Genomic DNA, 115,343 nt, shown 5'->3' with positions numbered 1-115,343 from the left:
TCCAAAATAAGGCATTGGAATAGTTTTCTGCTACAATGCCGTCCTTGTTCAATATCAGTGTAAGTGAACACGTCTTATGTCTATGCAGCAATCCTACGCTAACATCTTAACTGCCGTTGGTGAAGACCTAACCCGTCCAGGTCTCCTCGATACGCCTATGCGTGCTGCTAAAGCTTTTTCGTATTTAACGTCTGGTTATAGCAAAAGCTTAGAAGAAGTGACCAATAATGCGGTGTTCCCATCGGACAACCGTGAAATGGTACTGGTTAAAAATATCGAATTTTATTCACTCTGTGAACACCATTTATTGCCTTTCTATGGTCGCGTACATATTGCATATTTACCTGAGGGTAATGTCCTTGGACTCTCTAAATTTGCACGCATCACCGAAATGTTTGCACGTCGTCTACAGATTCAAGAAAACCTGACGCAGCAGATTGCAGAAGCGGTTGCAGAAGTGACAGGTGCACGTGGCGTGGCGGTTATGATTGATTCTGCACATATGTGTATGATGATGCGCGGCGTCGGCAAGCAAGAATCGACTACACGTACCGTTTCCTTTATTGGTGACTTTAAAACCAATAAAGAAGAGCGCCGCGAGTTTTTAAGTGCAGTCCCTGAAAGCTATTAATTGAAACATAAAGCCTCAACCTCTGTTGGGGCTTTTTTTATGCATATATCATTGAACGATTCATTTTTTGTTTAGAGGAATACGCAATGTCAGCAATTTGGTTAGCAGGTCATGGTTTGACCCAAGGCGAACAGAGTATTGATTTTCCACGTCCAGACCGTTTGGTCCAAGGCAATCCACAGCGCCAGACCTATAGTCTATATGAGCATCCGCACATGGGCTGCGGAATTTGGCACTGTGAAGTTGGCTCATGGAATATTCAATTTGCCGACAATAAACAAGAGTTCTTTCAAGTGATGGAAGGCTGCATCCGTATTCATGATGCCCACACTCAAGACTTCATTGAAGTCAAAGCAGGTCAAGCAGGAATTATTCCACCGAGTTTTATCGGCACATTTGAAGTGGTTGAAGCTGTAAAAAAATACTATGTGATTGTTGAGGTATAAGCACCTCAACAACCGATTTGAAACGTCTTAGAACAGTTCGTGTTTAAGTCTGAGATTTAAACACTCAGGACTTTTTCAGTCACATGAATACAGTTACGCCCTTTATTTTTGGCTGCATAGAGTGCCGAATCAGCAGTGTCTAAAAAGCGCTGATAGTCAGGATGACCATTATAAACCGTACAACCAATACTGACGGTAAAACTAAAACTTTGCCCATGAGCGGTACGAATTGGGGTTTCTTGTATCCGCATGCGAATCGTTTCAGCGATTTGTAAAGCACGCGTGAGATCACTGTCGACCAACAGCAATAAGAACTCTTCGCCACCGACACGGAAGGCATAGTCACTACCCTTCGCTACATCTAACAAGACTTCAGCAATAAAACGCAGTGCCAAGTCCCCTGCTGTATGCCCATATTTATCGTTGATACGTTTGAAATAATCCGCGTCGATTGCCAATAGACTCAGTGCTGCATCATTTTTACGGGCAAAATTAATTTCACGCGACACAATCGTACTTAAATATCGACGGTTTAACAGCTGAGTGAGCGAGTCATTGCCTGAGTCTATATATTCGGTCACTTGAAACAGTTGATCAACCAAATGCTGGATCTGTCGGTTCACATCACGAATTTCTTGAATACGCTCCACCTTCCGAGTCTGATCCTGACAGTCGAGCACGTCAAAATTGAGGGTATCGACCTGTTGAATCAACCTGATAATGGTCTCCACTTGCTCTGCACCCGTAAACGCATACGCTGCTTTATGCACAAACCATAGACCAAATTCCGACTTAGACAAAGCAATGTGTTGCAACTGCGGATGCTCGGAGAAGACTTTGAACATCAACTCATTTTCCCAGTCGAGCAAAATGCTGCGCTGCTTATCTTTTTGTACTGCGACATCTTGCATTGCAGAAAATAAACGATAGCTATGCTTAACTTCATGGCTCCGCTCAGTATTGGCTTCATAGGATCTGCACATAATTTCTGTCGCAAAACCCATAATTTGCAGCATATAACTTAGCATGTGGTGGTTATTTTCTAGCGGAAGTCCAGCCAAGAGTTCCAAGATCTTGTTTTCAATCTCACGAATACCGCGCATGATCAACCAAGAAGGAATACCCACCCGCGCATGTACCTGCCCAACTTTTTGTTGTTTTTCAACTGCTGCATAATAAGCTTCATTCACAGCCACGTCGAAACTTTCAATGAGCCATTGGTTTAAACTGTTTTTTAAACGTTGTTGAATGATGTCATCTTTAAAAAAATCTGCAGCCTCAGGCTCCAAGACAATATTGCTATAAAATTCATTAACCAATACAGACGAATGCTGCTGAATAAAATTTTGCGCTTTAACGTGATCATTCACTGAATAATGTTGGCAAATTTTCCCCCATTGCTCGGCCAACTTAGCCATGCATTCATCATTCATAAAACTTACCTATTTATATATTTTTGAGACTTACTAGACATTTATGTGATTAATATAACAAATTTCAATACTTATTTTCACCATCAGCTTTCATTTTCAACGCTTTATAAAAAGTAAAGCTCACGTTTGGTTGTTTTAACAGCAATGACTTTCATAAAAAAAGCCCCATAAAAGGGGCTTTGAAAAGAGAATCAGATTAAAAGAAATGGATATAACTCAAACCCGTCTGATCCCAATCTTTTCCTTTTTGCTGTTGATACTGCCAATGAAACCTCAACGCAGTTTGCTGATTGAATAAATATTGCAACTGAGTATTCAGTCTGACTTGCCATTGATGGCTATCTTCCCAATATGGCAGCTCGACCTGTACCAAACTATTGATATGTTCGCTCCAGATGTTCTGGCAGCCTACCGTTGGCCCAAGTCCCACGCGCCAACCTCGGTCTAAAGCTTTGCCTGCTTGAATATGATTTTGCAATTGTGCATAGCATAAATGTTGACGCTCTTGATCTGCCACACTATAGCCAAACTGACTGGATAGATTGAATACGCCGTGTTGATCCTGTTCACTAAATGCACCATCTCGATCTAGTGCCTCTTGTTGCCACCCCATGTTAAACCCCCAGCTTAATGGTGTTTTAAAGGCAGTCAGTGGACTGTAGGCATTGACCTCCAGCACATTTAGTTCTTGCAGTTTTAATCGATCATCGCGATATTCGAGGCTACCATCTAGAAACTTAAGCTGTGTACCCAAACGGAAACCGCCTTGCGGGTCAATCAAGTCATGATAGGCCTGACGATGGCTCAGTCGGAAATAAGTGTCACCTTGTATTTCACCCGATTCAAGCTGAACGGTTCGCGCCTGATGACCTTTTACCGGATCTACTTTTGGCGCTTCGACCACTTGACGTTGCTTTTCCAAGTCAATCTGACTCCGCAAACCCAGCAGTTGTCGAATACGCGGTTGGGCGTCTTCTGCTGCAATCTTTTGTGCAATTAACTGTAAATACACATGGTCATAGGCCATTTCTAAAATGCGTGCCTGATCCACCAACGCATAGCGATTCAAATAATCTTGCATTTGAGCAGGTTCAAGTTGCGCAACCTGATGCGCCGCCGCTGCCAAGGCTTGTCCGTGTTGTTTGGCTTGTGCCAACAACTGAGTTTCTAAAGCTGGACGGTAAACACTTTCTGCAATTAAATGGTTTTCATCGACCGCCTTAATAGTCTCAACAGGAATCGCAGCGGTTTTAAATTGTTTTTGTAGGTTGACCTCTGGCCGTACCAAATCAATTAAACCCAGTAAACGATAGGCACAGTTATCACTGATAAAATAGTAAGGAAATTGCACATGCTTGAGTTCCCAAATATGCTCAACCATAGTTTTGGTTTCTTCTGGCGTCAGGGCTAACTCGTACTCCCACAAATCGCGGCTTTCCAAATCACCATATTCTTTCACTTTTCGATAGTACGGCATGAGTGAGTACTCACCTGGGTACTGCCCGGTTAAGCCCTTCCATGCAAAAGAAAAGCTGTCGCTATTGGCCACTGTCGCTGCATAATTAACGGCATAAGAGACTAAGTTCAGCTGTTTTTGGTCTTTAGGATCAAGCCTTAACAAGGTATGCCCAAACATCGAACTGGGGTTACCCATAAAGTCCGTGGCGTAAATTAAAGTCGCCTTATACGGCTTAATTTGCCCAAGCCACTCATCCAGCTCAGGACATGAGGCTTTAGGCAGTTGGTTTGATGCAATATTCAGTTGTTCTATGAGCCATTTTGAACGTGCCGGAAAGCGACACTGAATCGATTGATTGGCTGCGGCTGGGGTAAAAAGTGCTGCAATATTGGCATCAAGCTCTTGTTTGAGCTGGGTTTGTCCGTGTTCATTATAAAAAAATGGACGGTAAGTGACTTCACTTTGTCCTGAAGCATTGGCATACATCAAACGTTGCCACGTCACATTTGAGGCAAGCTTCAGCTGCTGTGCTTTTTCAATATAAAACTCTGCCAAGCTAGGTGCTTGAGCAAAGATGCTGGTGCTGAATAGCACACTTGAGAGGAGGACAACAGATTTCATGCAGTGTTAGCTATTCTTCTTTTTTAGATATGAAAAACCCTGCCTGAATGGCAGGGTTTTATGGTGCAATTAAACGTATGCTTTTAATACGCTATCCGTTGCCATGACTGCTTGTAAAGATGCTAATACTTGAAGTGCATCTTGGTTTTCAGCTGAATAGATTTTTGCGAATTTTTGCTTAGACACTTCAAAGAAACGTGCTTTATCTTCAGACTGGATGTTCAATAATTCAGCCAGTACATTTAGACTTTCGCCCTCACCGACTGCCATATCACGCGCCAATGCTTCCGCATTTTCGTTGGTAAATGTTACTGCCTGAGCAGTCACTGTACCTGTACCACTACAACCTAAAGTACCAAAGGTAATACCGAAAAGTTGGTTAGCGAAAAGACCATTGGTTGTACCCGCTAAAATTTTAGCGACTTTACCAGACTGGCCAGCCCAAATTTGTGAACCAATACCACAACCGACGTCATTATCTGCAAATGTAGCGGTAGAACCAACAGCCAAAACCGCAGCCAATGCTATTTTTTTCAACATAAGGTTTCTCCAGACTCGATTATCTCCGAGTATTTTTATTGTTCCTATTGTGTGTATTTTGAGCTACACCCTTGTAAGATAGCCGTAACAAGCGCATAACGCAAAACAATTTATACTAAAGTGAAGTGAATATTTAAAAATGTGCTTTAGCGGTATAAGGACCAACTGCCACGTAGATCTCGTTTCCCTAAAATCTTTAACACCAGCACCAGACTGAGCAGTAGCAATAAATACCAAGAACCCAACTTGCCCCAACCGACCATATGCCATGCATCGACTTGACTTGGGTACAACCAGATTTGGTAAAACGTACTGATATTTTCCGCAATCCAAATAATAAAAGCCAACAGTAAAAGTACGGGTAACATCGGCAGTTGAAAACGGTGCTGCTGTAATTCAAAGCCAATCTTGGTTTTCCAAAATAGCACTATGCTCCACGCAAACAAAAGATAACGAATATCTGGAACAAAAAATTTGGACATAAAGTTGATATAAGACAACACCGCCAATGTCAGCATGGCGGAGAAACGGGGCAAGTGTTCAAAAGAAACATGATAAAGACGTAATGAACGCGCAAAAAAACTGCCCACAGCCGAATACATAAAACCTGCAAACAAAGGCACTGTTAAAATTTTAAACACGGCGGGATGCGGATACTGCCAAGATGCAATTTGCGGATGCGTCAAAAAGATTTCCATCACCATTGCCATCACGTGAAATAATGCAATCACTTTGGCCTCGGCCCAAGACTCAAGTTTTAAATACAGCAGACAAACTTGAATCAGCACGGCATAAAATAATAGATAGTCATAACGGAAAAAGCCGAAATATTCCTGACTCCCCATACTGGCTGTGAACGCAAAAGCCAATAACAGTAATATCCCAAATAAGGCAGCCGAAGCTGCCTTAGATGAGAACTCAAAACATGATTTTAAAATCGTGATCACGCATGAACCCTAATTGAATTGAAGCTGTGAAACTTAAAGATATTTAGCACTGTATTCATGCACAGTATCAATAAAGGCTTTCGGGTTTTCAGGATCAACCCACTGGGTAATACCGTGACCTAAGTTTGCAACATAACCCGTTTTCTCACCGCCTGCATACGCATCATCTAACATGGCTTTGGTAGCTTTAACGATGGTCTCATGCGAACCATATAATGTTGCAGGGTCTAAGTTGCCTTGCAGTGCCGCACGGCCAGCCACCGTTTGGCGAGCCACATTTAATGGCGTCGTCCAATCTAGACCAAAGGCATCTGCCCCTGTTGCCACCATTGGCTCTAACCACTGACCGCCACCTTTGGTGAATAAAATGACGGGAACTTTACGTCCTTCATTTTCACGTTTTAAACCTGCAACAATTTTTTGCATGTATTTTAAAGAAAATTCTAAATATTCACGGTGTGCCAATGCCCCGCCCCAACTGTCAAAAATCTGTACGGCTTGAGCACCTGCATCAATTTGCGCATTGAGATAGTCAATTACCGCATCAGCCAAACGATCGAGCAGCGCATGTAAAACTTCAGGTTGCGCATACATCATTTGCTTGGTGAAACGGAAATCTTTGCTCGAACCGCCTTCAACCATATAAGTTGCTAGCGTCCAAGGACTGCCTGAAAAGCCAATTAAAGGCACTTGTCCACCTAAGGCTGAACGAATCGTCTTGACCGCATTCATCACATAGTCGAGATCAGATGCAGCATTAAACTTAGGTAAATTCGCCACATCTTGTTCAGTACGAACCGTTTTATGAAATTTAGGCCCTTCCCCAGCTTCAAAATAAAGCCCTAAACCCAAAGCATCGGGTACAGTTAAAATATCTGAAAATAAAATGGCAGCGTCGAGCTCATAACGGCGTAAAGGCTGTAAAGTCACTTCACACGCAAATTCGTTATTTTTACACAGCGAAAGGAAATCACCCGCTTGAGCACGGGTTGCACGATATTCAGGTAAATAACGCCCTGCTTGACGCATCATCCAGACGGGTGTGGTATCTACAGGTTCACGTAATAAAGCACGTAGAAAACGATCATTTTTAAGCGTCGTCATTTACTTTCCCATCTCAATTAAATTTGCTCACCATCATAACAAAAAGGTCGAATTTTTAATAACTTCTCATAACACTAAAATTCGATCAGGACAAAGATGCAAACGAATATTTACACAAAACAAATACTGCATCTCCATCTTTTTTCTGTAATACTTCACTAGTTTTTACTTTGTAAATGAATAATTCTTAAGGTTGAATTACATGTTCGTTCGCACAATACTCGCGATGAGTTTAAGTTGCATTCTTGCTGGTACAGCGTTTGCTGCATCTACTACTGAACAACCCTTGACGCCAAAAAAGATCATTGATACTTCAGTTCAAGATCCTATTGATCCTTTAGCAACAGATGTCGCTTCAGCTTCTACTGCGGTTGCAAACAGCCAAATTACAGCAAAAGAACAAGCAGACTTAAACCAAGCTTCGCAAACTTTAGATCAACTTGAACAATCTGAAGATAAAACCGCTGACGTTGGTGCTGCACCAAGCAAAACCACCACTGCACCGACTACCACGACGACCAATCCTGCTGCAGCAAAAGCATCGTGGACATTAAATGGTCTAAACAGTGCAGAATGGTTTGACAACATTGGTAAAGGCCAATTCCCTGTCTATGCACGTGCTCACGTGATGCTGAATAATGCACATGCGTCTCCGGGTGCAATTGATGGCATGAGCGGTAAAAATACCCTCAAAGCCATTGCCTCGTTCCAGCAAATGAGCGGTTTAAAAGCAACAGGCACTTTAACCAAAGAAACTTGGGATGCCCTACTGGCAAGCCAAGGTTCTAAACCTGCATTTATTGAATACACCATTACCGAAGCAGACCTAAAAGGTCCTTATGCTGCATCAATTCCACGTGATTATGCACTACAAGCCAAAATGAAAGGTTTGTATTACACACGTGTGACTGAAATGTTAGGTGAAAAGTTCCATATGGATGAAGACTTTTTGCAGAAGTTAAATCCAAAAGCGACCTTCAAAAAAGCGGGCGAGAAAATTATTGTGGCCAATATCCGCAATGAAGTGCCAGAAGACATTCATTTGATTGTTGCACACAAAGGTGCAAAACAGCTGTATTTATTTAACAGCCGCAACCAAATGATTGGTTCTTTCCCTGCAACCATTGGTAGCTCGGACACTCCATCGCCAGCGGGTACCTATAAAGTCACTGGTGTTGCACCAAATCCATGGTATAGCTACTCGCCAAGTAACTTTGTACAGGGCAAAAACTTAAAACCACTTTCTCTACCACCGGGTCCAAACGGTCCTGTAGGGAATATCTGGATTGGTTTAAGCAAAAAATCATTTGGTATCCACGGTACGCCAAACCCTTCTGCTATTTCTAAAACAGCATCACACGGTTGTATCCGTTTGACCAACTGGGATGCCAATGATCTTGGCAAAAAAGTGAAATCAGGTGTTACTGTTAAATTCTTAGAATAATTGGCTTTCTAAGGCATTTACGCTATAAAAGGTGTTCTCTTGAGAGCACCTTTTTTCAATTACAACAACATAAAAATGACGATGAACGCTTTAAAAATAATACTGCCCGTGGCCTGCTTACTATCTTTCTCAACTTATAGCTTTGCCGAATTAGATGAAGAAATCGTGACCAGCGTGGATGCTTCTGCTTATGCGGTGGAATCTGACCATCCATTTGACAGTCTGGATGATCATGAAAAAATCCGTCATCCGCAATACATTCCAGAGCAAGACAGTCTCAGAGAACCACTTTTGAATGCACGCTATTATGTCATCGCAGGCAAATCTCCGATTTACTATTACGCGATTCGAACAGGGCCAAAGCCTAAACTACTTTATTTAAACCCGCCCCACTCCGCGGTTTTTTCAATAGGCGTGGCTTATGCTGAAAATCGAGAAAAAATCACCCTACAGCCCCAACTCAACAACACCATCAAAGATCATGAGCTGTTTTCGATTATGCCCGTCGCGAAGCATCTCGCACTGATCTTTCGTACTCGTTATGTCTATACTCCTACAGAGTTAAAAGCCAATTCGGCCATGAACGCCATCTATGCCAACAATCGCTACCGATACAGCTATGAAATTATTGAAATCGACACGAATGGCAAACAGCTTCACCGCGTGCAATTTGTGGCTCCTGCCATTGAAGATGGGATGAGTTTTGGCCCCAAATGGGATGAAGACCTATCAGATTATAATCATGCAATACTTGAATACAGCACCAAGTCCCCAGGCGACTACCAAACCGTGCATCCTTATAACCTTGAAACCCGTTATGAGTACAGACAAGGTACGCTTAAGCACTTTGAACAGAAAACTCTACTCACCGCCAGTGACAAAGTGTTATTGAAGAATCCACCCAACTCGATTAATTATTAAAATTACCTCGATGATCAAAATGCACCACTCTCCGTTGAAAGCAGTACTTGCCTCGATGACTATTTTGTTTTTAAAGACAAAGCGGCTCCGCTCGGTGTGAAATGGGGCAATGACTGGATGCAACAGCAGCCGAAGCTGCATCAACAATTTTTAACTGAATATGCGCAAGGCAAAAACTACGTCTGGAAAGATTTCCGCGTACGGTATTGCGATTTAGACTAAGGCTGCAATGTTGTGTTTAATCATTTCAATATTGAAACGCAACATTGCAAATTTACTATTTTAGCGATAAATATAAAACGCTAAAATTCCTCCATAGATTAAAAATAAGATTGGAGTTCAAAATGGATGCTTTCATTCATCGCAGTCAAGACCGCGGTCATGTCAATATCGGTTGGCTAGAGTCTAAACACAGCTTTTCTTTTGGCAGTTGGTATAACCCTAAATATATGGGCGTAAGTGCATTACGTGTGATCAATGATGACTTGGTCGCAGGTCATCAAGGTTTTGGGCAACACCCCCATGACAACATGGAAATCTTGACCTGTGTGCTCAAAGGTACCATCACCCATAAAGACAGCATGGGCAACCACGGCGGTATTTCAGCAGGTGAATGGCAACTGATGAGTGCCGGTACGGGTGTACAGCACAGTGAAATGAATCAGGGTGATGAGCCAGTACATTTGCTACAAATTTGGATTACCCCAAATCAAAGAGATGCAGCGCCAACCTATCAGCAGATTCGTCTTGATCCACATGAGCAGCCAAATCAATGGCATGTGATTTGTGGTCCAAATGACAATGCTGCAATGCATATTCGTCAAAATGCCGAAGTCAAAACGGCTGTGATTGAAAAAGATCAAATGCTAGAAGTTAAAGCTACACAGCATATTAACTATGTGCATGTGATTTCAGGTTCAATCCAAGTTGCAGAACATATTCTTCATGCAGGCGACGCGATTGCTTTCTTAGAAGCAAGCGACGTTAAAGCTTTGGAAGAAGCACAAGTGATTTGGTTTGATTTGCCTGAAGTCAAATAAGTCATCACTCACAATAAAAAGCCAACGTCTAGACGTTGGCTTTTTTTAATGTAGAACTCAAGCAGTTTTTCATTTGGCTTAGAGAAAATTCACCGCAAGTAACGCCACAGCAGCAGGTAAGGCTTGGATGTAGATAATTTTCTTACTGGCGGTCAGGCCACCATAAATCCCAGCAACCAAAATGCAGCCTAAAAAGAAATTGGCCAGTGGCAGTGCATAAGTTTCAGGTGCACATAGCGCCCAAAATAGACCTGCAGCCAAGAAACCATTGTATAAACCCTGATTTTGCGCCATGACTTTGGTCAGTTGTGCTTTTTCAGGCGTATTGCCAAAGGCTTTTAAACCATAGGGCTTATCCCATAAAAACATCTCTAAAACTAAAATATACACATGCAATAGTGCAATTAAAGTAATTAAGATTTGTCCCATCATACACTTTATCCTTATTTTTGATGAATGATGCTAGATCAGCTTCACAGCTGATCTAGGTCGAAAAACAGTTAAGGTTTCAAAAGTACTTTACCCTGACGCGCGCCTTGCGTCGCTTTGAGTGCCGCATCTTTAATTTGTGCAAAGCTGAAGATACCTTCAACAGGCAGCAGTAATTTTTTCTGTGCAGCAAGCGTCAATAACTCCACAATTAACGCCTTTTTGCGTTCAGCAGATAATTGCTTATTCACCACACTCGCCCAAAAACCTTTGACTGTGGCTTGTTTAAAAATCAGATCTCCCGAAGAAATCTGCATGGTCTCACCCGTCATGCTGCCAAATGAAACCAATAGACTATTTTCACTCAGCAAAGCCAACATTTCACCACTGGCCTGACCACCAATGGAGTCTACACCCGCGATCAATGGCTGATCTGCATGAATCGCTTTGACTTGTTCCTTCCAATCGGCTTGGTCTGTTGCCACCACATTTTGAATGCCTAAGGCCTGCATTTCAGCTACAGCCTCAGTACGGCGAACCAAATGAATCACCTTTTGACCACGCGCTTTTGCAATCATTGCTACGGTTTTACCCACTGCACCATTGGCAGTGTTCTGAATCAACCAAGAATCTGCCGGCAAGTCGATAAAATCTAAAAGCATCAGTGCACTGATCGGCATCCCAATCAACTGCGCTGCCGTTTCATCATCAATCGCATCAGTTAAAGGCACAACGCCATGCGCTGGCGCAATAAAATACTCAGCCCAACTACCATGAATTCCTGCAACCGCTACACGCTGCCCTATCGATACGCCTTGTACACCCTCACCAAGCGCATCAATCACGCCCACTGCTTCACTGCCACCAATTGCAGGCAGTGTGGGTTTATAACCATAACTGCCACGAACTGTCCACACGTCATGGTTATGCATTGGCGATAGAATCATTTTAATACGTACTTCACCCGCTTTCAGCTCAGGTTGCGGCATATCCGCAGCTTCCAAGACTTCAACAGGTTCACCAAAATGGTGATGAATAATACTTTGCATTTGCTATTCCTTTATCGGTTGTAATAGTTGTTGGGTAGTTTCCAAAGCGAGGTAAAGGGGTTGCTTATCTTGGGCCAGTCTTGCCAATAAAGCTGCCCCCAACCACAGTTGATACATCGTCTGTGCCATTTTTTCAGCGTCAATATGCGCTGGAATTGAACCGTCTTGCTGCCCTGCTTGGATTAGACCCGAAATACGTTCTGTTAACTTACGCACCCCGAAGTTCAAAATCTGACGCATATCTTCAGATAAATCTGAGACTTCTGCTGCCAATTTGACGATCAAACAACTCTCCGCCCAACCCCCATCGCTATGATGTTCAACACCACTTTCAATATGTGATGGGTTATCAATCCATGCTTGCCAAAGTGCCACGAGACTTGCATAGGCGCTTCGCTGTTCTTGCTGTATCAGCTGATCGATTTTGACTTTATAGTCGGCCAGATACTGCTGGAGTAGCGCACAGCCGAAAGCCTCTTTCGAAGCAAAGTAATAATAGAATGAACCTTTTGGCACATCACAATTCTTTAGAATTTCCTGTAAGCCCACTCCGACAAAACCTTTATGTAACACCAGTTGAAAACTGCTATTTAAAATGTGTAGTCGTGTTGCTTCACTTTTATATGATCGTTTCATATACACACTATAAATCAATAATAGACCAGTCGTCTATAAAATAATGCATCTTTTCGATACTTCATCTCGAACCATTGGATTACATATAAATTTTACTGATTAAATTTTAGATATAAATGACTGAAATAAATGTTACATTATACCATAACACCAATTTTCAATTCATCTTATGTCTACACCTTCACAACGTTTACAAGCGATTGACGCCCTCAGAGGATTGGTTATTCTCATTATGATGGTCGATCATGTCAGAGAAACTTTTTATCTCCACCAGCAAGTCCCCGACCCGATGCTGATTCCAGGAACCGAAGAATCCCTTTTCTTTAGTCGGATCTTGGCTCACTTATGTGCCCCTGTTTTTGTGGTTTTAACAGGCTTATCGGCTTATCTTTACCAAGCAAAAAATAACAGCGTTCAAATGACCCGTGAATTTTTACTCAAACGCGGTCTATTTCTGATTTTTCTCGAACTGATCATTATCAACTTCGCTTGGACTGGACAGTTCCCGCCCGATGTCATCTATTTACAAGTGATTTGGGCCATTGGTCTCAGTATGGTGGTTTTAGCAGGCTTGATTGGGCTATCGCAAAAATGGCTCTGGGTGATCAGCCTCAGCATTATTTTTGGACATAATGCACTGGATCAAGTGTCATTTTCACAAATACCTATCCTGCAAAATCTGTGGTTTATTTTACATGAACGTGGTTGGATCGAATTTGGAGATCTGATTCGGTTTAGAACCTCCTACCCAGTACTGCCTTGGATTGGGGTGATTACCCTTGGCTATTGCATCGGTCATACCATATTTAACAGCACACATGATGTCGCGAAAAGAAATCAAATCTTATTAGGCTTCGGGCTTGCCAGTATCAGCTTATTTATCGTTTTAAGAATGGTTAATTTCTATGGCGATCAAGCATGGTCTGTCATGCCGACCAGCACTGAAACTGTTATGAGTTTTTTAAATCTGACCAAGTATCCGCCATCGCTGCTGTTTATTTTGTGGAATGTCGGGCTAGGCTTAGTCCTGCTAGTGTTACTTCAAAGGGTTGAAAGTAAACCTTGGGTCAAACCCTTGATTGTCTTTGGTTCCGTGCCGATGTTCTTCTATATCGTACACTTATATGTGCTGAAAGCCCTCTATCTCATTGCGGTCGCACTGTTTGGCACGAACCATGGCGAATACTTCGGCGTCGATCATGTCTCCACTCTCTGGCTCATTTCGATTATTTTAACTGTGGCTCTCTATCCGTTGATGTTGAAATTTTCAGCCTTTAAACATAAAAACAAACACATTCGCATTCTTAAATACCTCTAAGGATTTAAGGTGTATAGCCAATTTCACTGAAATAAGATTGATGCTTAGTCCAACGAGGCATCAATCTTGACCTTATATCGGGTTATCAATAATGGCGCTTATATGCACAGTACTGTCCTGCTTCAACTGTTATAAACAGACCTAGTCTGCACATGTTTGAGCAACGACTGTCTTTTGATAAGAACAATAGAAAAACCCTGCACACGATGCCATGATAATTGACACCCCTGTAAGTTGATAAAGGTTTAAATTTTCACCTAAAATGCACCACCCCGCCAATGCACTGACGATTGGTGAAGTACTTAACAACACCCCAAATATTTTGGGTGACAAACGCTTCATTGCAAAAATATCCAGTAAAAATGGAATACAACTCGACAGCAATGACACCACGATGCATAGACCAAATACCCCATATGTACTAAAAGCCTGTCCAACATTAGATATTCCAAAAGGAACAATACATAGCGTAGCAATCATCATGCCGATTGCTACCGTGTTACTGCCGCCTTTGGCCACTTTGGTGCCATAAATAATATACAGTCCCCAGCAGATGGCTGCACCAAGCGCATATAACATGCCAATATAGCTAAAGTTATTATCCGCCTTCCCTAAGGGAAATAAGATTAAACCAATCAGCGATAAGCCACCCCAGACAAAGTCCGATTTATTTCGTGACATAAAAATAGCCACAGCCAAAGGCCCTAAGACCTCAATTGAAATCGCGATCCCGACCGACATATAGGAAAAGGCTTTATAAATAAGTAAATTCATCAAGCTTAAAATCACGCCATAACAAAAGAGATCTTTCCATTCCATGCTATTTTGACGAAAAGTTTTCCATGGCTGAAACACAATCCATAAAAAGACTGCGGATAAACCTAAACGCACCAAAGCGACCGTTTCAGCTCCGAGGATGGGAAAAAGCATTTTTGCAAACGCGGCACCCACTTGTACTGAAATTAAAGACAATACGGCTGCGAAAAGTGCTGTTTCTTGTTTATGTATCATCATGTATGAAACGACCCAATCAGAAAATTTACTTTGCTTTGGTGAGTAATGCTAAGCAGATTGAAATTAAAACCATCCCAATCCAACCGATTGGTGCAAGTTGTTCTCCCACCAACAGGATTGCAAAAACAGCAGCAACCAAAGGTTCAAACAGTGTCAAAGTAATGGCTTTACTGGCAGGCACAGTTTTTAAGCCATATCCAAATAAAACATAGCCCAAAAACATTGGAATCAACATCATATAACCCACGACATAAAGGTTGATGTTTTCTTCAAACAAGTTTGAACCCGTTATCCATAAAGTCGGAAGTAATAATAAAGAGCCAAGTCCGAAGATGAGCCCCATAGACGCTTTTGCATCCATTCCTTGGTCAATCATTCGTTTTGCCGCCCAAGAATATAAAGCATAGGTCAATCCCGCAACCGCCCCTAAAGCAATACCCAACATTGGTCGGTTTTGGGATAGATTTTCCGTGGTTGACACAGCATGTGATTCCCCGAGTGAAAGTAGCGCAACGCCCGTCACCCCCAAGATAAAACTCATCAGCCATGTCATTGAAAGTGCTTTTCGGTCAAACACCCTTTCTAAAAGTGCGGTAAATAAAGGCGCCGTACCAATCGACACGACTGTCCCAATGGTGATGCCTGCATAGTGCATAGATGAATAAAAGGCCAACGGATAAATAAAAACCGCAATTACACCTACACCGAGCATCACTGCATTGGCTTTGACATGTACCAGATGGTAGATAATACTTTTTCGCGCCAAAAGTGCCTGTAACAGTCCACCACCGCCCATTGCCGCAGCGCCAACCGCCAAAGGACTCAAGTTGGGTGCAAAAGATGCGACTGTGCCCGTCGTTCCCCATAGAAAAGCAGCGAACAGCACTGCAATAAAACCATAATTTGGTACTACAGAAACAGACTGATTCACGTGCTGATTTCCTGTGCTAAAAGTGTTTTCACCATCGCTGTTGCAGCTTGCACTTTTTCACTCGAGCTTTCCAAGCCTGCTCGCGCAATCGATCCCTCTAGAATAAAAGACAACAACAAAGCCATTTGTTTAACCTTGTCTGCGTCCGAAATAATATAGGCAAGCTGTGTAGAGATAATGTTTTCAATTTCATCCTTATGCGCTTTCACAGCCAAGCGCTCGGCGCTGTGCGCTGGGAACTCAGCAGCAGCATTCAACAAACCACAGCCCCTAAAGCCTTTTTCATAGGCAAACTCAGCATAGTCTTGATAGGCTTCAAAAACCGCGACAATTTTATCAATAGGAGTATGTGCTTGTTGGTTTCGAAGCGCATACAAATCTAACCACTCTTGATGCCGTGCTTCTATATAAGAAGTGATCAAGTCAGCCTTGGTCGGGAAATTATTATATAAGGACATTTTGGCAACTTTGGCCTTATCGGTAATGCTGTTAATCCCTGTACTGGTGATGCCATCGTTATAAAACAAAATCGCGGCTGCATCTAAAATTTTCTGTTTCGCAGTTTTCGTATTCATCACACTCAACTAAGTAGACCGATCTAACTAATTTATAGAATCTGTAAAAATATGCAAGACACCTTTGCTTATTTAATGAAGGAAATATCAGATGAATCAAATACGGGAGAATACCCTTCAATCGACCCATCGCAATGGCGGTATAAAAAAAACGAAACGGAACTATCGCTCTATACTTTTACAAATCATATGTAGTTCCAACTTATAGGTAAGAAGTTACTAGATAAACCAAACGAAGGATGTTAAGAACCGTTCAGATGAAATTGAGAAACTTTCGAAAAACTGATCTACCAAAACGACTACTACATAGCACAACAGTGTAGTCTCTATAACTGCTTGTCTAAAAACGAATAGCGAATCTAAAAAGGGATCGAGTTGGACAACTCAAGCTATAGCTGAATACTATAAAAGAAGGTTAAATACCTTAAATAAAAAAAAGCAGTAAGAGAAGGTCTGACTGCTTTTTTTAGAATTTGATCACTGCCGATCTATGTGGTGTTCCCCACACTACTTGACGTAATAGCCCAACTTAAACTTGGGTTATCGATTAATGATTAGTTTTAATTTGTATTTAAAAATAATTTGGCGGAAGCGGTGAGATTCGAACTCACGGAGGACTCACACCCTCGTCGGTTTTCAAGACCGGTGCATTAAACCGCTCTGCCACGCTTCCATGGGCGCTATCATATAAATAAAAATATTTTTTGGCAAATATTTTTCATCTCATGGCCTGCAAAAAGCCACTATTCAGCTAAAAAATATTCAATCTCAATAAGATATTAAATTTACAGCCTCTATAGGATGGAAAATTGATCAATAACTCTGGCATCTTTTAAAAATTAACTTTAAAAAAGGCATAAAAAAAACCCTGACTCAGTCAGGGTTTTTGAATTTGGCGGAAGCGGTGAGATTCGAACTCACGGAGGACTCACACCCTCGTCGGTTTTCAAGACCGGTGCATTAAACCGCTCTGCCACGCTTCCATGGGCGCTATCATATAAATAAAAATATTTTTTGGCAAATATTTTTCATCTCATGGCCTGCAAAAAGCCACTATTCAGCTAAAAAATATTCAATCTCAATAAGATATTAAATTTACAGCCTCTATAGGATGGAAAATTGATCAATAACTCTGGCATCTTTTAAAAATTAACTTTAAAAAAGGCATAAAAAAAACCCTGACTCAGTCAGGTTTTTTGAATTTGGCGGAAGCGGTGAGATTCGAACTCACGGAGGACTCACACCCTCGTCGGTTTTCAAGACCGGTGCATTAAACCGCTCTGCCACGCTTCCATGGGCGACATCATATAAACATTCAATCTACTTGGCAAATACTTTTCTTCAAAAATCACACCAAGTGGCTAAAATTAAAACAAAATCTTTTAGTTCTCTGAACTTTCAGGTCTGTCATAACGAATTGAATTGACATACCAGTGTTTTTTTCCAGTTGGCGTCAACACTTCAACTTCATCATCGACTTGTTTAGAGAGTAAAGCCCGTGCCATCGGTGAGTCAATCGAGATGTGCTGCGGGTGATGATCATAAATTTCATCCACCCCGACGATGCGTAAGGTTTTTTGCTCCCCTGCGTCATTTTCAATCTCGACCCAAGCCCCAAAATAAATCTTGCCAGCCTGCTCTTCAGAAAAGTCGATAATACGAAGTTCTTCGAGGCGTTTTCCCAAGTAGCGAACCCGTCGATCAATCTTACGTAAAAGCTGTTTGTTGTACTGATAATCCGCGTTTTCACTACGATCACCAAGGCTCGCCGCCCAGTTTACTTTCTTGGTAATTTCAGGGCGTTCTTCATGCCAAAGCTGCTTTAATTCCGCCACCAATTTGTCGTGACCAGCACGTGTAATTAAGTTTGATTTCATGATGAATGCCGTCTAAATCTGCTTATTGATTTACAACAAAGGATTATTTTATCCCTTATTTCTCCACAACAGAAGTTTATAAAATAAATTCATGAATTAAATTAAATCGTTACGTTACATTTTTCAAAAAAATATTGCACAAAATTTGACACTTTTAAAATTGCTATATATTATGCGCACATCTAAATTAGTTGCCTATTTTTTAATCTATGTAGTTTTTCTACATAATCTTCTTAATCCCATGTCATTTTGAATGACGTCATGAATGCCCAACCTCTTATTGAATTTAGACAACTTGAACTCGTTTTAAGGCATGTTTTTGCCTTTACGTTCTAGGGCATAAATTACTTGTAGCGGAGACAACATGCACAGTAGTTCAACTTCTGGATCGAGGCTTTGCCTTAATTCATTAACTTTCTCTCTCCCGTTGAAAGCCCTTGCTTTAAGTACTTTGTTAATTCCATTTCATAGTATTAATGCAAGTAAGACCTACCAATATGATAACGTCGTCAATCATAATAAATTGACTGTCGTTTCAGTGGAAAACCCAACGACCGTTTTTAAAGATGGTCAGCATTTGCATGGTTTTGGTTATGACCTTGCACGTAACTATGCAGACAGCTTAAATGTAAAGCTAGACTTCAAAACCGTCCCCGATAATGCTACAGCACTTAAATGGGTAGCACAGGGCAAAGCAAATTTTGCAATGACGACGGCAAGTGTTCAAACGATTGAACAAAAAAGTCTCGCAACCTTTTCTGCAACTTGTGGTGATTTAAACGTTTTACGTAAAAATGGCCTCAATACTGAGCTGAACTGGGTGTTTAAACATGCGAATGATCCATTGACGCAAACGGCGAGTGGATTCGTCTGCCGTGGTAAACAATCTGGTTCAATTGGTCAATTGGCCTCTTTTTACAACCGTAATGTCGTGAAGCCTGAAAACTGGAATACGATTCAACGTGATTTGCGTCAGCGTATGCCAATCTATAAGGCCAGTTTTAAAAGCACAGCGCAAAAGTACGATTTAGATTGGCACTTATTAGCAGCGATTGGTTATCAAGAGTCTTATCTTAAACCGAACTCCGTTTCTCCCACGGGTGTTCGTGGTTTGATGATGTTGACCAATAGCACAGCCAAAGCCATGGGTGTAAGTAACCGTACCGATCCAGCGCAAAGCATTCAAGGTGGTGCCAAGTACTACGACCAAATGCTGAGTCGCTATGAGGATATCCCCTTCCCTGACCGTAACTGGTATGCATTGGTTGCGTACAATATGGGACCGGGTGCGGTGAATCAGATTCAAAAACGCATTCAGGCACAAGGTAAAGATCCCAATAACTGGCTCAATTTGTATGCTTACTTAGAGCATAACCAAGCCAAAAATGGTCGCTACCGTCAAGCGCTTCAATATGTTACGCGTATCCGGGCTTATCTTGAGCACATTAAAACCACGCCGCAGCTGGTCAATATCTAAAAGATCATCTCTAGTGGCATAAAAAAAGCTTACCTTTATAGGTAAGCTTTTTTTATTTCAGAACACTTAAGCCGTTTGCTCAAGCACTTTCTTAAATAAATCTTTCTGCTCTTGGCTTGGCTTCGCTGTTTGCAATGCCATCAACTGTGACATATCACCTTGAACTTTTATTTTACCCGTCATGAACGCTTGCATTGCTGCAGCCATATCAAACTCAAGGAACACTTTACGTAGTGTTTCAGCATCCATGTTCAAGGTTGTTTTCGCGTTCGAAGACAAACCTTTTTTAATTGCGCCACCATCTAAAGATAATTCGGTATTACCCGCATTGTCAGCAACAACTAAGTTAATTGCAAGATTCGCAAGTGCTGGCGGCAGGTTCAAATTCCCCGCTTGAGCAGTTAATGTTTCTACAGTTGAAAACCAATCATCAGTTAAAAAAGCAGGCATGATGTTTCCTCAATTCTTTGTTCGTTGTGTGCTGCCTATCCAGACGGCATCATTGTGAAGCTAAATATGCTCGGAGATTGTTATAGCATGTATATCCTACATGTGCCTAAAGTTTTTTGTACGTACCGTTCATATTTTATATTTCTTATACAAAGTTTATCAAAATCATCCACATAAAAAAAACACCAATCGTTGATTGGTGTTTTGCATTGGCCTAACTGACAAAATTAGTCTGCTGCAAAGCCAAGATTAACCATGTTAATGCGTTTGTTCTCCGGTTCATCTTCCGTTGAACAACTTTCACCTTTAAAGTCGAATTCACGTTCGCTATCTAACGCTTCAAAGTCGAATAACTCACGATCTGCCAACTGCGATGGCGAAACATTCTGCAAAGCGCCAAAAATACTGTGTAGACGCTTTGGATGTGCTTTATCCCACTCACGCAACATGTCATTTAACATGGCACGTTGCAGATTTTCCTGAGAACCACACAAGTTACACGGAATAATCGGGAACTGACGCATTTCAGCATATTTAATGATGTCTTTTTCTTCCACATAAGCCAGTGGGCGAATCAAGATGTTCTTTTTATCTGACGATAACAATTTAGGAGGCATCGCCTTTAAGCTGCCGCCATGGAATAAGTTCAAGAAGAAAGTCGCCAAGATATCATCACGGTGATGCCCCAACGCCACTTTGGTCGCGCCAATTTCTTGCGCAAAGCCGTATAAAGAGCCACGGCGTAAGCGTGAACAAACTGCGCAGTAGGTCTTGCCTTCAGGCGTTAAGCGTTTGGTGATGCTGTAGGTGTCTTTTTCTAAGATATAGTAGGGAATATTATTCTCTTCTAAATAACGTGGTAACACGTCCTCAGGGAAACCGGGTTGCTTCTGGTCCAAATTCACAGCCACCACATCAAAATTGATCGGTGCAATGCGTTTAAACTGCAACATAATATCGAGCAAGGTATAACTGTCCTTACCACCGGAGATGCAGACCATCACTTTATCGCCTTCTTCGATCATTTTAAAATCGCGAATGGCATGACCCACCTGACGGCGTAACTTTTTCAACAGACGATAATACGCAGAGCTAGTGGGTAGTTCTGGTTTAAAATTAAATCCCTGATTGGACTCAACTGGCGAGAACATAGACGAGTTAAACCTTAAAAAAAATACCGCGCAATTTTATCCGATTCACAGCCATCTCGCACCTAAAGAATGTAAATTCTCATGAATTGTCATTGCTGTCATATTCATGTATTGAAATCGGTTTAACTTTGAACGATTGCGTTCATATTTTAGCTGAACTGCTTATGTTTTGGACTTTTCCACATTTTTCCACAAAAGCTGGGGATAACTTTGTGGATTCTAATCGACTTGACAGGGTGTTCCCCCCACTCTTTAAGGCTTCTATTTAAATCGATCATTTTTTGATCAATTTATTTACCATTAAATTTCAATAGCTTAACCCAGTCAAGCAATCCTCATTAAAAATAAATTAATTATTTTTTTTGATTACTTGCTCAACAATTTGACTTGATTTTTACAAAGACATGGATTTTTTGAACTTAAAATAGTTTCAGACGGTTCTTTTTTTGCTAAACTCATTTCTAGTCACTGAAATCGATTTTTTTACGATTAATAATAGATAATGAAAAATAAGCTGCTTTTGAGTCGTGTTTTACGTTTTGGGGTGTATGACGATTTCGTTCATGGCACTGGATTGTCACGCGGGTCAAACCATCTACCAATTGAGAGATTCCAACGGCACGACCTTGTTAACCAATAAACAAAGTCGTTATAGCAACTTAAAAGTCGAAAAGAAAACCTATTATCCAGACAGTAATATCCATAGTTATAGTAACTGGGGGGCCTCTGAATCTTCCGTATTGCCCAGTTATAGTCGCAACAAAAATGCTTTTGACCACATTATTAGACAAGCGGCTCAAACCCATGGTGTTTCTGAAGGCTTAATTAAAGCGGTCATGCATACCGAATCAGGCTTTAATGTGAATGCACGCTCACCTGTTGGGGCTCAAGGTCTAATGCAACTCATGCCTGCGACAGCACGGCGCTTTAATGTCTCTAATGCATATGATCCACAGCAAAACATTAATGCGGGTGCCAAGTATTTGGCATGGCTGATGAAACGCTTTAACGGCAACACTAGTCTTGCGCTCGCAGGCTACAATGCCGGCGAAGGCAATGTACAAAAGTACGGTGGTATTCCACCCTTCCGTGAAACTCAAGACTATGTTCGCCGGGTGAGTAGCCGTTATAGCAATTTATATGCGGGCGGGATCAACATCTCTTCAGGCTCGAATAACACACCGGCCAATGCTCAAGTCATTGCACAATCTGCACATTACGATGCAGACTCTTCTCCAAGCACACAACTCAGTGTGAGTCGTAGCGCACCTTCACGTCAAATTATCCTCGCAGCCGATGGCAGTTTTACTGATGCGCCGGGTTCCTATGCCACCGCCAATGCAACCGCCTCTGCCCGCATCCAAATTTCAGAATAATTTTTATAGCAGTTTTATTATTTTTCTTGAATTTTGAAGAGTTTCACCTCATATTGAGATCAATGATTTTCGATTTATAAATCAGATTATTTTTTTATTATAAGAGGATTTTCTCAATGATGCGGATTGGTTTGTTCTTGCTAACCAACCTCGCGGTACTGGTTGTAGCTGGCATTATCTTGTCACTCTTCGGTGTCGGTAGTTACCATGGCGCGGGTGGCTTAAATCTAGGTAACCTACTGGTTATCTGTTTTGTCTTTGGTATGGTTGGCTCAATGATTTCTCTATTCATGTCAAAATGGATGGCGAAAAAAACAACTGGTACAGAGTTAATTGACCCAAATGCCCCGCGCAACCAAGCTGAAGCATGGTTGTTACAAGAAGTCGCTCAATTGGCGCAACGTTCTGGTATTAAAATGCCAGAAGTCGGTATTTTCCCGTCTTACCAATCTAATGCTTTTGCTACAGGTTGGAACAAGAACGATGCATTAGTTGCAGTTTCTACCGGCTTACTTGAGCGTATGAATAAAGACGAGCTTCGTGCAGTTTTGGCTCACGAAATTGGTCACGTCGCCAATGGTGACATGGTGACTTTGGCGCTCGTTCAAGGTGTAGTGAACGCCTTTGTGATGTTCTTTGCACGTGTCGCAGGTGATTTCATTGACCGTAATGTCTTTGGTCGTGAAGACGGTGAAGCACCAGGTTTAGCTTATTTTGCCATTACCATCGTGCTTGATATTGTCTTTGGTATTTTAGCTTCTGCAATCGTGATGTGGTTCTCCCGCTACCGCGAATATCGTGCAGATGAAGCAGGCGCGCGTCTTGCAGGCAAACAAGCAATGATTTCAGCCTTGTTACGCTTACAAGCGGAGTCACAACTTCCAGATGCGATGCCTAAAGAAATGAAAGCGTTTGCGATCGCGGCAGGTCAAGAACAAGGCTTTAGTTTAGCCGCTTTGTTCCAAACTCACCCGACGATTGAACAACGTGTTGCTGCTTTACAACAGCTCGATTGTCCATAAACAATTCGTTCACAAGATTTTAAAAAGCCTCCACTTGGAGGCTTTTTTGTGACTCTGCATAACAGAACATTTTTATTCAATCGTCACTTCGATACAGCGTAATAAACTGCCATTTGGGTCAACAATACAAAACTGGCGGATCTCGTCAAAATCCTGAATATAGGTCATACGAGCGCTTTCCCACAACGACCAATTCACTTTAGACCAGTATTCATAATAGGGTTGAATTTCCGCTACGCGTATACAGGCACTATGCCATGAACTGTTAGGGTCTAAATGCGGATGATGGAAAAATTCCAGTGTCATTTCGCCCAAACGCAGAATCATCCACTCTGCGGACTGATAAACCAGATCAAAGCCCAAGCTTTGATAAAATAAAGCAGTGCACGCCAAATCAATCGCTGGCAAATTTGCCGTAATCTGACCTTCAAATTTCATGAGTGGCTATCCTAAGTTTAGTCCCTGTAACCAATGCCACATCACACTACCACCCCACCACAATAAGCCCATAAAACACACCAAAAAGATCAGTCCAAACAAATCGGGGATGTGTAGCCAAAGCCATGCCACTACTGGATTTCGCCAAAATGCGGATTGTTGCTGTTTCTTTTCCAATTTTTCATGGAGAAAAGGATGCGTCACATGATGTTCTGAATGGATTTGGTATTCTTCCCGAATATGGTCATGAACCACATCCAGTGCTTTACGACTCGGACGTATAAAAATATCAAACAATGTCCCTAACACGGGGATAAAACCGACCACAGCATCAAGCATAGCCAGCTTCAATACTGGACTCAATTTCTCTTGCGGTACGCCAATTTGCTTGGCTTTATAAATGGCATAACACGTTAGGGCAAAACCAGCGATATCACCAGCAATCGGAACAGTACTCAACGCAGCATCGGCACCGACACCCTGCTTGGTGAACGGAATACGCACCACAGAATCCATCATATTGGCATATTTGGCCAAATCACGCTCTAAACGAATGACATCTTGCTGGCTCATTTTTTTTTGTTCTAAGGGTTCAGGCATGTTGTTACTGACCTCCATCATTTCAACCACATTAACATCATAAAACCACTGAATTATGCTGGTTTTTATGACTTTTTTCTGTGCTAACTTTGTGCTGAAACAATTGCTTATAAGCTTAAGACAAGGTCAAAATTTGCGACGCAATCAGCAGATATACCACCACGCCTGACGCATCACAAATTGAGGTGACCAAAGGTGCAGATGCACTGGCTGGGTCGAGTTTCATGCGGTTTAAGATAAATGGCAGACTCATACCAATCAGACAACCCATCAACACAATGCCCATCATACTCAGTGCCAATACTACGGCGACCAGAATGTCCCCACGGAAATAGCCCAAGATGGAGACTGCCGTTGCCATGGTTCCACCCAAGCACAGCGCAACCAAACTTTCACGTCCTAGCAAATAAAACCAGTCTTTAAAATGTACATCACCGGTTGCCAGTGCACGTACCATTAAGGTTGCGGATTGAGACCCCGCATTTCCCCCACTTCCCACCAGTAAAGGTAGGAAAAATACCAAAACAATATGTGCCGCAATCAAGTCTTCAAAGTGCGCAATTCCCAGCCCTGAGAGTAAACTACCAAAAACCAGAAACACCAACCAAAACACCCGCTTCTTATACAATAAGAGGATTGGAGCCGTTTTAATACTCATCTGCGGACTGGCCGCAACCGCACTACTTTTTAGAATATCTTCTGTGGTTTCTTGTTGTACCACATCCATTGCATCGTCATAAGTCACAATCCCCAATAGGCGCTGCTGCTCATCGACAATGGGCAAAGCCATAAAATCATAATGAGCCAGTTTCTGTGCAATACTTTCCTGATCCTCACTGACTAAACCCGTGATGACATGGCTAGTCATAACCTGTCCAATCAATTGCTCAGGCGGAGACTGGATAATTTGCCGCAGCGAAATCACACCGTGTAAATAACGCGAGGCATCGGTCACATAGATGAGATATAAAGTTTCACTTTCCGCTGCATGCTGTCGTATATGTTGAATCGCCTGTTGCATGGTCATTTCGGCATGTACCGTAATAACCTCAGTGCTCATAATTGCACCCGCAGACTCGGCTGGATAATCCATCAAGGTCTTCAGCTGAGCTTGAACATGCGCGTCTAACTGCGGAAAAATATGACCTTGAACGTCCTGCGCTAAGCTTTGAAATAAATCGGTGCGATCATCCGAATGCATATGAGCCAGTAGCTTCAGCAGCAAAGCCTGAGGCAATTGCGCTGCTAGCTGCTGCTGCTCAGTTAATGCTAAAAACTCAAAGACATAACTGGCTTGTGGTAATTGTTCCAATAGGCGAATTTGGTCATTTATAGGCAGGCCCATTAAAATATCAGCCAAATCCGCAGTGCTGTACTGTTTCAAACTTTGGATAAAAGCATGGTTATCGGGCTGATTTAATTGCTCTTGGAAATCTTGCTGTGAAAATGACGGATTTGGCATACACCACTCAAATATTGTTTTTCTTTATCTATGCGAGTATAGCAAAGGATCTTTAAATGTCAGGCCTTTCAGCCTGATTGGGTTAAAGGTTCGCTTTGCCTATTCGCTGCATACGAATGTTTCGGATTCAAGCTTAAACTTCGTCCTGAGGTGTTCGTCCATGAAACACACGGCGAACCAAGACATACATTAAAGGAATAAATAGCAACACTAATACCGTGCCAAAAATCACGCCACCGAGTACACTCACCCCAATTTCCTGACGGCTTGCTGCCCCTGCACCAAAGGCAAAGACCAGAGGTGTGACACCCGCGCCAAAAGCCAAAGACGTCATTAAAATCGGGCGTAACCGTAAGCTTGCTCCTTCCAAGGCAGCTTCAATTGCAGTCTGGCCTTTTTGCTGCGCCAATGAAGCAAATTCCACAATTAAAATCGCATTTTTACAGGACAGACCAATTGTGGTCAGCAAGGCAATTTGGAAGTAAATATCATTCGGAAAACCCGTCAGATAACTGAACAGAATATTCCCACCGATACCGAGTGGAATCGCACTCATGACTGCCGTTGGAATACTCCAACTTTCATAAAGTGCAGCAAGGCATAAAAAGATAAAACCTATGGAGACCAAATACAGCAGCAATGCTTGGTTATTGGACTTGTTTTCCTCGAACGATAATCCACTCCAAGCCAAATCTATACCATCATGCCCTCGTACCATGCTTTGAACGTCTTGCATGGCTTGTCCCGAACTGACATTTTGTGCTGTATCCGCCTCCATTTCTAGTGCGGTATAGCCCATAAAGCGATTCACCACCTCAGGGCCTCCGCTCCAAGACACTTGGGCAAAATTTGTAAAAGGAATCATTTGGTTCAAATCATTCCGTACGGTCCACGCTTGAAGATCGTCAGGTTTTGAACGAAACTCGGCATCCCCTTGCATAATCACCCGTTTAATCCGACCACGGTCAATAAAGTCATTGATATAACTTCCGCCCCAAGCACTGGATAAGGTGCTATTAATGGCGGTCTGACTCAGCCCATTGGCCAAAGCTTGTTTTTGGTTTACATCCACTTTGAGTTCGGCTTTATCTGGGTTAGAACGTTTATCTAAATTGCTAAAACTAGAATACTGCTTGGATGCATCTTGCAAAGTTTTGAACTGTGCTTCTAAATAAGCACGACCTTCGCCATTGATATCACGTATCCAAAACTCCATGCCATCGGTTTGCCCTAAGCCACTGACTGAAGACGGCATATTTACATTAATTTGTGCATTTCGATGCGACCTAAAATGAGCAATCGCCCGTTCTCGAATCGCTTGTGCGGAGTTCTCTTTCCCCTTACGTTCATCCCAATGTTTCAACGCAATAAAACCCTGACCTAAATTTTGTCCTGTTCCTGAGAAATTACGCCCATAGCGGATCATCACTAAATTGATATTGGCCTGTTCTTGGTCTAAAAAGTATTGCCGAATTTCTTCTCCCACCACACGGCTTTGACTCAGCGGTGCGCCATCGGCCAGTTTAAACTGCACACTTAAAATACCCTGATCTTCACTGGGAATAAAACTGGTCGGTAATGCTCGATAAAACAATGCAAAGACGGCAATTAACGCTACAAAAACCACCAGCATGATTTTACTGTGCTGAATGGTCTGAGTACTCAGTTTTAAATAACGCTGTTTTAGCTGATCTAACTTCAGATTAAACCAAGTTGCCCATCGTGCCGATTTATCATTGGGTTTTAAAATTAAGGCACATAGTGCAGGCGTTAGAATTAATGCGACCAGCAGCGATAGCGCCATGGCAGCAACTAAGGTCATTGAAAACTGACGGTAGATCACTCCTGTCGAGCCGCCGAAAAAGGCCATGGGAATAAATACTGCGGTTAACACCAAAGTAATCCCAATTAATGCCCCACTGATTTCCTGCATCGATGCAATCGAGGCTTGTTGAGCACTCATCTGCTGTTCATGCATCAGCCGCTCAACGTTTTCCACCACCACAATCGCATCATCCACCAGAAGCCCGATCGCTAAGACCAATGCAAATAAGGTTAAGGTGTTGATACTCATCCCGAGCACATACAGAATGGCCAGCGTGCCCAAAATTACAACAGGCACAGTGATGGTCGGTATCAGCGTTGCACGCCAATTTTGCAAAAAGACAAACATGACCACAATCACCAAAAGCACTGCTTCAAACAGTGTTTTGACCACTTCCTTAATCGACTCTTGCACAAAAGGCGTGTTATCACGTGGATAAACAATTTGATAGCCTTCAGGCAGTTTTGAGGACAATCGGCTGACTTCTTGTTTGATCAATGCCGAAGTTGCCAGTGCATTAGCCCCTGAAGACAGTGAAATGCCCATCCCCGCTGAAGGAAAACCATTAATGGTATTAAATGACTGGTAATTTTCCGCGCCCAGTTCCACCCGTGCGACGTCTTTTAAATAAATAAAACTGCCATCGCGGGTCGATTTGACAATGATGTTCTCAAATTCTACAACGGTTTTTAAACGTGTACCAGAGGTGACTTTGGCATTTAAATATTGATCTGACAGGCTGGGTAACTCGCCAATTGCTCCTGCGGCCACTTGCGTGTTTTGCGCTTCAACCGCCGCACGAATATCACTCGGCATCAGTCCATATTGACGCAGTTTATGCGGATTCAGCCATAAGCGCATGGCATACTGCGCACCAAAAACATCAACCTCGCCAACCCCATCAATACGGGCTAAATCTTGCTCCAAATGCGTCATCATATAATCTGACAGTGCAATATTGCTGCTTTTGCCTGTTTGGTCATATAGGCCAATCACCATATGCGTATCGCCAAGCGACTTATAGACATTGACCCCTTGACGCTGTACATCTTCTGGTAAACGGTTAATCACCCCATTGATGGCATTTTGAACTTGAACCTGAGCGGTATCTGGGTCGGTTCCATTTTCAAAACTAATGCTGATTCGACTACGGCCATTCGAGTCACTACTCGAACTAAAATACAGTAAATGATCAATCCCTTTAATTTGCTGTTCTAAAACCTGAGTAACGCTCTCCTCCACCGTCTCTGCCGACGCACCTGTATATGTTGCACTCACCGTAATTCGCGGAGGTGCAATATCGGGGTAGCGCTCTACAGGCAACTGAAAGGTGGCAAATAAACCAAATGCCATCACGATAATCGCCAGCACACCAGCAAAAATTGGACGATGAATAAAAAATTTAGACAGCATGGGTCTGCGGTACTCTTGGGTCTGAGGCTAGATCTAGAAACTGGTATCACTTTATGCTTGATCTTCTATGACGAATCATTAAAAAACAAGACTTAACAACATGAAATAGAACATTAGAGCTAAATATGAAGAAACTATGAAGAAAGCTTTTTGACCAATTGATGACATCCTGTAATTTTTCGCAATTTGTCATTGATCTGAGATATTAAAATTGAACACTGAAGCCGCAACACCACAATAAAATGTTGAGGAACACATGTTAAAAAGAACATTATTGAGTTTTATTTTTTTAAGTTTATTGGGCTGTCATCATGATGAAAAGAATAATGCCGCGTCCCAGCCGCCCCCAAACAACGCCGAATACATTGAGCCGACATTGCTTATTATTGGACATCGCGGCGCCAGCGCGCTACGCCCTGAACACACCTTAGCCGCTTATCAAAAAGCGATTGATGATGGTGCAGATTTTATTGAGCCTGATTTGGTGCCAACTCTAGACGGTTATTTAGTCGCTCGCCATGAAAATGAAATCGGAGGAACCACCAATGTCAGCAGCTTGCCGCAGTTTGCAGAACGCAAGACCAGTAAAATCGTTGATGGCGTAACTTACACAGGTTGGTTTACTGAAGACTTTACTTTAAACGAGCTGAAGCAACTGAAGGCACGAGAACGTATTCCAGAGATTCGTCCAGCAAATGCCCAATATAATGATCAATTTGATCTTCCCACTTTAGATGAAATTATTGAGCTGGTGGATGCGCACTATAAAAAGACAGGAAAAATTGTGGGCCTGTATATCGAAACCAAACATCCCAGCTATTTCCAAGGTCTCAATTTAGCCATGGAGCAACGTCTATTAACCACGCTGGCCAAACACACCTATAGTCGTGACATTGCACCGGTTTATATCCAGTCATTTGAAATCAGTAATTTAAAACAAATGCGTCAGCAATTGGATCAATTAAAATCGATTCGACATGCCAAAATTATTCAACTCTATGGCAGCAAGTCCGAACAACCTGCCGATGCTATGCTTGCCAAATCGACACTCCACTATAGTGATATGGCCACGCCTCAAGGGCTAAAAGATGTCGCAAGTTATGCGCATGGTGTTGGGCCAAGTAAAACCTATATCGTGCCGAATACTCAGCCGGTGACCCCGACCAGTTTTGTGAACGATGCACACGCAGTGGGCTTAAAAGTACATCCTTATACCCTACGCCCTGAAAACAATTTCTTAGCAGACTATTTAGACTGTAGCGCCATTGCCGCTGAAAAGTGCGAAAAAGGTGCACTGGCTGAGTTTGAGATTTTCTTTAAAGCTGGAGTGGATGGTGTCTTTACCGATGATCCCGCTTTAGGTCGTCAAGCCGCCGATGCTTTTTTGAAAAAATAGAATATGTCACACAAAGTAAACAAGACATTTAAGCATCTTGTTGACGTCAAACCCATATCCATCCTTTAACTATAGAGATTAAAAAGCAGGCTTTTTAATCTCTTTCTCCTTATTTTAGGTGCGCATAGATTAAGCACTTTTTGAATACTATAATTAAGTGACTTTTAATATAGATCATGTATTGTGGCTGAAATTTTAAAATGGTTGATAGTATGAGCCAATATTCCCCACTCAAAGGCAAGTCAGGTTTTAAACGTATTTTTAATGCAACTCATTATTCTATTTCAGGTTTTAAGGCCGCATTTTCGCACGAAGCAGCTTTTCGACAAGTCCTGTTGATTAACCTGATTCTGATTCCAACAAGCTTTTTCTGTGCTGTCAGTCGCTTAGAACAAGCCCTCATGGTAGCCGTCTGTTTACTTGCAATTATTGTTGAATTGTTCAATTCAGCCATTGAGGCGATTGTGGATCGTATTTCACTAGAGCGCCATGAGCTTTCAAAAAATGCCAAAGACATGGGTAGTGCTGCACAGTTTGTTTCTTTAAGTATTATCTTTATTGTTTGGCTGCTGATTCTGATGCCTTAACCTTTTTGTTCAATATTTCACGTTCAATCTATTCAACAAGCTCAAAATCAAGTCAAAAAAAACCCTGCTTTCGCAGGGTTTTTTTTGACTCAGTTCAGTGCTTAGTGAGCAGCGAATTGGTTCATTGTGTTTTTAGCATCATCGTGCGCTTTAAGAGCGTTGTCACCAGAGAAGATTTCTTTGTGATCATCACCGATGTCAGAACCCGCCATTGCTTGGTGTTTAACACAAGCGATACCACCACGGATTTCTTTACGTTGTACGCCAGCAACATAAGCCAACATACCTTCAGAACCGAAGTAACCTTGTGCAAGCTCATGAGTAGAAAGAGCAGCAGTATGGTAAGTCGGAAGTGTGATCAAGTGATGGAATACACCAGCTTCACGAGCAGCATCTGCTTGGAATGTACGGATCTTAGCGTCTGCATCAGCAGCTAATTCAGTAGCATCATACTCAGCGCTCATTAATTTAGCACGGTCGTAAGCAGAAACGTCTTTACCTTCAGCAACCCAACGGTCGTAAGCTTGTTGACGGAAGTTTAAAGTCCAGTTGAACGATGGGCTGTTGTTATAAACAAGCTTCGCATTTGGAACAGTTTCACGTACACGGTTAACCATGTGAGCGATTTCTTCTACGTTTGGAGTCGCAGTTTCGATCCAAAGAAGGTCAGCACCATTTTGAAGGCTAGATACACAGTCAAGTACAACACGGTCAATTTGAGTGTCAGCACGGAACTGATATAAACCAGAAGCTAAACGCTTAGGACGGTGTAATTTACCATTACGCTTGATCAAGATTTCATCTTCTTGAGCATCAGCAATGTCAATTTCAGTTGTGTCTAAGTAGCTGATGTATTGAGAAGCGATGTCACCTGGCTCTTTAACCACTGGGATTTTTTGAGTCAAGTCAGCGCCTTCAGAGTCAGTACGCGCAACGATGATACCGTCATCAAGACCCATTTCTAAGAATGCATAACGTAATGCATGGATTTTAGAGATGAAATCTTCGTGTGGAACAGTTACTTTACCAGCTTGGTGACCACATTGTTTCGCGTCAGATACTTGGTTTTCGATTTGTAGTGCACAAGCACCAGCTTCAATCATTTTACGAGCAAGTAAGTAAGTCGCTTCTTCGTTACCGAAACCAGCATCGATGTCCGCAATAATTGGTACGATGTGAGTTTGGAAACCGTCGATTTGAGCAGTGATTTCAGCAGCTTTAGCAGTATCGCCTGCTTCGTTTGCTTTTTTAAGCGCACGGAAAAGGTCGTTTAATTCTTTCGCATCAGCTTGACGTAAGAACGTGTAGATTTCTTCGATCAACGCAGGTACTGAAGTTTTTTCGTGCATAGATTGGTCAGGAAGTGGACCGAATTCTGAACGAAGTGCAGCTACCATCCAACCAGAAAGGTAGATGTAACGACGGTCAGTTGTACCGAAGTATTTTTTGTTCGCAATCATTTTTTGTTGTGCGATGAAACCGTGCCAGCAGCCTAAAGACTGTGTGTATTGGCTAGAGTCAGCATCATAAGCAGCCATATCACGACGCATAATTGCAGCTGTGTATTTAGCGATATCTAAACCAGTTTTGAATTGGTTTTGCATTTGCATACGTGCAGCATCTTCTGGGCTAATATCGCGCCAAGTGCTACCGAATTTTGCTTTTAATTCGCGGATTGCATCAATCGCTGTTTGATATGTAGTCATGATATTTCCTGTAATAATATTAGGATTTTCTTCAACGAAAAGCTAAAATCAGACCCTCAAGCTTTTGCTTAGATTTAGAGCGCTTCGTTGCGATGAATACAGATTAGATTGACAGAATAAATTAATCCAATATTCTGCATTAATTTTCAGTATTTATTTAAAAAATACATAGATAAAAGTCTAATTATATTTCGATAAAACAAAATTAAGTAATTGTTATTATTAAACTTAGGTAAAATAAGAAAAACCTGAAAAACACATACTTTGTCGAATATTTCTTCATTAGACTTAAGTCTCGGCCGTTGAAAAAAAGAGTCCCAACCGAAAATCAATACTTAATGTGACCGAAATGACAAAAGTTCAAAACTCAGTAAAAAAGTATTTATCACGCTTTTATTCCACCAATAACAAGCCATTTTCTAAGCAATAATCTGAGCCTCAATTCACACATATTGAGACATTTTTTGGGCTGAGACTCCCTCTATTTTTAAGCATAAAAATCCATTTCCTGAGAAAATGAAGGGGGTATTCTTTGTACAACCCGATGCTTTTTTTTTCGTCAGTTTATTACACAAGCCCGATGGCTTATGGCATAATGCAAATAATTTCATGATTTTATTCTCGGTATTTATTTTATGAATCTGGAGCGGGTTGATCTAAACCTCTTAATTTACTTGGACGTACTTTTACGCGAAAAAAATGTAACCCGAGCAGCTGAACAATTGGGTGTCACCCAACCAGCAATGAGTAATATTCTACGTCGTCTTCGTAACTTATTTAATGATCCCCTGCTAATTCGCTCTTCTGAAGGTATGACACCGACCGAACGAGCATTAGAATTACAACCCCGCATACGTGACGCTCTTTCTGATCTCTCCATGATTTTGGAACCTCGTACCGAGTTCCGTCCTTATACTTCAAACCGTGTTTTCCGTATTATGACTTCGGACTATGCCGAAGCTACCTTAGTTCCCCGCCTCGTTAAAGCACTGCGTTCAGAAGCACCCAATGTGGTCTTAGACTTCTTAACCCCAAGTGATGTGTCATATCGTGATATGGAACAAGGTAAAGTTGATCTAGCCATTAACCGATTCAATGAAATTCCACAAAGCTTCCACCAAGTTTTGGTTTGGCGTGACAGTTTTTCATGTTTGCTCAATGGTAAACACCCTGCTGCCAGCAACTTAAACCTAAAAAGTTATCTCGATGCACAGCATATTTGGGTCTCTAAAACAGGTATGGGCGTTGGTTTCGGTGTTAACCCTGAAAAACAAGCAGGCTTAGGTTGGATTGATCAAGCTTTAGAGCGGATTGGCCAAAAACGTAAAATTTCGGTTTTCACTCGACATTATCAAATGCCTGCACTATTGGCTTCAAATGTAGACTTAGTCGCGACTTTACCTACCCGTATTGCACGCCTACAAGCCAAAAGTCAAAACCTCCTGATTAAAGATCCACCTTTTTATATTCCAGAATTTGAGTTGAAAATGGCATGGTGTCCACTGTTGCATCACCATCCTGCACATCGCTGGCTCAGACAACTGATTCTGTATGTGGCACGTCAAATGATTGAGGAAGAAAATCGTGAGTTTTTAGGCAATAACTCGCAATTCTCACATTATTAAGCATTCAAGCTCTAAATAATTCATTTTCATACCAATAACTCAGGTATGATAGAAGACAGTAAGTGATTACTGTCTTTATTTTTTTGTGTTAAAAATATTCATAATAACGATGAATCACAGGTGGATTCCGTGAGCCTTTTTCAAAACATAGTTATCATTCTAGTCCTGATTGCTGGGGCGGGTTTCTTGTCTCTGACAGAAATTGCACTGGCAGGAGCACGTAAGGTCAAGCTGAAAATCTTGGCTGAGTCGGGCGATGATCGCGCACAGAAAGTTTTGAATTTACAAGAAAATTCTGCTGACTTCTTTGCCGCTTCACAAATTGGCTTAAACGCAGTGGCAATCTTGGGCGGTATTTTAGGTGAAGGAGCTTTTCGTCCTTACTTCATGAGCTTTGTTTCTCGCTTTTATACTGGCCCTTGGTCTGAAACCATTAGCTTTGCTCTATCTTTCACTTTAGTCACCTCGCTGTTTATTTTGTTTGCTGACCTCATGCCGAAACGTTTGGCCATGATTGCCCCAGAGAAAATCTCTATTGCGGTGATTAATCCCATTCAGGTGTTTATTAAGGTCTGCAAACCTTTGGCATGGATTATTAATGCCCTTGCCAACTTGTTATTCCGCCTGTTTAAAGTGAATACCACCCGTGATGACAACATTACCTTTGATGACATTTCTGCAGTGATGGATGCTGGTGCGCAAGCAGGAGTCCTGCAAAAGCAAGAACACCATTTCATTGAAAACGTATTTGAACTTGAAGAGCGGAACGTGCCTTCAAGTATGACCACGCGTGAAAACGTGGTGTATTTTACTTTAAATGAATCCGAAGCCAGTATTCGTCAAAAATTGGCTGAATATCCTTATTCTAAGTTTTTAGTCTGTAGTGAAAATATTGACGATGTAATTGGCTATGTCGATGCCAAAGACATTCTGGTCCGTATCCTGAATAATCAATCTTTACTGCAACTCAATGAAAGCACCATTCGTAATGTTCTCACCATTCCAGACACATTAACCCTGTCTGAATTGTTAGACCGTTTTCGCTCCACCAAAGAAAAGTTTGCAGTGGTGATTAACGAATATGCTTTGGTCGTGGGCGTTATCACCCTGTCAGACATTATGATTACGGTCATGGGCGATTGGGTTACTCCGATTGAAGCCGAACAACAGATCATTAAACGTGATAATAATTCATGGCTGATTGATGGCAGCACGCCGATTGAAGACATGAAGCATGCACTGGCCATTGATGAAATGCCGGATGAAGAAAATTATGAAACTTTGGCTGGTTTTATGATGTACCGTCTACGCAAAATTCCACGCCCTGCCGATACCGTAGAATACGCTGGCTTTAAATTTGAAGTGGTCGATGTCGATCATTTTAAGATTGACCAACTTTTAGTGACGCGCTTACTTGAAGAAACACTACAGCCTGAAACCAAAACAGTGGATGAATAGAAACATCGCCTTGAATCAAAACCTTGCAACTGCAAGGTTTTTTTTGGCTTCAGATTTAACCATATGGAGTTATACAAAATAAGTATCTTAACCATACTTTATAGATATATATTATTTATTAGAAAAATAGAACGAAAAATCACATATGTTTAAGAGCATTTAAAAATCATGCCGAATTGCATACTATCGCTGTCACTTGATGAATAAACAGACTTAACACGTTCAAAGGATTGATTCATGCTGACCATTTTAGGTTTAGGCATGATTATGTGCTTCATGTACTTAATCATGTCCAAACGACTGAGCGCTCTTGTTGCTTTAACTTTAATCCCTATCATTTTTGCATTACTTACTTATGTTTTAAGTCTCTTTGTTGACAACCTTGCTGGATTTGATATTGCTGAACTTGGCAATATGATGATGGAGGGAATTAAAAAACTCGCTCCTACGGGCGTAATGCTCCTTTTCGCAATCCTTTATTTTGCAATTATGATCGACACGGGTTTATTCGACCCTTCAGTGAAGTGGATTTTAAAGCAGGTTAAAGGCGATCCTTTAAAAGTGACCCTAGGCACCATTACACTGACTTTAATTGTTTCTTTAGATGGTGACGGTTCAACCACATACATGATCTGTGTTGCCGCAATGCTCCCGCTGTATAAGCGTATTGGTATGAGCCCTTTAATTATGGCTTGTCTGATGATGCTTGCGAGCGGAATCATGAACTTAACTCCATGGGGTGGACCAACGGCACGTGCGGCAACTGCATTACATGTCGATCCAAACGATGTTTTTGTTCCGATGATTTTACCAATGCTGGTTGCAATTGGCTGGTTATACTTCCTCGGCTTTATGTATGGCCGTATGGAGCGTAAGCGCATTGGTATTGTGGAATTAGATATTAGCCATGGTGACAGTATTCAGATTTCGCAAGAACCTGAAGCCAACCGTGCCCACTTAAGATGGTTTAACGCACTACTGACTTTGGTCTTGATGGTCTGCTTAGTGATGGGCGTTTTACCTGCGGCGATTCTGTTCATGGTTGCCCTGTGTATTGCCTTGGTGGTGAACTATCCAGATTTAGACATGCAAAAACGTTTGGTTGGTAACCACTCGGCCAGTGCCTTAGCTGTAGTCGGGATTATCTTCGCGGCAGGTATTTTTACCGGTATTTTGTCGGGTACAGGTATGGTTGAAGCCATGTCTCAAGAATTGGTTGCCATTATTCCAGAAAGTATGGGGCCGTATTTAGCACCAATCACGGCTGTGATTAGTATGCCGCTGACCTTCTTTATGTCGAATGATGCCTTCTATTTTGGTGTACTGCCTGTATTGTCTGAAGCTGCTGGACACTATGGTATCACCCCTGTGGAAATGGCTCGTGCATCGATTGTCGGTCAACCTGTACACTTACTGTCTCCACTGGTTCCATCGACTTACTTACTCTGTGGGTTGGCAGGAATTAACTTCGGTGAACACCAAGAATTTACCATCAAGTGGGCGGTGATTACCTGTTTAGTGATGCTGGTTACAGCAATGGTCTTTGGTATTTTCCCACTTTACTCAACGCTGGGCTAATTAAATACCTACACTAAGTTATAACGAAACTTAAGCTCAATAATCGATAAATACCCGATGTATCACATCGGGTATTTTCATTTATAATGCCTTGATATAACAATACAATAGAGTCAAGCTTATGTCTTTTTCATTGCCTGCTATTTTGGCATGTACTTTCTTTTATTCTGCGCTGTATCTGATTTACTATTATTTCGCCCAATACAGCCACACACTGCTGATCGTAAGTGCGATTGTTTTGCTGATTTTAGCATGGCGAATTACACCTTATGCTTATGAACGTGGGCAACGCAGCTTTAATGATACTCTGTCTTTTGGACAGTATTTTTGGGATCCACTGATTACATGGTGGCGACTGTTCATTTGGCCTATTAGCTTATTACTGGCTTGGATTTTTCATAGTTAAATAGAAGCCATAAAAAAGCACCCGAAGGTGCCTTTGATACTGCGATCTTAACGACCATACAATTCAAGCAATTTATCTAAAGTCGCTTGATAGTGAATGGTAATATCTTCAGATAAAATTTTATATGCGCTGTCAAACTGAACCATTGGCCAACCTTCTTTCCAAAATGGGAAGATGTTGTGCAAATCATGGGTCACAGTCGCATCTTCACGTACAATGGCTTGTGCTACTTGCGACAAAACTTGTGCTGTTTCCGCACCATCAATCGCCATGTAGTCAATCCCACGTACTTTTAAAATACGGATGCGGTCTTTCTTATAGCGAATTTTTTTGGCTTGACCTTCATTCAGGCCCAATGCCAAAGCTACAGCTTCAACAAATTTGCTTTCAAAAGATTGGTTCAAAGCCACAATTGCAAGTTTATGTGCTTCTTGACGACCCGCTTTACCACCCTTAAGAATCTCTTCTTTTGCCTCTGTATCAAGCTCATCGTCTTTCATAGACTGCAAAATGTCTAAAATTTCGATATCACTTAAAGATTCAGGAGAATGATCAGTCATGAACTGCCCTTAGACAAAAAAATTGAATCCGACATTTTCGCATAATTCAGAGTGAAAAAGCGATATTGTTGTGCTTTTCTCTGTGAATATTCTGTTTCACGTATTTTTTTGAGTCATCACCTTCCAAATCTACTATAGTAAAGGCTATTTTTCTCATACGCTCTTTTTTTGACGATGCAATCCAAACAAGTTCAACTGTTACTGCAACAATTAGAGACCCTTTACCCTGCCGCATTTAAACGTAATTACTTGCTTTATAGTCAAATCAAAACACGCGGTATTTTAGATGACCAGCGTGAAATTATTCCGTGGGTTTTGGCCGTGATGATTTTTATTCCAATCAGCTTAATTCTGAAAGATTTTTACTTAACTCACTTGGAAAATCTCGACCCGCTCCAAAGTCACAGTTATGCCATTATTAGTATTTTATTGGTGCTGATGTGGGTCTTACCTTTTGTCATTAAGCAAATTAAACATTCATCAAACTCCCTATATCAACTACAACGTCATGCGCCCTTCAAACTCGCTGCCGTAATTCTTTTAAGTGGACTAAATCTGGTGTTCCTTGAAAGCAGTTTGCTGATGTGGATCTTGTTTTATTTTGGTGTGAACTTTGGTTTTGTGCGCTTCTATAAAGAAAATTTATTTCGAGACCACAGCCAGTCGGTTGAACATCACCAGTTACAACAACTCAGACGTGTCTGTTTTTGGGCCTATAAGCAAACGGTCAAATCTCGACTCCAATTACGCTTTAGCTCCCATCAATCTGAAGATTATCAAGCACGGAAAACCCAGTTGGGGCATGAAGCAGATTTGTATGTGCAACTGCTGAAGTATGAGCATGCTTACTGTAAGCAGATTAAGCACATCGATCTCGACAGTTATATCGATGAGAAACTATAAAAAAACCGAGCAGTGATGCTCGGTTTTTTCTAAGGTCATTTTAATTTTATGCCGTTTGCTTTAACGCACTGACTGGCGATAATGTCGGGTCTAATATCACTTGATGCGAGCGAGTTTCATCAACGATGTATTCTTTGTGCTTAATGCTATCCACAAAAATCCAATCCGCTTGCACCTGTTCTGCAGTAAAACGGACTTTCAAATAACCGCGTTGATTCAAATTGCAATAATTTAACTCCTCAATCAAGCTGGTAAACGCAAATTCAAATGCTTGTAGTTGCTGCATCGGAATGGACAAATATTTCTCCAACCCAGGAGAAGAGACTGAACTGGTTGCCAACTCCACGCCAACCAATACCCCATCTTTACTCGATAAATCTGAAGCCCAAGCATTGTGGGTATCTCCAGCAAGGACCACAACTTTTTTCTTAAGTTGTGCCAAAGTACCATACAAAATTTCACGCTCAGCAAAATAGCCATCCCACGCATCTAAGTTATAAGGTGCAGTAACCGCAAGACGTGCTTTCTCCTCTGGACTTACGGTTGGATCACCTGCATCCATTCGAGCTTTAATTTTTAATAGTTCAGTAATTTGTGTGGTGATTTTGTTTAAAGTCTCAGGACTAGGATTGCCTGCTGTAATTTCTGCCAGCGACATTAACAATTCTGCTGGAACAAACATTTTGCTCATCAGAATCTGCTGGCCGAGTACATTCCATGTTGCCGTAGATTGCTGAAGTTTCTGCAATAACCAATTTCGCTGCTCTACACCCATCAAGGTACGCGCAGGATTGATTAAATCAGCTTGGAATTTTGCAATATCTAAACCTGTAGCAGTCATATAGTTTGCATAATCTAATTGCACATTACGCGCAATAATCCGTGTATCGAGCATCGTCAGTTGAACAAGCGTGCCAAAATCAAATTGACGATAAATCTTGATATGCTGATCATCAATTGGACGGATTGGCATCCACTCAAAATAGGCCGCTAGTGCCGCAAGTTTACGTTCAAGGAAATCGCCTTCAGTATCTGACTGATGATTTTCAGCACCCTTTTCCCATGTATCATTTGCGAGTTCATGGTCATCCCAAATCACAATAAAAGGATGACGTTGATGCGCGGCCTGTAAATCCTGATCTAGTCGGTATAAGGCATAACGTTTACGATAATCATCTAAGCGAATAATTTCTGCATTGTTATCATCTGCCAGTGTGCGCCCCATCGCCACCGCCTCTTCCGTTGCATATCCGCCCATGCCATATTCGTAAATGTAATCCCCCAAATGAATCACAACATCCACATCCTGTTTGGCCATTTCTTTATAAACATGGAAATAGCCCGCTGGATAATTTGAACATGAGCACACTGCAAACTGTACCGACTGTACTTGCGTTGCCAAGGTTTTGGTTTGCCCAGTGATCGAATATGTCGACGCAGATTTAAAACGGTAGAAATAAACTTGCCCCGCAGCAAGTCCCGTCACATCCACTTTCACAGTAAAATCTTGTGCAGCCGTGGTCAGCACCTTTCCTGTTGCTGTAATGTGTTTAAAGTCTGCATCTTTTGCCACTTCCCAGAGCACCTCTAAACGCGCGCTGCTGTCCGTCGGTGTTACACGTGTCCAAATGATGACTTGAGTTTGTAAAGGATCACCACTGGCAACCCCATGCAAAAATTGCACTTGCGTGTTGGGCTGTGTGTTTGAGTCGGCGTCATCACCACAAGCAGTCAGTGAAATAGGTAAAGATAAAGCACCAAATCCTGCCAAAGTTTTTTGAATAAGTTCTCGGCGGTTCATTTTTTTTGTCATGTGGATTGCCTAAAGACGATATGGACTTGAAATTTATGCGAAAAAGATGACATTCATATCTCAAGTCGATGACACTTTTATGAAGCTTGAACAAGTGCAGCACAGTTAATTTTGCTATTTTTTAAACATAAACCGCTGAATTGATTGAAAAGAAAGCAAATAATCACAAATAGACTTGCCAACTTTTATTTCGTCCTCTATTATTGCGCTCATGCCCGAGTGGTGAAATCGGTAGACACAGGGGATTTAAAATCCCCCGCCCACAAAGCGTGCCAGTTCGAGTCTGGCCTCGGGCACCATTCTTAAGCTAATTAAGATGGTGCAATAAAAAATCCAGCGATATGCTGGTTTTTTTATGTCTATAATTTATGCATCGAAGCACATAACAATCACAATATGAAAAAGAACACTCTCATTATCATTTTATGCCTAATTTTTTCAAACATCGGCCATGCAGAAACACTCTCTCAACAAACGGGTAGCGACACGTTTTATGACTTGTTTGCAGGCACGATTATTGAAAAAGACCACCAACTTTATTTACATGTGTGTAAATCAGTAGATGCTCATTTTAAATTAAGCTTTAATCACACTAAAGATGAGCAACATATTCGTGAGCTCATGAAAAAGCATCCAAAATTTTGGCTGAATCTCAGTGCAAATGCTGAAATGGTCGAAGGCGAATACCTGATGACGGTCGATGCGATTGGAGATGAGCATTTAAATCAAAGCTGTCATCTCACCGATCTTTTAGATGAACTGTAACAGCAATCTCAGCTTCTAAAGCAAAAACCAACTGCACTTGAAATGAGAGAGTGACTCACCACTCTCTGTTCACCACCAATTCTTCCATTTCAATATCCATAAACCCAGCATCTTGTACCACCATCATCATCGCTTCAGCAATAAAATCGGCAGCAGAATCATCTAACGACGAATCCAGATCTTCAAAATGTGGCTTCATTTCATTAATTTCAGCCACTGTGGCATTGGCATATTGATAAATATCACCCTCAGATTTTGCTTTTACAATTTTTTTAGCAAAAGTCTCAACATGCTGCTTCACTTCAGCAACAAGAATATCGGGATAATATTCATCATCAAACATAGGGAGAAGTAAATCTGCAAACATACAGGCACTCAAAACGAGAAACTTAAAAAACGAGTCTGTATAACATAAACCAAACAAATCACCAAATAAAAAAGCAGCATCTCAAAATGCTGCTAGTCTAAGAATCTGATATAGATCAAATTTTCAAATTAAATCATTAGCCCAGCATTCCGCCACCCCATTAAGCCATATTCATCGCTTGCCAAACTTTGATCGCATCACTCATGGCTTTGACATCATGGGCGCGCACCATACACGCGCCTTGTTGAATACTCAGCAAATGTCCCGCTACGGAACCCACGGCCCGCTGCCCTGCATCGGCCCCACCTAAAGCTTCGCCGATAAAGCGTTTCCGTGACAATGCGGACAAGATGGGATACCCGAGCTGATTCAGCTGATGGAATTCTTTTAAAAGCTTAAGGTTCTGCTTTGCATTTTTAGCAAAGCCAAAACCCGGATCAATCATGATATTTTCAGCTTTGACACCAGCCTTGAGTGCATCCGCCACACGCTGGGAAAGCTCAGTCATCACATCTAGAGTGACATTATCATATTGATCTAAACCATTCATGGTGGTCGGTTCACCACGCATATGCATGATGATCACTGGAATATTCAGTTCAGCTGCCGTCTCTAAAGCATTCGGGCGTGTTAATGCTCGTACATCATTCCAGATATGCGCACCTGCTGCGACCGCTGCTTGAATCACTTCAGGTTGAGAGGTATCAATCGAAATGACCACATCAAGTTCAGCCAAAGCTTCCACCACTGGGACGACACGACGAATCTCTTCCTCAACCTCAACTACAGATGCACCTGGACGTGTAGATTCCCCCCCAACATCGATGACTGTCGCCCCATCCGCAATCATTTGCTTAGCATGTGCAATCGCTTGTGCTTTGCCATTATGTTTACCGCCATCACTGAACGAGTCTGGCGTCACATTTAAAATACCCATCACATGCGGTACCGACAGATCGAGTGATAGCTCATCACAACGTAGGATTTTCTTCGGCAAAGCCATCAATTGCATGTGATATTCTCCAGTTTAACTTGCGTTATCATAACGCTTTGCCCACTTTTACGTGCTTATTTTTCTTCATCGGCAGTGGAAAATCGCGCAATAAAAAACCACCCGAAGGTGGCTTTTTATTTTAACTTTTAAAAATTAAGTTGCCGATGGTAATGGTGGTGGTGTGCTTGGACCATCCGTTGGAGTTACATCCATCACAGGATTTTCTGCAACATATACTTTTGGTGGTTGTGGCTCACGACCTTCCATAATGTCACGAATTTGCTCGCGATCAATCGTTTCCCATTCCATCAGAGCTTTAACCATCGCATGAGCAATATCTTTATTGTTTTCCAAGATATTGCGCGCTACATGGTATTGCTCATCGATGATACGACGAACTTCAGCATCTACTTGTTGCTGTGTTGCTTCAGAAATCGTACGACTACCAATGCTGCCCATGAATGATTGCTGAGAGTCATCTTCATACACCATTACACCAAGTTTGTCAGACATACCGTACTTAGTCACCATCGCACGTGCCATTTTAGTTGCACGTTCAAAGTCGTTTGAAGCACCTGTAGACATCTGGTTGATAAAGATTTCTTCAGCAATACGACCACCAAACAAAATTGAAAGTTCATTCAACATTTTGTCTTTATAGTGGCTAGTTTGGTCATGTTCAGGCAATTGCCAAGTTACGCCCAACGCCCAACCACGCGGCATAATAGTCACTTTATGTACAGGGTCTGTGCCCGGTAGAATTTCAGCCACAATCGCATGACCAGCTTCATGATACGCGGTTGCACGACGTTCTTCTTCACGAATCACCATCGACTTACGTTCAGGGCCCATGTACAACTTGTCTTTTGCATCTTCAAAATCATGCATATCGACAGTGTTCTTGTTACGACGTGCAGCAAATAATGCAGCTTCGTTCACAAGGTTCGCCAATTGTGCACCAGAGAAGCCAGGTGTACCACGTGCAAGCACTTGTACATCGACACCTGTCACTGAAGGTAATTTCTTCATGTGAACATTTAAGATTTGCTCACGACCTTTAATGTCTGGCAGACCAACCATTACTTGACGGTCAAAACGACCCGGACGGAGTAAAGCTTTATCCAGTACATCTGCACGGTTTGTCGCAGCAATGACGATAATACCTTCATTGCCTTCAAAACCATCCATTTCCACCAACATTTGGTTCAAGGTTTGCTCACGCTCATCGTGACCACCACCCGTACCTGAACCACGATGACGACCCACAGCATCAATCTCATCAATGAAGATGATACATGGCGCATGACGTTTCGCTTGTTCAAACATGTCACGGACACGAGACGCACCCACACCCACGAACATTTCAACAAAGTCAGAACCAGAAATACTAAAGAATGGTACTTTCGCTTCGCCTGCAATTGCTTTTGCAAGTAAAGTTTTACCTGTACCCGGTGGACCCACCATTAACACGCCTTTAGGAATCGTTGCACCTAAACGTTTAAATTTTGAAGGGTCTTTTAAAAAATCAACAATTTCTACAACTTCTTGCTTTGCTTCATCACAGCCAGCGACGTCGGTAAAAGTCACTTTAATTTGGTCTTCTGCCAACATTTTTGCTTTTGACTTACCAAAACTCATTGGACCGTTTTTACCACCTGCTCCGCCACCCATGTTGCGCATAAAGAACATGAATAACAAAATGATTAAAAGTACAGGGAAGCTTGCGATCAAAAGTTGCATCAATAAACCTTGACGTGCAGGTGCAGTACCTTCAACGACAACGTTATTTTTAATCAGATTAGGCATAAGCTCTGGGTCTTGAACCGCAGGACGAATACTTTCAAACTCTGAACCGTTTGATTTTTGGCCATGAATTCGTTCGCCATCAATTGTCACTTGCTTAATTTGACCAGCATTCACCGCAGCAACAAACTCTGAATAATTCATCGCTGTCGGCTTTTCATTGCTACTGACATTACTGAAAATAAGGATCAGTACGCCCAGTATCACTAGCCACAATATGGCATTCTTGAAGAGATCGCTCAAAGCTTTATTCCCATATCAATCTAATTTGATCATGCCCTATCGGGTGACCTTAAAGTTTCTGCTGAAGATCAGCTTCGCAAAATAATAAAAAGGTACAAAATGCACAATTTTTAACGACTTGGCAAGTAAACTTTATTTGAAAGCCTTCTTACGGCCTTGCCCAACTAAGAATACTTCCTTAGATCGGGCACGTGATGCAGCAGGTTTTACTGTCTTTAACACATCAAAGTTGTCGACTACTTGCTTACGAAACTCGTCAAAGCCTGTACCTTGGAATACCTTTACAACAAATTGACCATTTGGACCGAGCACTTTCGTAGCAAAATCGATGGCCAATTCACAGAGGTAAATCTGGCGAGGTTGATCTACAGCCTTGTTACCTGAAGTATTGGGGGCCATATCTGAAATTACAACGTCTACTTTACGTCCATCTAAAATATTTAACAATTTATCGAATACTTCTTGCTCACGAAAGTCACCTTGCAAGAAGGTCACATCTGGGAGTGCATCCATTTCCAAAATATCAGATGCAACCACCAATCCTCGATCACCGACCAGCTTTCCTGCAATTTGTGACCAGCTTCCAGGTGCAGCACCCAAGTCAACCACGGTCATGCCCGGACGAATGATGTTATATTTTTCTTGAATTTCAAGTAACTTATAAGCTGCACGTGCTCGATAACCTTCTTTTTGCGCTTTTTTCACAAAATGATCATCAAGGTGCTCTCTCATCCACGCACGGCTACTTTTGGATAACTTTTGGTTGGTAATGCGTGTTGCCATATCTCTCTAAAACATTAAAATTTCTTGAACTTAATTGTACGTTAAATTCTCTAGGCTTGCAGTATACATCTGTATCCAAATCTTGGGTTTTAGTTGTTTTTTTCTATTATCTAAATCGATTATTTCCACAGAATATACAGCGTTTAATTTCGCAGTTTGTTATACTAAGCCGTTTTTAAAATTAGGTTATCTTTATGGCGACTTTATCCATTCAGGAACGCAAGCGTTTGCGTCAAATCGGTCATGCTTTAAACCCTGTGGTAATGCTTGGCGGTTCAGGTCTGACTGAAAATGTCGTTGAAGAAATTTTACGTGCTTTAAACGACCACGAATTGATTAAAGTCAAAATCGCAGGTGAAGACCGTGAAGAGCGCGCTGCAATCATTGCAGAAATTGCCTCAACTACAGGTGCAGAAATTGTACAGACCATTGGTAAAATTGCGCTGCTTTACAAAAAAGCGGCGAAACAAAATGCCAAATTGTCTAATTTAGTTCGTTTCGCTCACGCAGCAAAATAATTGTAGTTTTTTATGGCAAGTTACGAACTCAGTGCATTTGATCGTCGCTTTCAAGCTATTTCGCTTGTTGGTGCGATTGAACAACAAAGCCCATATGCTCTCAATATCGGCTTTTGGTTACGCGATCCCAATTTGTACATGCACTGGCCCGAAGTCGTGAATGCAAATCCTCGTCAAGACTTTTTGTGGGAAAACACCTGTTTTGAAGTCTTTATCGGGGTAAAAGGCGAAGATTATTATCGCGAGATCAATCTCTCCCCTTCGCAAGCTTGGCAGGCCTATCAGTTTGAGGAATATCGTTATCCTGAAGATATGCCGCCACAGATCGCTTACGATATTGAACTCAATCAATTGAAGCGTACCCACTATGGTTTAAATGTCAGCATTGATCTGACTGAATTTATGCTTCAACACAAACTCAAATGGGCTGACCTATATCTAGGTTTATCCGCGGTGTTGAATACGTCACAAGGTCAACAGTTCTATGCCATGCAGCATAGTGGCCAGCAAGCTGACTTTCACAATAAACGTGATTGGCTACATCAGTTTTAATCCAGACAAATAAACCAGAGCAATAAAAAAGTGAGGCCATGACCTCACTTTTTTATTCACTTAATCTTGAGCCTCATACAGCTAGATTACTTGCTTGAAACCTTATTCCACGCATCTAAGGTGTGTTCTTTTGAACGTTTGAAAGTTTCAGTCAACTGATCTTTATGTTTTACTGAAATTTCGCTGACATCACCTTTTAACTCTTTACCTAGTTTGGTCAAGTCATCTAACACGGCCGTAAACTCAGTTTTAACAAACTCTTTTAGTTCAGTTAAGTCTTTTTGAGAGTTCGATAACTGCCCTTTAATGGTTTCTAAGCGCAGTAAAAGATCTTGTTTAAACTGGCGGAGTTGCTCTTGCACACTGGCATTCAACTGCTTCGCTTCAGCTTCAAGCTTTTCCTTGCTTTCAACTACCGCTTCAGTGACCTGCTCTGTTGCTTCTTTCGCCACTTGCTCAAGCTTTTCAGTGCTTTCTGCAACGACTTCTTTCAACGCTGGCTTTGGTTTGGTCGCTTTGTCTTGTTCAGTCATGATGTTATTCCTGTTGTTATATATACAGCGACAGCTTAGCGTGATTCGATAAAATTTAGATTTTGATTTGTTAGACAATTATTTGTTGTTACATTTTTCCTTACAAAACTCTAGAACAGCTTTCGCTACAAAATAAAAGCACTTTATCTTGTTAATTCCATCTTATTGGCATGGACTTTGTTAGTGAAGTTGCGTATAGTGCCATGTTAAGTTCAAGCGAGCAGACATAGGGAGGGTAGGTTTTTAGATAGCCTTCCTTTTTTTTCGTCTACTCGCTTTTTTACAGCCTAAATTTCAGGAGCTTTGGTTTGAGCACCCCAGCAATTTTAGCCCTTGCCGATGGTACGATCTTTAAAGGAACGTCTATTGGTGCATCGGGTAGTACGACTGGTGAAGTCGTTTTCAACACTGCCATGACTGGCTATCAAGAAATTTTGACTGACCCGAGTTATGCACAGCAACTTGTGACTTTAACTTACCCTCATATCGGTAACACAGGTTGTAATGATGAAGACGCTGAGTCAGGTCGAATTCATAAAGTGTGGGCAAACGGATTAATCATTCGTGACCTACCTTTATTGCATAGCAACTTCCGATCAACGCAATCTTTAGGCGAATACTTAAAAGAACATAATGTTGTCGCAATTGCAGATATTGATACGCGTAAATTAACCCGTATTTTGCGTGACAAAGGTGCGCAAAATGGTTGCATCCTTGCTGGTGAAAATATTACTGAAGAGCAGGCTTTAGAAAAAGCACGCGCATTTGGTGGTTTAAATGGTTTAGACCTAGCGAAAGAATGCTGTGACCCAACTGGTTTCGAATGGACAGAAGGTTCTTGGGTATTAGGCAAAGGCTTCACACAACCTGAACTTAAATTCCATGTTGTTGCATACGACTACGGTGTCAAAACCAACATCTTACGTATGCTTGCAGACCGCGGTTGTAAACTCACTGTCGTGCCTGCACAAACTCCTGCTGCTGACGTGCTTGCATTGAATCCAGATGGCGTGTTTTTATCGAACGGCCCTGGCGACCCAGCTGCATGTGACTACGCAATTGAAGCTGTAAAAACAATTGTAGAAGACGCTCGCAACCTACCCGTCTTTGGTATTTGCTTGGGTCACCAAATTCTTGCACTTGCCTCAGGTGCAAAAACGGTGAAAATGCCGCATGGCCACCACGGTGCTAACCACCCTGTTCAAAACATGGAAACAGGCACAGTGATGATTACTTCTCAAAACCACGGCTTCGCAGTGGATGCAGAAACACTTCCTGCAAACTTGAAAGCTACGCACAAGTCTTTGTTCGATCAAACTCTTCAAGGGATTCATCGTACAGACAAACCAGCGTTCAGCTTCCAAGGTCACCCTGAAGCAAGCCCTGGTCCGCATGACTGCGCACCATTATTCGATCATTTCATCGAACTTATCGAAGCATCTAAGAAGTAATTAAGGAAGCGATCATGGCTAAACGTACAGACATTAAAAGTATCTTAATTATTGGTGCAGGTCCGATTGTCATCGGGCAGGCATGTGAGTTTGACTACTCAGGTGCGCAAGCGTGTAAGGCTCTTCGTGAAGAAGGCTACCGTGTTATTTTGGTGAACTCTAACCCAGCCACCATTATGACCGACCCTGCGATGGCAGACGCAACATATATCGAGCCAATCACTTGGCAGACTGTTGCACAAATCATTGAAAAAGAGCGTCCAGATGCTGTCCTTCCAACAATGGGTGGTCAAACAGCATTGAACTGTGCGCTCGCACTCGATGCCAACGGTATTTTAGAAAAATACAATGTTGAATTGATTGGTGCGACTAAAGAAGCGATTGAAAAAGCTGAAGACCGTAAACTGTTTGATGAAGCAATGCGTAAAATTGGTCTTGAATGTCCAAAAGCTGCGATTGCTGAAAACATGGAAGAAGCTTTAGAGATTCAAGCACGCTTCGGCTTCCCTGTGATTATCCGTCCGTCATTCACGATGGGTGGTTCAGGTGGCGGTATCGCTTATAACAAAGAAGAATTCCTTGAAATCTGTGAACGCGGTTTCGATCTTTCTCCAACCAAACAATTATTGATTGATGAATCTTTAATTGGTTGGAAAGAATACGAGATGGAAGTTGTTCGTGACAAAAACGACAACTGTATTATCGTTTGTGCGATCGAAAACTTTGACCCAATGGGCGTGCACACAGGTGACTCAATCACTGTTGCTCCTGCGCAAACATTGACAGACAAAGAATATCAATTGATGCGTAATGCATCTTTAGCAGTTCTTCGTGAAATTGGTGTGGAAACAGGTGGTTCTAACGTTCAGTTCGGTATCTGTCCAGATACTGGTCGTATGGTAATCATCGAGATGAACCCGCGTGTATCGCGTTCATCTGCCCTTGCATCAAAAGCAACTGGTTTCCCGATTGCAAAAATTGCCGCGAAACTGGCTGTTGGTTATACCCTTGATGAATTAAAAAATGACATCACGGGCGGAACGACTCCTGCTTCATTCGAACCTGCGATTGACTACGTGGTAACAAAAATTCCACGTTTCAACTTTGAAAAATTCCCACAAGCAGACGCAACACTGACCACACAGATGAAGTCTGTGGGTGAAGTGATGGCCATTGGTCGTAACTTCCAAGAGTCTGTAAACAAAGCACTTCGTGGTCTTGAAGTGGGTGCGTGTGGTTTTGATGAAAAAATCGCAGTAGGTACTGAAGGCGCGAAAGAAAAGATCTTGGTTGAACTTAAAGTTCCGGGTCCAGAGCGTATTTGGTATGTGGCTGATGCATTCCGTCATGGTTTCACCTTAGAAGACGTGTTCCAAGCGACGAAAATCGATAAATGGTTCTTGATCCAAATCGAAGACATCATCAAAACTGAAAATGTAATCAAAACTTTAGGTTTTGGTGATCTAAACGCAGACAACATCCGTTCGTTCAAACGTAAAGGTTTATCTGACCTTCGCATCGCGAACTTGATGGGTATTTCACAAAAACAATTCCGTAAGCACCGTTGGAACTTGGGCGTGACTCCAGTTTACAAACGTGTGGATACTTGTGCAGCAGAATTCGAATCTGACACTGCCTACATGTACTCAACTTACGATGATGAGTGTGAATCAAACCCATCTGATAAAGATAAGATCATGGTGATCGGTGGTGGTCCTAACCGTATTGGTCAAGGTATCGAATTCGATTACTGCTGTGTGCACGCGGCGCTTGCAATGCGTGAAGATGGTTTTGAGACCATCATGGTGAACTGTAACCCTGAAACAGTTTCAACAGATTACGACACTTCAGATCGCTTGTACTTCGAACCAATCACTTTGGAAGATGTACTTGAAATCGTACGTACTGAAAAGCCAAAAGGCATTATCGTGCAGTACGGTGGTCAAACTCCGCTTAAATTGGCTCGTGCTTTAGAAGAAGCAGGTGCGCCAATTATCGGTACATCACCAGATGCGATTGACCGCGCAGAAGACCGTGAACGTTTCCAACAAATGATTCAACGTCTACAACTTCGTCAGCCAAACAACAGCATTGTAAAATCTGCTGAAGAAGGTATGGCGGAAGCATCGAAAGTCGGCTACCCACTTGTGGTACGTCCTTCTTATGTACTCGGTGGTCGTGCGATGGAAATCGTATACAACGACGACGAACTTAAACGCTACTTACGTGATGCGGTTCAAGCATCAAATGAAGCGCCAGTTCTTCTTGACCGTTTCTTAGATGATGCGATCGAAGTTGACGTAGACTGTGTATCTGACGGTAAAGACGTTGTGATTGGCGGTATTATGCAGCACATTGAACAAGCAGGGATTCACTCAGGTGACTCAGCATGTTCGATTCCTCCATACTCGCTCTCAGTTGAAATCCAAGACGAAATGCGTCGTCAAACTGTTGCTATGGCAAAAGAGCTTGGCGTTGTTGGTTTAATGAACGTACAGTTCGCAGTCAAAGGCGAAGACGTTTACATCCTAGAAGTGAACCCACGTGCGTCTCGTACTGTGCCATTCGTTTCTAAATGTATTGGTGAGTCTTTAGCGAAAGTTGCTGCGCGTTGTATGGCGGGCCAGTCTTTAGAATCTCAAGGATTTACTAAAGAAATCATCCCGACTCACTTCTCTGTAAAAGAAGCGGTGTTCCCGTTCAACAAGTTCCCGGGTGTTGACCCTATTCTTGGCCCTGAGATGAAATCTACAGGCGAAGTAATGGGTGTTGGTAAAACATTTGGTGAAGCATTCTACAAAGCTGTGTTAGGCTCAAATGAACGCGTACCAGGTCTTCCTACAGAGGGCGAAGTGAAGCATGCATTTATCTCTGTGCGTGATTCAGACAAGCCTCGTGCTGTTGGTATAGCTAAGCAACTGGTAGGCTTTGGCTTCAAAGTACTTGCGACTGGCGGTACTTATGAGTTCATTAAAGCTGCAGGTATTGAGTGTGAACGTGTAAATAAAGTCACTGAAGGCCGTCCTAATATCGTGGACCGCTTGAAAAATGGCGAAGTTCACCTCATTATCAATACAACTGAAGGCAAACAAGCTCAACAAGATTCGTTCTCGATTCGTCGTTCAGCGCTTCAAGCGAAAGTGTATAACACTACGACCTTGAACGGTGCTGATGCTGTATGCCAAGCTTTTGCAATTCAATTGCCAATGGATGTATACCGTTTGCAAGATTTACAAACTGTAGGTTAATTCGTTTACCGAGAAGTCCCGTCACCTCTCGGTGGCGGGCTTTTTTCATTTATAAACCTATATTTTTTACACTCACAGACTTGAGGGACAACAATGCAACGTTATCCTATGACTCCCCAAGGCAAATTAGCCTTAGAGAAAGAATTACATCAATTAAAAAGTATTGAACGTCCACGTATTATTGCGGCAATTGCTGAAGCACGTGAGCACGGGGATTTAAAAGAAAATGCGGAATACCATGCTGCGCGTGAGCAACAAGGTTTCTGTGAAGGTCGTGTTCAAGACATCGAAGGTAAATTGGGTGCGGCTCAAGTGATCGATGTAAAAGAACTTGAACAAAATGGTCGTGTGGTTTTTGGGGTGACAGTCACTATCGAAAACTTAGACACCGAAGAACAAAAGACCTATATGATCGTGGGTGATGACGAAGCTGATTTTAAAATCAATAAAATTTCAGTGAACTCCCCTATCGCACGTGGCCTTTTGGGCAAAAGCGAAGGCGACGAAGTAAAAATTCAAACCCCTCAGGGTGAAGTTGAATACGAAATTGTAAAAGTTGCATATATCTAAGTTTCTTTGATATTTACAGCTGTAAGAACCCCTCGATTGAGGGGTTTTTTGTTTTTATATTTTCCCAAATACCTTTCCTTTGCCTCTCATTATGTAAATAGCCACAGATTTTGTAGACACCTTTTAGTCCAAAAATGGACGTGGGGAATTTCACTCCAAGAATGAGATAGATTTAAGGTATTCATTTCCCCTCTTTTTCAAAGCAAGACTTTTATTTGTTATAATTTCTCACACTCTCCAACGCTGTCTTTTTATGTCTGAGCCCCTGATTAATTCTCCTGTCAAACACTGGTGTGAGTTTGAGTTCATCTCTAAAACGGTGAAAAATCCGAATATTCACATTAAAGGGAATTACTCTTACTATTCAGCGTATTGGGATCAAGGTTTTGAACGTTGTGTCGTGCGTTATTTACATGATAAACCCTCGACCGTAGATAAACCGATTGATCAGCTCTATATCGGCAACTTCGTTTGTTTTGGGGCAGAATGCGTCATTATGATGGGTGGTAACCAACTACATCGTACTGACTGGATTTCAGCTTTTCCTTTTGATACACGTAGTTTTATTCCCGCAGGTGATACCATCATTGGAGATGGCTGCTGGATTGGCTCTCGTGCCATGATTATGCAAGGTGTGCAGTTAGGTGAAGGCGCAGTAGTGGCAACGGGTGCTGTCGTGACCAAAGATGTTCCACCCTATGCCGTTGTGGGTGGTGTACCTGCCCAAATTATTAAATATCGCTTTCCCGAAGCAGACATCCAAAAACTGCTTTCCCTTAAGTTATACGACTTAGATGAAAAGCAGATTTTAAAAATGCGTGAACAAATGCAAACTGATGATGTTAATCAATTAATTCTGTATCTAAAAAATCACTTTGACTCTTCAAACTTAGACTTAACAAATTCTAATATAGAGAAATCTGGTTTAGCTTGATTAGAATGTTCAGCAGGATTCAATTTAAATGCATCTAAGTTTGTATCCAATAATTTTACTTTAAGCTCATCTGCGCCCTTAACGCCTAATTTTTCTAATTGTTCAATCTCGGTTCTATAACGTTCATATGATTTAGCTAAAGCTTCTTTATGAGAATATTCTTGTTCAAGCTTAGAGAACCTATTTAAATTAATGTTAGCTATCGTAGCAATCCAAATTAAGGGCGCATTGATTGTGACTTTAAAAAGAATTTTATAAAGTTCCATATTTTTAAAATCAGCTTCATCAAATAGCCAAATGTTAAATCCAAACATAAAAATTACCGCGGAAATAAATACACCTAGGCTAATCAAACGTGCAGTATTCGCTTCTTTACGTTTAATAACAAAACCTCCCGCTAAGCCCGCTTCACTTGATAAATCAATAGTTGCCTTTGCTTGTATTTCAATCTGCTTTAAATTATCCAACCGGTCTTCTAATTCTTGTTTTAATGATGTAATTTCCTTCACTTCATCACCAAAAACTTTTAAGTAAAATTGATCTAGCTTTTTTAATCTCTCATCAATAAGCTTACTTTTTGTACTTCCCTCTTCATCCTCTACAAAATATTCATTCCACAAATCGGATATTCTTTCTAATTTTGAATCTAACTCCTCAAAAAGATTTTCACCACTTTCGTTCTCTTTCTCAAAAAGTTCTCTATATTTTTCTTCAATTTTATCAATTTAAGCCGAGAGTTTTTTTACTGGAATTACACCACTTTCATCTACTTCAAAAAGTTCAGAATATTTATCTAAAATTTGCTGTTTCCGACTTTCAAGATCATTTATGATTTCATCCGAAGTGAAGGCTAAGATACGATCATATTGAGATTCACCATTTTCATTCTGCTGAAATCTATTTTCTAGTTCAGCTATCATATCGAGACAATTTTCAATTCTATTCTTTAATTGTAAAGTCTGATCACATTCATTTTTTAATAATTGTTGTTTATCTCTGATCTTATCAAGTTCTTCTTGAAGTAGTTTACCTACCGTGAATGATCTATTTGTTAGATCTCTTAAATCTGCACGAAGAGAATATTTTGCTCCTAATGAATCATTTAATTCACCTAACTCTTTCAACATATGTTTTAAACGTGCTTCATCTTTACTTTTAAGTTCAAATATCCCCATTAGAAAACCCTTTTTTTAAATGTTTACAAAATCTTATTGTTAGATTACTTATTATACGAATACTTTGTTAGTGCATAAACAGCAACTCCATAAAAGTAATTTTTAAAATTACCTGCACCATTTTTAGTCGATTTATCTTTTCCATTATATTCATAAGCTATTCATAAATATAAGCTATTTTTTAGACAAAGCCTATGTTTCTTAAACGCTACATTTACATTCAACTTTAGTGTTAAATTGATTATTATTCACACGCTTTTGTGCTAATTTAGAAGTGAGAAATTAGCATTTCATATGCAAATATCCATATGAATTTACTAGGTTTTATTCTTTAAAAAATACAGCTAATATCAAGGTATAAGCTGTATTTAACCCGTGATACATTAGAACAGAAATCTGCACGTATAATCAGTTGATAATAAGGAGAAACAACCATGGCATACCAAAACATTTTAGTCCCTGTAGACGGTTCAGAAACATCATATGCAGCAGTTGCGCAAGCAGCTGAACTTGCTAAAGCATTTGGCGGTAAAATTACAGTCGTTCAAGTACTTGCACTTGACCCTTACATTGCAGCTGAATACATTTCTGCAACTCAAACCAATGACTTAATTGAACGTGCGCGTACTTCAGTTTTGAAAACACTTGAGGAAGCAGCAGCTAAATTTAGCGATCTGGGTATTCCTGTTGAAGCAAAACTACTGGAAGGTCAGGTGGTGCACCGTGAAATTATCAGAGAAGCTGAAACATCTAAAGCAGACCTGATTGTGATCGGCTCTCATGGTCGTACAGGTTTAAAACGTTTATTCCTAGGCAGTGTTGCACAAAGTGTTTTAGGTGAAGCGCACATTCCTGTTTTAGTTGTTCGTCAGTAATACATCGAGTGCTCTACTTCCACTGAGGTAGAGCATTTCTATTTTAAATATTCCACTGAAACTCTTTCATTTTTACTTTGTCCCCAATCACTAAAATACCTTCCGCCATAAGTAACTGTGCTTGAATGTTCTGTCCCTGATCATTCAGTTTACTTAGGCTAATTTTTCCTTGTGAGTTGATTACCCGATACCAAGGCAAAGTACTGTCTACATCCATATGTTTTAGCACATAGCCCACTAAACGCGAATGTTTGGGAATGCCTGCTAAACGTGCAATTTGTCCATAACTGGCTACCCGCCCATAAGGAATCTGAGCGATCACCTGAAAAATCATCGGTGCCAGTTCTTTGACTATCGATTCTGCCATTTCAAATGTGCCCTATTTTAATTATTCCATAATGACATCATTATATGATTCAAATAAACCCTCTCATTCATTCTAAAAAGCCCCAATACAGGGGGCTTCTTGATTGAGCAAATCACTAAAAATTATCAGGACTTTCCAGACGTTTTACTTCCTGAACTCGCTCAGGGTTATGCACAGCAGCAATGCCATCATCTGCTTTAACATCGATCAATGCTTCAGGCTGATAGACAGTAATCGTCTCAAAACCCTGTGCATCTTCACCAATAATATACTTAAAGCCTTTACGGTTCATTTTATTACACAGACGTTGATACCAGCCTTTAAAACCCGTCTTTTCTTCATTCGGGTTGTAGTAAAACGCATTCATTACAGCTGGTAATCCTAGACCGCAGACCATGCCTGAGAGCAACACGGCGATAAAAGTATAACCAATCAAAATACTGCTGTATTCACTTAACTCAGGCACGTTGGCTACCGCTAAGATCAATGCTAAGGAGATCCCTCCACGCACTCCCCCCCATGACAAAATCGCCAAACTTCCGTTATAACTTTTCTTACGGAAAGAGGGAAAAAAGGCAAAAGATAAATAGTTCGCTGCAAAACGTGAAGCATGCAGAATAATAAAAGCGACGATGCCGCCAAAAATCAGACTAAAGCTGAGATCTAAAATAAACAGTTCCAAGCCAATTAAGGTGAATAAGAACGAGTTAATAATCCCTTCAACCGTATGCCAAAAATGGTTTACTTCCCGTATTTCGCGCTCTTGTAAAATTTCTTTCCATTTGTTCCCTACAATCAAACCACCGATGACGCAAGCAATCGGTGCTGAAGCATGGGCAAACAGTGCAACCAAGTACGAACCGCAAGCCAAGAGTGCTGTGGTCAAAATGAGAGACTCCATTTCGTGCTTACCACGCAGCAGTCGCAAGATCCCTAAACCAAAGGCCCAACCAATAATGACGGCGACAAAAATTTCATAGAGCAAGGTCTGCAACACGCCCATGACGGTAAAGTTTTCACCTTGTAAGACGTTTAAGAGCGTCATAAACAAGGCAATACACATGGCATCATTAAACAGTGATTCGCCTTCGAGCTTGACCATTAAATGATGTGGTGCACGTACCGAACTGAGTACGCCTTTGATCCCAATCGGGTCCGTTGCACCCAATGCAGCCCCCAACAGCAAAAGCACCAATAAATCGACATGCTGCCCAATAATGAACTGATAACCGTAGAGCACCACCCCAAAGAACACGGCGCACAGTACCAACGCAATACTGGCTAAAATGCTGATCGGCTTCCAATAACTACGTAAATCTGAGACTTTGAACTTCAGTGCCGACGAGGTCAAAATGAAGCAAATCACGCCATTGATTAAAAAGTCATAAAAATCAATGTGACGAACCGCTTCTTCAATGTTGTGAATATTGATGGTAATAAACTGATTACCACTCAGCAGGCTCGCACCCCACTGTAAAATAAAGACAAAAATGGCAGAAACGATGGGTACGCCAATGGCTTGAGGAAAACCTAAAATGCGTTTATTGAAAATAGTCGTTGCAATGGATAATGCAAAAATAACGGTAAAAACTTGTAGAAAAAAATAATTTCCCATTGAACTTCCAAATTGGGCGGTTGGGGAGACGGCGGCTTTCAGTGCTGATATATGGAATAAAAGTTCATTTCATACACATTGATGCTCGAAATATTTTAATCATTTTTCAGTTCAACACCCGAAAAAAATAATTTTTTTAACATTTCTCCTGATGATGAATTAACATAGCGTATATGCATGTTTTTTATGCGTGAACTTTCCCTTTGGCCAAGTTTGATCTCCTATGCAATTCACTTTTAAAACCATCTTTCGGGTGTTCTTCGCACTGATTATTTTCCTGACCACCTTTGCGTTGTTTCTGACCTGCTTTGCAAAAACCAAAGAAATTTTACAAGCCGAGCAAACTTTTGCCTCAGCACAAAGTTTTAAAATGAACTCTCGTCCCGATCAAACACTGGTTCTACTTTCAAACAATAAAGCACCCGATGATCATATTTATTTGCATGTGGCCAATCAGGGTTATATCGCCAAACTCAGCTGTGATCACTATTTAACCGACATTTGTGTAGATGACTACAACGAACAACATACCCGCCAAATTCAGTCAATTGAACTACTCAAAGCAGGGCAATTTAACTACATTCAGCAAGTGAGTTATCTCGATACACGGACACAAGATGTTAAAACATTGCGTTATACGCCTGAGCAAATTCAGCAGTTTTACCGTGCGGATATGAGCAACTTAAAATATGTGGTGTTTGGGGTGTTGTTATTTGCCTGTATTGCGTTATATGTGAGTGTCCGTATTGCTCGAAACTTTAAGCAGTTCTTAAACCGCTAGAATGCATTGGTTAAAAAAAAGAGGCGATCAATCGCCTCTTTTTTTATAGCTTAAATGGCTTGATTAAAGGTATCGCAACTTTCAACTTGCCCCGACTTAAAGCCCGTGCCAAACCAAGTCATACGCTGTTGACTGGTTCCATGGGTAAAGCTATCAGGGACCACTTGCCCTGTTGCCCGCTTTTGTAGGTAATCATCACCAATCTTATGTGCCGCATCCATCGCTTCTTCAACATCGCCTTGCTCTAAGAACTGGGTCCGTTGATTGTTATGATGCGCCCATACCCCCGCTAAACAGTCAGCTTGTAACTCTTGACGTACCGATAAAGCATTTCCTTGCGCTTTTGAGCCCTGTGCACGAGCCTTTTGTACTTGTTCAGAAATCCCTAAAATGGTTTGAATATGATGTCCAACCTCATGTGCCACCACATAAGCCTGAGCAAAGTCACCCGCTTGATCTTGGCGCGCCAACTCCGTTTGGTTTTGCTCACCGCCAATACCCATTTGAGTCCGCATGTCTTTAAAGAAAGCGGTGTCGATATACACCTTCTGATCTGCTGGACAGTAAAACGGCCCCATTGCAGACTGAGCAGTACCACAACCCGAATTGATCACCCCTGAAAACATCACCAACTTCGGTGGAACATATTGTTGTCCCAATTGCTGTTGGAAAATTTGACTCCATGTGTCTTCAGTGTCGGCCAGTACCGTACCGACAAAGTCCATCGCTTCCTGCTGATCAGGCGTTGGGTTATCCAAACCTTGAGTTTCTGCCGCTCCAGTTTGTGCGGTCACTTGTTTAGTGGCTTGGTAGGCTTGCTGCGGATCGACACCTAGAAACTTCCATGCCACAAAGGCCACGATCAGCCCTAAAATACTGATGCCACCCGCCTTGACACCGCCACCACCGCGACGATCCTCGACATTGCTACTGACACGACGTCCCTTCCAACGCATAGCACTCTTCCTTCTTTTAATTCATGCTGACCCGATCCATTTTATGCCTTTTTTGAACTTGGCCAAACTTTTTTAATCAAGCTCACAATAGCCAATACAATCAAACCAGCCACAAAACCAATCACTAAGTTAATCAGTGTTGGGGTTAATGCCCCCACAATGCTGCCCACAGTTGGAATATGTTCAGCATAATCCACTGAACCTTCAGTGAAATGATGCAATAAAGGCACGCCGTGGGAAATAATGCCACCACCCACTAAAAACATCGCGATAGTGCCCACGATGGTTAAAGTCTTCATCAGTTTTGGTGCAAAAGCCAATAAACCACGGCCAATCGTTTGCTTAAATGAAGAGGCTTGCTGAGTTAGATACAGCCCTAAATCATCAATTTTGACAATCATCGCCACAAAACCATACACACCGACGGTCATTAAAATGGCAATTACAGACAACACCATGACTTTGGTTGAAAAAGTTGCAGCAGCCACAGTCCCCAGTGAAATCACCACAATTTCTGCCGACAAAATAAAGTCGGTACGAATCGCGCCTTTGACCTTATCTTTCTCAAAAGTCGCCATATCCGTTTCAATCGCAGTTAATTCTTGGCTGGCTTCTTCTTCAGTTTTGGCTTTTTTGTGATGCAAACTGTGCAGGACTTTTTCTACCCCTTCATAACATAGAAATAAACCACCAATCATCAACAATGGCGTGATCAGCCACGGCGCAACTACACTAATCAACAACGCAGCAGGGACTAAAATCAATTTATTAACAAAAGAGCCTTTTGCCACAGCCCAAACCACAGGCAGCTCACGGTCAGTACGAACCCCACTCACCTGCTGTGCATTGAGTGCTAAATCATCCCCCAAAACACCCGCCGTTTTTTTTGCCGCCATTTTACTCATGACCGCAACGTCATCTAATATCGTGGCAATATCATCTAGTAATATTAATAAGCTACTCGCCATTTATTTTTATCCATCTTGAGAATTCTGACATTTTAATCTGTGATCTCAGCTTTTGAATATTTGTTTTTTGAAATTTAACTGATTTTATAATTTTTTCACTGCAGTTTTTTTAAGACTGACATTGAAAAAGATTATGCCGTACAATGTCTGCATTCTTTGAAAATAGCATGTCGCTACGACGACTTTGGAAATAGATAATGAGTAATCAAGACAACCGTCCTGTTATTTTGACAGGCGACCGTCCAACGGGACAACTTCATTTAGGGCACTTTGTCGGATCTTTACGTTCACGTGTGGGTTTGCAGGATTCACACCATCAGCATTTATTATTGGCCGATGCGCAAGCCTTTACTGACAATGCAGATAACTTTGAAAAAGTTCGCCGCAATATTCTTGAAGTTGCCACAGATTACTTAGCAGTCGGGATCGACCCAACCAAAACCACCATTTGCGTGCAGTCGAGCTTACCCGCACTGAATGAACTCACCATGTTGTATCTCAACTTTGTGACCGTGTCTCGTTTAGAACGTAACCCAACCATCAAGTCTGAAATTCAGATGCGTGGTTTCGAACGAGATATTCCAGCTGGTTTCTTATGCTACCCAGTTGCACAAGCAGCAGATATCACCGCATTTAAAGCAACTGTTGTACCTGTAGGTGAAGACCAGATTCCAATGATCGAACAGACCAATGAAATCGTACGTCGCTTAAATCGTCAGATTGGTCAGGAATTACTACCTGAGTGTAAGGCTCTGCTTTCCAATATGAGCCGCTTACCTGGCTTTGATGGTAAAGCCAAAATGTCGAAATCTTTAGGCAATACCATTGTGTTGGATGCAACTGATAAAGACATTAAAAAAGCTGTTAATGCGATGTACACCGACCCGAACCACCTGCGTGTTGAAGACCCAGGTCAGGTTGAAGGTAATATCGTATTTACGTATTTAGATGCGTTTGATCCAAACAAAGAAGAAGTTGAAGAACTGAAAGCACATTACCGCCGTGGCGGTTTAGGCGATGGTACGGTGAAAAAACGTCTTGAAGGCGTATTGAAAGAGCTGATCACGCCAATTCGTGAACGCCGTATGGAACTTGCGAAAGATCCTGATTACATCATGGATATTTTGAAGACAGGTACAGATAAATGTCGTGATATCACTCAACAGACTCTAGATGAAGTTAAATCAGGTTTAGGGGTGTTTCATTTCTAATCCGTTCTTAAACTAATGCGCTTCTTTAAAGCCTTTCTCACTGAGAAAGGCTTTTTTAATCGCGAAATAAACACGAATAAGCTACATGCATCTCAAAAACTGACATTTAGTGTCGTTTGTTAACCTAAATTTACAGTAATTAACGTGAATACTCATGAAATAAGAACGCGCAGACCTTATGATGAGTTCATAGCTTAGATTAACCCTGAGATATAACATTTCTCCTTTTTACCGAAACTGTGTAACAACAGATTCGTAGTTCTACGCAATGAATACCCCAATCATTGCGTATTTTTTTGTCTAAAATTTATCAAATCCCAATTAAACTGCTCTCTCCTTACGTGCCAACAAACTTAGACATTCTGTTTTTTGAATGCTATGCTAAAGCCCAATTTCAATACAATTCTTTTTAAAAATTTACACTTAACTGATAACAGCATAAAAATAGAGAACCTTTAGAATGTGGGAATTATTTACTCACCCATCCAATTTAATTTTTAGTATTTGCCTCAGTCTGATGTTTTTATTGGGACTGCTCGAATTGATTTTATTGGTGTTAGGCGGCGGCTCACAAGGCCTACTTGACCAATTCCTACCTGATGACCTAGGCAGTACTAAAGACGTCGACATTGCACTAGATGTCGATCAAGGTTGGCTCAATGCCCTGCTGGATTGGTTGTTTATCGGCCGTGGTCCTCTCTTGGTTTGGCTGATTATCTTCCTCACCCTGTATAGCTTAAGTGGCTTTATTCTACAGTCCATTCTTCAAACTTGGACCGGGAGCTATTGGAGTGCATGGATCATGGCACCTCTTTGCCTCGTACTTTCGATGCCTATGATTCGTTACAGCGCCATGCTGATTGCCAAAATTTTGCCACAAGATGAAACCACAGCAATTTACAGTGAAGAGCTGATTGGACGAACAGCACTGATTATTTTAGGAGAGGCTAAAGTTAACTCACCTGCTCAAGCACGAGTTCAAGATCAGTTCGGGCAAACGCATTATGTACTGGTTGAACCTGAAACAGACCTTCATTTTTCTCAAGGTCAAGAAGTCATTTTGACTCAAAAAACCAAGATTGGCTTTAAAGCCATTTCACTTTAATTCTTTCATTTTGTACTTATAACTTTAAATAAAATCGGGACCCTTATGCTCAGCAACAATTTCTATAACATTCTTATTCTTGCAGGGATTATCTTTGCAGCTCTGGTTATTATCGGCATTATTATTGCCCGTCTGTACCGTCGTTCCAGCAAAGAAATCTCTTTCGTACGTACAGGTTTTGGCGGCGAAAAAGTTATTTTAGGTGGCGGTGCAATTGTACTGCCTGTATTACATGAAATTATCCCTGTCAACATGAACACGCTACGTTTAGAGGTTCGCCGTGCTGATGATCAAGCGCTCATTACCCGTGACCGTATGCGCGTCGATGTCATGGCTGAGTTCTATGTCCGTGTGAAGCCTTTGGCAGAGTCAATTGCAGTTGCCGCACAGACTCTGGGACAAAAAACCATGTCTCCAAATGAGTTGAAGAACCTTGTGGAAGGGAAATTTGTCGATTCCTTGCGTGCAGTAGCAGCTGAAATGGCGATGGAAGAGTTGCATGAAAAACGCGTGGACTTCGTACAAAAAGTACAACAAGTGGTGTCCGAAGACTTACATAAAAATGGTCTAGAGCTTGAAACTGTGTCATTAACAGGTTTAGACCAAACAGGTTTTAAATACTTTAACCCTCAAAATGCATTCGATGCCGAAGGTTTAACCAAGCTGACTGAAACGATTGAAGACCGTCGTCGTAAACGTAATCATATCGAGCAAGACGCTGACCTTGCCATTAAGACCAAAAACTTAGAAGCAGAACAAGCTCGCCTACAAATCATCCGCGAAGAGGAATACGCCAAACTACAACAAGAGCGTGAAATTGCAATTCGCCGTGCAGAGCAACTGGCTGAAATTGCCTCTCAGGAAGCTGAGAAAAAACGTGAAGCAGAAGAAGCACGTATTGCAGCTGAGCGTGAAGTCGAGTTAAAGCGTATTGGTGCAGCACGTGATGTGGAAAGCCAAAATATTCAAAAATCACAAATTATTGAACAAGCGCAGGTTGAACAAAAGAAAACCATCGAGCTGGCTGAACAGTCACGTGCCATTGCGATTGCTGAAAAGTCGCGTGAAGAGTCTGAAGCCAAAGCTTCTGCAGACCGTGCCCGTGCTGAAGCCGTTAAAGCTGAAGAAGAAGTGATTACCGTACGTGAAACCCAGCGTGCTGAGCGTCAAAAAGCAGTTGAGTTGGTTGCGGCGAAACAAGCTGCAGAAAAAGATGCGATTGCGATTACGGTTGCAGCTGAAGCAGGCAAACAAGCTGCTGCCGATGATGCCGAAGCTGTTCGTATTGCTGCGGAAGCTCAAGCTGAACAAGCTCGCTTAAAAGCCAAAGGTGAAGCGGATGCCAAAATACTGTTGGCTCAAGCAATGGAAAAACAATACCAAGTCGACGCAGATGGTACACGTGCGGTGAATGAGGCCAACAACGTCTTATCTCCAGAGCAAGTCGAAATGCAAATTCGCCTAGCATTGTTAAAATACTTACCTGAAATCATTCGTGAAAGTGTTAAACCAATGGAAAATATTGATGACATCAAAATTCTACAGGTCAATGGTTTAGGTAATGTCGGCTCAGCCACAACTGGAGGTGATGGTGTGGAATCTTCACAAGTTGCTTTGTCTGATCAAGTGGTGAATAGTGCGCTACGCTATCGTACCCAAGCGCCATTAATTGATAGCTTAATGAATGAACTGGGAATTCAAGGCGGCGACATCAATGGTTTAACTCAAAGCTTAAAACCGCAAAGCAAAGCTCAATAGTAATTAGACTTACAAGCAAAAAAACGCGATGATCTGTCGCGTTTTTTTTAATATACTTTAATATTAAACTTTCTACAAACTACACATTTAAGCTGTTAAAACGATAAACCTAAGAATTTGCTCAACACAGTAGGCCTAACATCTATTATAAAAATTTAAGTTAATGAGCTTAGTAATCGATTCGTCGACCATCAGAAAAGTCCAAAAAGTAATATAAACATCCCAGACTCTACAATTGAGTAAAAATATTCTAAACAGTAATGGAAAAAACTTTTTATGAATAAATAGAATTAAGCTATTTAGTGCAAACGCACCCAGAAGAAACGGATCAATTGCCCACGATCATAAGGAAAATTTGAAAGGTACTCATATCCCACTTTATTTTTTTTGTTGACTTTAATTTCAATACCATACCCGAATGAAATACTGAGTACATCCAAGTCTGAACTGTGAAACTCCCCTGTCCCTAGTTTATGGCTCAAACCATCCGAGTTGTAGGCCGAATAGTTAAATACACGAATATATTCATTCTCATAAAAATCGTTATTGATCAATGTATAATCGTTTTCCTCTTCATCATGTTCTGCGGCTAACTGCTGATAATAGTGGAAAATATCATCACTCAAAGACTCAGCCAAGTAGACGTCTTCATTTTCAGCATAAGCGCTATTCATCGCTAGCCCTAACAAGAATAAACAACGACAAAACAATAAATGAATAGGCTTTAACATCTGTAATATTATGTCTTCAAAAGAATTATTTTAATTATGAATATAGCATAGTCTCCTATATAAACAGTGAACACCAAATATTTATCAATTCTCAGATTGTTAAGTACATAGCAAATCTTGCTCTAATTTAACCATTTTGTCTTTTGTTCAATATGGCTTTTTCAATGTGGCTAAATATAGTTTTCAGCTGAGATTAAACACTCTAACCCCCATATTATTTTTATACAGAGAAATGTATTAGGGCAAACCAATATGCTCTCCACAAAAAAGCCGTATGTGCAATTAAGACATACGGCTTTTTCCTTTAAAATATAAATGGCTTAAACTAAACCTTTGTCCTTTAAAAGTTGGAACATCGTTGAACCGAGTTCTGCTGGGCTACGCGTATAGGCCATCCCAGCCTTTTCAAATGCTGCAAACTTTTCTTCCGCAGTACCTTTACCACCAGAAATAATCGCTCCCGCATGCCCCATACGCTTGCCTTTCGGTGCTGTTACACCGGCAATATAACCCACCACAGGTTTAGTCACATGTGATTGAATATATTCTGCTGCTTCTTCTTCAGCCGTACCACCAATCTCACCAATCATGATAATCGCTTCAGTTTGCGGATCTTCTTGGAACAGTTTCAAACAATCAATTTGGTTCATGCCCGGAATTGGATCACCACCAATACCAATACAGGTGGATTGACCTAAACCAAGCTTAGTCGTTTGCGCAACCGCTTCATACGTCAATGTACCAGAGCGAGAGATAATTCCGATTTTACCTGGTTGATGAATATGACCTGGCATAATCCCGATCTTACATTCACCGGGAGTAATAATACCCGGACAGTTTGGACCAATTAAACGCGTGCCATTGCCATTGGTTTCTAGATAACGCTTAGCTTTGAGCATGTCTAAAGTTGGCACGCCTTCTGTGATGACTACAATCAGTCCAACACCTGAGTCCACTGCTTCAATAATTGAATCTAATACAAATGGAGCTGGTACATAAATCACAGTCGCATCTGCACCTGTACCTGCAACTGCATCTTTCATCGTGTTAAACACAGGTAAATCTAGATGGGTTGTGCCACCTTTACCAGGAGTTACCCCGCCAACGACTTTAGTTCCATAATCTAGTGCTTGTGCTGAGTGGAATGTGCCGTTTTTACCTGTAAAACCTTGTACCAATACTTTGGTGTCTTTATTAATTAATACGCTCATATTGATACTCCTTACGCTTTTACTGCAGCAACAATTTTTTCTGCGGCATCCGACAAGCCATTTGCAGAAATAAGTTTTAAACCTGATTCATCAAGTAATTTGGCACCCAATTCAGCATTGTTCCCTTCTAAACGAACAACCACAGGTACGGTCACATTTACTTCTTGAACCGCTGCAATAATTGCTTCAGCAATCATGTCACAACGTACAATTCCACCGAAGATATTAATCAATACCCCTTGTACAGAGGTATCTGCCAGAATAATTTTAAACGCTTCAATCACACGGTCTTTGGTTGCACCACCACCGACATCAAGGAAGTTCGCAGGTTGGCCGCCATAGAGTTTAATAATATCCATGGTTGCCATCGCAAGGCCCGCACCATTGACCATACAGCCAATGTTGCCTTCAAGCGCGACGTAGTTGAGGTCAAATTCAGACGCTTTCAACTCCCGTTCATTTTCCTGTGACTTATCGCGCAGCGCAGCAATTTCAGGTAAACGATACAGCGCGTTTGAGTCAATCCCCACTTTGGCATCGACACATAGGATGTCACCATTTTCACGCACAGATAGCGGGTTAATCTCAAATAAAGCAAAGTCATTCTCGATGAATGCTTGATACGCAGCAGACATCACTTTCACAAATTGATTCACTTGACCATCTTTAAGATTCAACTTAAATGCAACTTCACGCGCTTGAAATGGCAATAAGCCAACCAAAGGATCAACTTCAACTTTAATAATTTTTTCAGGGGTTTCTTCAGCAACCTTTTCAATTTCGACGCCACCTTCGGTCGAAGCCATAAAGGTCACGCGACGGCTTGAGCGGTCAACCACTGCACCTAAATACAGTTCACGCTCTACAGGATAAACATCTTCCGCAACAAGTACGCTGTTGACAGGTTGGCCATGGCTATCGGTTTGATAGGTAACAAGGTTGGTCCCGATGATGCTTTTTGCATATTCAGCAGCTTCCGTTGCTGACTTTACAACTTTTACGCCACCTGCCTTACCACGACCACCCGCATGCACTTGCGCTTTCATTACAGCAAATTTTCCGCCTATTTGTTCAAAGGCTTTTACTGCTTCGTCTGGAGTGGTGGCAAGTACGCCCTCTTGGACAGGCATACCATATTTTTTTAATAGCGCTTTAGCTTGATATTCATGTAAATTCATCGACTAACCTTTTTATTACTGCTTATTTACTTTTTGTTGCACCGAAACTGTTTACTATCACAGTAACCATTTTGGATTTTTAAAACTTCTTATCTTTATTTTTAGATGATTCTTCATGACAAGACAACACCTCAAACAAAAAAGAGCGACCGTAGTCGCTCTTTTCGTTGTCTTATTTGCGTTTACGCTGGATTGCGTGAATCGCTCGACCATCCACTGCAAGTGCAGCTTCATGAACCACTTCAGAGAATGTTGGGTGACCGAAAGTCATCAACTGTAGATCTTCAACCGAAGATACAAACTCAAGTGCAATCATACCTTGGTGTACGATATCAGACGCAGCAGGCCCAATCACGTGCATACCCAGTAAACGGTCAGTTTTTGCATCAGCAACAAACTTCACGAAACCTGCATTTTCACCCGCAGCCATTGCACGTCCGTTTGCAGCAAAACCGAATTGACCCGTTTTCACTTCATGGCCTTTCTCGATCGCTTGCTGTTCTGTTAAACCGACCCACGCCGCTTCTGGGTGTGTGTAAATCACAGAAATGATCGTGTCATAGTTGACTTGAGCTGCATGACCGTGAATACGTTCAACAGCCATTACGCCTTCTTCCATTGCTTTATGTGCAAGCATTGGCCCACGTACTAAGTCACCAATTGCATATACACCGTCAACAGACGTCGCACACCAATCGTTCACTTCAACTAAACCACGTTCAGTGAGTTTGATACCACAGTCATCTGCCAATAAGCCTTCAGCATACGCACGACGGCCTACACAAACGATCAACTTATCAAACGCTTGAGTTTTTTCTTCGCCGCCTTGAGTATATTTAACAGTGACTTCAGAACCATTAACTTCTGTGCCAGCAACTTTAGCACCAACACGGATATCAAGACCTTGTTTCGTCAAAAGTTTTTGGTAGTCTTTCGCCAAGGCTTTATCAGCCATTGGTAAGAATGCGTCCATTGCTTCAAATACAACAACTTCAGCACCTAGACGACGCCATACTGAACCAAGCTCTAGACCGATTACGCCCGCACCAATCACACCTAAACGCTTAGGTACTTCTTGGAATTCTAGTGCGCCAGTTGAGTCAACGATAATGTTTTGATCAACTGGTGCTGATGGAATGTTAATTGGCACAGAACCCGTTGCAAGAATCACATATTTAGGCTCTAAAATTTGAGTTTCACCTTCGTGAGATACAAATTCTACTTTTTTACCTGCAAGTAATTTACCTGTACCTTTTAACCACTCAATACCGTTACCTTTTAAAAGGCCATCAATACCCATGGTCAGTTGGTCAACAATTTTGTCTTTACGTGCAAGGAGTTTAGACAAATCAAAGTTCACTTCACCTGTTGTAATACCGTGATCAGCTAAGTGATGCACTGTATCTTCATAACGGTGAGAAGAATCAAGCAATGCTTTAGACGGAATACAACCCACGTTTAAGCACGTCCCACCTAATGATGGTTTGCCTTTGTGAATACGTTTTTCAATACACGCAACTTTAAAACCAAGCTGCGCTGCACGAATTGCTGCTTCGTAACCACCAGGGCCACCGCCAATTACAACAAGATCAAATTGTTGAGACATTTTTATCTCCAAAAATGGGCTTAGAGGATCGCTCTAAGCCCATGTTTTATTCTTTAGAATTAAAGGTCAAGGATCAATTTAGCTGGTTCTTCTAACAATTCTTTGATTGTTACCAAGAAACCAACTGCTTCTTTACCATCGATTAGACGGTGGTCATAAGAAAGCGCTAAATACATCATCGGTAAGATTTCTACTTGACCGTTTACAGCCATTGGACGTTCTTGGATTTTATGCATACCCAAAATCGCAGTTTGTGGTGTATTCAAGATCGGAGTCGACAACAATGAACCGAAAGTACCACCGTTGGTGATTGTGAACGTACCGCCAGTCATGTCTTCGATGCCCAATTTGCCATCACGTGCTTTGTAAGCAAAGTCACGGATACCATTTTCAACTTCAGCATAGTTCATGCGGTCGGTATCACGAAGCACAGGTACAACTAGACCACGCTCAGAAGATACTGCTACACCGATGTCATAGTAACCGTGGTAAACAATGTCATCACCGTCAATTGAAGCGTTAACTGCTGGGTAGCGTTTAAGCGCTTCAGTTGCAGCTTTAACAAAGAAAGACATAAAGCCAAGACGCGCACCGTGACGCTTCTCAAATGCGTCTTTGTATTGTGCACGCATTTCCATGATTGGCTTCATGTTCACTTCGTTAAACGTCGTCAACATTGCAGTTTCTTGAGTTGCAGCAAGCAGACGCTCAGCAACACGCTTACGAAGACGCGTCATTGGAACACGCTTCTCAACACGCTCACCCACAGCAACACTTAATGGTGCTGCAGCTGGAGCTGCTGGTTTAGTTTGGTGATTTGCCACATCTTCTTTCGTGATACGACCACCACGGCCTGTACCTGCAACATCAGCAGCTGGAATGCCAGACTCAGTCAATGCTTTACGCACAGCAGGCGCTTGATCAGCAACTTGAGCACGTTCAACGACTGGTGCAGCACCCGCTTCAGTTTGAGTAACTGCTTGTTCTACTTTCGCTTCAGACTGAACTGCTTCAGTTTGCGCAGCGCCAGATACGGCACCTTCTTCAAACTGAGCAATCACTTCATTTGAAAGAACAGTGTCACCTTCACCTTTAATGATCGATGCAATTGTACCGTCAGCAGGAGCAACAACTTCTAAAACAACTTTATCTGTTTCAATATCACAGATCACTTCATCACGTGATACTGCTTCACCTGGTTGTTTGTGCCAAGTTGCGATTGTGCCATCCGCAACTGACTCAGGGAATACCGGTGCTTTAATTTCGGTTGCCATTACTAAGAATCTCCTGTTATTCAGCTACGATCGCTAAAGCGTCATTTACGAGCTGAGCTTGTTGTTTTGCATGCAAATATGGTGAGCCACAAGCCGGTGCAGCAGAAGCTTCACGACCTGCATAACTGATACGTACTGGTTTAGCCGACTTCATTACATCATCATATAGACGAGGAGCAATAAATAACCAAGCACCTTGGTTCTTCGGCTCTTCTTGCGTCCAAACAATGTCTTTCACATTTGGATATTGAGCAAGAACTTCAGCAATACGTTGTTCAGGGTATGGATACAATTGTTCAATACGAACGATTGCAGTGTTATTCAACTCTTGCTCACGACGTTTCTCAAGCAAGTCGTAGTAAACCTTACCACCGCAAAGCACTAAACGTGTTACGTCTGCTTTGTTAATGTTGTCGATTTCATCAATCACAGTTTGGAATGTACCATTTGCAAGTTCACTTAAAGTAGACGTTGCAAGCTTGTGACGAAGTAAAGACTTCGGTGACATGATGATCATTGGCTTACGAATTGGGCGAATCGCTTGACGACGTAAAGCATGGAAAATCTGTGCAGGCGTAGTTGGTGTCATCACTTGCATGTTGTCTTCAGCACATAGCTGTAAGAAACGCTCTAAACGTGCAGATGAGTGTTCTGGACCTTGACCTTCAAAACCATGAGGAAGAAGTAAGGTTAAACCACACACACGTTCCCACTTGGTTTCACCTGATGCGATGAACTGATCGATCACAACCTGTGCACAGTTTGCGAAATCACCAAATTGTGCTTCCCAAATGATCAAACTCTTAGGCAGAGTGGTTGCATAACCATACTCAAAACCTAACACCGCCATTTCCGACAATAGCGAGTCGTAAATTGCAGTACGTGGTTGATTTTCTTTGATATGGCAAAGCGGAATATAGGTTGAACCATCCACTTGGTTATGCAGTTTTGCATGACGGTGTGAGAAGGTACCACGACCAACGTCTTCACCAGTCAAACGAACCAAATAGCCATCATCTAAAATAGATGCATAAGCCAAAGTTTCTGCAGCACCCCAGTTCAATGGAATTTCGCCAGTTTGCATTTTTAAGCGATCATCAATCACTTTTGCAACTTGACGCTGCATCACGAAGCCTTCAGGAAGCTCGCGCATTTTGCGACCAAGTTCTTTTAGACGATCTTCAGAACATGTGGTATCCCATACGTCTGTATAGTCATGCCCTAAGTATGGTGCCCAATCTACAAACATTTTTGTATTTGGTTCAAGTACTAGTGCATTGGCAACGTGCTTACCTGCTTCTAGATCCGAACGGTAGTCTTCAACCATTTGATCTGCTTTAGCACGGTCTAATACGCTTTCTTGAACCAATTGGTCTGCATACAACGCACGCGTTGTCGTTTTCTTACTGATGACTTGATACATCATTGGCTGAGTTGCAGCTGGCTCGTCCGCTTCGTTGTGACCACGACGACGGTAACAGAACATGTCAATGACAACGTCTTTACGGAAAGTATGACGGAAGTCATGTGCCAATTGCGCAACAAACAATACTGATTCAGGATCATCACCGTTCACATGGAAAATCGGTGCTTGGATCATTTTCGCGATGTCCGTACAGTATTCTGTAGAACGCGCATCACGTGGATCAGATGTTGTGAAACCTACTTGGTTATTCACCACAATGTGAACCGTACCACCCACTGTATAGCCACGTGTTTGTGACATTTGGAAGGTTTCTTGGTTAACACCTTGACCTGCAAATGCAGCATCACCGTGAACAATTACTGGCAATACATCATCGCCACCAATATCTTTACGACGTACTTGACGTGCACGTACTGAACCTTCAACCACAGGGCCGACGATTTCTAAGTGTGATGGGTTAAACGCCAATGCCAAGTGAACTTCGCCACCTTGAGTCATTACGTTTGAAGAGAAACCTTGGTGGTACTTAACGTCACCAGAACCTTTTTTATGTAAGCTCTTACCTTCGAACTCACCAAATAGGTCTGCTGGGTTTTTACCCATGATGTTTACAAGAAGGTTCAAACGACCACGGTGAGGCATACCAATGACCACTTCTTTACAACCTACAGAACCTGCACGCTGAATTAAAGCATCAACCATTGGAATGAAAGATTCACCACCTTCCACGCCGAAACGTTTTGCACCAACATATTTATTACCTAGGAATTTTTCTAGGCCTTCAGCCGCAGTTAAACGCTCTAATACGTGTTTTTTCTGTTCTGCAGTGAAGTTGAATTGACCACGTGCACCTTCAAGGCGTTGTTGAATCCAACGTTTTTCTTTGGTATCAACAATGTGCATGTATTCTGCACCAATTGAAGCACAGTACGTTGCTTCCATGGCTTGAACCATTTCACCTAGAGTTGCTTCGTCTTTACCAATCAAAAGATTACCTGTATTGAATACAGTGTCAAAATCAGATTGGGTTAAGCCATGTGCAGCAAGGTCAAGATCTGGCACGATTTCACGTTTTGCCAAACCTAAAGGATCAAGCTTCGCTTTTTGGTGACCGCGGTTACGGTACGCTGCGATCAGTTGTAGTACGCCAATTTGACGACGTTCATGTTCTGTACTAACAGAACTTTGTACCACTGCTTGAACACGACTTGAATTACGACCTAGTAATAAGAATTGCTCACGTACATTGCTGTGTGGTTGATCACCTTTCGGGTATTTATCGAAGTATGCACGCCAGTCAGCTTCTACTGAGTCTGGTGCAGCCAAGTACTGCTCATAAAGTTCTTCAATATACGCTGCACTATCAGCGGAAAGTTCAGTGTCAAGACGCAATGCGTCAGCAACTTCTTGCATTTGTGGACCCATTTCCTATTGCAAAAACATTTCAGGATGCTTTTTAAGCGAACCCATGATTAGTAATGTCAAATTGGTAACATGACATTAGTCCCCATAAGGCGGATGCCATGAGGCGTTATCACTACATTAGAATTACCCAATGTGACAATGAATCATAACGCCCTCAGCGGCATCATCACTCATTCATACCCGGCCAAAACCGAGCAATTTTTTGCAAATCGACTTAGAAAAAATAAGGCGATGCATTATTTTTTCTAAAGCGACTAACCCTTCATTTATACTCGCTCTAATGCGGCTTAAATGTTGAATTAATGTACATATTTAGCGCGCATTTTTTAAATATAAACGTGCAAAAATTTTAACATACTCCCCATATTTCAATTGATTTTTTTGACACATACCTTTCATAAATTGGCGAAATACACATATCAAAATTTCATCTAATATATGGTGCTTTAAATAAAACCGAGTTTCAACGTAGACCAAAGTCTACTCCAAAAAACACATACGAAAAGAGAGCATCATCTTTCAATATGCCCTCCCCATCAACAACATCCATATTAACATCTTCATAACTTTTTTTGCAGACTCATACTTGCACTTATTTATGACATTTGTTTTAAATCGCCGCGCTTTTCACCAATCTGGTGCAATTTCCACAAAAGCCACCTATCACAAACAAAAATAATGCCAACCCCACGCTTTCACTCAATTTTATTTTTTACAGCAAAAATCTCGCTATAAAATAAAAAAGCACACCCTAAAGGTGTGCTTTTTCTAACTGAAGATCAGCCTACAGATTAACCCGCAGCATCTAAAAGCATGTTACGGATGTGACCGATTGCTTTAGTTGGGTTCAAACCTTTAGGACACACCGATACACAGTTCATGATGCCCTTACAACGGAATAGCGAGAATGGGTCGTCTAGACGAGCCAAACGCTCTTGAGTTGCTGTATCACGAGAGTCGATGATAAAACGGTATGCATTCAACAACGCTGAAGGACCCAAGAACTTGTCTGGGTTCCACCAGAATGATGGGCATGAAGTTGAACAACATGCACAAAGAATACATTCGTATAAACCATCTAGGTGTTCACGCTCTTCAGGAGACTGTAAACGCTCTTTTGGTGGCGCAGGTTGGTTATTGATTAAGAATGGATGAATTTTGTTGTACTGATCGTAGAACTGATTCATATCCACAACTAAATCTTTAACCACTGGCAAACCAGGTAAAGGACGAACTGTAATCACTTCTGGTAAGTCGTTTAGGTTCCAAAGACACGCTAAACCATTTTTACCATTGATGTTTACACCATCCGAACCACAAATACCTTCACGGCATGAGCGACGGAATGTTAATGATTCATCCTGTACTTTCAATGCAAGAAGCGCATCAAGCAACATACGGTGCTTATCAGTCAATTCTAACTTGAAAGTTTGCATGTACGGCGCTGCATCCTTATCAGGATCGTAGCGGTAGATATTAAATGTACGAGTACCTCTACTCATCTTACTTCTCCCAATTAGAATGTACGTGGTTTAGGTGGAATTGCAGCAACTGACAATGGCTTGTAACGCACTGGCTTGTACTCAAGACGGTTATCGCTAGAGAACCATAATGTGTGCTTCATCCACTCATCATCACGACGACCATATGGGTAAGCTGGGTGATCAGGCGACTCTTCAAAGTCTACAACCGTATGCGCACCACGGCACTCTTTACGAGCTGCTGCTGAAATCAATGTCGCTTTAGCCACTTCATACAAGTTTTCAACTTCTAAAGCTTCTACACGCGCTGTGTTAAATACTTTAGATTTGTCTTTCAAGTGAATGTTACGTACACGTGGTTCAATCGCAAGAATCTGCTTCACACCTTCTTCAAGAAGTGCAGTTGTACGGAATACACCAGCATGGTCTTGAACGATGTCACGGATTGCATCTGCAACTTCTTGCGCATTTTCACCTGTAGATGAGTCATCTAACTTACGGATACGTGCAACAGTTTGCTCAAGTACAGTCGTAGGAAGTGGTTGGTATTCATCACCGTGATGTTTAGTCACGTAGTCGATGATGTGCTCACCCGCAGCTTTACCAAATACAACCAAGTCTAGTAGCGAGTTCGTACCTAAACGGTTTGCACCATGTACAGACACGCAAGAACATTCACCAATTGCATAGAAGCCTTTAACAGGTTTCGTAAAGTTACGATCGCCCGCATTAGTCGAATAGATATCGCTATCTTTGTCATAATGTGCTGCAAATGCTTCCATTTCAGAACCTTCAGGCACAACCACTTGACCGTGGATATTCGTTGGAATACCACCCATTTGGTAGTGAATTGTTGGTACTACTGGAATTGGCTCTTTGGTGATGTCAACGTTCGCGAATTTCTTACCAATCTCAAATACAGATGGAAGACGTTTCATGATCGTTTCAGCACCCAAGTGCGTCATATCAAGCAAGATGTAGTCTTTCTTCGGACCACAGCCACGACCTTCTTTAATTTCTTGGTCCATAGAACGTGATACGAAGTCACGTGGCGCCAAGTCTTTTAAAGTTGGTGCATAGCGTTCCATGAACGGCTCGCCAGCATCGTTACGAAGGATTGCACCTTCACCACGACAACCTTCAGTTAACAATACACCTGCGCCAGCAACACCCGTTGGGTGGAACTGCCAGAATTCCATATCTTGCAATGGAATACCTGCACGCGCAGCCATACCAAGGCCGTCACCAGTGTTGATGTAAGCATTGGTTGATGCTCGATAAACACGACCCGCACCGCCTGTAGCAAACAATGTCGCTTTAGCTTGGAATACTGCAATTTTACCCGTTTCTTGGTCAATTGCTGTTACACCAAGAACATCACCTGCTTCATTACGAATCAGGTCAAGCGCGATCCATTCAACAAAGAATTGCGTACCCATTTTCACGTTGCTTTGATAAAGCGTGTGAAGAAGTGCGTGACCTGTACGGTCAGCAGCAGCACATGCACGTGGAACCGCTTTTTCACCGTAGTTTGCAGAGTGACCACCGAATGGACGTTGGTAAATCGTACCGTCTGCGTTACGGTCAAATGGCATACCCAAGTGTTCTAACTCATAAACCACTTGCGGCGCTTCACGCGTCATAAACTCGATCGCGTCTTGGTCGCCTAACCAGTCAGAACCTTTAACAGTGTCGTAGAAGTGGTAGTGCCAGTTATCTTCTTGCATGTTACCAAGAGATGCACCAATACCACCCTGCGCTGCAACTGTGTGCGAACGAGTTGGGAATACTTTAGTTAAAACAGCAACTTTCAAACCAGCTTGAGCAAGTTGGTAAGACGCGCGCATACCTGAACCACCGCCACCAACGATGACAGCATCGAAAGTTTCGTGTGGAATATTTGTGTAATCTTCTTTAGGGGTTATAGCGCCCATGATCTATTCCTATCAATTCGCCCAAAAAATCTGGATTGCCCAGATCGCATATGCAAATACAGCAATAATTACTGCTGAAGTCAGTACAAGGCGTAAACCTGAAGCTGAAGGACCCATTTGACGAGTAGTCACATAGTCAGTGAATACCTGCCACATACCAATCCAAGCATGTGCAACAAGAGATAAGACGGCCAATAAAGATAAAATCTTCATTGGAGCTGTCATCATAAAGCCGTACCACTGTTCATAGCTAAAACCGCCATTGCATAGGATCCAACCTAAAACAACAACTGTATAAACCGCTAATACGACAGCACTTACACGTTGGATAAACCAATCGCGAGAACCTGAACCCGTTAAACCAGTAGCACTTTTCATTAGATAACAATCCATACAAATGCCGCAACGATACCGATTGCAGACAAGATCAATGAAATAGTAGCTGCGATACGACCACTTTGCAGTTCTTCAGCAATACCGATATCTGCAAGTAAGTGCTTAACACCCGCAATAAAGTGGAAAATTAAGCCGGCTACAAATACCCATACGACAAAACGCACAATGAAGCTATTAAAAATAGCCTGAACTTGAGCAAATCCTTCAGGCGAAGACAATGACTTGTCTAAGATCCATAGAAGTACCGGTACGAGTAAAAATACGATGACACCTGATAGACGGTGTAAAATTGATGCAATAGCCACAGGGGATTTTAAGTTTACTTCTAAAACTTGACCCATGGACAAATTGACAGGTCTGTTGCTTTTCACAGCGGGCATCCTGTAAGTAAAAACTCCATCCGGAGTTTGTTGGAATTAATTCGAAGGAAAGCTGGCATTGTTCAGCAGCTACTTTAAAACTCTAAATTAAATAGCGTTTGAACTTAAAACGACACTGAATTATAAGACGTGAACTATCAAAATACAAACAATGCCCTTGGCCTTTTTGCATAAAAATTCTTTAAATAAGAATCATTAACACATAGATAAATACGTTGCGCTACAATACTTTAGCTTCAAATCTCAGCTATATAGTTGGTTTTTATAAAATAAACACCAAATTCAAGCGCTAAAATTTATACAAAAACGGTAAAATTCGACTTTAGACTAAAGATGCACAAAAAAGTCTTGTTTTTAAAACTGGCTAATTTCACTGCTTTATTTTAATCATTTTTTATTTATATATAAAATGTTCATTATTTTATTTTAATATAGTGGCATAAATATGCATGATGTTGGTGCAACAGATTAATCCCCCTACAAGATTGAAATATCTCGTAATAAATTTTAATTAAAACAATTTTTTCACATCCGTATAAATAAAAAAAGTGACTTATATATCGTTTTCGAAATACCAAATAAGCTATTTTTTATACAATTAAATCATTTTTTTTGAGTCACTTATTGTTTTTAACAATGACTACGAAAGCAGCATTTTCTTTTTAAAATGATGCGTAAGTTACGAGAATCATAATAAATGTAAATATATGACGACTTGAATTCTGTTTCTTTTCAAGCGCTTTTTTCAATATAAAACTGCTTACAATTGCGCCAGCAACATTTTTTATTTATGCACTTGCTCCTTGAATTAACTTATTATAGTGTGTCGGTGCTGTGATTTTATGCAAATTTTAATGGATTAAATCTTAACTATAACTTCGGAAGTCATCATTTTATCCATAAGTATAATTGACAAAATTTCAGCACTCTCTACTCTTAGAGCAAATTTTTAATCCGTCTGATTCGTGCATTAAAAGATGAGTATTTCGAGTCAGATAAATCATTCACCAGGACAGGAGATCTATTGAATGTCTGAAGCAACTGGCAAAAAAGCCGTTTTACAGCTTGATGGCAAAGAAATTGAATTACCAATTTACAGCGGCACATTGGGCCCAGATGTAATCGACGTTAAGGATGTATTGGCCGCAGGTCACTTCACTTTTGATCCTGGTTTTATGGCTACTGCTGCATGCGAGTCTAAAATCACTTTCATCGACGGTAACAAAGGTGTGCTTTTACACCGTGGCTACCCAATCGACCAGTTAGCAACTAAAGCTGACTACTTAGAAACTTGCTACTTACTTCTCAATGGCGAGCTTCCAACAGCTGAACAAAAAGAAGTATTTGATGCTAAAGTTCGTAACCACACCATGGTTCACGATCAAGTTAGCCGTTTCTTCAATGGTTTCCGTCGCGATGCTCACCCTATGGCGATCATGGTTGGTGTAGTTGGTGCGCTTTCTGCGTTCTATCACAACAACTTAGACATCGAAAATGTTGATCACCGTGAAATTACAGCGATCCGCTTAATTGCTAAAGTACCTACTTTGGCTGCGTGGAGCTACAAGTACACTGTAGGTCAACCATTTGTTTACCCACGTAACGACTTAAGCTACGCTGAAAACTTCTTATACATGATGTTTGCTACGCCAGCAGACCGTGATTACAAAGTAGATCCTATCCTTGCTAAAGCAATGGACCGTATCTTCACTCTTCACGCAGACCATGAACAAAATGCTTCTACGTCTACAGTACGTTTAGCTGGTTCTACTGGCGCAAACCCATATGCATGTATCGCTGCGGGTATTTCTGCACTTTGGGGCCCTGCTCACGGCGGCGCAAACGAAGCTGTTCTTAAGATGCTTGATGAAATCGGCACTGTAGAGAACGTTGCTGAGTTCATGGAAAAAGTGAAAACTAAAGAAGTTAAACTCATGGGCTTCGGTCACCGTGTGTACAAAAACTTCGATCCACGTGCGAAAGTAATGAAAGAAACTTGCGACGAAGTTCTTGGTGCGCTTGGCATCAACGATCCACAGCTTGCTCTTGCTATGGAACTTGAACGTATCGCGCTTTCTGATGAATACTTCATCAAACGTAACCTATACCCGAACGTAGACTTCTACTCAGGTATCATCCTTAAAGCAATTGGTATCCCGACAGAAATGTTTACAGTGATCTTCGCGCTTGCACGTACTGTTGGTTGGATCAGCCACTGGTTAGAAATGCACAGCGGTCCATACAAGATCGGTCGTCCTCGTCAGCTTTACACTGGCGAAGTTCAACGCGACATCAACCGTTAATTTGGTCTGCATTGATAGACAAAAAACCACCCGCATGGGTGGTTTTTTTATATGTTGAACTCTAAACCTACCATTCATGAATGATGCTCTTAAAGTATTAAAAGACCTAAACAAACTCAGTCTTTTTAATACTTAATGTGGCTACTTTAAGCTTCAACAACATCGTAGTGTTTTAGCTCAAACGCAGATAAACGTTGCTTTAACTCGGCCAAGGACCATGGCCAAGCTGCGAAGTTACGGCCATTTTGATCTAAATAATAACTTGAGCAGCCACCTCGGTTAAATACGGTGGTTTTCAAATGAGTTTGCAGCTTGGCATTGTGATACCGTAGAACATCTCGCTTGACCATCATACGTTTAAAGCCTTGCTGCTTCATTTTTAGTAGACCATCTACAATGTACTGAATTTGTGCTTCAGCAATGCCAATAAACGAGTCATAGACCAAAATATTTGGCCCCAGTACCAAAAATGCATTCGGCACATTTTCCAAACTTGTACCCAAGTACGCTTCTGGAGAACTGCCCTTCCAAAGGTCGGCCAATCGCTCACCTTGGGCATTCCAAACACGTTGGCCAATTGGAGGATGTGCCACTTCAAAACCAGTTCCCCAGATAATGACATCGACCTCAAATCGCTCCCCATTTGCCGCAATGACACTCTGCACATCAATCTCGACCAAACCTTGGGGTAACAGCGTGACATTGTCTTGTTGCAGTGCAGGATAATAATTGTTGGCAAATAAAAGTCGCTTACAGCCGATCGAAAAGTTAGGCGTTACGGCTTTACGTAAGGAGTCATCCTGTATTTGTAATTTTAATAATTGACGGCTTAAAACATTGACTGGCTCAAGCAGTGACGGATGACGCAGCCCAAAGTTGATCGCATTTAAAATACTGGAAACACTGTTCCTCCAGCCTTGCTGAATCATCGGGAATTTGGCCACCAGCGACTTTACTGTAGCATTGAGCTGCATATCCGCTTTGGGCAAAACCCACGGCGCAGTCCGCTGAAATACGATCAACTCTTTCGCCAATGGCTGAATTTGTGGAATAAACTGAATGGCAGATGCACCAGTTCCAATCACTGCAACCCGCTTTCCCGTTAAGTCATAATCATGTTTCCAACGGGCTGAATGGAACATTTCTCCTTTAAACCCCTCTATCCCTTTAATTTTAGGTAAGGACGGTTCTGTAATCGGCCCTGTGCTAAAGATCACGGTTCGTGCTTGATATGTACCTTGAGAAGTTTCGAGTTGCCAAATATTCGCCTCATCATTCCACTTGGCACTGAGCAACTCATGCTGAAAGCGGATTTTGTCTTGCAATTCAAACTGCTCAACCACCCGTTCTAAGTAACTTAAAATTTCAGGTTGTTTCGCAAATAAATGGCTCCATTGATGACTAGGTGCAAAGGAAAATGAATACAATGCCGAAGGTACATCACAGCCACAGCCGGGGTAATTATTATCACGCCACGTACCACCAACTCTCTCTGCCTTTTCTAAAACCAGATAGTCCTGATAGCCGACTTGTTTCATTTTATAAGCCGCAGCAATGCCCGAAATCCCAGCCCCTACAACAATGGTATCGTAAGTATGTACAGCTTTAGGACGAAGCACAGCCTTTTTACGGGTCTGCTTAGGTTGAGCTTCCGTACTTTTTGACGTGGTAGTTTGATCTTGCATTTGATCAGACGGCGCTTGCACATCTGCTTGCTCGATCTCTAATTGCATTTCCATATTCATTTTTCTCTGTTCTTATTTTGTGATTTGATTAAACAGTGGATAACCCAAACCTAAAAGCTTGACGTATAAGCTTGGTGATGCACGCTTCATCCACCAGAACAATTTGGCATCGGGTTGTGGAATGGTATAAAGCTTGCCTGCGTCTAAGCGATTCAATGTTTTTTTGACTACAGCATCACTGGTTGTAAACGCATGGTTCATCAGCAGTTTGTCAGCCAGTCTGGAATAGTGGCTCGGCAAGCGACCATTCTTCATAATATTGGTCGGCACCAAGGTCGGACACAGCACATTGACTGCAATGTTATAGGCATAAAGCTCTGAAGCTAAGGTTTCTGATAGAGCCAAAACACTAGACTTGGTCACGTTGTACGCTGTCATTTCAGGAGCTGCGGTATAGCCCGCAGCCGATGCCACATTGATAATGGCACCAAAACCTTGCTGTTTAAATTGGGGCACAAAGTAGTGGCAACCATGAATTACCCCCCACAGGTTGACATGCATACACCACTGCCAATCCTCCAGCGACACCTCATCAAACTTACCACCTAACCCAACTCCAGCATTATTGATGAGCAAGGTGACAGGATGTCCCAAAAGCTGTTCCGCTTGCTCCGCCAAAGCGTGTACAGATTCTTTTAATCCAACATCACAATGCACCGCATAGGCTGACGTAGATGTCATCGACTGAATTAAATCTACCGTCTCCTGTGCTGAGCTTAAGTCAATATCTGCACAGATAACATCACCACCGCGTTTTGCCAGTTCCAATGCAAAGCTACGACCAATTCCGCTACCTGCACCCGTTACAACTGCGAAGGATTTTTCACTTGGTTTATTTTTTTTACTCAACAGTCCCATGTCATAACCTCCTTTTTATGATTTCAGTACTGGAGTAAATTCTTTGGTGAAATAGGGGGTTAATACTCCTGTTTCAGGATGTAGTAAACGCTCTTTGTAATAATCTAAAAATGCAGAAGTGTCATAGTCATTCGGGTGAAAGCTCGGACGTAAATAGTCAAAAATATGCTTCCAACTACTGCCATAAACACCTCGTTTCAGCCCAAACAAGAGGCTGAAACTGCGCGGTACATCCTTCCAATAACTGAGACTCACCAAATTAGACGGTTTGCTATAAAACGGGACAAAAACTGACGCCACTGAAATCAATAGCAAAATGGTGATAAGGGCTGGAAAAAAGCCTGTAATACGTAAGGCATAGTTATTGGAAAGTGATTGAAACACATCATATGCAATGTCTTTATGCTCAGATTCCTCTAGCATGTGCCACATCCAAATCGCCCGTTGCTTTTCGTCTTGAGAATCGAAAAAAATTTCTTCATGGTTCATCATGTATTCAGACAGCACTGCGGTAAAATGTTCAATGCCTGCCATCAAAGACAATTTCATCGGTTGTGGTAAACGGTTAAAACCGTAGTCAAAAACGATTTCAGCTAAATAACGAAAAATGCCAACGGGTAAATCAACCTGTTTAAAAGTATCGTTCAATTCTTCATGTAGCTTTGAATGCAATGCCTCCTGACCAATCAAAGACGTCACACGTTGTTTTAATACAGGGTCAGTGAGGAAATCACGGTGATAACGGGCGGTGTCAATCACCAAGTCTTCACCATAAGTCAGAAAGATCGAGAGTGATGCAAAGTAAGCACTGGCCAACTCCGCATTTAAGTAGAATTTGGGATCAATTTTCTCCGCTTCAAAGTCAAATTTCATATGCCGAATTGGAATAATCGCAGACTGTTTTTCCGCATCGAATACGGGTCCTGCAAAAATTTGACTGGCTTTGCCTTTCAATGGAAGAGCGATACGCATAGGACATTCCTTCTTATTTTTAGATCGTTTTCAGGCTCAATCTCACGATTTTTTACCAGTGCTTTGCATTCAAAATAAGAGTCCGATTCCCCTATGCCACTGGCATTTTTCTTCAAATGATTTGCAATTTATGACTTTAAAATGTGTTGTCTAACAATCACTCCACAGATTTATCTATCGGGGTCAGAACGAGGCTTTGTGTGCCACAAAGGGAATACACTGCTCATAGGCTGAGCACTCTTCGCCATAGTGTTTTTTGAGAAAATAGTCTTGCACCATTTGCGCCTGCTGTTCAATGCCATAGCTTAAAAACTGCTTTCCTTGTTTTAACGCATAACGATATTGACGGTTAAAAAGTGCCTTACGCACTACAGCGAGTCCCTGCTGAATTTGCCAAACATGCGCCATTTTATTTATAAGTCATAAGAAATGGACTACTACTAATCAAGCAGTTAGATATAGTTATGGAATTTGCTTGGCTATTTCTAAAATTAGAAAAATGGACATCAAGAATATGTTCTAGAAACATTTTATTACATATAATTTTGATTCAATGTATGTAATTGATAATAATTTTAACTATATCGCTAAGGTATTAGATCTTTAATGCTAATTTCTAAAATTTGAGCAATTTGAGCCAATTTTACAACTGTAATATTCACTTCCCCTCTTTCGATTCGTCCCAAATAACTCCGATCTATATCACACATTAAAGCAAGTCTCTCTTGAGTGATGTTCTTTGCTATACGATGCTCACGAATCGCAAGTCCGATTTGTTTCGATAAATCCTTCATAAATTCTATTCCTATAAAGAATAGAACTATTATTTTTTGAGGATTAAGTATCCACGGTTTATAATCCTCATTTTGTGATTGATTTTATGAAAATTTCAAAGAAACCTCTTTTTACTGAACTGTGTAAAGTTATTGCAGAGAATGACATCCAGTCATGGAAAACCTGTGAATTTTGGAATAGGGTGAAATTGCTCGGTATTGAAAATAATAATGTTAATTATCAGAGTATTTATAGATTGCTTCAGTGCTTAGTTCAAGAAAATTACTTAAATAGTAATTATTCTAACAGTGACTATTCCTACACCATTTATAGTGAAACACCACACATGAATGACTTTAGAATAATTTTTTGTAATGAAGTTCCCTCCCCAATTCATAAACTTCAATTAAAAAATCAAGCATTCAGTGAAAATTTAGATTCCGTTATAGAAGAGGTGAAGGAGTATGAAAATTTGAAACTATTATTTCCTGAATTAAAACAGGAAATTGATAAGCTAATCCAATTAAAAAAAATTGAGCTTATAAAATTTCAGGCTCGAAAAAAGGCGATTGAAAATTTGATAATTCATATCAATCGCAATAAGAATGCATCCCAAGTAGATTAGTTAATGTAAAAAATCTTCTCCTTTGAGATGCAGCGTAGTAACAGCTTGTGAGGTATTGCTATGCTAGCCAAACGATAAATTATTTAAAATTTCAAGTAAAAGTTCTATTCTTAGAGGATTACCGCATGGTTAGCTATGTAATGCTATAACCATTGATCGGGAAGAGGATCAGCTATCAACAAGTTAGAAGTTTTAATATGAACATAGTCCATCCCAATGGCGTAAGAGTACTCAATAGATAATCTTATAAATATCAAATAATTTTTCCATTTTTTGATTGAAATTGACACCTTTGATTAAAAGCGGTAACTTCTCCGTTTCTCAAGCCCTGTATCAGATTAAATCTGAACTAATACAAATATAATTTAGTAGAAGGTAACATTCAATCCAATTTTAGAAAGGATGATTCAAGCTTCATTAAGTATATTTAAATTGAATCTCAAAATTTTAAATTTTTCTGAGAATTTTAATGCCATTTGATATTTAAATACTAAGTCGCCAACAAGGTCATCTTGATTCTTTTGTTCGAATACCACATCAAAGAATTGTGATTGGTGATATTGATAAAAACTCAAAGATTCAAAAATACTTTTACTGATTAAAATAATATAATCTATATCATCAAAGAAAATATCATATACTTCACATTTATCAATATGACAAATATATCTACTATCGCTGATATCCTCGAAATGTATAGGTATAACTTCATTGTTATCCCATCTACACCGACGAAGTATTTTTTTTAACTCTTGATTACCAACTAAAAGAACAGGGTCTTCAATTTCACTAATTTGTATAGTAATTGTTTGAAGGAGTTCTTCTATGGATGTGCTTGAATAAGTATGGGTAATTGGAAGTTGTAATATTCTAAATAAAATAGTATTTTCTAAATGTCTTGAAATAGCATTAGTGATCCACTCATTTTCATTGATTACAAATTCACTAGCAATCACATCAGCAATATATTTTTTATCATAGTTTTTAAAAGTAAAACTACCATTATGAAAATCACTAGCATTATCTTCAGTTAGATTAAAAAACTTAAAGGGATATGATGTTTTTTTATTTTGAATAGTACTTGATGCAATTGTAGCCAAAGCTACGATTTTATCTCGATCAACAGGAGCATCAATAATAGTCTTATTATTTTGATCTCTCAATTTTTTAACAATATTACCAATTGATTTTATAAAATTTTCTTTAAGGTTAAGAAAAGAATCCTTTTCAAATAAGACATATTCATAATTTCTTTCTTGCCATGTATTTAATGTAAAAATCCATGATTCTAAATCTAATATAATAGAACTAATATCTGTGGTGGTATAAAATTTAGAAAAAAGTGCCTGATACCACTTAATAGGTAAGTCCCATTGATTTCTAGAAAGTGATAGTGCAATTTCTATATAATTATCATTCAGACTACTTATGTTTTCAACTGAACCCATATATGTTCGCCCAGTTATGAGCTGACCTTTAAATAAATTACTATAACTTTCTACAATTTGATTAAGCAATGATTCATATAAATTTTCTTGACTCTGAGAATAGTTCCTGTGCCTAATATAAGCTCCTACTAATTCTCCAGCATTTGAAATAGATTTAAGGCTTTCAGATATTGAAGTTGGATGTATTCTCTGCCCCTTTAATAATGCATCGATCATTTCTTTTACAAAATCTATAGATAAGTTATCATTCTTTTTTAATAGATAACAAGCTGTTATAATTCTTAAGTCAAGATGATAATTTCTAAAAGCAAGCTCATAAGCTATTTCTCTAGAATATTTCCCTGAACTATTAACTATAGTCCAAATAGGATCAGTCTGTGGTATATTGAGCATAAAAATATTTAATATAGTAGAATTCCACATATAACTCCCATTAAAACTGGATCCATTTGTAAATTTCTCCAACCAATGATTTAGCATATCAATACTCCAACCAACTGCTCGAGAGTTTTTGAAAGATAATGCAGCTACTATAGTCTTTGCTGTGAATTGAAGATGAGTCTTAAAAGCTAATAAAGTCTGCTCATTCATATAATCTCTTTTTGAATGCGGTTCAATATAATATTGAATCCAACTTTCCCAAGAGCCTACAAATTTATTGAGAATTTCTTCATAATTTCTATCAGTTCTAGGATTTCTATTAATCTCAAACGCATACCACTCTAGGAGAATCTCCCATAAATTATAGTTTTGTTCAATGTGAGTTTTTATTTCTTCATCTGTAAGGCTTGTTTTATATCCATACAATCTTTTATGAAAATACAAAATCTCATTATAAAATTCTGTATTATCAATTATTTTAAAAACTGATTCTTTTGATATAATAAAATATTCAATTAACAACTGATTAAAATAACTTCTACCAAAAATTGAACCATCTGTTAGTAATAACCAATTATCATTTCTCTTACTATCATTCACAAATGTCAATGCAGAAGAAACATTTACATGATAGTTAGTTAGATTTTCTATAGCCTCCTTAAATGCACGAATATCATTATCTCTTAAAGAAAGGTGAATAGGGTCTATAAAATTTTTAAAAAGCTTAAGTAATTCTTCATCATTTTCAACAACTACTGACTTACTGAATAAAAAAGAATAATTATATAAGAACCTAAGACAAGGTAAGAGCCTAAACCCCTTAGTTTTCCCTAATAAATACATATCATCTTTAATTCTTCCAATATCTAAAATCAGTTCTAAATCTTGTTTATTTCTAAATTTAAGGTAATTTGTTTGTAAATAAATAACAAAATTTATTAGATAAAATCTTATATTACTCAATTCATATTTAACCCTGATTTTCCTTTTTATCGGATAAATTTCTGAATTATCCCAAGAAAATCTAGAAATCTTTAAATTATTTGCATTATATTCTTTTATCAATCCATAATTATTTAAGTTTTCAATAATATTATTTTTCAATCTTTTACTTATATCAATTCGGCACGCTTCCTGAATTGAAAATCGAAGAATTATTTCCTCTCTAGAGTGATCATTAATTATTAGAAAAGTTTTACTAAAAAACCATGCTGTTAGAAAAATATTAAATACTAGCCAAATTCCAGATGTAATACAAAATACTAAATATATAGAATCATCTAAAAAAGAGCGAACAAAAAAACTTATAAGAATAAAAACTGATAAAGCTAATCCACTTAAGCCTGCAAACATAAAACCTGAATATTTTTTATAAATCGGAAAAATAACACTATTCGATGTTTTCTGGTTAGAAAAAATACTAATAAAACTGATAACCAATGGATACACTACGCAAACAATTGTCAACTGAGCACCTAAAAATGTTCCTTGCCACTCGATCAACTTCACCCAAGATGTAAAAAAACCTGAATAACTTTTTATTAATTCAAGGTTAATAAGCAAAAATACCAGCCAGCTAATCAGAACAAAACATACACTAACAAGCAATGTATATTTTTTATAATTGGTAGACCAAAGGATGATGTTTTTCTCTAAGACACTCCACTTAGTTTTTTGGTAAATTTCATTTTTATAAAGTGATTCTTTTAGCTCTTTTTCAATTCTATTCTTAAGTGTTTGCATGAGATCTTATGTAATGCTTTGTCATTTTAAATTATAGACTTAAGTTAATATATTCGCAAAAAAATAGGTCTCTCTCAGACTAAAAATTCACTCACCCCACTAAAAGGCAATAAATAATGTTGTACATTTATTGGGGAGCTCCGCCCCTAAATAAAGTCAGGGTAAATCAGACTCTACTTTCCCTTAAATAACTCTAATACCTTTAAATCATTTGCATTAGCTTCATCCAAAGCTTTTTTTCTTCTGTAGTCTAATTCTCTTGATTCAACTGTTCTAATATTCAATGTAATACTTGGATAAAGCTTTTTTAATTTTACTTCAACATGCCTAAAAAGCTTTTCAGCCAAAACTTTTTCTTGAATGAACTCACATTTTGTCTTTTTAAATTTTCCATTCAAACTAATATAAACATGGGCTTTTTCATTATTATTAATACCTAACTCTTCGAAATGAAGGCCATAGCTGGGTGACCAGCCCTCCCGAAAATTACTAGGTAAATCTCCATAATTGAGAAAAGCTTCAATTGTATAAAGTTTTCTTAATTCATCGTCTTTCATTACTACTCCATCATCGTTAGACCGATTCAATGATGTAATCTACACCTAAAACCATTTGGCCAGACCAATATTCGGCATTTTCTTTCGCTTCTTCATATTCACTAAACTGGCCATTAGCAATAGCTTCCTCTCTAGAAGATGTTGTATCAATACCATCCTCGCCTGCCGTGAAATAATTTCCCGAATCGAGTAACTTTACGATGAATCCCATGTAAGATCCTTTAAAATTTAAGTTTTATATTTTTAAGTTACAATATTTTAGGTAATGGTACTACTTTTATTTGAGTAAAATGATTGCAATAAAATATTTTACTGAAAACAATGAAATCTCTCTACCTTATACGTCACGGACAAAGCGTTGCTAATATTGGGGGAAAATCTATACCAGATATTGAAATACCTTTAACTGTAGCTGGACAAAAACAAGCTCAGGAATTGGTTAAAAAATTTTCAATTTCTCCTTCTAAAATTTATTCTTCTGAATTACTTAGAGCAAAACAAACAGCACAAGTATTTGCCCACTTGTATCAAATCCCTTCTGAAACTTTAACTATTCTAAATGAATTTAGCTATTTAGGGTTTGAAAATATAAATGGTATGGACGGTCAAGAACGAGGAAAACTTGCTCAACTCTATTGGGAAAATGCCACAATAGATTATCGAGATCATCATGATTCAGATTGTTTTCAAGACTTCTTAGATAGAGTTGATCTATTCATTAAAAGAATTGAATCTTTTAATGACAATAGTTTGTTCTTTGGTCATGGAATTTGGATAGCACTATTGGCTTGGCGATTGCTAGGTTGCCCAATTGAAACAACATTAGATATTAAATCATTCCGTCAATTTCAAACCGCCCTTCCCCTTGATAATACTGTTATTTATAAACTTTCAATTTCACAAGATGGAGTAAAACAGTTACAGAAATTTGATCTCTTCTCACAATGAGGAGCCTTAATTTTATCTATATACTTTAATAATCTAGATGAAATAAACTCAATGATTGTACAAACGCCTACTGTATCTTTTTCTATGAATAAATTTTTAACAAAAGTTTTTCAGAAACTCACCCAAAACTTCATCTATTTCATATATAACTGGCTGAATATAAAAGACTTTGAGTTTAGAAAACTTACATTAGGTGAAATTCAAATTGCAAAATCTGTTTTTCAAAATCTAATTAATTATGATGAAGTTAAAATTTTTAATATCCCATATTTGCCTTGGCAACCTAAAAATATATTGATGGCCCCTAATGGTCATCTTTTTGTAAATAAAGAAAATTTTTCTAAAGATTACTCAAGAGACTCCGTACAAATCCAAGCTCTTCTTATTCATGAGCTTACACATATCTTGCAATACCAAAGACATACAAATGTGCTTATGCATGGTTTAGTATTACAAAGTGCCTACTATCTAACTTTCAAACAATACAATCCTTATAAATATAATCTTGTTAAAGGCAAGGTGTTTGAACAATACAACATTGAACAGCAAGGTGATATTGCTCGGGATATTTTCTTAAAAAAGATCCCAAATATTATTATTGATTCATAATTATCAAGGATCAGTATGTCGTATCGGAATGACATGCACACCATTTAAAGTATTAAGTTGTTTTTTAAGCTGGTAGTTTTCATACAGCAAAGACATCTCCCGCCCTAACGCCCTTTCCAAATCCTTGCGTAAAGTATTTACTTCATCTTGCAACTTCAATACTTTTCGTTGGTCAGTCGGTAAAATATTTTGCTCTTTAGCAGCTACCTCTATTGCTACAATCAAATCAGCAAATATTGACCGAGATTTTTTAATTGCTCCTTTATTACGCCCAGCTTCTAGCGCAACAGAATCATTAGATATTTTTGTACCGACTGATACATGAAGCGGTTTCCCCTGTTTTAAACGCTCCAAGGCCTCAAAGTATTCACCTAACATTTCAGACATTAGTTTCGCCTTTTAATTCAATCATTTTACGTTTCGTTTCTCTTAGAACATCTAAATGTGAAAGTTCTGTACGATATTCAAGTGAGCTAATATCCAAAAAGTTAATCATTTTTTCTTGAGCGTTAATTACGCGTTCCAATTTAGGCAAACTTACAATCAAATGTCGGCAGTTCTCTTTCAGACAGTTAATTTGCAGCCAGTTAGTAGCGGTATAGTTACAAGACCCTACTTTTGTACAACCACCTATGATCGTTTCTTTATAAGCGATTTCACCATTTTTGAATCGCTGTAGTGTTTTTTTACGATCAACAGTTACTACTCCCTCTTCATCCTTAAGGGTATTTTCAATCCAATGTATATGGCCACCGTAAAGAGTAGTATTCGACATCAAAACATTAAAAATATATCCTAACGAAGTAGATTCAGCTTGAGTTTGCTGCCATTCATTAGCAAAGTGACTTTTATCTGAATCTATTAAATCCTTAGCGAAAGCTGAACCTTTAGCATAATAACTCGACATTTCATTGGTAATATGTTGCAACTGCCTCCGTAATGAAGGCAAAGAAACTAAACCTGATCGTTGGGCATAAAGTGCCAGCGAACGACGCAACTGATGTGTAGTCAAATTCCAATACTGCCCAATTTGAAAGTTCTCTTCTGATCGCCATGCTCGATGTGGATCAATCTGCTCTAGCTCTTCGAGATCTGCCTTCTCTATTTTTGGAATCAGCTTATTAATACCTTGCTTACTATATAGAGTCCCAATTCGATATTTGGTTGTTGTAGGCTCAATAGTTTTACCTGTAAATCCAAAGTAACTGGCTGAAATAAATAGTGGATATTGAAAAATATCTGAATCCACTTGCACGGCCTCATCATCATGAATCTGATAAATATGATCTGCAATTTTTTGAGCAATTCTGACAGCTTTTAAGCCTTCAACACTGGTTATCCATTGCGTGGCTTTAGCTCTTCCATGATTTAACTTAGTTGTTCTACCAAGAATTAAAAAGTGTTTCTGCGAATTTGAAATGATTTCTTTAATACATTGGTAAGGAAGTGTTTGGGCTTCCTCATCTCGCATACCAGTAAAAGCCTGTATTACAAGTTTACAAATACTTTGAGCATCTGTAATCAAACTAGCAATTTCTTTAATTGTGAATTTTCCAGTTTGCGTAATGACAAAAACTCTTAAAGGCTCTGACACATTATCTAAAATCGAATGATAATAAGCTCTTTTAGTTCCCATACTTATTTTAAGTTGATAGCATTCGACGACCAATTGCATCATCTCTTCTGATACTTTTTCCCACTCATCCAAGTGACACATCAAATTTGCTAAAATTTCAGAATAGATACGTGTCGGAATTGGCGCATGCTGTTTTAAAGCCCCTCGGTACTGCTTATTCTGCTTTTGGAGCAGTCTAATCGTTTCAGGTTCTACTGTTTTTATCGCAAATTTTTTATAACTACTACCCACTAATAACAGTAACAATGATGAAAGTGTTTCGACCAGCCATCCAGAATTTTGTGATCGAACAAATTCTATTAATAACGGAGTATCACCTATCACTTCTTTTAATGTGATATTTCGATGTTCTGCAAATTTGGCAACTTCTCGAACAACAGTCAAATAATTTCTTAAAGTTCGTATACTTAATGGCTGTTTATCTCTCATCCAAATTAAGATAAAAAATATGAATTTGATTTCATCAATTAATTTTGCTCTATCAGTCGTTAATATTCCCTGATCCCAATAAGTAAATAACAACCTACTTGGCTTACCTTCTGGATGGTACACCGTAAAGTCCCAAACCATATCCCCATATCTTGATACTGTTACTCCCTCATGAGTTCTACTTACAACGAAATCAACAGTAGGTAAATCGTTACTCATTATATTAAATGAGTCTGGAGGCGCTGCTTGATCGGGAAATAGTAATTTAGCATCTAGATTTAAAACATTCATATGATCCAATCTAACTCCATAAACATTTCCAGTTTTCTTGCCCAATAAACGTCAAGTTCGCCCTCTTCCACTTCTGACAAAATTTTGGTTACCAATGGCTCATTGTATTTTTTCAGCTTAGTAACAATTGAATCAATTCTTGCTAAAATCGGTTGTAATATTGCGTGTTGTTCTTCCAAACTTCCAATTAAGGGAGCTGTTTTTTCAATACAATAACGACAGCTTAATAATTTACGAATATCAATCTCATCTACGTGTATTCTATAGTTATCACAAAATAAGCAGCCTTCTGGGTCAATACAATTTGGCTTGTTTATTGAATCATTATTATTTAATGTCAATGGATTACCAAAGGATGAACACTGTCCTACAGCTCCTTGCAACAAGCGTTCTTGACCATTCTTAGTGGAAAGAACAACATTAGACATGTTATGCAGGAAGTTTGACATCTCTTCCCAATGGGTACTTTCAGAACCTGCAATATAAGAAGATAAGACCGTTTTTTCTGTATTTTGTAAAACCAGTGAAGTCGTAGCAATATCTGTATTCCGTACAAGCCAATCGCTCTTCGCTGCGCGCCACTCTCTAGACTGAATCATCTGTAAATGAGGATCAATTCGCCTAAAAATTGCATAAATTCCATGTAAACTCTCTGTCTTTATTTGTACAGGTGTTCCTAAGCCTCTTTCCCCTAATTTAAAAAACAAAAAATCACTTTTTTGCTCATCAAGAAGATACTTCCGTAATGCAATGAATTTTTTGAATCTCGGCATAAACCCCACAGGTAATTCAAAACTGCATTCTTTTCCCTCAGCCCTCCACTTCACTGTTCTAAACAATTGATGAGAACTCGATACGTTGAAATCTTCATCCCATTGTAAATTAACGAACTGTGACCAACTCATCCCTGTTTGTGCGAGAAATAATATGATGAAAGCATTTACTGCAATTGTACCAACATGCATTCTTTGGCTATGCCTAAAATTTTGATTCGCAGCTATTAAATTATTCTCAGTACATTTTAAAAGATTGTGATCATTGCGGATATTTATGAGCGGTTTCAATCGTAATTCAGCAATTTGTTCAAGCGTATTCAATGTCCCTAATTCATAATTGTATCCTAAGCATCCATTACGCTTGGATGATGCTTGGCTAGGATGAATAAACCATGATTCTGCTGGAAAAACCCAAAGTTTGTTATTTCTGAAATTCAAATAACTGGGCATAGCAAGTTCAAAGGGGTAAGGTTTATGCTCAAGAACTAAAGATGTAAGTCCATCAAAAATATGCTCACATAATGACAAAACCTTTGCCTTTACATCCTCACTTGGCGGTTGTGTGTTTTTCTTGAGATGCTGATTAACTCGCATTACAGAAATACCGAACTTTAACTCCTCATCTTCAAAAAAATCGCATAGAAATTGAATAATTGTATTTTGCTGTCGTGCTGCACTATTTATAGAAATCTCATTTCTAGATACCTTTTCTTTTAAATGCTGGGTATATTGGATCAATGCTTTTTTTGCTACATGCTTCTTATTTAGCACATCATAAAATTCATTCTGATCTGTCCAGAATATAAAAACCACTAACCGTGAAATCATGTCCCGAATAGTTTCAATACGTTTTCCGCTACGTACAATATTTTCTGAAATGAAAGATATAAGCAGCCGTATATCTTGTCTTCGTGGCTCATAAATTGAACTTATTTGTACCAATCGTCCTGTATTTGAATGCCTTTTAGCACCTAAATAAGCTTTAACAATCGGCTGTCGAACTAAATAGCACAATGATCCTATATCGACTGTCTTACCATGTGAAAACCTTACTATCACTTGTTCAGGTCTTAGGATTCTAATATCGGGATCTAGTGGTAATTCATAAACTTGAACTTTTCTGCGCTCTAAATTCACAATCAGCGCTCCAACTCAAGTGAGCTGATAATTTCACGCAAATGATCATTGTATGCACTCCCCACTTTCCTAATATGTTTTAAGTTTTGTCGGTATTGTAAATATAAGTCTGTCGTTGCTGAAGATTCATGACACATCCTCACTCTTACAAACTCTCGGGCTTGATGGAGACTTATTTCTCCTCTTGCAACATATTCCAATTGCTCATCTGTCAGATTCATACCAAAAGTTGCTCTCAAATCATGAAAGCGATACTTAAACTCAGGCATGTTTGAGTGATCACGAATATACGGAATGACCTTATCATTAATAAATTGTCTGACTGTTTGCCCATTCTTTGCATGATGCAAATCAAAATCCTGACTAAAGTTTTGCATGTCAGATTTAGACTGATAGTAAGGCGTACCACGATTACTCAAAAATAAATATTGATCATCGCTATTGCCCAGTAATGATTTGGCTCTCCGTTTCTTAGCATTTTCACTCAGCGCATAGATATTTAACCTTTGATAAAGCCAAATAGGAACGTGTATAACTATTTTCTTATCATTTTTTGTATCAATACCTGTAGTTGGCCCCGCAGGAATCCTAATTTCTTTTAATTCTGATCCAGCCATATCAGTAAGTACATGATGCAATCTCATCGTAAGTATCGTTTGAAGCCTTGCTCCACTAACCAAAGCCAATACATGAATTAAAAGCATTTCAATATTCTTCAGTTCCTTCAATGCATTCAATAAACAAATTTGTTCATCTCTAATCAAAGGTCTGAGTTTTCCTCCATCACTGATCGTATCAGCGTACGGATTCACTGAGTTAGGAACTTTAATTGATACATCTGTAGACTTAATCTGCTTCGTGAATGAAAAGCCATATTGATTTTTTATATCTATGTAATGATCTGACTCTTTCCACATCGGGAATTCTGGTTTAAGAACTCCTTCGCTTTGCAGCCAACGATAAAATGCAATAACTGTACTCATTCTTCTTCGAGCAGTAGAAATCCCTACCTCCTCTGCATCTATCAATGTTCTTAAGTAAGCCCTATAGCGATATGTTGGTCTGTATAATTTGTTTTTATCGAAAATAATCCAATTCACATTTGACTCATCCAAAAATTGACGATATGCCACTAAATCACTAGCTAAATTTGAATAAGTTGCCATAACTACATTTAGACTATTTTTCATCTTATCTAAGAGATAAACATTCGCTTCTGCCCACGGTATGCCCCTACTATCAACCACTACTGGATACAAGTTAAATTGAATAGCAGCATTAGTCTCACTAGTCCCGAATGCTGGATCGTATTCAAATCCATTTTGGATAATGGGTGCAATGTAGTATCGAGTTTGTTCAGATAGATTTATTTCAGTTGATTCAATGTGAGAAGGTTCTACTACCTTTGTTTGAGTAAAACTAGATAAAGTTAATTTTCGCGCTCTGTTTAACATTCTAAAGCAAAAATCTTTTATTGAAATTATTTATAAATGTACAGAAAATTATTGTTTTAATACATAGTTATACATGAAGAATACTCTTTGTCCATTTTCTTAAAACTTATGATTATTGTCTATTTTCACAGAACTTATGGATATTAGCTCATGAATCAACCAAGCTTGTTGATGAATCGGCTGGTCGGCAAAGTTTTCGCACCAGTCTTTGATATTAAAATAGACATGTCCATTGGGGCTAATCGCATAATGAGGCAGCACTGCCCGATGCGCGATAATTCGAACCGAATCCATGCTCAGACTGTTCCCAAAAATACTGCTGGCGAGCTTTTTCTCCCCTTCAGTCAAGGGCCGATTTTTAAGTTCAAACTTTTGCTGTATTTTTTGTAAAAGCGCTTGAAACCACACAATCACACTCCATAAAGACATTAGAATAATTTGTTCTTTTTAAGGACATTTACGGATTTTTTTTAGAATATCCCTTAAAAAAAATCGCATTTCGTATATAGTATTCGCACTTATTATTGATTAATACTTCTATTTGTTTATCGTCACTTACACCACGTAGAACTTATAGCTATAACAAACTCAATCGTCGTGTATATCCCTATAGGTATAGGATTTAGTTGGAAATGAAAAGTTTTAAAATTGCACTTGCACAGTTCTCTCCGCACATTGGCAACCTTGAAGCAAATGCCCAAAAAATGTTGGAGCAGGCCAATGAAGCAAAAAAACAAAATGCTGATTTAATTATTTTTCCAGAACTTTCGAGCATTGGTTACCCAGCAGAAGATTTACTTCTACGTCCTAGCCTAACCAAACGCACGCAACAAGTTTTTGAACAACTTAAAACAGTAAAAGACATTGTGATGGTCTTTGGTTTTGTCAACCAAACCGAAGATGGTCAACGCTACAACGCCGCTGCGGTCATGAAAGATGGACAAGTTTTGGGTGTGTATAACAAACAAAACTTGCCAAACTATAGCGTGTTTGATGAAAAGCGCTACTTCACCGAAGGGCATCAACACCTTGTTTTTGAATATTTGGGTCATAAGTTTGGTGTGTTGATTTGTGAAGATGTTTGGTCACTTTCAACGGTACAACAACTGGCACAGCTCAATGTCGAAACGGCTTTAGTCTTAAATGCTTCACCATATGAAGTCGGTAAGCCACAGCACCGCGTTGAAACCATGTCTGCACTGGCGAAACAAATGAACCTCAACTTAGTTTATGCCAACCAAGTCGGCGGTCAAGACGACCTGATCTTTGATGGTACAAGCTTCGTGATTGCCAAAAATGGTTCAGTTGTACTTCAAGCTGAAAGCTTTAAAGAGTCTCTGTATTTCGCTGAATACGAAGCAGAACAACAAGCCTTTAAGGCCAATGCCCTGCCGCCTGCGTTAGACACTATGGCAGAGATTTATCAAAGCTTAGTGATGGCGACTCGTGACTATGTACAGCGCTCAGGTTTCCCTGGAGTAATTTTGGGTTTATCAGGCGGGATCGACTCAGCTCTAACTCTTGCCATTGCAGCTGATGCGATTGGCGCCGACAAAGTCCAAGCCGTAATGATGCCATATACCTATACCGCTCAAATCAGTGTAGAAGATGCTGCTGAACAAGCGAAGAGTATGGGGGTGACTTTTGGGATTGCTGAAATCAACCCAATTGTGAACAGCTTTATGCAAACACTTTATCCGTTCTTTGGTAACAGCCCTGCGGATGCAACTGAAGAAAACTTACAAGCGCGTGCCCGCGGTACACTGCTGATGGGTTTATCCAACAAATTTGGTAATTTAGTCCTGTCTACAGGCAACAAATCAGAATTGGCGGTGGGCTACTGCACGCTCTATGGTGACATGGTCGGTGGTTTTGCCGTACTAAAAGATGTGTATAAAACGATTGTGTTTGAACTTGCAAAATACCGAAACAGCATTTCAGACAAGCCTGTAATTCCTGAGCGTGTGATTACTCGCCCACCTTCAGCAGAGTTACGTCCAGATCAAAAAGACCAAGACTCTTTACCGCCATATGATGTACTTGATGCCATTTTGTATGCTTATATCGAAGAAGATATGAGCCAAGATGACATCATTTCCAAAGGCTTTGATGCTGAAGTGGTTGCAAAAGTGATTCGTTTGGTCGATTTCAATGAATACAAACGTCGCCAAGGCGCAATTGGTCCGCGTATCAGCTCACGTGCATTTAGCCGTGAACGTCGCTACCCAATCATGAATGGCTGGAAAGCTGGCGTATAGGCACTTTCTCCAATAAAAAAGCCCAAACAGATGTTTGGGCTTTTTTATATCGACATATTCAAGTCTATTTTTTACGCACAAAAAAAGAGACCAAGCTGAGAGCTTGGTCTTTAAAAATGGTGGCTATGACGAGACTTGAACTTGTGACCCCCGCATTATGAGTGCGGTGCTCTAACCAACTGAGCTACATAGCCGTAAACTGTGCGCGCATTATGCAAAGTTCAAAGACAAGCGTCAACCCTTTTTACACACAAATGGTTATTCAATAAACAAATACACTTTAAACTATCATTTTTTCAGCAAACCACTCTTTTTAAACTTATTTTCATACTGCAAGCTATATTTAAGTTAGGCATATTTACGAGAAAGATAATGAAAAAGAGAGTCTGTTTTTTCTTCATCCTAAGCACTACAGCATTGAGCGGTTGTCAGCTAATTTCCCCCATGATCACCGACTATAATGGTGTACGGCGTGATATAGCGACCTATATCAACTCCAACCTATTATTTAGCCTAAAAGATCGAGAGATATTGGTCAACTATGCCAAAGGACAACAAAAGATCCTGACGGCAGATCGCTTAAGCCCAACTGCACAGCAAAACTTGGCTTTAGAAAGAGCCGAAGGACGCTACTGTGCAAGTCAGCACATATCTTTAAAAAAACTCAATTTAGTCGATCATCAAATCTTTACATTGCCCGAACATCAAGCCAATTGGCAACACATTCAAGACTTACAGATGCAGATCAATTTAACGCCTGAAAACCTTCACTGCGAGGGGAAGTTCTAAAAAGATCATAAATGTCCGCAGTCACAGCTTTGGTTTAAATATCGAAATAACGGTGCAGTGAACCACAAGACCATTTCAGAAATGGCAAGTAAATAAAGATAGTTTCACAGCCTTTCTTTCCCACAAAAAAAAAGATCATGCTGAGAGCATGATCTATAAAAATGGTGGCTATGACGAGACTTGAACTTGTGACCCCCGCATTATGAGTGCGGTGCTCTAACCAACTGAGCTACATAGCCGTAAACTGTGCGCGCATTATGTGGTTTTCTCATCAGTACGTCAAGTACCTTGCGCGCTTAATTGATCAAAATTTGTTGAAGTGAGCCGATAAGCCGGGTTCTGTCGAGAACGATCATTCCTCTAGGCGTACAATCACTCATACGCTCAAGCGACCTACCCGGATCCAGCATGGGCCATGCCTAAAGGATCCCTATTTGGTCTTGCTTCCGGTGGGGTTTACCATGCCATGAACTGTTACCAGCCATGCGGTGCGCTCTTACCGCACCCTTTCACCCTTACCTTCGATTTCGATTGCTCGAAACCATAATGAAGGCGGTCTACTCTCTGCTGCACTTTCCGTCGGCTCACGCCGCCCAGGCGTTACCTGGCACCTTGCCCTATGAAGCCCGGACTTTCCTCCCCTGCTTCAATCACGGAGATCTCCACAGCAGCGATCGTCTGGCTCACTTCGAGGCGCATAGTATCAAATCTTAGACTTAATTGCTTGCGCTTTTTTGAGCAATCAGCTTTTTATATTTATCCATGAGTTCATCCTCAGTTTCCGCATGATTAGGATCCAGCGGAATACAATCCACTGGACAGAACAATTGACACTGGGGTTTATCATAATGTCCGATACACTCTGTGCATAAGTCTGGATTGATTTCATAAATCAATTCCCCCATGAAAATGGCTTCATTGGGGCACACAGGTTCACAAACATCACAATTGATGCATTCATCAGTTATATATAAAGACACATTACCAACCTTGTTGATGTTTACGTTCAAAAGCAGCGACTACAGCTTGCGGTACAAACTTAGTCACATCACCTTTTAAACGTGCTATTTCACGAATCAACGTCGATGAAATAAATGAATACTGTTCTGACGGCGTTAAAAATACTGCCTCAAAGTGTGAATCAAGTTGACGGTTCATGTTGGCTAACTGGAACTCGTATTCAAAGTCAGACACTGCACGCAATCCTCGCAGTACAGCCGTTGCTTTTTGTTCACGGAAGAAATTCACCAACAAACCATCAAAACCTACAAACTCAACATTATCAAGATGGCTTAATGATGCTTTGGCCAAGCTCACACGCTCTTCTAAACTAAAGAGAGGGTTTTTATGATGACCAATGGCAATGGCTACCACCACTTCATCAAACATACGTGATGCACGTGTGACCAAATCAATATGACCATTGGTAATTGGATCAAAAGTCCCCGGGTAAATGACGCGAGTTTTAGACATCCATTTTTACTCTGTTGATTTTGTAGAGCCATATTTTAGCAAAAACTTGTTTTATAGGTGAAGAAACTCCATAAATTTGAAAAAACTTCACCTTAACCCTGCTTTAAGGCACAATAGGTACATTGTTGGAAGTAATTGATTATGGCGAAAGCAACTGTAGTTAAAAAAAATACCAGCGGGACGATTGCACAGAATAAACGTGCACGTCACGACTATTTTATTGAAGAAAAATTTGAAGCTGGCCTGTCACTGCAAGGCTGGGAAGTGAAATCATTACGTGCAGGTCGTATGACGCTGTCTGAGAGTTATATCACCTTTAAAAATGGTGAAGCTTTCCTGTTCGGTGCTCAAATTCAGCCTTTACTCAGTGCATCTACGCACATTGTTCCTGAAGCGACCCGTACCCGTAAGTTACTGTTGAACCGTCGTGAACTCGATAAGTTACTCGGCGCAGTCAATCAAAAAGGTTATTCGTGTGTTCCGCTTGTTGCTTATTGGAAAGGACCACGTGCGAAATTAGAAATCGCTTTAGTGAAAGGCAAACAGCTGCATGACAAACGTGCCACGGAAAAAGACCGTGACTGGCAACGTGATAAAGCCCGCATTATGCATAAATAATAAAAAACCTCCCATGTGGAGGTTTTTTTTATTATTAATAATCAGCTTTTAGCTCGACCAAATACTTTCCGAACTTTCGAGCAGTTTCCAAGTCACCTTCAGGTGGGGTTATTTCAATACTCGCGTTGTCGGACTGAGTCATCAAGCCTAAAAAGCTCGACATCCGATTAATATCGTGCTGGCTACGTCCCGTCGGCATAAACGGTAAACCAGCCCACAACATACCATGCTGCATAGCAAATAAATTAATCTGTTGTAATACCGCCAGTTTATCGCCACTTAAGCCCCCACCATTGGTAAAGCCTGCAGCCAGTTTTCCTTGCCAAGCCCGTGCTAACCAACGCTTAGAGGAATCTTCCATAAACTGCTTAAGCGCTGCGGTAAGACTGCCCATATACGTTGGGCAACCCATCACAATAATATCGGCCTGATCTAACAAGTCCCACTGTACTGCAGCAACCGAAATTAAATGCACATCAGCACCCGCCTGCTCTGCACCTTGTGCAATATACTGAGCGACTTTCGCCGTATGACCATAGGCGCTATGATAAACCACACACATATGAACAGGTGCAGCAGAAACAAGATCAGGTACAGACATGGAAACTTTTAAGACCAAAGAATTGAGTTAAGTTTAACACTTCCAATCACTGAGGGGGAGTAAGTACAAGGATTAAAACAGCCAAGCACTTCATCAAAAGCCAAACTATTGCATAAACACAAAGGTCGCCATACGCCCAGTTTTGGCATGACGTCGATAAGAAAAGTACTCATCCGACTGGCTAAATGAACACTGATCACCGCCAGAAACCACTTCAACACCATGCTGTTTTAGAATGAATTTTGCGATCGCATATAAGTCAGCATAATATTTTCCAGCTTGCTCAGCTGTTTGAAATGCAGACTCAAGCTCAGCATACTTTGAACAAAAGGCTTCTTTTACTTCCGCCCCAATTTCAAAACAAGGTTGGCTAATAGCTGCGCCCAACCAAGCCCATGTCGGCTGAGTGTTCATGCTGGCAATGGTATTTTCAATAATGCCATGCGCCAGCCCACGCCAACCTGCATGCAAATTGGCCACTTCAGTTCCATCTGCATTGCCTAAAACCACTGGCAAACAATCGGCTGTCATCATCATCAGGGCATGCTTCGGGCGCTGTGTCACCAAACCATCCCCTTCTTGAGCATCAAAGTCAATTTGCTCATTCACTACACAGCAAATGGTGCTATGGGTTTGCGTCATCCACGTAATTTTATCGACCCCATAGCCCGCAAACTCTTCAAGCAAGATCATGCGATGCTGTTGCACACGTGCGGCATCATCCTGTACATGCAAAGCCAAATTAAAGCCTTGTAGTTCAGTTTGAGTGGTCTCTAAAGCACGATCATGATGTACACGGGTTTGCCCCACAAAAACACCTGCCGGAAGTCCTTGAACAAATTGCATATACTGTCCTTATGATGATTCAGCTATAACTTAGTAGGCTTTGTTTTCCGTACGGAGTACATCGACCAAGGTCGCCAAGTCTGCTGGCCACGGCGCTTTAAACAACATTTCTTCACCTGTACGTGGGTGTTTCAAACCGAGCTCTGCTGCATGCAAGGCTTGGCGTCTGAAACCACGTAAAGTCTCATCTAAAAGTTCTGTTGCACCTGCGGGTACGCGTACACGTGGCATATACACAGGATCGCCAACTAAACCAAAACCAATATAACTAAAATGCACACGAATCTGATGCGTACGTCCAGTTTCAAGACGAGCTTGGATGCGGGTGAAATGTTGGAAGCGCTCTTTCACGTTGTAGTGTGTTACAGCGTCTTTACCGCCTGGCAATACCGCCATTTTGACACGATCTACAGGGTGACGTTTAATCGGTTCATCCACCGTGCCACCAGCAATCACATTGCCATACACAATCAGGTCATACACACGGTAAACCGTTTTTTTCGCCAATTGCTTGCTGAGTGAAAATTGTGCTTCTAAGTTTTTCGCAACGACCAACAAACCAGAAGTATCTTTATCAATACGATGCACCAAACCCGCACGAGTCAGTTCTGCCGATTTTGGATAGTGATGCAATAATGCATTTACCAACGTACCTGATGAGTTGCCCGCACCCGGGTGAACCACCATCCCAACAGGTTTATTAACAACAATAATGTCATCATCTTCATAGACAATATCCAGCGGAATGTCTTCAGGCAGACTACGAGTTTGGGCTTCTAACTCAACTTCAAGGGTTAACAGTTCAAATCCTTCACATTTATATTTCGGTTTGACACTGTTACCATTTACCAACAAATGGCCTTCTTTTAGCCACTGTTTGAGTTTTTCACGCGAAAAGTCGCTCCAAATCGTTGCTGCGACTTGGTCTATACGCTGTCCGAGATAAGTTTCATCCAATTGAAATTGCAACGATAAACGTGTTGCAGTAGAGCTTGAAGTATGGTTATCTGCATCCTCAGAATCTTCAAGTAAATTGAAATCGGTTTCAGGGAAATTTGGATCGGAAGATTGTGCTTGAGCCATTTGATCATTCAAATAAAAGTGATTTAATAGCGCAATTGTAGCTCATTGCCCGTATTAACAGAGGAATTTTTATGTCGCTACCACATTATAAAATGACAATGCTTGCTCTAACGATTGGCATTGCATCTGCAATGGTAGGCTGTAGCAGCAATCCCAAGAAAGAAGTGGTAGATACCGGTCCACAATCGAGTGAACAGGTTTATATTCAAAAAGCAGAAAAAGCACTGCAAAGTGGTCAATATACCGACGCTGCAAAACACTTAGAAGCATTAGATACCTATTACCCTACAGGTGAATATGCACAACAAGCTCAACTTGAGCTGCTCTATGTGAAGTTTCAGCAAAAAGATTATGAAGGTGCGATTGCACTGGCTGATCGTTTCATTCGTTTGAACCCTCAGCATCCAAATGTGGACTATGCCTACTATGTACGTGGTGTAGCCAACATGGAACAAAACTATGATGGTTTGATTCGCTATACATCTTTAAAGCAAGCACATCGCGATGTGAGCTATCTTAAAGTGGCATATCAAAACTTCGTAGACTTTATTCGTCGTTACCCTTCAAGTACTTATGCTGTAGATGCCGCACAGCGCATGAAATTTATCAGCAATGAGTTGGCTGAAAGCGAAATGAATGCCGCACGTTTTAATATCAAGCGTAAAGCATGGGTCGCAGCACTAGAGCGTGCTCAATGGGTGATTGAACATTATCCGCAAAGCCCTCAAGTGCCTGAAGCTTTAGCAACTGTCGCTTATTCGTACAACCAATTGGGTGACAAGGAAACTGCGCAACAATATACCGATGTCTTGAAACTAAATTATCCAAATTTAGTGAAATCGAATGGTGAAGTGAACTTACGTGCTGCCCGTAAAGAAGCCAGTTGGGTCAACCGTGCGACTTTAGGTGTGTTTGGTCGTGAAGAACAAAACAGTTCTGAAGAAAAAATCGAGCACCCGAAACAAACAACTGAGCGCAGCTTTACCAACCGTATCAGTTTCGGTTTACTCGACCGCCCTGAGACACAGCAAAACATCAATACTGAAACCGAATAATTCCTCTGAAATATTCGCTATTTTAGAAAGGGCAAGTTATCATACTTGCCCTTTTGTTTTGTTCGATTTCCGCTTGATCAAAACGCCTAAACGGTATACAAAACAATCTAGATTCGATGGTTTTTTGCATTTTAAAACCTCCATCTCTGCTTCTTTTCACGGTTTTCAAAACATCAGCGACTGACAATTCGACATGGCTATTCCTCAACACACCATTGACCAAATTTTAGATCGGACCGACATTGTCGACCTGATTGGTCAACGTGTGAAACTTAAAAAGTCAGGTCGCACCTATTCAGGCTGTTGTCCTTTCCATCAAGAAAAATCACCATCTTTTCACGTGTATCGTGACAAACAGTATTTTCACTGTTTTGGTTGTCAGGCCAATGGTAATGCCATTCGTTTTTTAATGGACATCGACAGTCGTAGCTTTATTGATGTGATGAAGGATTTGTCGAGTCAAACAGGCATCGAACTTCCAAAAGACAACCGTGACTCGAAAAAACTGGTGTATAAGCGCGAAGCTAAACCTGTCCAAAAACCACAGGTCGATGCCACTGAAGCCAAGAAAACCGAGCCAGCTCCAGCACAACCTGAGTTTCAGATTGAGCATGATCCTTTTGCTGAATTTCAGTCTATGGACTACCAAGAGGGTTATGCTGATTTTGATACTTTCGAGGGCTTCAACACCGCCCCCGTTCAGGAAGGCAACTTATACGACCTGTTAGAAAATATTGCGCAATACTATGAGCAACAACTACCGCATAGTCGTGCTGCTCAGCAGTACTTTAAACAGCGTGGTCTCAGCCGAGATACCATTGCATATTGGCGTTTAGGCTATGCACCTGAAGACTGGCAACACTTAGAAAAAGCCTTCCCGCAAGATATCGAAGGCTTAAAGCTACTCGGACTGATCCGTACTAGCGATAACGGTCGTGACTTTGACTTGTTGCGGGATCGCGTCATATTTACAATTCGTGATGCCAAAGGTCGTGTCGTAGGTTTCGGTGGACGTGCTCTAAATGACGAAATTAAGCCCAAATACATCAACTCGCCAGACTCTGAGGTATTTCATAAAAACCAATTGCTTTATGGTTTATATGAAGGCCGTAAACAAAAAGCCCAAGACTGGCTGATGGTCGAAGGCTATATGGATGTGATTGCGCTACAGCAGTATGGGATTGCAGGTGCTGTGGCGACCTTAGGGACTGCCAGTAACACCGAACACTTAAATATTCTGTTTAAACAAAATAACCGTATTACCATTGCCTTTGATGGTGATGTGGCCGGACAAAAAGCGGCACGCCGCACTTTAGAAATTGCGTTACCTTTACTCAATGATGGTCGCGAGCTGAAATTTTTTGTTTTACCGAATGATCATGACCCAGATTCACTGATTCGCCGCGAAGGTATTGAAAACTTTAATAAACTGCTTCAACAGGCCCCACTGCTGTCAGACTTTGTTTTTGCACATCTGACGCAGAACCATGACATTAGTAGCCCTGAAGGTAAAAGTCAGGTCATGAGTGAGTTACGTCAACTGACGGACTTATTGCCCAAAACAGGCTCTTTCCGTTATTTGCTAAATCAATCCTTCAAAGAAAAACTCGGTTTTGGTCGTCGCTGGACACCTCAAGTCAGCAACGATGCCTCGTTGTCTTTTAATATTCGTACCAAAGACGAAGACTTCGCGCTCGCTGTTCTGATCCATCATCCGTTTTTGTATATTCACTTTGAAACTCTACGCGCCTATTTACCTGAAGATGAACTTTTAGCGCATGTGCTACAAGTCTTAGATGGCATCTTTGATGATTTACCTGATGACCAAGAACTGGCAACCTATTATGTTTTGGGTGCATGTAGCCGTTATGTCAATGCGATTGCCGATATTATGCAGCGCACCAATATTGAAGTTCTGACCAAAACACCTGAAATGGCCGACAAACTGGCCAGTGAATATGCTCTCTCGCTTGAAGAAAAATATTTGCGCCAAAAACTAAAAGCGCCTTTAAGCCTGCTTGAATCACGTAATTTACGTCAAAAGCTGAATGAACTGACCAAAAAAATAGGCTTAAGACTGATTACTTAAACCTATTACATTTTTTGTATTTGGATTTACTTTTTAGTTTTACGACGTTTGTCAAAAGTCTCATTTAAACATGTTTGCATTTGTTCAAAATGACTCGGATCTTCTGATTTGGCTGCTTCACGCAGCATAATCGAGGTCGGATGTAGCAACTTCTGCGTCAAACGATATGCAAACTCTTGCATCACCCGTTCCGCCTGTTCTCCTTTCGCAATCCGTGCCAGCGCTAGATCTAATTCTTCTTGTCTTAACTGTTCACCTTGCTGACGGTAAGCATGAATGGTTTCACCTGCGAGATTAACCTTCTGCTGGGTCACCAACTCCGTTGCTAATTGGTTGACCATCACCTCTGCTTCAACCGCCGCCTGACGACGTTGAGCAAGGTTTTCATCAATCACCGACTGCAAATCATCTACGCCATATAAATAGACGCCATCCAAACTTTCCACTTTCGGGTCGATATCACGCGGAACAGCCAAATCGACCATCAACATTTGTTGATAACGACGCTTTTTTAAAGCAGCTTTGACATCTGGATAATGAATCACTTGATGTAAACTTCCCGTACAACTGGAAATGACATCTGCACGCGCTAAGTTATTGGCCAACTGATCAAACTCAATGATTTCAACATCTACACGATGGGCTATTTCTTGAGCCAAAGTTTCAGCCCGTTCACGGGTACGGTTACAAATGAGGATTTTTGCGACTCCCATTTCAGCCAAATGCTTCGCCACTAAGCTATTCATTTCGCCCGCAGCGACCACCATGACCGTCAACTTTTCAGGCTTACTAAACACTTGTAATGCCAACTGAGCCACCGCGTAGCCCATCGATACGGCATGACTACCCACAGCCGTTTCAGAGCGGACGCGTTTCGCCGCATAGAAGGCATATTCAAAAATTCGGTTTAAATGAGGAGAAACAGTATGAGCAGTCTTCGCTAGAGATAGTGCAGATTTAACCTGCCCCAAAATTTGCGGTTCACCGAGCATGAGTGAATCTAAACCGCTTGCAACGCGCATCAAGTGAGTGACAGCCTGCGCATTTTCATAACGGTATACATGATTCAACAATTGTTTAACATCTATGCCATTTGCTTGGGCGAGCCAGTTCAATACCATATCTGAGTTTTCAGACATGGCATACACTTCTGTTCTGTTACACGTAGACACCACTACCATTTCATTTAAGTCTTGGTTTTGGCCTTGTTGCTCAAGCAGTTGCGTTAACTTTTCAGGGTTAAATGCAATTTGCTCACGCAATTCTACGGAGGCGGTTTGATGGTTGACACCCAATGCAAAGAAAGACATATCAGATCATCATTTCGCTAAATTTATGCTATTGTGCAATAACGGTGTCATAAAAAGCATTACTTGGATCAAGAAAAATTGCGTCAAACACATTGCCGACTGAGCGGCGCGAGAATTAAGCAATATTCTACCACATTCTTACTCGTCGGTAGCATGGCATCTAGTGCTCATCTTAGAGCAGCTGGAGATTTTTCGCTATCTAATTATGATGCAATTCAACAAAGTATGATTGCCGAATTTGCACTGGCTTACCAAGACAGCGCGACTGCCCTGCACAACTATACTGTGCTGGCGATTAAAAGTAATTCCACCACCATTAAACAGCGCGCTTTAAATATTGCCCTTGAGCAAAATGATTTGCATGCCGCACTCGACATTGCAACGCATTGGGTGGTGCAAGAGCCCACCGATGTTCCAGCCTTATTTTATTTGTCGCACATTGCACTCAAAGCACATGAATATGAGCTTGCTGCTGAAACGCTCGATAAAATTCTCAATATTGATGCCAATGCTGATTTAGAGCAAATCCTTGCTGGGATTGCCCCTGAAGAACCAGAAGATCAAGAAATTCTCATTCAAGCGCTACGTTCGAGTAAGGAGCGGAACAACCCCTCTATTTTGGCGTTAATTGCAGGTTTAGAGGCGCAAAATGGCCAGCTTGACCAAGCCCTAACCACCATCAATAAAGCCCTAAAAAAGCGTGGAAAAGTCACAGGCTACATCCTGATGAAAGCCAACTTACTCAGCGCACTCGGTCAAGAGGAAGAAACCCGTAATTGGTATGCAAAATCAAGTCGTAAACACCGCGACAATGTCGATATCCGTTTAGCCGAAGCCAAATATCTGATTAAAATTAATGCGTCAAATGAGGCCTTAACCAAGCTTGAGAGCCTGATTAAAAAATGGCCTAACCAAGAAGAAGCCTTGTTTATTGCGGGGTTAACCAGTATTGACTTAAAAAAGTACGAAAAAGCGGAAAAATATCTGGTTGAACTACGTAATTCGGCCGAATATCAAAATGAAGCCTATTACTATCTAGCAGTGAATGCTGAACGAAAACAGCATTTTGAAACAGCCAAGGCCTACTATCGTCTAGTCGATGGTAGTCTGTATACTGTATCGCGTCGTAGCCTCATCAGTATCTATACCCTGCAAAACAAACCCAATGATGCTTTGCGCTTTTTAACCCAAGAACGGGTGAACTATCCACAACATGCAAGTTTTTTGTATCAGGCGCAAGCCGATATTTTAAAGCGCATGAATAATAAAGCCGCAGCCATGCGACTGTTAGATGAGGCGATTAAAAACTTACCAGATGATCCTGAACTGATCTATTCTGAAGTGCTAATGTTGGATCCACATACGGATAAAGATAAACTAGAGAAGTTGCTGAATCAACTGTTAAGTATTGAGCCCAATAGCCCAACCTATCTCAATGCTTATGCATACACTTTAGCATTGCAAAACAGACGCTTAAATGATGCACGTCGATTTGTTGAACATGCTTTAGAATATGCCCCCGAACAGGCCTCCATCTTAGATACCTTAGGCTTTATTTGTTACTTACAAAATGACTTTAGCACTTCAGCCAAAGTCTTAGAAAAAGCCTACCTCATCAGTGGTAGTGTCAATATTGGCGTGCGTTATGCACGTTCAGTCTATATGCTCGGTGATCTGCAAAAATTCTCCACTGTGTTACAACAACTCAAACAAAAACACCCAAATGATCCTCAATTGGATCAACTCAATACTTTATTGTTACCCCAACAACTGAAAAAGAGCTCATAGTTTTTATGCGTATTTTCTCAAATCTGAGCTTAAGCTTACTTGCTGCAAGTAGCTTGGCACTAACAGGCTGTCAACAATTTACCAAACCACAGCTTGATCCAAACACCATACAAACCGAATCTGATCAACACTTTAGCTTACAGGGTAAAATTGGGGTGCGTACGCCTGAACAGACAGGCAGTGCTTTTTTCACATGGGTACAACAGCAACAAGAGTTTGATATTGAGCTCAGTGGAATTTTAGGCGTTGGTAAGACGCAAATTATCGGTCGTCCAGGTGAAGTTAGCCTGAATAGTGCTAAAACTGGCCTCATCCAAGCTGAAACCCCTGAAGAACTTTTAAAAACGGCAACAGGTTGGCAGGCACCCATCACCCATTTAGTCAACTGGGTTCAGGCCAAACCAGCAACAGTTCAAGCACAAATCCAACGTGACAGAGCCAAACGCGCAGTACAGATCATTGAAGATGGTTGGAGCGTTGAGCTGAGCTATAACGAACAAGCCCATATGCCAAATCGGTTAATTTTAAAACAAGCACTTGAAAATGGTGCAGAAAACCGTATTACAATGGTCATTCAAAACCGCTAGTTTATCTCGTTATGATCCGTGTCCCTGCCCCATCAAAGCTGAATTTGTTTTTACACATTACGGGTCGTCGTGAAAACGGCTACCACGAATTGCAAAGTATTTTCCAGTTGATCGATCTATGTGATTGGTTGGAATTTGAGCCTCGTACGGATCAAGAGATTCATATTGAAGGCTTAAACAGTGTCGATTTGACTCAAAATTTGATTTATAAAGCGACGCAGATACTTAAACCGTATGCACAAACAGCTACCGGTTTATTCATTCGTCTTGAAAAAAATATTCCGATGGGTGCTGGCTTAGGTGGCGGTTCATCGGATGCCGCGACGACATTAATCGTGGTCAATCAACTGTGGCAGTGCGGGCTAAATATTCAGCAACTAGCAGACTTGGGGGTTCAGTTAGGTGCAGACGTTCCCATCTTTGTCCATGGTCGCAATGCATGGGCTGAAGGCATAGGTGAGCACTTAACATTCATAGACTTAGATCAAAAACAATACATTGTGTTAAAACCTGATTGTTTTATCAGCACTCAATTGCTTTTTTCACAAAAAACATTGACAAGAAACACGAAGAGCTCTAAATTTTGCGCCTATCAGTTAAAGCCATCTGATTTTGGAAATAATTTTGAGCCTTTGGCAAGAAGTTTATATCCAGAAGTAGATGAAGCAATGCAATATCTCGACCAGTTCGGTGTTGCAAAACTTACAGGTACAGGTGCTTGTGTTTTTACTGAAGTAACGAGTGATATGAACATTGATGATGTTCTTGCAAATGCACCATGTAAAGCTTACTTGGTCAATAGCTTGAATGAATCACCAACAAGACATATCCACGTTACCTGATAGGGGTATCGCCAAGTGGTAAGGCACCGGTTTTTGATATCGGCATCCGTTGGTTCGAATCCAGCTACCCCTGCCATTTTATTACAAATGTAGATGACTGTACTAGGGGTATCGCCAAGTGGTAAGGCACCGGTTTTTGATATCGGCATCCGTTGGTTCGAATCCAGCTACCCCTGCCATTTTACAGTAATCAAATTTAGGGGTATCGCCAAGTGGTAAGGCACCGGTTTTTGATATCGGCATCCGTTGGTTCGAATCCAGCTACCCCTGCCATTTTCCAAAAAAGACAGAACAACACTTTGCTGTTCTACTGTTAATTTACCTTGACAGAAAGACGCAAAAATATTAAAGTTCTGCCGCATTAGGGGTATCGCCAAGTGGTAAGGCACCGGTTTTTGATATCGGCATCCGTTGGTTCGAATCCAGCTACCCCTGCCATCTAATTCCTAAATTGCCAACCGCCAAGGGTGCTTCATGCCCAATCTTGTCGTTTTTAGTGGATCTGCACATCCACAATTCGCCCAAAAAGTCGTAAGCCACTTGCACATCCCTTTAGGTGCTGCATCTATTGGTCAATTTTCTGACGGTGAAATTGCTGTCGAAATTACTGAAAATGTTCGTGGTAAAGACGTATTTATCGTACAACCTACTTGTGCCCCAACGAATGATAACCTAATGGAAATCCTCGTTATGGCTGATGCTTTGCGTCGTGCAAGTGCTGGTCGTATTACCGCAGTGATTCCTTATTTCGGTTACGCGCGTCAAGACCGTCGTCCTCGTTCATCACGTGTTCCAATTACTGCAAAAGTTGTCGCAGATATGCTGACAACTGTAGGAATTGACCGTGTGGTAATGATCGACCTTCACGCTGACCAAATCCAAGGTTTCTTCGATATCCCTGTAGACAACATCTACGGTACACCAGCGCTTTTAGCTGACCTTCGTCAACAATCACATGATAACCTCATGGTGGTTTCTCCTGACGTTGGCGGTGTCGTTCGTGCACGTGCTGTTGCTAAACAAATGGGCGATATTGACCTTGCTATCATCGACAAACGTCGTCAAAAGGCAAACGAATCACAAGTCATGCACTTGATTGGTGATGTTAAAGGCCGTGACTGCGTCATCGTAGATGACATGGTGGATACTGCAGGTACGTTATGTAAAGCTGCTGATGCATTGAAAACATTTGGTGCGCGCAAAGTGGTTGCTTATGCAACTCACCCTGTTTTATCAGGTAAAGCTATCGAAAACTTGAAAAACTCTGTGATTGATGAATTGGTTGTTACAGACACCATTCCTCTTTCTGAAGAAGCTCAAGCTCTTGGTAAGATTCGCCAAGTTTCAGTTGCGAGTATGGTTGCTGAAACAATTCGTCGTATTAACAACGAAGAATCTATTAGCGCAATGTTTGATTCTTATCTATAATATAGCGCTGAATTTTAAAAGCCCTGCCCAGTGCAGGGCTTTGTCTCACTAGGTCGGTCGCAGATCTAGTTTATTTAAAACTTAAATTAAGGATGTCTATCATGGCAAACTTCGTATTAAACGCTCAAGCGCGTGAAGCAGCTAACCAAGGGAAAGGTGCGAGCCGCCGCCTTCGTCACGCTGCTCAAGTTCCAGCTATCATCTACGGTGGTGCTGCTGAACCTGTAGCTGTTACTTTAGAACTTCGTGAGCTTGTTAAAGCTTTAGAAAACAACGCTTTCTTCGAAGAAGTTGTTGAAATCAAAGTTGGCGACAAAGTTGAAAGCGTTAAAATCAAAGCGTTACAACGTCACCCAGCTAAGAACACGCCTATGCACGCTGACTTCGTTCGCGCATAAGTGTTATTGGTGTAATTAGTGTCAAATATTTCACTGATTGTTGGTTTGGGCAACCCAGGTTCTGAGTATGCCCAAACCCGCCATAATGCAGGCTTTTGGTTTGTTGAACGCCTTGCAGAACAATATGGCATTACGCTTAAAAAAGACCCAAAATTCAATGGAATGAGTGGGCGTGGTAATATCGAAGGTCAAGACGTCCGTCTGCTATTACCCACAACCTTTATGAACCTTGTTGGTAAAAGTGTTGTTCCCTTCGCAAAATTCTACAATATTGCTCCAGAAGCAATACTGATTGCTCACGATGAACTGGATATGAACCCTGGTGTCATTCGCCTAAAAACAGGTGGTGGTCATGGTGGTCATAATGGTTTACGTGACATAGTCCCTCATATCGGTCCAAACTTCCATCGCTTACGCATTGGTATTGGTCACCCCGGTTCAAAAGAACGTGTTTCAGGACATGTCTTAAGCAAAGCACCAAGCAATGAACAAAATTTAATGGATGACGCAATCCATCACGCATTGGCTCGCACTAAAATGCTAGTGAATGGTGAGATTCAGCCTGCCATGAATCAAATCAATGCTTACAAACCAAACTGATAAGTCAAAAAAATGTTGAACCATGCTGCTTGCCATACTGGCATTTTAAAGGCAAAATGCGCTTGCCTGATTGCTTATCCAGCAAGTTCAGATTGATTCAACCATAAGATAACGATCTTAGGTCCACTCAGGAGACGCTAGCCATGCTATCTCGTTTATTAAAAGCAAAAATCCACCGTTGTGTTGTTACTCAAGCTGAACTTCATTATGAAGGTTCATGTGCAATCGATGGTCTTTTATTGGATTTAGCCGGTATCCGCGAATATGAAGAAATTCACATGTGGAACGTGACTAATGGTAAGCGTTTCAGTACCTATGCAATTCGTGGTGAAGAAGGTTCTGGCATCATTTCAGTCAATGGTGGTGCAGCACATCAGGCCGATGTAGGCGATTTAATGATTATTGCTACCTTTGGTGATTTTACAGAAGCTGAAGCAAATGCACATAAACCACGTTTAGTTTATGCAAATCCAGACAACACTGTAAGTCACATGGCAAACTGTATTCCAGTCCAAGTGGCTTAAGCCCAATAGATTAAAAAAATCCGCTGCGTGCGGATTTTTTTATGAGCAGAATAATGCAATTGGATCAATTCTGAGCAGTACGAAACCCGCTCA

At 40.8% G+C, this 115,343-nt stretch carries 106 protein-coding genes, 10 tRNA genes, 1 other RNA gene and 1 pseudogene (1 of these 118 only partly in view); 50 read left to right on the top strand and 68 right to left on the bottom strand.

Features of this window, described 5'->3' with window-relative positions; translation table 11 throughout:
• The first annotated feature begins 82 nt into the window (after positions 1 to 82).
• Together folE and WH214_RS04290 are read left to right on the top strand one after the other, a co-directional pair.
• Positions 83 to 631: a GTP cyclohydrolase I FolE gene (gene folE / locus WH214_RS04295; RefSeq protein WP_171054237.1), complete on the top strand. Its 549-nt coding sequence runs from the start codon at positions 83 to 85 to the stop codon at positions 629 to 631.
• Between the two features lie 86 nt (positions 632 to 717).
• Entirely contained in the window at positions 718 to 1,077 is a 360-nt protein-coding gene (locus WH214_RS04290; RefSeq protein ID WP_087013245.1) for a cupin domain-containing protein, read from the top strand.
• 56 nt (positions 1,078 to 1,133) lie between these two features.
• Here WH214_RS04290 and WH214_RS04285 read toward each other — a convergent pair whose 3' ends face one another.
• The 5 genes from WH214_RS04285 to hemE all read right to left on the bottom strand — a co-directional run bounded on the left by WH214_RS04285 (position 1,134) and on the right by hemE (position 7,181).
• On the bottom strand, positions 1,134 to 2,510 hold the full coding sequence (locus tag WH214_RS04285; protein WP_339422363.1) for a diguanylate cyclase: 1,377 nt from the start codon (positions 2,508 to 2,510) through the stop codon (positions 1,134 to 1,136).
• Between the two features lie 196 nt (positions 2,511 to 2,706).
• Positions 2,707 to 4,590 carry an Lnb N-terminal periplasmic domain-containing protein gene (locus tag WH214_RS04280; protein ID WP_339422362.1) on the bottom strand — a complete coding sequence of 628 codons (1,884 nt, stop codon included), beginning with the start codon at positions 4,588 to 4,590 and terminating at the stop codon, positions 2,707 to 2,709.
• Positions 4,591 to 4,659: 69 nt separating this feature from the next.
• Positions 4,660 to 5,130 (bottom strand): DUF3015 family protein, encoded by a 471-nt coding sequence (locus tag WH214_RS04275; RefSeq protein WP_339422361.1) that lies wholly within the window; start codon positions 5,128 to 5,130, stop codon positions 4,660 to 4,662.
• Between the two features lie 146 nt (positions 5,131 to 5,276).
• Positions 5,277 to 6,074: a DUF817 family protein gene (locus WH214_RS04270; protein WP_171054236.1), complete on the bottom strand. Its 798-nt coding sequence runs from the start codon at positions 6,072 to 6,074 to the stop codon at positions 5,277 to 5,279.
• A gap of 36 nt (positions 6,075 to 6,110) precedes the next feature.
• Positions 6,111 to 7,181, bottom strand: coding sequence for a uroporphyrinogen decarboxylase (gene hemE, locus WH214_RS04265; RefSeq protein WP_062034002.1), 1,071 nt, complete (start codon positions 7,179 to 7,181; stop codon positions 6,111 to 6,113).
• A gap of 202 nt (positions 7,182 to 7,383) precedes the next feature.
• Here hemE and WH214_RS04260 point away from each other — a divergent pair, with 202 nt between their 5' ends.
• The 4 genes from WH214_RS04260 to WH214_RS04245 all read left to right on the top strand — a co-directional run bounded on the left by WH214_RS04260 (position 7,384) and on the right by WH214_RS04245 (position 10,586).
• Positions 7,384 to 8,625, top strand: a complete 1,242-nt coding sequence (locus WH214_RS04260; protein ID WP_087013235.1) for a L,D-transpeptidase family protein — start codon at positions 7,384 to 7,386, stop codon at positions 8,623 to 8,625.
• An 81-nt stretch (positions 8,626 to 8,706) separates the two neighbouring features.
• Positions 8,707 to 9,546 carry a hypothetical protein gene (locus WH214_RS04255; protein ID WP_339992914.1) on the top strand — a complete coding sequence of 280 codons (840 nt, stop codon included), beginning with the start codon at positions 8,707 to 8,709 and terminating at the stop codon, positions 9,544 to 9,546.
• A 96-nt stretch (positions 9,547 to 9,642) separates the two neighbouring features.
• A complete protein-coding gene (locus WH214_RS04250; RefSeq protein WP_339992912.1) occupies positions 9,643 to 9,768 on the top strand; it encodes a hypothetical protein in 126 nt (41 codons plus the stop codon).
• A gap of 122 nt (positions 9,769 to 9,890) precedes the next feature.
• Positions 9,891 to 10,586: a pirin family protein gene (locus WH214_RS04245; RefSeq protein WP_339422359.1), complete on the top strand. Its 696-nt coding sequence runs from the start codon at positions 9,891 to 9,893 to the stop codon at positions 10,584 to 10,586.
• A gap of 78 nt (positions 10,587 to 10,664) precedes the next feature.
• Here the strand turns inward: WH214_RS04245 and WH214_RS04240 are convergent, their stop codons facing one another.
• The 3 genes from WH214_RS04240 to WH214_RS04230 all read right to left on the bottom strand — a co-directional run bounded on the left by WH214_RS04240 (position 10,665) and on the right by WH214_RS04230 (position 12,700).
• The gene (locus tag WH214_RS04240; protein ID WP_339422358.1) at positions 10,665 to 11,018 is read right to left on the bottom strand and encodes a DUF1304 domain-containing protein; all 354 of its coding nucleotides are present in this window, start codon (positions 11,016 to 11,018) and stop codon (positions 10,665 to 10,667) included.
• A gap of 68 nt (positions 11,019 to 11,086) precedes the next feature.
• On the bottom strand, positions 11,087 to 12,064 hold the full coding sequence (locus tag WH214_RS04235) for a zinc-binding dehydrogenase (RefSeq protein WP_339422357.1): 978 nt from the start codon (positions 12,062 to 12,064) through the stop codon (positions 11,087 to 11,089).
• A 3-nt stretch (positions 12,065 to 12,067) separates the two neighbouring features.
• Positions 12,068 to 12,700 (bottom strand): TetR/AcrR family transcriptional regulator, encoded by a 633-nt coding sequence (locus tag WH214_RS04230; protein WP_339992909.1) that lies wholly within the window; start codon positions 12,698 to 12,700, stop codon positions 12,068 to 12,070.
• Between the two features lie 169 nt (positions 12,701 to 12,869).
• Here WH214_RS04230 and WH214_RS04225 point away from each other — a divergent pair, with 169 nt between their 5' ends.
• Positions 12,870 to 14,018 (top strand): DUF1624 domain-containing protein, encoded by a 1,149-nt coding sequence (locus WH214_RS04225; RefSeq protein WP_339422355.1) that lies wholly within the window; start codon positions 12,870 to 12,872, stop codon positions 14,016 to 14,018.
• A gap of 141 nt (positions 14,019 to 14,159) precedes the next feature.
• On the opposite strand, the gene WH214_RS04220 is transcribed toward WH214_RS04225, so the two are convergent.
• The 7 genes from WH214_RS04220 to greB form a co-directional block, all read right to left on the bottom strand.
• Entirely contained in the window at positions 14,160 to 15,032 is an 873-nt protein-coding gene (locus tag WH214_RS04220; RefSeq protein WP_339422354.1) for an EamA family transporter, read from the bottom strand.
• Positions 15,033 to 15,057: 25 nt separating this feature from the next.
• Entirely contained in the window at positions 15,058 to 15,963 is a 906-nt protein-coding gene (locus WH214_RS04215; RefSeq protein ID WP_279732200.1) for a DMT family transporter, read from the bottom strand.
• Positions 15,960 to 16,538, bottom strand: coding sequence for a TetR/AcrR family transcriptional regulator (locus WH214_RS04210; protein WP_339422353.1), 579 nt, complete (start codon positions 16,536 to 16,538; stop codon positions 15,960 to 15,962). The genes WH214_RS04215 and WH214_RS04210 overlap by 4 nt, the downstream gene beginning before the upstream one ends.
• A 583-nt stretch (positions 16,539 to 17,121) precedes the next feature.
• A tRNA-Ser gene (locus WH214_RS04205) sits at positions 17,122 to 17,211 on the bottom strand.
• Positions 17,212 to 17,431: 220 nt separating this feature from the next.
• A tRNA-Ser gene (locus WH214_RS04200) sits at positions 17,432 to 17,521 on the bottom strand.
• Positions 17,522 to 17,741: 220 nt separating this feature from the next.
• Positions 17,742 to 17,831, bottom strand: a tRNA-Ser gene (locus tag WH214_RS04195).
• Positions 17,832 to 17,920: 89 nt separating this feature from the next.
• The gene (greB, locus tag WH214_RS04190; RefSeq protein WP_339422352.1) at positions 17,921 to 18,415 is read right to left on the bottom strand and encodes a transcription elongation factor GreB; all 495 of its coding nucleotides are present in this window, start codon (positions 18,413 to 18,415) and stop codon (positions 17,921 to 17,923) included.
• A gap of 364 nt (positions 18,416 to 18,779) precedes the next feature.
• Here greB and WH214_RS04185 point away from each other — a divergent pair, with 364 nt between their 5' ends.
• Positions 18,780 to 19,892, top strand: a complete 1,113-nt coding sequence (locus WH214_RS04185) for a transglycosylase SLT domain-containing protein (protein WP_339422351.1) — start codon at positions 18,780 to 18,782, stop codon at positions 19,890 to 19,892.
• 66 nt (positions 19,893 to 19,958) lie between these two features.
• Here the strand turns inward: WH214_RS04185 and WH214_RS04180 are convergent, their stop codons facing one another.
• Both WH214_RS04180 and ttcA read right to left on the bottom strand, forming a co-directional pair.
• Positions 19,959 to 20,342 carry an SCP2 sterol-binding domain-containing protein gene (locus tag WH214_RS04180; RefSeq protein ID WP_004695646.1) on the bottom strand — a complete coding sequence of 128 codons (384 nt, stop codon included), beginning with the start codon at positions 20,340 to 20,342 and terminating at the stop codon, positions 19,959 to 19,961.
• Between the two features lie 227 nt (positions 20,343 to 20,569).
• Positions 20,570 to 21,493, bottom strand: a complete 924-nt coding sequence (gene ttcA, locus WH214_RS04175) for a tRNA 2-thiocytidine(32) synthetase TtcA (RefSeq protein WP_004695645.1) — start codon at positions 21,491 to 21,493, stop codon at positions 20,570 to 20,572.
• Between the two features lie 563 nt (positions 21,494 to 22,056).
• Between ttcA and WH214_RS04170 the strand changes: the two genes are divergently transcribed.
• On the top strand, positions 22,057 to 22,869 hold the full coding sequence (locus WH214_RS04170) for a lytic transglycosylase domain-containing protein (protein ID WP_339992905.1): 813 nt from the start codon (positions 22,057 to 22,059) through the stop codon (positions 22,867 to 22,869).
• A 116-nt stretch (positions 22,870 to 22,985) separates the two neighbouring features.
• Positions 22,986 to 23,891: a protease HtpX gene (gene htpX, locus WH214_RS04165; protein WP_004695643.1), complete on the top strand. Its 906-nt coding sequence runs from the start codon at positions 22,986 to 22,988 to the stop codon at positions 23,889 to 23,891.
• Positions 23,892 to 23,963: 72 nt separating this feature from the next.
• On the opposite strand, the gene WH214_RS04160 is transcribed toward htpX, so the two are convergent.
• From WH214_RS04160 to WH214_RS04145, 4 genes are all read right to left on the bottom strand, one after another.
• Positions 23,964 to 24,329, bottom strand: a complete 366-nt coding sequence (locus WH214_RS04160) for a bleomycin resistance protein (protein ID WP_339422350.1) — start codon at positions 24,327 to 24,329, stop codon at positions 23,964 to 23,966.
• 6 nt (positions 24,330 to 24,335) lie between these two features.
• Positions 24,336 to 24,929 carry a DUF4112 domain-containing protein gene (locus WH214_RS04155; RefSeq protein WP_087013185.1) on the bottom strand — a complete coding sequence of 198 codons (594 nt, stop codon included), beginning with the start codon at positions 24,927 to 24,929 and terminating at the stop codon, positions 24,336 to 24,338.
• Between the two features lie 115 nt (positions 24,930 to 25,044).
• Complete coding sequence (gene mgtE / locus WH214_RS04150; protein WP_339422349.1) at positions 25,045 to 26,391, bottom strand: magnesium transporter; 1,347 nt, start codon at positions 26,389 to 26,391, stop codon at positions 25,045 to 25,047.
• Positions 26,392 to 26,524: 133 nt separating this feature from the next.
• Complete coding sequence (locus WH214_RS04145) at positions 26,525 to 29,629, bottom strand: multidrug efflux RND transporter permease subunit (protein ID WP_339422348.1); 3,105 nt, start codon at positions 29,627 to 29,629, stop codon at positions 26,525 to 26,527.
• A 256-nt stretch (positions 29,630 to 29,885) separates the two neighbouring features.
• Here WH214_RS04145 and WH214_RS04140 point away from each other — a divergent pair, with 256 nt between their 5' ends.
• Together WH214_RS04140 and WH214_RS04135 are read left to right on the top strand one after the other, a co-directional pair.
• Positions 29,886 to 31,025 (top strand): glycerophosphodiester phosphodiesterase, encoded by a 1,140-nt coding sequence (locus WH214_RS04140; protein WP_339422347.1) that lies wholly within the window; start codon positions 29,886 to 29,888, stop codon positions 31,023 to 31,025.
• A 212-nt stretch (positions 31,026 to 31,237) separates the two neighbouring features.
• Positions 31,238 to 31,612 (top strand): diacylglycerol kinase, encoded by a 375-nt coding sequence (locus WH214_RS04135; RefSeq protein WP_339422346.1) that lies wholly within the window; start codon positions 31,238 to 31,240, stop codon positions 31,610 to 31,612.
• Positions 31,613 to 31,713: 101 nt separating this feature from the next.
• Here the strand turns inward: WH214_RS04135 and WH214_RS04130 are convergent, their stop codons facing one another.
• Positions 31,714 to 33,318 carry an isocitrate lyase gene (locus WH214_RS04130; RefSeq protein WP_004982675.1) on the bottom strand — a complete coding sequence of 535 codons (1,605 nt, stop codon included), beginning with the start codon at positions 33,316 to 33,318 and terminating at the stop codon, positions 31,714 to 31,716.
• Positions 33,319 to 33,953: 635 nt separating this feature from the next.
• On the opposite strand from WH214_RS04130, the gene WH214_RS04125 reads away from it, so the two are divergent.
• The 4 genes from WH214_RS04125 (at position 33,954) to WH214_RS04110 (ending at position 38,385) form a co-directional block, all read left to right on the top strand.
• Complete coding sequence (locus WH214_RS04125) at positions 33,954 to 34,943, top strand: LysR family transcriptional regulator (RefSeq protein ID WP_005400438.1); 990 nt, start codon at positions 33,954 to 33,956, stop codon at positions 34,941 to 34,943.
• Positions 34,944 to 35,072: 129 nt separating this feature from the next.
• Positions 35,073 to 36,401 (top strand): hemolysin family protein, encoded by a 1,329-nt coding sequence (locus WH214_RS04120; RefSeq protein ID WP_087013174.1) that lies wholly within the window; start codon positions 35,073 to 35,075, stop codon positions 36,399 to 36,401.
• 237 nt (positions 36,402 to 36,638) lie between these two features.
• Entirely contained in the window at positions 36,639 to 37,979 is a 1,341-nt protein-coding gene (locus WH214_RS04115; protein WP_005400436.1) for a CitMHS family transporter, read from the top strand.
• A 121-nt stretch (positions 37,980 to 38,100) separates the two neighbouring features.
• Positions 38,101 to 38,385 (top strand): hypothetical protein, encoded by a 285-nt coding sequence (locus WH214_RS04110; protein WP_339422345.1) that lies wholly within the window; start codon positions 38,101 to 38,103, stop codon positions 38,383 to 38,385.
• A 47-nt stretch (positions 38,386 to 38,432) separates the two neighbouring features.
• On the opposite strand, the gene WH214_RS04105 is transcribed toward WH214_RS04110, so the two are convergent.
• Positions 38,433 to 38,945 (bottom strand): hypothetical protein, encoded by a 513-nt coding sequence (locus WH214_RS04105; protein ID WP_087013169.1) that lies wholly within the window; start codon positions 38,943 to 38,945, stop codon positions 38,433 to 38,435.
• A gap of 174 nt (positions 38,946 to 39,119) precedes the next feature.
• Here WH214_RS04105 and WH214_RS04100 point away from each other — a divergent pair, with 174 nt between their 5' ends.
• A complete protein-coding gene (locus WH214_RS04100) occupies positions 39,120 to 39,848 on the top strand; it encodes a hypothetical protein (RefSeq protein ID WP_151836790.1) in 729 nt (242 codons plus the stop codon).
• 46 nt (positions 39,849 to 39,894) lie between these two features.
• Here WH214_RS04100 and WH214_RS04095 read toward each other — a convergent pair whose 3' ends face one another.
• A complete protein-coding gene (locus WH214_RS04095) occupies positions 39,895 to 41,661 on the bottom strand; it encodes an alkaline phosphatase D family protein (RefSeq protein ID WP_339422344.1) in 1,767 nt (588 codons plus the stop codon).
• Positions 41,662 to 41,874: 213 nt separating this feature from the next.
• On the opposite strand from WH214_RS04095, the gene WH214_RS04090 reads away from it, so the two are divergent.
• Positions 41,875 to 41,960, top strand: a tRNA-Leu gene (locus tag WH214_RS04090).
• Positions 41,961 to 42,057: 97 nt separating this feature from the next.
• On the top strand, positions 42,058 to 42,426 hold the full coding sequence (locus tag WH214_RS04085) for a hypothetical protein (RefSeq protein WP_339422343.1): 369 nt from the start codon (positions 42,058 to 42,060) through the stop codon (positions 42,424 to 42,426).
• Positions 42,427 to 42,481: 55 nt separating this feature from the next.
• Here the strand turns inward: WH214_RS04085 and WH214_RS04080 are convergent, their stop codons facing one another.
• The 4 genes from WH214_RS04080 to rlmE all read right to left on the bottom strand — a co-directional run bounded on the left by WH214_RS04080 (position 42,482) and on the right by rlmE (position 46,616).
• Positions 42,482 to 42,793 (bottom strand): DUF5713 family protein, encoded by a 312-nt coding sequence (locus WH214_RS04080; protein WP_004982696.1) that lies wholly within the window; start codon positions 42,791 to 42,793, stop codon positions 42,482 to 42,484.
• 160 nt (positions 42,794 to 42,953) lie between these two features.
• A complete protein-coding gene (gene folP, locus WH214_RS04075) occupies positions 42,954 to 43,805 on the bottom strand; it encodes a dihydropteroate synthase (RefSeq protein ID WP_339422342.1) in 852 nt (283 codons plus the stop codon).
• A gap of 135 nt (positions 43,806 to 43,940) precedes the next feature.
• A complete protein-coding gene (ftsH, locus tag WH214_RS04070; RefSeq protein WP_004695609.1) occupies positions 43,941 to 45,833 on the bottom strand; it encodes an ATP-dependent zinc metalloprotease FtsH in 1,893 nt (630 codons plus the stop codon).
• 132 nt (positions 45,834 to 45,965) lie between these two features.
• Positions 45,966 to 46,616, bottom strand: coding sequence for a 23S rRNA (uridine(2552)-2'-O)-methyltransferase RlmE (rlmE, locus tag WH214_RS04065; protein WP_004695608.1), 651 nt, complete (start codon positions 46,614 to 46,616; stop codon positions 45,966 to 45,968).
• A gap of 194 nt (positions 46,617 to 46,810) precedes the next feature.
• On the opposite strand from rlmE, the gene yhbY reads away from it, so the two are divergent.
• Together yhbY and WH214_RS04055 are read left to right on the top strand one after the other, a co-directional pair.
• Entirely contained in the window at positions 46,811 to 47,134 is a 324-nt protein-coding gene (gene yhbY / locus WH214_RS04060; protein WP_004982701.1) for a ribosome assembly RNA-binding protein YhbY, read from the top strand.
• 12 nt (positions 47,135 to 47,146) lie between these two features.
• Positions 47,147 to 47,686 (top strand): DOMON-like domain-containing protein, encoded by a 540-nt coding sequence (locus WH214_RS04055; protein ID WP_005400429.1) that lies wholly within the window; start codon positions 47,147 to 47,149, stop codon positions 47,684 to 47,686.
• Positions 47,687 to 47,772: 86 nt separating this feature from the next.
• Here WH214_RS04055 and WH214_RS04050 read toward each other — a convergent pair whose 3' ends face one another.
• Positions 47,773 to 48,219 (bottom strand): hypothetical protein, encoded by a 447-nt coding sequence (locus tag WH214_RS04050; RefSeq protein WP_039890026.1) that lies wholly within the window; start codon positions 48,217 to 48,219, stop codon positions 47,773 to 47,775.
• Positions 48,220 to 48,527: 308 nt separating this feature from the next.
• On the opposite strand from WH214_RS04050, the gene carA reads away from it, so the two are divergent.
• The 4 genes from carA to WH214_RS04030 all read left to right on the top strand — a co-directional run bounded on the left by carA (position 48,528) and on the right by WH214_RS04030 (position 54,422).
• A complete protein-coding gene (gene carA / locus WH214_RS04045; protein ID WP_004695603.1) occupies positions 48,528 to 49,670 on the top strand; it encodes a glutamine-hydrolyzing carbamoyl-phosphate synthase small subunit in 1,143 nt (380 codons plus the stop codon).
• A gap of 14 nt (positions 49,671 to 49,684) precedes the next feature.
• On the top strand, positions 49,685 to 52,918 hold the full coding sequence (gene carB, locus WH214_RS04040) for a carbamoyl-phosphate synthase large subunit (RefSeq protein ID WP_004982705.1): 3,234 nt from the start codon (positions 49,685 to 49,687) through the stop codon (positions 52,916 to 52,918).
• Between the two features lie 93 nt (positions 52,919 to 53,011).
• Entirely contained in the window at positions 53,012 to 53,488 is a 477-nt protein-coding gene (gene greA, locus WH214_RS04035; protein WP_004695598.1) for a transcription elongation factor GreA, read from the top strand.
• 253 nt (positions 53,489 to 53,741) lie between these two features.
• Positions 53,742 to 54,422 (top strand): CatB-related O-acetyltransferase, encoded by a 681-nt coding sequence (locus WH214_RS04030; protein ID WP_004982707.1) that lies wholly within the window; start codon positions 53,742 to 53,744, stop codon positions 54,420 to 54,422.
• On the opposite strand, the gene WH214_RS04025 is transcribed toward WH214_RS04030, so the two are convergent.
• Entirely contained in the window at positions 54,359 to 55,042 is a 684-nt protein-coding gene (locus WH214_RS04025) for a hypothetical protein (protein WP_339422341.1), read from the bottom strand. The genes WH214_RS04030 and WH214_RS04025 overlap by 64 nt on opposite strands.
• Positions 55,043 to 55,147: 105 nt before the next feature.
• Positions 55,148 to 55,597 carry a hypothetical protein gene (locus WH214_RS04020; RefSeq protein ID WP_339422340.1) on the bottom strand — a complete coding sequence of 150 codons (450 nt, stop codon included), beginning with the start codon at positions 55,595 to 55,597 and terminating at the stop codon, positions 55,148 to 55,150.
• Between the two features lie 434 nt (positions 55,598 to 56,031).
• Between WH214_RS04020 and WH214_RS04015 the strand changes: the two genes are divergently transcribed.
• Positions 56,032 to 56,472 (top strand): universal stress protein, encoded by a 441-nt coding sequence (locus WH214_RS04015; protein ID WP_004982711.1) that lies wholly within the window; start codon positions 56,032 to 56,034, stop codon positions 56,470 to 56,472.
• A gap of 43 nt (positions 56,473 to 56,515) precedes the next feature.
• Here WH214_RS04015 and WH214_RS04010 read toward each other — a convergent pair whose 3' ends face one another.
• Both WH214_RS04010 and WH214_RS04005 read right to left on the bottom strand, forming a co-directional pair.
• Positions 56,516 to 56,839 carry an MGMT family protein gene (locus WH214_RS04010; protein ID WP_004982714.1) on the bottom strand — a complete coding sequence of 108 codons (324 nt, stop codon included), beginning with the start codon at positions 56,837 to 56,839 and terminating at the stop codon, positions 56,516 to 56,518.
• A 115-nt stretch (positions 56,840 to 56,954) separates the two neighbouring features.
• Entirely contained in the window at positions 56,955 to 58,454 is a 1,500-nt protein-coding gene (locus WH214_RS04005) for a cation:proton antiporter (protein ID WP_078425320.1), read from the bottom strand.
• A 223-nt stretch (positions 58,455 to 58,677) separates the two neighbouring features.
• Here WH214_RS04005 and WH214_RS04000 point away from each other — a divergent pair, with 223 nt between their 5' ends.
• A complete protein-coding gene (locus tag WH214_RS04000; RefSeq protein ID WP_004982721.1) occupies positions 58,678 to 59,235 on the top strand; it encodes a hypothetical protein in 558 nt (185 codons plus the stop codon).
• A 50-nt stretch (positions 59,236 to 59,285) separates the two neighbouring features.
• Here WH214_RS04000 and ypfJ read toward each other — a convergent pair whose 3' ends face one another.
• Both ypfJ and WH214_RS03990 read right to left on the bottom strand, forming a co-directional pair.
• A complete protein-coding gene (ypfJ, locus tag WH214_RS03995) occupies positions 59,286 to 60,191 on the bottom strand; it encodes a KPN_02809 family neutral zinc metallopeptidase (RefSeq protein WP_004695581.1) in 906 nt (301 codons plus the stop codon).
• Positions 60,192 to 60,232: 41 nt separating this feature from the next.
• On the bottom strand, positions 60,233 to 61,159 hold the full coding sequence (locus tag WH214_RS03990; protein WP_004695578.1) for a DUF808 domain-containing protein: 927 nt from the start codon (positions 61,157 to 61,159) through the stop codon (positions 60,233 to 60,235).
• A gap of 197 nt (positions 61,160 to 61,356) precedes the next feature.
• On the opposite strand from WH214_RS03990, the gene trpS reads away from it, so the two are divergent.
• From trpS to WH214_RS03975, 3 genes are all read left to right on the top strand, one after another.
• Entirely contained in the window at positions 61,357 to 62,370 is a 1,014-nt protein-coding gene (trpS, locus tag WH214_RS03985) for a tryptophan--tRNA ligase (RefSeq protein ID WP_004695576.1), read from the top strand.
• Positions 62,371 to 62,830: 460 nt separating this feature from the next.
• A complete protein-coding gene (locus tag WH214_RS03980) occupies positions 62,831 to 63,475 on the top strand; it encodes a YqiJ family protein (protein ID WP_339992896.1) in 645 nt (214 codons plus the stop codon).
• 45 nt (positions 63,476 to 63,520) lie between these two features.
• A complete protein-coding gene (locus WH214_RS03975) occupies positions 63,521 to 65,233 on the top strand; it encodes a flotillin family protein (protein ID WP_339422338.1) in 1,713 nt (570 codons plus the stop codon).
• A gap of 299 nt (positions 65,234 to 65,532) precedes the next feature.
• Here the strand turns inward: WH214_RS03975 and WH214_RS03970 are convergent, their stop codons facing one another.
• From WH214_RS03970 to sdhC, 10 genes are all read right to left on the bottom strand, one after another.
• Positions 65,533 to 65,907, bottom strand: a complete 375-nt coding sequence (locus WH214_RS03970) for a hypothetical protein (RefSeq protein ID WP_339422337.1) — start codon at positions 65,905 to 65,907, stop codon at positions 65,533 to 65,535.
• Between the two features lie 377 nt (positions 65,908 to 66,284).
• Positions 66,285 to 67,175 carry a succinate--CoA ligase subunit alpha gene (gene sucD / locus WH214_RS03965; protein WP_004982733.1) on the bottom strand — a complete coding sequence of 297 codons (891 nt, stop codon included), beginning with the start codon at positions 67,173 to 67,175 and terminating at the stop codon, positions 66,285 to 66,287.
• Between the two features lie 11 nt (positions 67,176 to 67,186).
• On the bottom strand, positions 67,187 to 68,353 hold the full coding sequence (sucC, locus tag WH214_RS03960; RefSeq protein ID WP_058870082.1) for an ADP-forming succinate--CoA ligase subunit beta: 1,167 nt from the start codon (positions 68,351 to 68,353) through the stop codon (positions 67,187 to 67,189).
• A 172-nt stretch (positions 68,354 to 68,525) separates the two neighbouring features.
• On the bottom strand, positions 68,526 to 69,959 hold the full coding sequence (gene lpdA, locus WH214_RS03955; protein WP_279746908.1) for a dihydrolipoyl dehydrogenase: 1,434 nt from the start codon (positions 69,957 to 69,959) through the stop codon (positions 68,526 to 68,528).
• A 59-nt stretch (positions 69,960 to 70,018) separates the two neighbouring features.
• Entirely contained in the window at positions 70,019 to 71,233 is a 1,215-nt protein-coding gene (odhB, locus tag WH214_RS03950; RefSeq protein ID WP_062033969.1) for a 2-oxoglutarate dehydrogenase complex dihydrolipoyllysine-residue succinyltransferase, read from the bottom strand.
• 16 nt (positions 71,234 to 71,249) lie between these two features.
• A complete protein-coding gene (locus tag WH214_RS03945) occupies positions 71,250 to 74,072 on the bottom strand; it encodes a 2-oxoglutarate dehydrogenase E1 component (protein ID WP_259233095.1) in 2,823 nt (940 codons plus the stop codon).
• A gap of 803 nt (positions 74,073 to 74,875) precedes the next feature.
• Positions 74,876 to 75,586, bottom strand: coding sequence for a succinate dehydrogenase iron-sulfur subunit (locus WH214_RS03940; protein ID WP_004982744.1), 711 nt, complete (start codon positions 75,584 to 75,586; stop codon positions 74,876 to 74,878).
• A 14-nt stretch (positions 75,587 to 75,600) separates the two neighbouring features.
• Complete coding sequence (locus tag WH214_RS03935) at positions 75,601 to 77,499, bottom strand: FAD-binding protein (protein ID WP_339422336.1); 1,899 nt, start codon at positions 77,497 to 77,499, stop codon at positions 75,601 to 75,603.
• A 12-nt stretch (positions 77,500 to 77,511) separates the two neighbouring features.
• Positions 77,512 to 77,877: a succinate dehydrogenase, hydrophobic membrane anchor protein gene (gene sdhD, locus WH214_RS03930; RefSeq protein WP_004695554.1), complete on the bottom strand. Its 366-nt coding sequence runs from the start codon at positions 77,875 to 77,877 to the stop codon at positions 77,512 to 77,514.
• Positions 77,877 to 78,275 carry a succinate dehydrogenase, cytochrome b556 subunit gene (gene sdhC / locus WH214_RS03925; RefSeq protein ID WP_005400408.1) on the bottom strand — a complete coding sequence of 133 codons (399 nt, stop codon included), beginning with the start codon at positions 78,273 to 78,275 and terminating at the stop codon, positions 77,877 to 77,879. Before sdhC ends, sdhD begins: the two co-directional genes overlap by 1 nt.
• A 1,028-nt stretch (positions 78,276 to 79,303) precedes the next feature.
• Here sdhC and gltA point away from each other — a divergent pair.
• Complete coding sequence (gltA, locus tag WH214_RS03920; RefSeq protein ID WP_151835865.1) at positions 79,304 to 80,578, top strand: citrate synthase; 1,275 nt, start codon at positions 79,304 to 79,306, stop codon at positions 80,576 to 80,578.
• Between the two features lie 146 nt (positions 80,579 to 80,724).
• Here gltA and WH214_RS03915 read toward each other — a convergent pair whose 3' ends face one another.
• The 5 genes and pseudogenes from WH214_RS03915 to WH214_RS03895 all read right to left on the bottom strand — a co-directional run bounded on the left by WH214_RS03915 (position 80,725) and on the right by WH214_RS03895 (position 84,947).
• Positions 80,725 to 82,317, bottom strand: coding sequence for a flavin-containing monooxygenase (locus WH214_RS03915; RefSeq protein ID WP_339422335.1), 1,593 nt, complete (start codon positions 82,315 to 82,317; stop codon positions 80,725 to 80,727).
• Positions 82,318 to 82,335: 18 nt separating this feature from the next.
• Entirely contained in the window at positions 82,336 to 83,181 is an 846-nt protein-coding gene (locus WH214_RS03910) for an SDR family NAD(P)-dependent oxidoreductase (protein ID WP_339422334.1), read from the bottom strand.
• A 15-nt stretch (positions 83,182 to 83,196) separates the two neighbouring features.
• On the bottom strand, positions 83,197 to 84,153 hold the full coding sequence (locus WH214_RS03905; protein WP_339992890.1) for a metal-dependent hydrolase: 957 nt from the start codon (positions 84,151 to 84,153) through the stop codon (positions 83,197 to 83,199).
• A 183-nt stretch (positions 84,154 to 84,336) separates the two neighbouring features.
• Positions 84,337 to 84,573, bottom strand: a pseudogene (locus WH214_RS03900) (type IV secretion protein Rhs); the annotation flags it as partial.
• Between the two features lie 167 nt (positions 84,574 to 84,740).
• Positions 84,741 to 84,947, bottom strand: coding sequence for a helix-turn-helix domain-containing protein (locus tag WH214_RS03895; RefSeq protein ID WP_339422333.1), 207 nt, complete (start codon positions 84,945 to 84,947; stop codon positions 84,741 to 84,743).
• An 86-nt stretch (positions 84,948 to 85,033) separates the two neighbouring features.
• Here WH214_RS03895 and WH214_RS03890 point away from each other — a divergent pair, with 86 nt between their 5' ends.
• Positions 85,034 to 85,552 (top strand): hypothetical protein, encoded by a 519-nt coding sequence (locus WH214_RS03890; protein ID WP_339422332.1) that lies wholly within the window; start codon positions 85,034 to 85,036, stop codon positions 85,550 to 85,552.
• A 407-nt stretch (positions 85,553 to 85,959) separates the two neighbouring features.
• Here the strand turns inward: WH214_RS03890 and WH214_RS03885 are convergent, their stop codons facing one another.
• The 3 genes from WH214_RS03885 to WH214_RS03875 all read right to left on the bottom strand — a co-directional run bounded on the left by WH214_RS03885 (position 85,960) and on the right by WH214_RS03875 (position 89,892).
• Positions 85,960 to 89,124, bottom strand: coding sequence for a hypothetical protein (locus WH214_RS03885; protein ID WP_339422331.1), 3,165 nt, complete (start codon positions 89,122 to 89,124; stop codon positions 85,960 to 85,962).
• 173 nt (positions 89,125 to 89,297) lie between these two features.
• Positions 89,298 to 89,681, bottom strand: a complete 384-nt coding sequence (locus WH214_RS03880; protein WP_339422330.1) for a hypothetical protein — start codon at positions 89,679 to 89,681, stop codon at positions 89,298 to 89,300.
• 16 nt (positions 89,682 to 89,697) lie between these two features.
• On the bottom strand, positions 89,698 to 89,892 hold the full coding sequence (locus WH214_RS03875) for a hypothetical protein (protein ID WP_339422329.1): 195 nt from the start codon (positions 89,890 to 89,892) through the stop codon (positions 89,698 to 89,700).
• 110 nt (positions 89,893 to 90,002) lie between these two features.
• On the opposite strand from WH214_RS03875, the gene WH214_RS03870 reads away from it, so the two are divergent.
• Complete coding sequence (locus WH214_RS03870; protein WP_339422328.1) at positions 90,003 to 90,629, top strand: histidine phosphatase family protein; 627 nt, start codon at positions 90,003 to 90,005, stop codon at positions 90,627 to 90,629.
• A gap of 84 nt (positions 90,630 to 90,713) precedes the next feature.
• On the top strand, positions 90,714 to 91,238 hold the full coding sequence (locus WH214_RS03865; RefSeq protein ID WP_339422977.1) for a hypothetical protein: 525 nt from the start codon (positions 90,714 to 90,716) through the stop codon (positions 91,236 to 91,238).
• A 3-nt stretch (positions 91,239 to 91,241) separates the two neighbouring features.
• On the opposite strand, the gene WH214_RS03860 is transcribed toward WH214_RS03865, so the two are convergent.
• The 5 genes from WH214_RS03860 to WH214_RS03840 all read right to left on the bottom strand — a co-directional run bounded on the left by WH214_RS03860 (position 91,242) and on the right by WH214_RS03840 (position 97,369).
• On the bottom strand, positions 91,242 to 91,625 hold the full coding sequence (locus tag WH214_RS03860) for a hypothetical protein (RefSeq protein ID WP_339422327.1): 384 nt from the start codon (positions 91,623 to 91,625) through the stop codon (positions 91,242 to 91,244).
• Positions 91,618 to 93,594, bottom strand: coding sequence for an integrase (locus WH214_RS03855; protein WP_339422976.1), 1,977 nt, complete (start codon positions 93,592 to 93,594; stop codon positions 91,618 to 91,620). Before WH214_RS03855 ends, WH214_RS03860 begins: the two co-directional genes overlap by 8 nt.
• A complete protein-coding gene (locus tag WH214_RS03850) occupies positions 93,591 to 95,507 on the bottom strand; it encodes a hypothetical protein (RefSeq protein ID WP_339422326.1) in 1,917 nt (638 codons plus the stop codon). Before WH214_RS03850 ends, WH214_RS03855 begins: the two co-directional genes overlap by 4 nt.
• 2 nt (positions 95,508 to 95,509) lie before the next feature.
• Positions 95,510 to 96,961: an integrase gene (locus tag WH214_RS03845; RefSeq protein WP_339422325.1), complete on the bottom strand. Its 1,452-nt coding sequence runs from the start codon at positions 96,959 to 96,961 to the stop codon at positions 95,510 to 95,512.
• Between the two features lie 99 nt (positions 96,962 to 97,060).
• Positions 97,061 to 97,369: a hypothetical protein gene (locus WH214_RS03840; protein ID WP_339992886.1), complete on the bottom strand. Its 309-nt coding sequence runs from the start codon at positions 97,367 to 97,369 to the stop codon at positions 97,061 to 97,063.
• Between the two features lie 224 nt (positions 97,370 to 97,593).
• Here WH214_RS03840 and WH214_RS03835 point away from each other — a divergent pair, with 224 nt between their 5' ends.
• Positions 97,594 to 99,219, top strand: a complete 1,626-nt coding sequence (locus WH214_RS03835) for an NAD+ synthase (RefSeq protein ID WP_339422323.1) — start codon at positions 97,594 to 97,596, stop codon at positions 99,217 to 99,219.
• Positions 99,220 to 99,336: 117 nt separating this feature from the next.
• On the opposite strand, the gene WH214_RS03830 is transcribed toward WH214_RS03835, so the two are convergent.
• Positions 99,337 to 99,413, bottom strand: a tRNA-Met gene (locus WH214_RS03830).
• Positions 99,414 to 99,591: 178 nt separating this feature from the next.
• Here WH214_RS03830 and WH214_RS03825 point away from each other — a divergent pair.
• Positions 99,592 to 100,008, top strand: a complete 417-nt coding sequence (locus WH214_RS03825; protein WP_339422322.1) for a hypothetical protein — start codon at positions 99,592 to 99,594, stop codon at positions 100,006 to 100,008.
• Between the two features lie 162 nt (positions 100,009 to 100,170).
• On the opposite strand, the gene WH214_RS03820 is transcribed toward WH214_RS03825, so the two are convergent.
• The 4 genes from WH214_RS03820 to coaD form a co-directional block, all read right to left on the bottom strand.
• Positions 100,171 to 100,247 (bottom strand) — tRNA-Met (locus WH214_RS03820).
• 73 nt (positions 100,248 to 100,320) lie between these two features.
• Positions 100,321 to 100,698, bottom strand: an RNA gene (gene rnpB / locus WH214_RS03815) — RNase P RNA component class A.
• Positions 100,699 to 100,724: 26 nt separating this feature from the next.
• Complete coding sequence (locus tag WH214_RS03810; RefSeq protein WP_004695536.1) at positions 100,725 to 100,988, bottom strand: YfhL family 4Fe-4S dicluster ferredoxin; 264 nt, start codon at positions 100,986 to 100,988, stop codon at positions 100,725 to 100,727.
• Between the two features lies 1 nt (position 100,989).
• The gene (gene coaD, locus WH214_RS03805) at positions 100,990 to 101,481 is read right to left on the bottom strand and encodes a pantetheine-phosphate adenylyltransferase (protein WP_004695534.1); all 492 of its coding nucleotides are present in this window, start codon (positions 101,479 to 101,481) and stop codon (positions 100,990 to 100,992) included.
• Positions 101,482 to 101,622: 141 nt separating this feature from the next.
• On the opposite strand from coaD, the gene smpB reads away from it, so the two are divergent.
• Positions 101,623 to 102,099: an SsrA-binding protein SmpB gene (gene smpB / locus WH214_RS03800; RefSeq protein WP_004695532.1), complete on the top strand. Its 477-nt coding sequence runs from the start codon at positions 101,623 to 101,625 to the stop codon at positions 102,097 to 102,099.
• Positions 102,100 to 102,133: 34 nt separating this feature from the next.
• Here the strand turns inward: smpB and WH214_RS03795 are convergent, their stop codons facing one another.
• From WH214_RS03795 to rluD, 3 genes are all read right to left on the bottom strand, one after another.
• Positions 102,134 to 102,700: a flavodoxin family protein gene (locus tag WH214_RS03795; protein WP_004982777.1), complete on the bottom strand. Its 567-nt coding sequence runs from the start codon at positions 102,698 to 102,700 to the stop codon at positions 102,134 to 102,136.
• Between the two features lie 105 nt (positions 102,701 to 102,805).
• Entirely contained in the window at positions 102,806 to 103,546 is a 741-nt protein-coding gene (gene pgeF, locus WH214_RS03790) for a peptidoglycan editing factor PgeF (RefSeq protein WP_004982779.1), read from the bottom strand.
• Positions 103,547 to 103,576: 30 nt separating this feature from the next.
• Complete coding sequence (gene rluD, locus WH214_RS03785) at positions 103,577 to 104,629, bottom strand: 23S rRNA pseudouridine(1911/1915/1917) synthase RluD (RefSeq protein ID WP_078425306.1); 1,053 nt, start codon at positions 104,627 to 104,629, stop codon at positions 103,577 to 103,579.
• Between the two features lie 71 nt (positions 104,630 to 104,700).
• Here rluD and WH214_RS03780 point away from each other — a divergent pair, with 71 nt between their 5' ends.
• Together WH214_RS03780 and WH214_RS03775 are read left to right on the top strand one after the other, a co-directional pair.
• The gene (locus tag WH214_RS03780; RefSeq protein ID WP_339422321.1) at positions 104,701 to 105,684 is read left to right on the top strand and encodes an outer membrane protein assembly factor BamD; all 984 of its coding nucleotides are present in this window, start codon (positions 104,701 to 104,703) and stop codon (positions 105,682 to 105,684) included.
• 193 nt (positions 105,685 to 105,877) lie between these two features.
• A complete protein-coding gene (locus WH214_RS03775; protein WP_339992881.1) occupies positions 105,878 to 107,773 on the top strand; it encodes a DNA primase in 1,896 nt (631 codons plus the stop codon).
• Positions 107,774 to 107,799: 26 nt separating this feature from the next.
• Here WH214_RS03775 and hemA read toward each other — a convergent pair whose 3' ends face one another.
• On the bottom strand, positions 107,800 to 109,083 hold the full coding sequence (gene hemA / locus WH214_RS03770) for a glutamyl-tRNA reductase (RefSeq protein ID WP_287166160.1): 1,284 nt from the start codon (positions 109,081 to 109,083) through the stop codon (positions 107,800 to 107,802).
• 78 nt (positions 109,084 to 109,161) lie between these two features.
• Between hemA and WH214_RS03765 the strand changes: the two genes are divergently transcribed.
• The 11 genes from WH214_RS03765 (at position 109,162) to panD (ending at position 115,250) form a co-directional block, all read left to right on the top strand.
• Positions 109,162 to 110,871 carry a hypothetical protein gene (locus WH214_RS03765; RefSeq protein WP_339422319.1) on the top strand — a complete coding sequence of 570 codons (1,710 nt, stop codon included), beginning with the start codon at positions 109,162 to 109,164 and terminating at the stop codon, positions 110,869 to 110,871.
• A 5-nt stretch (positions 110,872 to 110,876) separates the two neighbouring features.
• Positions 110,877 to 111,458 carry a lipoprotein insertase outer membrane protein LolB gene (gene lolB, locus WH214_RS03760; RefSeq protein WP_339992879.1) on the top strand — a complete coding sequence of 194 codons (582 nt, stop codon included), beginning with the start codon at positions 110,877 to 110,879 and terminating at the stop codon, positions 111,456 to 111,458.
• An 11-nt stretch (positions 111,459 to 111,469) separates the two neighbouring features.
• On the top strand, positions 111,470 to 112,300 hold the full coding sequence (gene ispE, locus WH214_RS03755; RefSeq protein ID WP_339422318.1) for a 4-(cytidine 5'-diphospho)-2-C-methyl-D-erythritol kinase: 831 nt from the start codon (positions 111,470 to 111,472) through the stop codon (positions 112,298 to 112,300).
• A gap of 1 nt (position 112,301) precedes the next feature.
• Positions 112,302 to 112,376 (top strand) — tRNA-Gln (locus WH214_RS03750).
• 28 nt (positions 112,377 to 112,404) lie between these two features.
• Positions 112,405 to 112,479 (top strand) — tRNA-Gln (locus tag WH214_RS03745).
• Positions 112,480 to 112,498: 19 nt separating this feature from the next.
• Positions 112,499 to 112,573: transfer RNA gene (locus WH214_RS03740), tRNA-Gln, on the top strand.
• 90 nt (positions 112,574 to 112,663) lie between these two features.
• Positions 112,664 to 112,738 (top strand) — tRNA-Gln (locus tag WH214_RS03735).
• Between the two features lie 36 nt (positions 112,739 to 112,774).
• Complete coding sequence (locus WH214_RS03730; RefSeq protein WP_004695513.1) at positions 112,775 to 113,728, top strand: ribose-phosphate pyrophosphokinase; 954 nt, start codon at positions 112,775 to 112,777, stop codon at positions 113,726 to 113,728.
• A gap of 101 nt (positions 113,729 to 113,829) precedes the next feature.
• Positions 113,830 to 114,126 (top strand): 50S ribosomal protein L25, encoded by a 297-nt coding sequence (gene rplY, locus WH214_RS03725; protein ID WP_004695511.1) that lies wholly within the window; start codon positions 113,830 to 113,832, stop codon positions 114,124 to 114,126.
• Between the two features lie 18 nt (positions 114,127 to 114,144).
• On the top strand, positions 114,145 to 114,726 hold the full coding sequence (pth, locus tag WH214_RS03720) for an aminoacyl-tRNA hydrolase (protein ID WP_004695508.1): 582 nt from the start codon (positions 114,145 to 114,147) through the stop codon (positions 114,724 to 114,726).
• A 143-nt stretch (positions 114,727 to 114,869) separates the two neighbouring features.
• Positions 114,870 to 115,250 (top strand): aspartate 1-decarboxylase, encoded by a 381-nt coding sequence (gene panD / locus WH214_RS03715; protein ID WP_004695506.1) that lies wholly within the window; start codon positions 114,870 to 114,872, stop codon positions 115,248 to 115,250.
• A gap of 64 nt (positions 115,251 to 115,314) precedes the next feature.
• Here panD and WH214_RS03710 read toward each other — a convergent pair whose 3' ends face one another.
• Positions 115,315 to 115,343 carry the 3' end of a GDYXXLXY domain-containing protein gene (locus WH214_RS03710; protein WP_339422317.1) on the bottom strand. It continues 574 nt past the right edge of the window, so the window shows 29 of its 603 coding nt (coding positions 575-603); its start codon lies off the right edge, out of view — the gene reads right to left on this strand; it ends in the stop codon at positions 115,315 to 115,317.

Source organism: Acinetobacter sp. MYb191, from assembly GCF_037572605.1.
Taxonomy (GTDB): Bacteria; Pseudomonadota; Gammaproteobacteria; order Pseudomonadales; family Moraxellaceae; genus Acinetobacter; species Acinetobacter johnsonii.
The sequence above is the reverse complement of the archived record's forward strand: the minus strand, read 5'-3'. Positions and strand labels throughout refer to the sequence as shown.

Coding starts and splice junctions, on each gene's coding strand:
- WH214_RS03775 (WP_339992881.1), top strand. CDS start 105,878: ATGGCTATTCCTCAACACACCATTGACCAAATTTTAGATCGGACCGAC.
- WH214_RS04125 (WP_005400438.1), top strand. CDS start 33,954: ATGAATCTGGAGCGGGTTGATCTAAACCTCTTAATTTACTTGGACGTA.
- ispE (WP_339422318.1), top strand. CDS start 111,470: ATGATCCGTGTCCCTGCCCCATCAAAGCTGAATTTGTTTTTACACATT.
- greB (WP_339422352.1), bottom strand. CDS start 18,415: ATGAAATCAAACTTAATTACACGTGCTGGTCACGACAAATTGGTGGCG.
- WH214_RS04155 (WP_087013185.1), bottom strand. CDS start 24,929: ATGCCTGAACCCTTAGAACAAAAAAAAATGAGCCAGCAAGATGTCATT.
- WH214_RS03865 (WP_339422977.1), top strand. CDS start 90,714: ATGAATAAATTTTTAACAAAAGTTTTTCAGAAACTCACCCAAAACTTC.
- WH214_RS04170 (WP_339992905.1), top strand. CDS start 22,057: ATGGCACTGGATTGTCACGCGGGTCAAACCATCTACCAATTGAGAGAT.
- WH214_RS04245 (WP_339422359.1), top strand. CDS start 9,891: ATGGATGCTTTCATTCATCGCAGTCAAGACCGCGGTCATGTCAATATC.
- sucC (WP_058870082.1), bottom strand. CDS start 68,353: ATGAATTTACATGAATATCAAGCTAAAGCGCTATTAAAAAAATATGGT.
- WH214_RS03860 (WP_339422327.1), bottom strand. CDS start 91,625: ATGTCTGAAATGTTAGGTGAATACTTTGAGGCCTTGGAGCGTTTAAAA.
- WH214_RS04180 (WP_004695646.1), bottom strand. CDS start 20,342: ATGCCTGCTTTTTTAACTGATGATTGGTTTTCAACTGTAGAAACATTA.
- WH214_RS04010 (WP_004982714.1), bottom strand. CDS start 56,839: ATGGCAGAATCGATAGTCAAAGAACTGGCACCGATGATTTTTCAGGTG.
- WH214_RS03845 (WP_339422325.1), bottom strand. CDS start 96,961: ATGTTAAACAGAGCGCGAAAATTAACTTTATCTAGTTTTACTCAAACA.
- WH214_RS03940 (WP_004982744.1), bottom strand. CDS start 75,586: ATGAGTAGAGGTACTCGTACATTTAATATCTACCGCTACGATCCTGAT.
- WH214_RS04110 (WP_339422345.1), top strand. CDS start 38,101: ATGTCTTTTTCATTGCCTGCTATTTTGGCATGTACTTTCTTTTATTCT.
- hemA (WP_287166160.1), bottom strand. CDS start 109,083: ATGTCTTTCTTTGCATTGGGTGTCAACCATCAAACCGCCTCCGTAGAA.
- WH214_RS03895 (WP_339422333.1), bottom strand. CDS start 84,947: ATGAAGGATTTATCGAAACAAATCGGACTTGCGATTCGTGAGCATCGT.
- gltA (WP_151835865.1), top strand. CDS start 79,304: ATGTCTGAAGCAACTGGCAAAAAAGCCGTTTTACAGCTTGATGGCAAA.
- WH214_RS03730 (WP_004695513.1), top strand. CDS start 112,775: ATGCCCAATCTTGTCGTTTTTAGTGGATCTGCACATCCACAATTCGCC.
- WH214_RS03780 (WP_339422321.1), top strand. CDS start 104,701: ATGTCGCTACCACATTATAAAATGACAATGCTTGCTCTAACGATTGGC.
- greA (WP_004695598.1), top strand. CDS start 53,012: ATGCAACGTTATCCTATGACTCCCCAAGGCAAATTAGCCTTAGAGAAA.
- WH214_RS03905 (WP_339992890.1), bottom strand. CDS start 84,153: ATGCGTATCGCTCTTCCATTGAAAGGCAAAGCCAGTCAAATTTTTGCA.
- folE (WP_171054237.1), top strand. CDS start 83: ATGCAGCAATCCTACGCTAACATCTTAACTGCCGTTGGTGAAGACCTA.
- sucD (WP_004982733.1), bottom strand. CDS start 67,175: ATGAGCGTATTAATTAATAAAGACACCAAAGTATTGGTACAAGGTTTT.
- WH214_RS04020 (WP_339422340.1), bottom strand. CDS start 55,597: ATGGGGATATTTGAACTTAAAAGTAAAGATGAAGCACGTTTAAAACAT.
- WH214_RS04130 (WP_004982675.1), bottom strand. CDS start 33,318: ATGACTACATATCAAACAGCGATTGATGCAATCCGCGAATTAAAAGCA.
- carB (WP_004982705.1), top strand. CDS start 49,685: ATGGCTAAACGTACAGACATTAAAAGTATCTTAATTATTGGTGCAGGT.
- sdhD (WP_004695554.1), bottom strand. CDS start 77,877: ATGAAAAGTGCTACTGGTTTAACGGGTTCAGGTTCTCGCGATTGGTTT.
- WH214_RS04145 (WP_339422348.1), bottom strand. CDS start 29,629: ATGCTGTCTAAATTTTTTATTCATCGTCCAATTTTTGCTGGTGTGCTG.
- WH214_RS04230 (WP_339992909.1), bottom strand. CDS start 12,700: ATGAAACGATCATATAAAAGTGAAGCAACACGACTACACATTTTAAAT.
- yhbY (WP_004982701.1), top strand. CDS start 46,811: ATGGCGACTTTATCCATTCAGGAACGCAAGCGTTTGCGTCAAATCGGT.
- WH214_RS04210 (WP_339422353.1), bottom strand. CDS start 16,538: ATGAATACGAAAACTGCGAAACAGAAAATTTTAGATGCAGCCGCGATT.
- folP (WP_339422342.1), bottom strand. CDS start 43,805: ATGCAATTGATGGCTTTGCCGAAGAAAATCCTACGTTGTGATGAGCTA.
- trpS (WP_004695576.1), top strand. CDS start 61,357: ATGAGTAATCAAGACAACCGTCCTGTTATTTTGACAGGCGACCGTCCA.
- WH214_RS04055 (WP_005400429.1), top strand. CDS start 47,147: ATGGCAAGTTACGAACTCAGTGCATTTGATCGTCGCTTTCAAGCTATT.
- WH214_RS04140 (WP_339422347.1), top strand. CDS start 29,886: ATGTTAAAAAGAACATTATTGAGTTTTATTTTTTTAAGTTTATTGGGC.
- sdhC (WP_005400408.1), bottom strand. CDS start 78,275: ATGCCCGCTGTGAAAAGCAACAGACCTGTCAATTTGTCCATGGGTCAA.
- WH214_RS04290 (WP_087013245.1), top strand. CDS start 718: ATGTCAGCAATTTGGTTAGCAGGTCATGGTTTGACCCAAGGCGAACAG.
- htpX (WP_004695643.1), top strand. CDS start 22,986: ATGATGCGGATTGGTTTGTTCTTGCTAACCAACCTCGCGGTACTGGTT.
- WH214_RS04030 (WP_004982707.1), top strand. CDS start 53,742: ATGTCTGAGCCCCTGATTAATTCTCCTGTCAAACACTGGTGTGAGTTT.
- WH214_RS04280 (WP_339422362.1), bottom strand. CDS start 4,590: ATGAAATCTGTTGTCCTCCTCTCAAGTGTGCTATTCAGCACCAGCATC.
- WH214_RS04220 (WP_339422354.1), bottom strand. CDS start 15,032: ATGATGATACATAAACAAGAAACAGCACTTTTCGCAGCCGTATTGTCT.
- mgtE (WP_339422349.1), bottom strand. CDS start 26,391: ATGCCAAATCCGTCATTTTCACAGCAAGATTTCCAAGAGCAATTAAAT.
- WH214_RS03910 (WP_339422334.1), bottom strand. CDS start 83,181: ATGGGACTGTTGAGTAAAAAAAATAAACCAAGTGAAAAATCCTTCGCA.
- WH214_RS04080 (WP_004982696.1), bottom strand. CDS start 42,793: ATGTTTGCAGATTTACTTCTCCCTATGTTTGATGATGAATATTATCCC.
- hemE (WP_062034002.1), bottom strand. CDS start 7,181: ATGACGACGCTTAAAAATGATCGTTTTCTACGTGCTTTATTACGTGAA.
- WH214_RS04000 (WP_004982721.1), top strand. CDS start 58,678: ATGCAATTCACTTTTAAAACCATCTTTCGGGTGTTCTTCGCACTGATT.
- ypfJ (WP_004695581.1), bottom strand. CDS start 60,191: ATGCGTTGGAAGGGACGTCGTGTCAGTAGCAATGTCGAGGATCGTCGC.
- WH214_RS03980 (WP_339992896.1), top strand. CDS start 62,831: ATGTGGGAATTATTTACTCACCCATCCAATTTAATTTTTAGTATTTGC.
- WH214_RS04240 (WP_339422358.1), bottom strand. CDS start 11,018: ATGATGGGACAAATCTTAATTACTTTAATTGCACTATTGCATGTGTAT.
- WH214_RS03935 (WP_339422336.1), bottom strand. CDS start 77,499: ATGGGCGCTATAACCCCTAAAGAAGATTACACAAATATTCCACACGAA.
- WH214_RS04050 (WP_039890026.1), bottom strand. CDS start 48,219: ATGACTGAACAAGACAAAGCGACCAAACCAAAGCCAGCGTTGAAAGAA.
- WH214_RS04085 (WP_339422343.1), top strand. CDS start 42,058: ATGAAAAAGAACACTCTCATTATCATTTTATGCCTAATTTTTTCAAAC.
- coaD (WP_004695534.1), bottom strand. CDS start 101,481: ATGTCTAAAACTCGCGTCATTTACCCGGGGACTTTTGATCCAATTACC.
- WH214_RS03915 (WP_339422335.1), bottom strand. CDS start 82,317: ATGGAAATGCAATTAGAGATCGAGCAAGCAGATGTGCAAGCGCCGTCT.
- WH214_RS03970 (WP_339422337.1), bottom strand. CDS start 65,907: ATGAATAGCGCTTATGCTGAAAATGAAGACGTCTACTTGGCTGAGTCT.
- rplY (WP_004695511.1), top strand. CDS start 113,830: ATGGCAAACTTCGTATTAAACGCTCAAGCGCGTGAAGCAGCTAACCAA.
- WH214_RS04160 (WP_339422350.1), bottom strand. CDS start 24,329: ATGAAATTTGAAGGTCAGATTACGGCAAATTTGCCAGCGATTGATTTG.
- WH214_RS04255 (WP_339992914.1), top strand. CDS start 8,707: ATGAACGCTTTAAAAATAATACTGCCCGTGGCCTGCTTACTATCTTTC.
- WH214_RS04100 (WP_151836790.1), top strand. CDS start 39,120: ATGCAATCCAAACAAGTTCAACTGTTACTGCAACAATTAGAGACCCTT.
- WH214_RS03795 (WP_004982777.1), bottom strand. CDS start 102,700: ATGTCTGTACCTGATCTTGTTTCTGCTGCACCTGTTCATATGTGTGTG.
- WH214_RS04015 (WP_004982711.1), top strand. CDS start 56,032: ATGGCATACCAAAACATTTTAGTCCCTGTAGACGGTTCAGAAACATCA.
- WH214_RS03870 (WP_339422328.1), top strand. CDS start 90,003: ATGAAATCTCTCTACCTTATACGTCACGGACAAAGCGTTGCTAATATT.
- odhB (WP_062033969.1), bottom strand. CDS start 71,233: ATGGCAACCGAAATTAAAGCACCGGTATTCCCTGAGTCAGTTGCGGAT.
- WH214_RS03855 (WP_339422976.1), bottom strand. CDS start 93,594: ATGAATGTTTTAAATCTAGATGCTAAATTACTATTTCCCGATCAAGCA.
- pgeF (WP_004982779.1), bottom strand. CDS start 103,546: ATGCAATTTGTTCAAGGACTTCCGGCAGGTGTTTTTGTGGGGCAAACC.
- WH214_RS04105 (WP_087013169.1), bottom strand. CDS start 38,945: ATGACTGATCATTCTCCTGAATCTTTAAGTGATATCGAAATTTTAGAC.
- WH214_RS04005 (WP_078425320.1), bottom strand. CDS start 58,454: ATGGGAAATTATTTTTTTCTACAAGTTTTTACCGTTATTTTTGCATTA.
- WH214_RS04225 (WP_339422355.1), top strand. CDS start 12,870: ATGTCTACACCTTCACAACGTTTACAAGCGATTGACGCCCTCAGAGGA.
- smpB (WP_004695532.1), top strand. CDS start 101,623: ATGGCGAAAGCAACTGTAGTTAAAAAAAATACCAGCGGGACGATTGCA.
- WH214_RS03835 (WP_339422323.1), top strand. CDS start 97,594: ATGAAAAGTTTTAAAATTGCACTTGCACAGTTCTCTCCGCACATTGGC.
- WH214_RS04115 (WP_005400436.1), top strand. CDS start 36,639: ATGCTGACCATTTTAGGTTTAGGCATGATTATGTGCTTCATGTACTTA.
- lpdA (WP_279746908.1), bottom strand. CDS start 69,959: ATGTCTCAACAATTTGATCTTGTTGTAATTGGCGGTGGCCCTGGTGGT.
- WH214_RS03880 (WP_339422330.1), bottom strand. CDS start 89,681: ATGAAAGACGATGAATTAAGAAAACTTTATACAATTGAAGCTTTTCTC.
- panD (WP_004695506.1), top strand. CDS start 114,870: ATGCTATCTCGTTTATTAAAAGCAAAAATCCACCGTTGTGTTGTTACT.
- WH214_RS04275 (WP_339422361.1), bottom strand. CDS start 5,130: ATGTTGAAAAAAATAGCATTGGCTGCGGTTTTGGCTGTTGGTTCTACC.
- WH214_RS03825 (WP_339422322.1), top strand. CDS start 99,592: ATGAAAAAGAGAGTCTGTTTTTTCTTCATCCTAAGCACTACAGCATTG.
- WH214_RS03875 (WP_339422329.1), bottom strand. CDS start 89,892: ATGGGATTCATCGTAAAGTTACTCGATTCGGGAAATTATTTCACGGCA.
- WH214_RS04260 (WP_087013235.1), top strand. CDS start 7,384: ATGTTCGTTCGCACAATACTCGCGATGAGTTTAAGTTGCATTCTTGCT.
- WH214_RS03890 (WP_339422332.1), top strand. CDS start 85,034: ATGAAAATTTCAAAGAAACCTCTTTTTACTGAACTGTGTAAAGTTATT.
- WH214_RS04185 (WP_339422351.1), top strand. CDS start 18,780: ATGCACAGTAGTTCAACTTCTGGATCGAGGCTTTGCCTTAATTCATTA.
- WH214_RS03975 (WP_339422338.1), top strand. CDS start 63,521: ATGCTCAGCAACAATTTCTATAACATTCTTATTCTTGCAGGGATTATC.
- WH214_RS03990 (WP_004695578.1), bottom strand. CDS start 61,159: ATGGCGAGTAGCTTATTAATATTACTAGATGATATTGCCACGATATTA.
- ttcA (WP_004695645.1), bottom strand. CDS start 21,493: ATGTTCTCGCCAGTTGAGTCCAATCAGGGATTTAATTTTAAACCAGAA.
- WH214_RS04135 (WP_339422346.1), top strand. CDS start 31,238: ATGAGCCAATATTCCCCACTCAAAGGCAAGTCAGGTTTTAAACGTATT.
- WH214_RS03945 (WP_259233095.1), bottom strand. CDS start 74,072: ATGCAAGAAGTTGCTGACGCATTGCGTCTTGACACTGAACTTTCCGCT.
- rlmE (WP_004695608.1), bottom strand. CDS start 46,616: ATGGCAACACGCATTACCAACCAAAAGTTATCCAAAAGTAGCCGTGCG.
- rluD (WP_078425306.1), bottom strand. CDS start 104,629: ATGGCTCAAGCACAATCTTCCGATCCAAATTTCCCTGAAACCGATTTC.
- lolB (WP_339992879.1), top strand. CDS start 110,877: ATGCGTATTTTCTCAAATCTGAGCTTAAGCTTACTTGCTGCAAGTAGC.
- WH214_RS04285 (WP_339422363.1), bottom strand. CDS start 2,510: ATGAATGATGAATGCATGGCTAAGTTGGCCGAGCAATGGGGGAAAATT.
- WH214_RS03885 (WP_339422331.1), bottom strand. CDS start 89,124: ATGCAAACACTTAAGAATAGAATTGAAAAAGAGCTAAAAGAATCACTT.
- WH214_RS04095 (WP_339422344.1), bottom strand. CDS start 41,661: ATGACAAAAAAAATGAACCGCCGAGAACTTATTCAAAAAACTTTGGCA.
- WH214_RS04235 (WP_339422357.1), bottom strand. CDS start 12,064: ATGCAAAGTATTATTCATCACCATTTTGGTGAACCTGTTGAAGTCTTG.